At 71.7% G+C, this 112687-nt stretch carries 96 protein-coding genes and 1 tRNA gene (2 of these 97 cut by a window edge); 49 read left to right on the top strand and 48 right to left on the bottom strand.

Features of this window, described 5'->3' with window-relative positions:
• Positions 1-1729, top strand: partial view of a S8 family peptidase gene (locus tag ACZ6ZP_RS29685; protein ID WP_351165039.1) — the 3' portion only. The gene continues 80 nt to the left of window position 1, outside the view; only the last 1729 of its 1809 coding nucleotides appear in the window; the start codon falls outside the window, past its left edge; it ends in the stop codon at positions 1727-1729.
• Between the two features lie 33 nt (positions 1730-1762).
• Positions 1763-2413, top strand: coding sequence for a hypothetical protein (locus ACZ6ZP_RS29680; RefSeq protein WP_351165040.1), 651 nt, complete (start codon positions 1763-1765; stop codon positions 2411-2413).
• Between the two features lie 90 nt (positions 2414-2503).
• Here ACZ6ZP_RS29680 and ACZ6ZP_RS29675 read toward each other — a convergent pair whose 3' ends face one another.
• The 5 genes from ACZ6ZP_RS29675 to ACZ6ZP_RS29655 all read right to left on the bottom strand — a co-directional run bounded on the left by ACZ6ZP_RS29675 (position 2504) and on the right by ACZ6ZP_RS29655 (position 9342).
• A complete protein-coding gene (locus ACZ6ZP_RS29675; protein ID WP_469409010.1) occupies positions 2504-5566 on the bottom strand; it encodes an NPCBM/NEW2 domain-containing protein in 3063 nt (1020 codons plus the stop codon).
• 93 nt (positions 5567-5659) lie between these two features.
• On the bottom strand, positions 5660-6889 hold the full coding sequence (gene mshC / locus ACZ6ZP_RS29670; RefSeq protein WP_351165042.1) for a cysteine--1-D-myo-inosityl 2-amino-2-deoxy-alpha-D-glucopyranoside ligase: 1230 nt from the start codon (positions 6887-6889) through the stop codon (positions 5660-5662).
• Positions 6890-7153: 264 nt separating this feature from the next.
• A complete protein-coding gene (locus ACZ6ZP_RS29665; protein ID WP_469409009.1) occupies positions 7154-8020 on the bottom strand; it encodes an SCO1664 family protein in 867 nt (288 codons plus the stop codon).
• Positions 7984-8574: a DUF3090 domain-containing protein gene (locus tag ACZ6ZP_RS29660; RefSeq protein WP_351165044.1), complete on the bottom strand. Its 591-nt coding sequence runs from the start codon at positions 8572-8574 to the stop codon at positions 7984-7986. The genes ACZ6ZP_RS29665 and ACZ6ZP_RS29660 overlap by 37 nt, the downstream gene beginning before the upstream one ends.
• A gap of 81 nt (positions 8575-8655) precedes the next feature.
• Positions 8656-9342, bottom strand: coding sequence for a histidine phosphatase family protein (locus tag ACZ6ZP_RS29655; RefSeq protein ID WP_351165045.1), 687 nt, complete (start codon positions 9340-9342; stop codon positions 8656-8658).
• A 62-nt stretch (positions 9343-9404) separates the two neighbouring features.
• Here ACZ6ZP_RS29655 and corA point away from each other — a divergent pair, with 62 nt between their 5' ends.
• On the top strand, positions 9405-10403 hold the full coding sequence (gene corA, locus ACZ6ZP_RS29650) for a magnesium/cobalt transporter CorA (protein ID WP_361463407.1): 999 nt from the start codon (positions 9405-9407) through the stop codon (positions 10401-10403).
• A 15-nt stretch (positions 10404-10418) separates the two neighbouring features.
• On the opposite strand, the gene ACZ6ZP_RS29645 is transcribed toward corA, so the two are convergent.
• Both ACZ6ZP_RS29645 and ACZ6ZP_RS29640 read right to left on the bottom strand, forming a co-directional pair.
• Positions 10419-11207 (bottom strand): ferritin-like domain-containing protein, encoded by a 789-nt coding sequence (locus tag ACZ6ZP_RS29645; RefSeq protein ID WP_361463062.1) that lies wholly within the window; start codon positions 11205-11207, stop codon positions 10419-10421.
• Positions 11208-11430: 223 nt separating this feature from the next.
• Complete coding sequence (locus ACZ6ZP_RS29640; RefSeq protein ID WP_351165047.1) at positions 11431-12480, bottom strand: LLM class F420-dependent oxidoreductase; 1050 nt, start codon at positions 12478-12480, stop codon at positions 11431-11433.
• Positions 12481-12644: 164 nt separating this feature from the next.
• Between ACZ6ZP_RS29640 and ACZ6ZP_RS29635 the strand changes: the two genes are divergently transcribed.
• Both ACZ6ZP_RS29635 and ACZ6ZP_RS29630 read left to right on the top strand, forming a co-directional pair.
• Positions 12645-13625 (top strand): aldo/keto reductase, encoded by a 981-nt coding sequence (locus ACZ6ZP_RS29635; protein WP_351165048.1) that lies wholly within the window; start codon positions 12645-12647, stop codon positions 13623-13625.
• Complete coding sequence (locus tag ACZ6ZP_RS29630; protein ID WP_469409006.1) at positions 13622-15976, top strand: helix-hairpin-helix domain-containing protein; 2355 nt, start codon at positions 13622-13624, stop codon at positions 15974-15976. Before ACZ6ZP_RS29635 ends, ACZ6ZP_RS29630 begins: the two co-directional genes overlap by 4 nt.
• Positions 15977-16078: 102 nt before the next feature.
• Here the strand turns inward: ACZ6ZP_RS29630 and ACZ6ZP_RS29625 are convergent, their stop codons facing one another.
• Positions 16079-16855 (bottom strand): hypothetical protein, encoded by a 777-nt coding sequence (locus tag ACZ6ZP_RS29625; protein WP_399980602.1) that lies wholly within the window; start codon positions 16853-16855, stop codon positions 16079-16081.
• Between the two features lie 47 nt (positions 16856-16902).
• Here ACZ6ZP_RS29625 and ACZ6ZP_RS29620 point away from each other — a divergent pair, with 47 nt between their 5' ends.
• Entirely contained in the window at positions 16903-17091 is a 189-nt protein-coding gene (locus ACZ6ZP_RS29620; protein ID WP_055544534.1) for a DUF5703 family protein, read from the top strand.
• A 90-nt stretch (positions 17092-17181) separates the two neighbouring features.
• On the opposite strand, the gene ACZ6ZP_RS29615 is transcribed toward ACZ6ZP_RS29620, so the two are convergent.
• The 3 genes from ACZ6ZP_RS29615 to ACZ6ZP_RS29605 form a co-directional block, all read right to left on the bottom strand.
• A complete protein-coding gene (locus ACZ6ZP_RS29615) occupies positions 17182-17967 on the bottom strand; it encodes a chaplin (protein ID WP_469409003.1) in 786 nt (261 codons plus the stop codon).
• 140 nt (positions 17968-18107) lie between these two features.
• Positions 18108-18341 carry a chaplin ChpH gene (gene chpH / locus ACZ6ZP_RS29610; RefSeq protein ID WP_351165052.1) on the bottom strand — a complete coding sequence of 78 codons (234 nt, stop codon included), beginning with the start codon at positions 18339-18341 and terminating at the stop codon, positions 18108-18110.
• 195 nt (positions 18342-18536) lie between these two features.
• Complete coding sequence (locus ACZ6ZP_RS29605; RefSeq protein ID WP_351165053.1) at positions 18537-19889, bottom strand: M20/M25/M40 family metallo-hydrolase; 1353 nt, start codon at positions 19887-19889, stop codon at positions 18537-18539.
• A gap of 182 nt (positions 19890-20071) precedes the next feature.
• On the opposite strand from ACZ6ZP_RS29605, the gene ACZ6ZP_RS29600 reads away from it, so the two are divergent.
• Positions 20072-20159, top strand: a tRNA-Leu gene (locus ACZ6ZP_RS29600).
• 127 nt (positions 20160-20286) lie between these two features.
• Here the strand turns inward: ACZ6ZP_RS29600 and ACZ6ZP_RS29595 are convergent.
• The 7 genes from ACZ6ZP_RS29595 to ACZ6ZP_RS29565 all read right to left on the bottom strand — a co-directional run bounded on the left by ACZ6ZP_RS29595 (position 20287) and on the right by ACZ6ZP_RS29565 (position 28760).
• Complete coding sequence (locus ACZ6ZP_RS29595; protein ID WP_351165054.1) at positions 20287-21153, bottom strand: YhjD/YihY/BrkB family envelope integrity protein; 867 nt, start codon at positions 21151-21153, stop codon at positions 20287-20289.
• A gap of 101 nt (positions 21154-21254) precedes the next feature.
• Entirely contained in the window at positions 21255-21881 is a 627-nt protein-coding gene (locus tag ACZ6ZP_RS29590; RefSeq protein ID WP_351165056.1) for a GTP-binding protein, read from the bottom strand.
• Entirely contained in the window at positions 21862-22254 is a 393-nt protein-coding gene (locus tag ACZ6ZP_RS29585) for a DUF742 domain-containing protein (RefSeq protein ID WP_351165057.1), read from the bottom strand. The genes ACZ6ZP_RS29590 and ACZ6ZP_RS29585 overlap by 20 nt, the downstream gene beginning before the upstream one ends.
• Positions 22251-22661: a roadblock/LC7 domain-containing protein gene (locus ACZ6ZP_RS29580; RefSeq protein WP_469408999.1), complete on the bottom strand. Its 411-nt coding sequence runs from the start codon at positions 22659-22661 to the stop codon at positions 22251-22253. Before ACZ6ZP_RS29580 ends, ACZ6ZP_RS29585 begins: the two co-directional genes overlap by 4 nt.
• 4 nt (positions 22662-22665) lie before the next feature.
• The gene (locus ACZ6ZP_RS29575; RefSeq protein ID WP_399980613.1) at positions 22666-24252 is read right to left on the bottom strand and encodes an ATP-binding protein; all 1587 of its coding nucleotides are present in this window, start codon (positions 24250-24252) and stop codon (positions 22666-22668) included.
• Between the two features lie 241 nt (positions 24253-24493).
• Positions 24494-25897 carry a hypothetical protein gene (locus tag ACZ6ZP_RS29570; protein WP_351165061.1) on the bottom strand — a complete coding sequence of 468 codons (1404 nt, stop codon included), beginning with the start codon at positions 25895-25897 and terminating at the stop codon, positions 24494-24496.
• Entirely contained in the window at positions 25884-28760 is a 2877-nt protein-coding gene (locus ACZ6ZP_RS29565) for a peroxidase family protein (RefSeq protein WP_469408995.1), read from the bottom strand. Before ACZ6ZP_RS29565 ends, ACZ6ZP_RS29570 begins: the two co-directional genes overlap by 14 nt.
• Positions 28761-29117: 357 nt before the next feature.
• Here ACZ6ZP_RS29565 and ACZ6ZP_RS29560 point away from each other — a divergent pair, with 357 nt between their 5' ends.
• Positions 29118-30395, top strand: a complete 1278-nt coding sequence (locus tag ACZ6ZP_RS29560; RefSeq protein WP_361463036.1) for a lipase family protein — start codon at positions 29118-29120, stop codon at positions 30393-30395.
• Between the two features lie 30 nt (positions 30396-30425).
• On the opposite strand, the gene ACZ6ZP_RS29555 is transcribed toward ACZ6ZP_RS29560, so the two are convergent.
• Positions 30426-30833: a YchJ family protein gene (locus tag ACZ6ZP_RS29555; protein WP_469408994.1), complete on the bottom strand. Its 408-nt coding sequence runs from the start codon at positions 30831-30833 to the stop codon at positions 30426-30428.
• 35 nt (positions 30834-30868) lie between these two features.
• Positions 30869-31570, bottom strand: a complete 702-nt coding sequence (locus ACZ6ZP_RS29550) for a FadR/GntR family transcriptional regulator (RefSeq protein ID WP_351165068.1) — start codon at positions 31568-31570, stop codon at positions 30869-30871.
• Positions 31571-31742: 172 nt separating this feature from the next.
• Here ACZ6ZP_RS29550 and ACZ6ZP_RS29545 point away from each other — a divergent pair, with 172 nt between their 5' ends.
• Complete coding sequence (locus ACZ6ZP_RS29545; RefSeq protein ID WP_351165070.1) at positions 31743-32252, top strand: gluconokinase; 510 nt, start codon at positions 31743-31745, stop codon at positions 32250-32252.
• Positions 32253-32351: 99 nt separating this feature from the next.
• Complete coding sequence (locus tag ACZ6ZP_RS29540; protein WP_351165072.1) at positions 32352-33749, top strand: GntT/GntP/DsdX family permease; 1398 nt, start codon at positions 32352-32354, stop codon at positions 33747-33749.
• A 122-nt stretch (positions 33750-33871) separates the two neighbouring features.
• Here the strand turns inward: ACZ6ZP_RS29540 and ACZ6ZP_RS29535 are convergent, their stop codons facing one another.
• From ACZ6ZP_RS29535 to ACZ6ZP_RS29525, 3 genes are all read right to left on the bottom strand, one after another.
• Complete coding sequence (locus ACZ6ZP_RS29535; protein ID WP_366462627.1) at positions 33872-35452, bottom strand: APC family permease; 1581 nt, start codon at positions 35450-35452, stop codon at positions 33872-33874.
• Positions 35453-35493: 41 nt separating this feature from the next.
• Positions 35494-36453 carry a hypothetical protein gene (locus ACZ6ZP_RS29530; protein WP_469408992.1) on the bottom strand — a complete coding sequence of 320 codons (960 nt, stop codon included), beginning with the start codon at positions 36451-36453 and terminating at the stop codon, positions 35494-35496.
• A gap of 211 nt (positions 36454-36664) precedes the next feature.
• On the bottom strand, positions 36665-38320 hold the full coding sequence (locus ACZ6ZP_RS29525; protein WP_361463029.1) for an FAD-binding dehydrogenase: 1656 nt from the start codon (positions 38318-38320) through the stop codon (positions 36665-36667).
• Between the two features lie 128 nt (positions 38321-38448).
• Here ACZ6ZP_RS29525 and ACZ6ZP_RS29520 point away from each other — a divergent pair, with 128 nt between their 5' ends.
• Genes ACZ6ZP_RS29520 through ACZ6ZP_RS29500 form a run of 5 tightly spaced genes read left to right on the top strand, consistent with a single transcriptional unit; the run spans position 38449 to position 41171 of the window.
• The gene (locus ACZ6ZP_RS29520; RefSeq protein WP_361463026.1) at positions 38449-39084 is read left to right on the top strand and encodes a TetR/AcrR family transcriptional regulator; all 636 of its coding nucleotides are present in this window, start codon (positions 38449-38451) and stop codon (positions 39082-39084) included.
• Complete coding sequence (locus tag ACZ6ZP_RS29515) at positions 39081-39854, top strand: glucose 1-dehydrogenase (RefSeq protein ID WP_351165078.1); 774 nt, start codon at positions 39081-39083, stop codon at positions 39852-39854. The genes ACZ6ZP_RS29520 and ACZ6ZP_RS29515 overlap by 4 nt, the downstream gene beginning before the upstream one ends.
• 17 nt (positions 39855-39871) lie before the next feature.
• Positions 39872-40417, top strand: a complete 546-nt coding sequence (locus tag ACZ6ZP_RS29510; RefSeq protein WP_469408990.1) for an NUDIX hydrolase — start codon at positions 39872-39874, stop codon at positions 40415-40417.
• 20 nt (positions 40418-40437) lie between these two features.
• Positions 40438-40830: a YidH family protein gene (locus ACZ6ZP_RS29505; protein ID WP_190082673.1), complete on the top strand. Its 393-nt coding sequence runs from the start codon at positions 40438-40440 to the stop codon at positions 40828-40830.
• Complete coding sequence (locus ACZ6ZP_RS29500; RefSeq protein WP_469408989.1) at positions 40827-41171, top strand: DUF202 domain-containing protein; 345 nt, start codon at positions 40827-40829, stop codon at positions 41169-41171. The genes ACZ6ZP_RS29505 and ACZ6ZP_RS29500 overlap by 4 nt, the downstream gene beginning before the upstream one ends.
• A 56-nt stretch (positions 41172-41227) precedes the next feature.
• Here ACZ6ZP_RS29500 and ACZ6ZP_RS29495 read toward each other — a convergent pair whose 3' ends face one another.
• Positions 41228-42184, bottom strand: a complete 957-nt coding sequence (locus ACZ6ZP_RS29495; protein WP_351165082.1) for an NADP-dependent oxidoreductase — start codon at positions 42182-42184, stop codon at positions 41228-41230.
• Positions 42185-42329: 145 nt separating this feature from the next.
• On the opposite strand from ACZ6ZP_RS29495, the gene ACZ6ZP_RS29490 reads away from it, so the two are divergent.
• The 3 genes from ACZ6ZP_RS29490 to ACZ6ZP_RS29480 all read left to right on the top strand — a co-directional run bounded on the left by ACZ6ZP_RS29490 (position 42330) and on the right by ACZ6ZP_RS29480 (position 45105).
• The gene (locus ACZ6ZP_RS29490) at positions 42330-42626 is read left to right on the top strand and encodes a hypothetical protein (protein ID WP_249590910.1); all 297 of its coding nucleotides are present in this window, start codon (positions 42330-42332) and stop codon (positions 42624-42626) included.
• Positions 42627-42842: 216 nt separating this feature from the next.
• Positions 42843-43874, top strand: coding sequence for a phosphotransferase family protein (locus ACZ6ZP_RS29485; protein WP_351165083.1), 1032 nt, complete (start codon positions 42843-42845; stop codon positions 43872-43874).
• A 7-nt stretch (positions 43875-43881) separates the two neighbouring features.
• The gene (locus tag ACZ6ZP_RS29480) at positions 43882-45105 is read left to right on the top strand and encodes an acyl-CoA dehydrogenase family protein (protein WP_351165084.1); all 1224 of its coding nucleotides are present in this window, start codon (positions 43882-43884) and stop codon (positions 45103-45105) included.
• A gap of 83 nt (positions 45106-45188) precedes the next feature.
• Here ACZ6ZP_RS29480 and ACZ6ZP_RS29475 read toward each other — a convergent pair whose 3' ends face one another.
• Genes ACZ6ZP_RS29475 through ACZ6ZP_RS29465 form a run of 3 tightly spaced genes read right to left on the bottom strand, consistent with a single transcriptional unit; the run spans position 45189 to position 48285 of the window.
• Entirely contained in the window at positions 45189-45782 is a 594-nt protein-coding gene (locus tag ACZ6ZP_RS29475; RefSeq protein WP_344518919.1) for a TetR/AcrR family transcriptional regulator, read from the bottom strand.
• A 26-nt stretch (positions 45783-45808) separates the two neighbouring features.
• Positions 45809-47521 carry a class I adenylate-forming enzyme family protein gene (locus tag ACZ6ZP_RS29470; RefSeq protein ID WP_361463016.1) on the bottom strand — a complete coding sequence of 571 codons (1713 nt, stop codon included), beginning with the start codon at positions 47519-47521 and terminating at the stop codon, positions 45809-45811.
• Positions 47518-48285, bottom strand: coding sequence for an SDR family oxidoreductase (locus ACZ6ZP_RS29465; RefSeq protein ID WP_351165158.1), 768 nt, complete (start codon positions 48283-48285; stop codon positions 47518-47520). Before ACZ6ZP_RS29465 ends, ACZ6ZP_RS29470 begins: the two co-directional genes overlap by 4 nt.
• Before the next feature lie 155 nt (positions 48286-48440).
• On the opposite strand from ACZ6ZP_RS29465, the gene ACZ6ZP_RS29460 reads away from it, so the two are divergent.
• The 4 genes from ACZ6ZP_RS29460 to ACZ6ZP_RS29445 all read left to right on the top strand — a co-directional run bounded on the left by ACZ6ZP_RS29460 (position 48441) and on the right by ACZ6ZP_RS29445 (position 53921).
• On the top strand, positions 48441-49709 hold the full coding sequence (locus ACZ6ZP_RS29460; RefSeq protein WP_351165086.1) for an exo-beta-N-acetylmuramidase NamZ family protein: 1269 nt from the start codon (positions 48441-48443) through the stop codon (positions 49707-49709).
• Between the two features lie 158 nt (positions 49710-49867).
• The gene (locus ACZ6ZP_RS29455; protein WP_469408988.1) at positions 49868-51196 is read left to right on the top strand and encodes an erythromycin esterase family protein; all 1329 of its coding nucleotides are present in this window, start codon (positions 49868-49870) and stop codon (positions 51194-51196) included.
• Positions 51197-51327: 131 nt separating this feature from the next.
• A complete protein-coding gene (locus tag ACZ6ZP_RS29450) occupies positions 51328-52581 on the top strand; it encodes an MFS transporter (RefSeq protein ID WP_351165160.1) in 1254 nt (417 codons plus the stop codon).
• A gap of 68 nt (positions 52582-52649) precedes the next feature.
• Positions 52650-53921, top strand: coding sequence for a serine-threonine protein kinase (locus ACZ6ZP_RS29445; RefSeq protein WP_361463007.1), 1272 nt, complete (start codon positions 52650-52652; stop codon positions 53919-53921).
• 22 nt (positions 53922-53943) lie between these two features.
• Here the strand turns inward: ACZ6ZP_RS29445 and ACZ6ZP_RS29440 are convergent, their stop codons facing one another.
• Positions 53944-56757 carry a penicillin acylase family protein gene (locus ACZ6ZP_RS29440; RefSeq protein ID WP_366462623.1) on the bottom strand — a complete coding sequence of 938 codons (2814 nt, stop codon included), beginning with the start codon at positions 56755-56757 and terminating at the stop codon, positions 53944-53946.
• Between the two features lie 249 nt (positions 56758-57006).
• Here ACZ6ZP_RS29440 and ACZ6ZP_RS29435 point away from each other — a divergent pair, with 249 nt between their 5' ends.
• The gene (locus tag ACZ6ZP_RS29435) at positions 57007-57615 is read left to right on the top strand and encodes a hypothetical protein (RefSeq protein ID WP_351165091.1); all 609 of its coding nucleotides are present in this window, start codon (positions 57007-57009) and stop codon (positions 57613-57615) included.
• Between the two features lie 33 nt (positions 57616-57648).
• On the opposite strand, the gene ACZ6ZP_RS29430 is transcribed toward ACZ6ZP_RS29435, so the two are convergent.
• Complete coding sequence (locus ACZ6ZP_RS29430; RefSeq protein ID WP_351165092.1) at positions 57649-58167, bottom strand: hypothetical protein; 519 nt, start codon at positions 58165-58167, stop codon at positions 57649-57651.
• 40 nt (positions 58168-58207) lie between these two features.
• Between ACZ6ZP_RS29430 and ACZ6ZP_RS29425 the strand changes: the two genes are divergently transcribed.
• Positions 58208-58930 (top strand): 3-keto-5-aminohexanoate cleavage protein, encoded by a 723-nt coding sequence (locus ACZ6ZP_RS29425; protein WP_361462998.1) that lies wholly within the window; start codon positions 58208-58210, stop codon positions 58928-58930.
• A gap of 443 nt (positions 58931-59373) precedes the next feature.
• Here ACZ6ZP_RS29425 and ACZ6ZP_RS29420 read toward each other — a convergent pair whose 3' ends face one another.
• Positions 59374-59955, bottom strand: a complete 582-nt coding sequence (locus ACZ6ZP_RS29420; RefSeq protein ID WP_351165094.1) for a helix-turn-helix domain-containing protein — start codon at positions 59953-59955, stop codon at positions 59374-59376.
• Positions 59956-60056: 101 nt separating this feature from the next.
• Here ACZ6ZP_RS29420 and ACZ6ZP_RS29415 point away from each other — a divergent pair, with 101 nt between their 5' ends.
• On the top strand, positions 60057-61205 hold the full coding sequence (locus ACZ6ZP_RS29415; RefSeq protein WP_361462995.1) for an aryl-sulfate sulfotransferase: 1149 nt from the start codon (positions 60057-60059) through the stop codon (positions 61203-61205).
• A gap of 4 nt (positions 61206-61209) precedes the next feature.
• Entirely contained in the window at positions 61210-62520 is a 1311-nt protein-coding gene (locus ACZ6ZP_RS29410) for a uracil-xanthine permease family protein (RefSeq protein WP_366462619.1), read from the top strand.
• Here ACZ6ZP_RS29410 and soxR read toward each other — a convergent pair.
• On the bottom strand, positions 62477-62944 hold the full coding sequence (gene soxR / locus ACZ6ZP_RS29405; RefSeq protein WP_351165097.1) for a redox-sensitive transcriptional activator SoxR: 468 nt from the start codon (positions 62942-62944) through the stop codon (positions 62477-62479). The genes ACZ6ZP_RS29410 and soxR overlap by 44 nt on opposite strands.
• 95 nt (positions 62945-63039) lie before the next feature.
• Between soxR and ACZ6ZP_RS29400 the strand changes: the two genes are divergently transcribed.
• The gene (locus tag ACZ6ZP_RS29400; RefSeq protein ID WP_383818051.1) at positions 63040-63504 is read left to right on the top strand and encodes a MaoC family dehydratase; all 465 of its coding nucleotides are present in this window, start codon (positions 63040-63042) and stop codon (positions 63502-63504) included.
• Between the two features lie 28 nt (positions 63505-63532).
• Here the strand turns inward: ACZ6ZP_RS29400 and ACZ6ZP_RS29395 are convergent, their stop codons facing one another.
• From ACZ6ZP_RS29395 to ACZ6ZP_RS29385, 3 genes are all read right to left on the bottom strand, one after another.
• Positions 63533-64156: a TetR/AcrR family transcriptional regulator gene (locus tag ACZ6ZP_RS29395; protein WP_351165099.1), complete on the bottom strand. Its 624-nt coding sequence runs from the start codon at positions 64154-64156 to the stop codon at positions 63533-63535.
• 68 nt (positions 64157-64224) lie between these two features.
• A complete protein-coding gene (locus tag ACZ6ZP_RS29390) occupies positions 64225-64515 on the bottom strand; it encodes a YiaA/YiaB family inner membrane protein (protein WP_351165100.1) in 291 nt (96 codons plus the stop codon).
• Positions 64516-64614: 99 nt separating this feature from the next.
• Positions 64615-65766 (bottom strand): acyl-CoA dehydrogenase family protein, encoded by a 1152-nt coding sequence (locus tag ACZ6ZP_RS29385; RefSeq protein ID WP_361462987.1) that lies wholly within the window; start codon positions 65764-65766, stop codon positions 64615-64617.
• 107 nt (positions 65767-65873) lie between these two features.
• On the opposite strand from ACZ6ZP_RS29385, the gene ACZ6ZP_RS29380 reads away from it, so the two are divergent.
• Entirely contained in the window at positions 65874-66524 is a 651-nt protein-coding gene (locus tag ACZ6ZP_RS29380) for a TetR/AcrR family transcriptional regulator (protein WP_366462616.1), read from the top strand.
• Positions 66525-67136: 612 nt separating this feature from the next.
• Complete coding sequence (locus ACZ6ZP_RS29375) at positions 67137-68204, top strand: urea transporter (RefSeq protein WP_351165105.1); 1068 nt, start codon at positions 67137-67139, stop codon at positions 68202-68204.
• On the opposite strand, the gene ACZ6ZP_RS29370 is transcribed toward ACZ6ZP_RS29375, so the two are convergent.
• From ACZ6ZP_RS29370 to ACZ6ZP_RS29360, 3 genes are all read right to left on the bottom strand, one after another.
• Positions 68170-69519: an MFS transporter gene (locus tag ACZ6ZP_RS29370; RefSeq protein WP_361462981.1), complete on the bottom strand. Its 1350-nt coding sequence runs from the start codon at positions 69517-69519 to the stop codon at positions 68170-68172. The genes ACZ6ZP_RS29375 and ACZ6ZP_RS29370 overlap by 35 nt on opposite strands.
• A gap of 264 nt (positions 69520-69783) precedes the next feature.
• A complete protein-coding gene (locus ACZ6ZP_RS29365; protein WP_469408983.1) occupies positions 69784-70866 on the bottom strand; it encodes a Zn-dependent alcohol dehydrogenase in 1083 nt (360 codons plus the stop codon).
• 35 nt (positions 70867-70901) lie between these two features.
• Positions 70902-72290, bottom strand: coding sequence for an aldehyde dehydrogenase family protein (locus ACZ6ZP_RS29360; protein WP_351165110.1), 1389 nt, complete (start codon positions 72288-72290; stop codon positions 70902-70904).
• Between the two features lie 316 nt (positions 72291-72606).
• Here ACZ6ZP_RS29360 and ACZ6ZP_RS29355 point away from each other — a divergent pair, with 316 nt between their 5' ends.
• The 6 genes from ACZ6ZP_RS29355 (at position 72607) to ACZ6ZP_RS29330 (ending at position 80617) form a co-directional block, all read left to right on the top strand.
• A complete protein-coding gene (locus ACZ6ZP_RS29355; protein ID WP_351165111.1) occupies positions 72607-73821 on the top strand; it encodes a S8 family peptidase in 1215 nt (404 codons plus the stop codon).
• Between the two features lie 258 nt (positions 73822-74079).
• A complete protein-coding gene (locus ACZ6ZP_RS29350; RefSeq protein ID WP_351165112.1) occupies positions 74080-75093 on the top strand; it encodes a LacI family DNA-binding transcriptional regulator in 1014 nt (337 codons plus the stop codon).
• A gap of 125 nt (positions 75094-75218) precedes the next feature.
• Entirely contained in the window at positions 75219-76562 is a 1344-nt protein-coding gene (locus tag ACZ6ZP_RS29345) for an ABC transporter substrate-binding protein (RefSeq protein ID WP_383818044.1), read from the top strand.
• Positions 76559-77497, top strand: a complete 939-nt coding sequence (locus ACZ6ZP_RS29340) for a carbohydrate ABC transporter permease (protein WP_366462612.1) — start codon at positions 76559-76561, stop codon at positions 77495-77497. Before ACZ6ZP_RS29345 ends, ACZ6ZP_RS29340 begins: the two co-directional genes overlap by 4 nt.
• Entirely contained in the window at positions 77494-78381 is an 888-nt protein-coding gene (locus ACZ6ZP_RS29335; RefSeq protein WP_366462611.1) for a carbohydrate ABC transporter permease, read from the top strand. Before ACZ6ZP_RS29340 ends, ACZ6ZP_RS29335 begins: the two co-directional genes overlap by 4 nt.
• A gap of 13 nt (positions 78382-78394) precedes the next feature.
• A complete protein-coding gene (locus tag ACZ6ZP_RS29330; protein ID WP_469408980.1) occupies positions 78395-80617 on the top strand; it encodes a beta-xylosidase/alpha-l-arabinosidase in 2223 nt (740 codons plus the stop codon).
• 120 nt (positions 80618-80737) lie between these two features.
• Here ACZ6ZP_RS29330 and ACZ6ZP_RS29325 read toward each other — a convergent pair whose 3' ends face one another.
• The 4 genes from ACZ6ZP_RS29325 to ACZ6ZP_RS29310 all read right to left on the bottom strand — a co-directional run bounded on the left by ACZ6ZP_RS29325 (position 80738) and on the right by ACZ6ZP_RS29310 (position 86590).
• Entirely contained in the window at positions 80738-81979 is a 1242-nt protein-coding gene (locus ACZ6ZP_RS29325) for an MFS transporter (protein WP_469408978.1), read from the bottom strand.
• Entirely contained in the window at positions 81979-83421 is a 1443-nt protein-coding gene (locus ACZ6ZP_RS29320; protein ID WP_351165119.1) for a CitMHS family transporter, read from the bottom strand. The genes ACZ6ZP_RS29325 and ACZ6ZP_RS29320 overlap by 1 nt, the downstream gene beginning before the upstream one ends.
• A gap of 121 nt (positions 83422-83542) precedes the next feature.
• Positions 83543-85825: a molybdopterin-dependent oxidoreductase gene (locus ACZ6ZP_RS29315; protein WP_469408976.1), complete on the bottom strand. Its 2283-nt coding sequence runs from the start codon at positions 85823-85825 to the stop codon at positions 83543-83545.
• 132 nt (positions 85826-85957) lie between these two features.
• The gene (locus ACZ6ZP_RS29310) at positions 85958-86590 is read right to left on the bottom strand and encodes a TetR/AcrR family transcriptional regulator (protein WP_351165121.1); all 633 of its coding nucleotides are present in this window, start codon (positions 86588-86590) and stop codon (positions 85958-85960) included.
• A 102-nt stretch (positions 86591-86692) separates the two neighbouring features.
• Here ACZ6ZP_RS29310 and hmgA point away from each other — a divergent pair, with 102 nt between their 5' ends.
• The 3 genes from hmgA to ACZ6ZP_RS29295 all read left to right on the top strand — a co-directional run bounded on the left by hmgA (position 86693) and on the right by ACZ6ZP_RS29295 (position 90066).
• Entirely contained in the window at positions 86693-88039 is a 1347-nt protein-coding gene (gene hmgA, locus ACZ6ZP_RS29305) for a homogentisate 1,2-dioxygenase (RefSeq protein ID WP_361473527.1), read from the top strand.
• A 62-nt stretch (positions 88040-88101) separates the two neighbouring features.
• Positions 88102-88851 (top strand): GntR family transcriptional regulator, encoded by a 750-nt coding sequence (locus ACZ6ZP_RS29300; protein ID WP_351165123.1) that lies wholly within the window; start codon positions 88102-88104, stop codon positions 88849-88851.
• A gap of 15 nt (positions 88852-88866) precedes the next feature.
• Positions 88867-90066, top strand: coding sequence for a type ISP restriction/modification enzyme (locus tag ACZ6ZP_RS29295; RefSeq protein ID WP_351165125.1), 1200 nt, complete (start codon positions 88867-88869; stop codon positions 90064-90066).
• Between the two features lie 47 nt (positions 90067-90113).
• Here the strand turns inward: ACZ6ZP_RS29295 and ACZ6ZP_RS29290 are convergent, their stop codons facing one another.
• Entirely contained in the window at positions 90114-91514 is a 1401-nt protein-coding gene (locus tag ACZ6ZP_RS29290) for an MFS transporter (protein WP_399982484.1), read from the bottom strand.
• A gap of 238 nt (positions 91515-91752) precedes the next feature.
• On the opposite strand from ACZ6ZP_RS29290, the gene ACZ6ZP_RS29285 reads away from it, so the two are divergent.
• The 3 genes from ACZ6ZP_RS29285 (at position 91753) to ACZ6ZP_RS29275 (ending at position 97231) form a co-directional block, all read left to right on the top strand.
• On the top strand, positions 91753-92736 hold the full coding sequence (locus ACZ6ZP_RS29285) for a zinc-binding dehydrogenase (protein WP_399982481.1): 984 nt from the start codon (positions 91753-91755) through the stop codon (positions 92734-92736).
• A gap of 101 nt (positions 92737-92837) precedes the next feature.
• Positions 92838-93776, top strand: a complete 939-nt coding sequence (locus tag ACZ6ZP_RS29280; RefSeq protein ID WP_399982478.1) for an NADP-dependent oxidoreductase — start codon at positions 92838-92840, stop codon at positions 93774-93776.
• Positions 93777-94414: 638 nt separating this feature from the next.
• Positions 94415-97231, top strand: a complete 2817-nt coding sequence (locus ACZ6ZP_RS29275; protein ID WP_469408971.1) for a helix-turn-helix transcriptional regulator — start codon at positions 94415-94417, stop codon at positions 97229-97231.
• 19 nt (positions 97232-97250) lie between these two features.
• Here the strand turns inward: ACZ6ZP_RS29275 and ACZ6ZP_RS29270 are convergent, their stop codons facing one another.
• Positions 97251-97961, bottom strand: coding sequence for a TetR/AcrR family transcriptional regulator (locus ACZ6ZP_RS29270; protein ID WP_351165131.1), 711 nt, complete (start codon positions 97959-97961; stop codon positions 97251-97253).
• Between the two features lie 63 nt (positions 97962-98024).
• Between ACZ6ZP_RS29270 and ACZ6ZP_RS29265 the strand changes: the two genes are divergently transcribed.
• Both ACZ6ZP_RS29265 and ACZ6ZP_RS29260 read left to right on the top strand, forming a co-directional pair.
• A complete protein-coding gene (locus ACZ6ZP_RS29265; protein ID WP_399982470.1) occupies positions 98025-98966 on the top strand; it encodes an ATP-binding cassette domain-containing protein in 942 nt (313 codons plus the stop codon).
• Between the two features lie 84 nt (positions 98967-99050).
• Positions 99051-99833 carry an ABC transporter permease gene (locus ACZ6ZP_RS29260; protein ID WP_383818026.1) on the top strand — a complete coding sequence of 261 codons (783 nt, stop codon included), beginning with the start codon at positions 99051-99053 and terminating at the stop codon, positions 99831-99833.
• A gap of 34 nt (positions 99834-99867) precedes the next feature.
• Here the strand turns inward: ACZ6ZP_RS29260 and ACZ6ZP_RS29255 are convergent, their stop codons facing one another.
• From ACZ6ZP_RS29255 to sigK, 4 genes are all read right to left on the bottom strand, one after another.
• Positions 99868-101595, bottom strand: coding sequence for an amidohydrolase (locus ACZ6ZP_RS29255; RefSeq protein ID WP_351165135.1), 1728 nt, complete (start codon positions 101593-101595; stop codon positions 99868-99870).
• A 199-nt stretch (positions 101596-101794) separates the two neighbouring features.
• A complete protein-coding gene (locus ACZ6ZP_RS29250) occupies positions 101795-102061 on the bottom strand; it encodes a hypothetical protein (RefSeq protein ID WP_351165136.1) in 267 nt (88 codons plus the stop codon).
• Positions 102062-102177: 116 nt separating this feature from the next.
• Positions 102178-102972 carry an anti-sigma factor gene (locus ACZ6ZP_RS29245; protein WP_469408968.1) on the bottom strand — a complete coding sequence of 265 codons (795 nt, stop codon included), beginning with the start codon at positions 102970-102972 and terminating at the stop codon, positions 102178-102180.
• A complete protein-coding gene (gene sigK, locus ACZ6ZP_RS29240) occupies positions 102969-103523 on the bottom strand; it encodes an ECF RNA polymerase sigma factor SigK (RefSeq protein WP_351165139.1) in 555 nt (184 codons plus the stop codon). Before sigK ends, ACZ6ZP_RS29245 begins: the two co-directional genes overlap by 4 nt.
• 222 nt (positions 103524-103745) lie before the next feature.
• Between sigK and ACZ6ZP_RS29235 the strand changes: the two genes are divergently transcribed.
• The 4 genes from ACZ6ZP_RS29235 to ACZ6ZP_RS29220 all read left to right on the top strand — a co-directional run bounded on the left by ACZ6ZP_RS29235 (position 103746) and on the right by ACZ6ZP_RS29220 (position 110456).
• Entirely contained in the window at positions 103746-105305 is a 1560-nt protein-coding gene (locus tag ACZ6ZP_RS29235) for a DUF4331 domain-containing protein (protein ID WP_351165140.1), read from the top strand.
• Between the two features lie 156 nt (positions 105306-105461).
• Positions 105462-106763 carry a tetratricopeptide repeat protein gene (locus ACZ6ZP_RS29230; protein ID WP_469408965.1) on the top strand — a complete coding sequence of 434 codons (1302 nt, stop codon included), beginning with the start codon at positions 105462-105464 and terminating at the stop codon, positions 106761-106763.
• A gap of 580 nt (positions 106764-107343) precedes the next feature.
• Complete coding sequence (locus ACZ6ZP_RS29225; protein WP_469408963.1) at positions 107344-108732, top strand: urease accessory protein UreH domain-containing protein; 1389 nt, start codon at positions 107344-107346, stop codon at positions 108730-108732.
• A 110-nt stretch (positions 108733-108842) separates the two neighbouring features.
• Complete coding sequence (locus tag ACZ6ZP_RS29220; RefSeq protein ID WP_469409095.1) at positions 108843-110456, top strand: serine/threonine-protein kinase; 1614 nt, start codon at positions 108843-108845, stop codon at positions 110454-110456.
• 6 nt (positions 110457-110462) lie between these two features.
• On the opposite strand, the gene ACZ6ZP_RS29215 is transcribed toward ACZ6ZP_RS29220, so the two are convergent.
• Complete coding sequence (locus ACZ6ZP_RS29215) at positions 110463-111287, bottom strand: SGNH/GDSL hydrolase family protein (protein ID WP_469408962.1); 825 nt, start codon at positions 111285-111287, stop codon at positions 110463-110465.
• A 333-nt stretch (positions 111288-111620) separates the two neighbouring features.
• On the opposite strand from ACZ6ZP_RS29215, the gene ACZ6ZP_RS29210 reads away from it, so the two are divergent.
• Positions 111621-111953 carry a hypothetical protein gene (locus ACZ6ZP_RS29210; protein WP_351171405.1) on the top strand — a complete coding sequence of 111 codons (333 nt, stop codon included), beginning with the start codon at positions 111621-111623 and terminating at the stop codon, positions 111951-111953.
• A gap of 1 nt (position 111954) precedes the next feature.
• On the top strand, positions 111955-112687 hold the 5' portion of the coding sequence (locus tag ACZ6ZP_RS29205) for a GNAT family N-acetyltransferase (protein ID WP_469408960.1). It continues 368 nt past the right edge of the window; the window shows 733 of its 1101 coding nt (coding positions 1-733); its start codon is at positions 111955-111957; the stop codon falls past the right edge of the window.

Here is a 112687-nt window from a genome sequence, read left to right as displayed (position 1 = left end):
GTCCGAGCAGGAGCTGATCGTCGTCGCACGGCCCGAGGCCCGGCTGCGGGCCCAGGCCGAGGGCGTGCGCTCGGCGGCGGGCTCCGACGTATCGGCCCTGAACATGTTCCTCACCGACGAACAGCTCGCCCTGGAGCCGCTGTTCGGCAACGAGGAGCGCCTGCACTCCGCGGGCCGGCAGCACATCGACGACGGCGAGGGCAACGACGTACCGGACCTGGCGCTGTTCTACCGCGTGCGCGGCGGCGAGAGCAGGGCGCAGGAGCTGCGCTCGCGGATGGCGGCGCTGCCGGGGATCGACACGGCGTACGTCAAGCCGGGCGCCGTACCGGCGTCGCTCGGCTCGACGGACCGGCCACAGCCTCCGCCCCAGCGCCGGCCGGGCCAGTTCGGCCAGTCGGGGGCGCCCGACATCGGCGAGTCCGGGCGCCGCAAGGAAGGCGCCCCCGTCACCCCCGACTTCACCGGCCGCCAGGGCTATCTGCGCCCGGCGCCCGAGGGCGTCGACGCCCAGTGGGCGTGGCAGCGGCTCGGCGGCTCGGGCGAGGGCGTCACGGTGATCGACATCGAGGGCGCCTGGCAGCTGGGCCACGAGGACCTGACCGGCAAGCTCGCCGGCGTGGTCATCGGCACCCCCATCCAGGACGTGGCCTGGCGCAACCACGGCACCGCGGTGATCGGCGTGATCGGCGGCGACCGCAACCAGATGGGCATCACCGGCATCGCGCCCGAGGCGATGACCGCGGCGGCCTCCTTCCAGCCCCTCGGCACCGCGGCCACCATCCACGCGGCGGCGGACCGGCTCGGCCCCGGCGACATCGTGCTGATCGAACTGCACCGGCCCGGACCGCGGTTCGACTTCGAGCCGCGCGACGACCAGCGGGGCTACATCGCCCTGGAGTGGTGGCCCGACGACTACGCGGCGATCCGGTACGCCTCCGCCAAGGGCGTCATCGTCGTCGCCGCGGCGGGCAACGGCGCGGAGTCCCTGGACGACGCGGTCTACGAGCGCAGGCCCGACGAGTTCCCCGCGTGGTGGCGCAACCCCTTCAACCCCTCCAACCGGCCATCGGGCGCCGTCCTGGTCGGCGCGGGCGCGCCGCCGCCCGGCACGCACGGCCGCGATCACGGCCCGGACCGCTCGCGCCTGGCGTTCTCCAACTACGGCGCCCGCGTGGACGCGCAGGGCTGGGGCCGCGAGACCACCACGACCGGCGGCTCCTGGAACCAGCCCGGTGATCTGCAGGGCGGCGCCGACGAGATCGCCTGGTACACCGACACGTTCTCCGGCACCTCGTCCGCCTCACCGGTGGTCGTCGGCGCCCTGGCCTGTCTGCAGGGCATGCTGAAGGCCGCCGGACAGCAGCTGATGACGCCGGCCCGGGCGCGTACGATGCTGCGCTCGACGGGCTCGCCGCAGCAGGACGCACCGGGGCGCCCGGCCTCGCAGCGGATCGGCAACCGCCCCGACATCAAGTCGGCGGTCACGAACCTGCTGCCGTCGGCGGTGGGCTCGGGCCGCGCCGAACGCTACTGGGACGAGCTGCTCCCCTATCCCCCCGAGCTCCCGCCACGCCTGAGGCTGTTCGTCGCCGGGGAGTGGCGCAACCTGAACGACCCGTCGCCCGACATCCGCCAGGCGGTGCACGCCGCCTTCGCGGGCGGGCATCCCGACGTACGCGTCTGGTTCTCGGACGACGAGGTCGTCGGCCTGGTCGTCACGGGCTGAGGCATCACAACACCAACGGAAGGTGGCACCCGCATGAGCACCACCCCGTACATGAGTCCCATGCAGCAGCAGGGCCAGCAGCAAGGGCAGCAACAGGGCCAGCAGCAGGGTCCGAGCACGGCCCCTCCGCAGCAGTTCGGCCAGCAGCAGCACCAGCAGCCGTTCGGCCAGCAACAGCAGCAGCCGTTCGGGCAGCAGCAGCACTTCGGGCAGCGCCAGCAGGGCATGCAGAGCATGCAGGGGCAGTCGGGCATGCAGGGGCAGCCGGGCACGCAAGGGCAGCCGGGCATGCAGGGGCAGCAGGGTGGCCCGGGTCAGCAGTCCATGCAGCAGCTCCCGCCGCACCTGCGCCAGGAGCTCCAGCAGCTCGGCCAGCAGCAGCCGTTCCAGCAGCTCCTTCAGGAGTTCGGCCAGGAGCAGGTCCCGCAGGCCCAGGCGCCCCAGATCTCCACACAGGCGATCGCCTCGAACATCGCGACGACGTTCTGGGACGTCGTCCAGCCGCTGCCCGGCCAGGCGTCGGTGCTCTATCTGCACGTGGACGACGCCTGGCGGGCGTTCATCAACCCCAACCCGCAGACCCACGACCTGGTCCAGGAGGCCTTCGCCTTCGGCCAGCGGGTGTACGGCTACTACGACACCAACAACCCCGCCTACCTCCTGGCCGTCGTGGTCACGAAGTGACGGTCACCGCGTGAGGTGAACAGAGACGGCGCCGCCGGGCGGAGTCCTTCCCGCCCGGCGGCGCTCCCTGCCGGAGACCGGACCGCGCGCCTACGCGCAGCTGAATCTCGCCGCTGCCCAGTCGCCGTGGTCCCCGCTCTTGGAGCCGTTGGTGTCGGTCACCTTCAGCTCCACGTGCCGCGCCCCGCTCACGTCGACGTCCACCGGCACGGTCGCCGACGCGCCCGTCACCCGGGGCGAGGTCCACAGCACCTTCCCGTCGGCCTCGACCGAGAAGGCCACCTCTCCGTAGCCGTTGATCTCGTCGTCGATGCCCACGTCGGCGGTGAGCTTCGAGCACCGGCCTCCCGTGTAGACCTCGATCGCGGAGTCGGCGTGGGTGCCGATCCCCTTCTCGTACGTCTTTCCCGCGAGGGTCAGCGGGTGGCCGTCGGCGGCGCCCGACTCACCGTTGCTGCGGTCGCGTTCGGCGGGACCGTAGCCGTTCGTCGACTTGAGCCACACCATGTCGCCGGCCCAGGTGTCGGCCGTCGGCGCCGGAGGCATGACGGCGACCGCGATCCGCTGGGTGGCCGTGCGGTCCTGGCCCGCCGCGTGGTGGCGGGCCCTGACGGTCAGCGGCTGCTCGCCCGGGGTGGCGTCCTTGGGCGGGGTGACGGCGACCTCGACGCGGCGCGTGGTGCCCGCCTTCACGCGGTCGGCGTGGGCGGTGCCCGCGCTCCAGCCGTCCGGCACGTCCAGGGTGACGTCGACGCCGGTGGCGTCCCGCGTCCCCGCCGTGACGTCGACGGCGACCTTGCCCGCCGCTCCCGCGCCGAGTTCCTGTCCCGCGGGGGCGCTCAGCGCGGCGCCCGCGCCGGGCACGGCGCCGCCGACCGCGCTGGTGTCGTCGAGTTCGAGCTCGAAGGCACGGTCCGTGCGGAGCGCGGCCGTCTTCACCTTGACGACACCGCCCCGGTCGTCCCGGTCGTAGAACCAGCCCTGGGCCGCCTTCTCGTACGCGTCCTTCGAGGTGAGCTGCGGCAGCCTGTCGCCGCTCAGCTCCACGCGGCTCGGCGCGTCACCGGTGTGCAGCGTGAACGCGTACGGCCGCTCGGCCTGCTTGCCGCTGAACTCCCCCTTGCTCGCGCCGATCCGCACCCGCACGTCGCCCGCGCCGGAGCGGGGCGCTTCGACGTCGGCGCGCTGGGTGGCGTACTTGCCGGCGCGGTGCTGCCTGCTCTCGCCGTCGTCCTCGTACAGCTCGAAGGAGGACCTGCCCCGCGGGTAGATGTCCCAGGCGAGCGGGGAGTCGGCCGTGCGGTCCTTGTACGACCTGATGCCGCCGGGCCACATCGGCACGGTGGCGCCGCCCTTGACGAAGAGCGGCAGGGTGTCGAGGGGCGCGCTGTAGCCGTCGACGGTCGTCGGGCCCTGGTACGTGCGGCCGCTCCAGTAGTCGGTCCACGTCCCCTTGGGCAGATAGATGCCGTCCCGCACGGTCGTGTCCTTGTAGACGGGCGCGACGAGGAAGTCCTCGCCCGTCAGGAACTCGTACTTGGCGGCGTCGGTGGCGGCCTTCGGGTCGTCGGGGTATTCGAGGGCCAGCGGGCGCACGGCGCCGACGCCCGTCTTCGTCGCCTCGTGGCCGTGCGAGTAGAGGTAGGGCAGCAGCGACTCGTGCAGCTTCAGGTACTTGCGGTTGACGGAGGTGTAGGGCTCGCCGTGGCGGAAGGGCTGCTTGTCGGTGGCGGCCCAGCCGTCCATCGTCATCGTGACCGGCAGGAACGACTTCCACTGCAGATCACGTACGTACGTCTTGGCGCTGCCGCCGAAGATGCCGTCCACGTCACCGGTCGTGTAGGCGAGGCCGGACATGGTCGCGCCCGCGTACGTGGGGATCTGCCAGCGGATGTACTCCCAGCTGCCGCTCTGGTCGCCCGACCACTGCACCCCGCAGCGCTGGGCGCCCGACCAGCTCTCGGGGGCCCAGGTGAAGCCGCGGGCGTCGCTGTTGTCCTCGATGCCCTTGTAGGCGTCCTTGCAGCCGTCGAGCGCCTTCTTGTAGCCGTCGCCGACCCAGGCGACGTCCAGCTTGGCCACGCGCTGGCCCGCCTTGACCTGCTCGGCGATCTTGTCGAGGCCGTCCTCGGTCCACAGGCCCATCTGCATGTCGCGGTCCTGGAGGCCCTTGGCGGTCTCGGCGAGGTCTTCGTAGCCGCAGCCGTAGCCGTCGTTGACGAGCATCCAGCCGTTGGGCATGTCGTGCTTCAGATACTCGTCGGCGACCTTCAGGGAGTCCAGGGTGTGCCGCTCGCCCTGGTTGGCGTTGTGGAGGTAGCAGTCCGCGTCGCCGATCTCCAACCCGTAGAGGGGCGGCAGAAAGGGCTTGCCGGTGAGCTTCGTGTACTGGCCTATGACGTCCTTGGCGGCGTCGCCGCCGCGGCCCGCGAAGTAGTAGGCGTCGAAGCGCTGTTCCTTGGCGGTGGCCGTCACCGGCTCGGCGAAGTCATAGGTGTTGGGCGCGTACGTGTTCCGGAAGACTCCGTAGCCCTCGGAAGACAGGTAGAACGGGACGGAGTTGGGGTGTCCGCCGTCGTCCCAGTTGTAGTCGACGCTCACCTCGACCTTCTTGCCGCGGTGCGAGGTGTTGCCGCGCCCGTTCTGCATTCCGGCGCCGTAGTACTGCTCGTCGGCGCCGCGGGCCAGGCTCTGGGTGGTGGCGTCCTTCGTCCAGCTCAGGCCCTTGGACTCGGCCCAGATCTGGGTTCCGTCGGAGCGGTAGAGGGCGAAGCGCAGCGGCGACTTGTAGGCGCGCAGGGTCACCTGGGAGGTGCTCAGTTCGTAGCGGTCGCCCTTGTCGGCCCAGGTCGTCCGGGGCGGAGAACCCTGGGGCAGGACGATGTCCTTGCCGGTGGGGTCGGTGAACTCGCCGTCGGGGGCGAGTTCGAGCCGGAACGTCTCCTTCGAGACGAAACTGACGCGGGCCTCGGCCTCGCCCGCGGTGAGGCGGTAGACGGAGCCGTCGGCGGCGAAGCCGGTGACGTCCCCGACCGTGGTCGCGGTCTCGTCGGCGGCCTGCGCCGCGCCGCCACCGGGACCGGCGAACACGGCGAGGAGCCCGAGCAGGGCGGCGGCGACGGCCGCCCGTCTGAAGCGGGTGGGTGATCTCATGGCCGGAGGTCTAGCGCCTCAACGGGCTCCGGGGCCATGGACTTTGATGGGCCGCTCCTGGATTTCCGGAGCGGCCCATTCGGTGGACGGTGACTACAGCGCCACGCCGAGCAGCGCGTCGACGGCACGGGACACGACGCCGGGGGCGCCCTCTTCCGTGCCTCCCTCGGCGTCCTGGCGGGCGGCCCAGCGGTCCACGGCGGCGAGCGCCGCCGGAGCGTCCAGGTCGTTCGCGAGGGCGTCGCGCATTTCCTCGACGAGGGCGTCGGCACAGGGTCCGTCGGGACGCGAGACGGCGGCACGCCACCGGCCGAGGCGCTCCACGGCCTCGGTCAGGACGGCGTCCGTCCACTCCCAGTCCGCGCGGTAGTGGTGCGCGAGCAGCGCGAGGCGGATGGCGGCCGGGTCGGTCCCGTCCCGCCGCAGCTTCGACACGAAGACGAGGTTGCCCTTGGACTTGGACATCTTCGCGCCGTCCAGGGCGACCATGCCGGCGTGCACGTACGCCTTGGCGAAGGGGTGCTCGCCGGTGAGCGCCTGGGCGTGCGAGGCGCCCATCTCGTGGTGCGGGAAGGCGAGGTCGGAGCCGCCGCCCTGCACGTCGAAGCCCATCCCCAGGTGGTCGAGGGCGATGGCGACACACTCGATGTGCCAGCCGGGGCGCCCTTGGCCGAGCGAGGCACCGTCCCAGCTCGGCTCGCCCTCGCGGGCCGCCATCCAGAGCATCGGGTCGAGCGGGTCCTTCTTGCCCGGCCGGTCCGGGTCGCCGCCGCGCTCGGCGGAGAGCAGCTTCATCGCGGCGGCGTCGAGCCCGGACACCTCACCGAAGTGGGGGTCGGACTCCACGGAGAAGTAGACGTCGCCCTCCAGCTCGTAGGCGGCGCCCATGTCCCGGAGCCGTTCGACGAGCGGCACGATGCCGGGTATCGCCTCGACGGCTCCGATGTAGTGCTGCGGCGGGAGCAGTCGCAGGGCGGTCATGTCCTCGCGGAACAGGGCGGTCTCGCCCTCGGCGAGCTCGACCCAGTCCTTTCCGTCGCGGATGGCGCGTTCCAGGAGCGGGTCGTCCACGTCGGTCACGTTCTGGACGTAATGAACCTGCCGCTTGTTGTCGAGCCACACGCGCTGCACGAGGTCGAACGCGTTGTAGGTCGCCGCGTGACCCATGTGGGTGGCGTCGTACGGAGTGATGCCGCAGACGTAGATACGGGCGACGGGACCGGGGTCAAGGGTGACAAGACCGCCGGTCGCGGTGTCGTGGATCCGGAGGTCGCGGCCCTTGCCAGGCAGGGCGGGGACCTCAGAAGCGGGCCAGGCATGCATGCCCTGAGCCTAACCGGACGGAGCGTCCGTATACGAGTGGGGCTGCCTCAGACGCCTCAGAGCGGCGCAATCGCGCCGCCGCTCCTCCAGCCGCCCCCCGCTGTGGGCGGGCGTTCCGCAAGGGCGATGGGGGGTCTGCCCTGTTCGAGGGGGGTCTGCCCTGTTCGAGCGAAGCCGAGAGCCCGGGGAAGGGTGGGCACAACGCGGGAGCCGCGGGGGCACCGATGAACCGGGCGGTACACGCAGCGCCCGGCCGGGCAACGCCTACACCGGCGGCCACGGAATGGCAGGCCACTCCCCGCCGGGCACGGGATGCTTCCCGGAAGCCAGCAGCGCAGCGACCCGCGCGCGCAGCGCGTCCACCTCGGCCCCGGTGATCAGCTCCCCCAGCCGCAGGGCGAGCGGCATGCCCCCGCCAAGACCGTCCCGCAGGGACTCGAGCACCGCCACCGCCTCGGCGGAAAGCGGCTCCCCCGCCCACCCCCACAGCAGCGTCCGCAGCTTGTCCTCGGCATTGAACGTGACCCCGTGGTCGATCCCGTACAGGCGCCCGCCCTCGGTCAGCAGATGCCCACCCTTGCGATCCGCGTTGTTGATCACGGCGTCGAGCACCGAAAGCCGCCGCAACCGCTCGTCGTCCGCGTGCACGAGAAGCGCGGTCCGCCCCTCCCCCACGTCCGCGAAGCCGATCGCCTTCCAGCCGTCACCGGGCTCCGCGCCCTCGACGAGGGCCAGCAGCTCCCCGCCGTCCTCGGAGGACTCCGGGTCCGATTCCGAGCCCTCGATCCACAGCTGGCACATGCCCTCGCCGTGCGGCCCGTCCCGCAGCACGGTCGGCGGGACCAGACCCCATCCCGTCGCCTCGGAGACCTCGTAGGCGGCCACCTCGCGCTGCGCGAGCGTCCCGTCGGGGAAATCCCACAGGGGGCGCTCCCCGGCGACCGGCTTGTACACGCAGGCGGCCTCCTGGCCCTCGTACGCGACGGTGCAGTAGAGCACCGCGTTCGAGGCCTCGCGGATCCGCCCGCGGACGGTCAGCTCGCCCCGGGTCAGCAGGTCCACGACACCGGTGGACGCGTCCACGCCGGAGGCACTCACGCGCCCCGCCGGTATCCGTTCTGCCGCGGGCATACGTGTCCTTCCGGGTCGAGCGGGAGGCTGCACAGCGGGCACGGCGGCCGCCCCGCGTTCACGACGTCGAGGGCGCGCTTGGCGAACGCGCGCGCCTGCGCCCCGGTGAGCCGGACGCGCAGCATCGGCGGCCCGTTCTCGTCGTCCTGCAGAAGCCTTTCTTCGGCCTCGGCGAGATCCTCGTCGGATTCGGCTTCCAGCTCGACCAGAGCCTGTGCCTCGACGATCATCCGCTCCTCGTCGCCGTCCCAGGCGAGCGCCATCGTGCCGACGCGGAACTCCTCCTCGACGGGCGAGTCGAGGGGCGCGCTGTCACTGACCTCGCTGGGTGCGACGACGGGGACGGGAGCATTGCCGCCACTGCGGCGCACGACCTCGTCGAGCAGCTCTTCCATGCGTTCGGCGAGCGCGGCCACCTGGGTCTTCTCCAGGGCGACGCTGGTCACCCGCACTCCGGCGGATGCCTGGAGGAAGAAGGTCCGCCGTCCGGGGAGCCCGACCGTTCCGGCCACGAAGCGTTCCGGCGGGTCGTAGAGGAACACCTGACGCGACACGTCCTGTCTCCATTGGGATCGACTGCGATTGATCATTTGCGCCTGTTCGGCGCGACCACTGCACCCTACTGCGGGCGACGATCACGGTGCTCCCGCATCGCCACCCACCGCCGCGTCGCTGCCCGGCGCCTCCGCACGGGGCGCCAGCGAACCGAAGTCCCCGGTGTCCCCCAGGCGCACGAGGAAGGGCCGCAGCCGTGTGAAACGGATGGCGGTGACGGAGCAGGGCTCCACGGAGATGCGCTGGAAGAGGTCCAGGTGGAGTCCGATGGCGTCCGCGACAAGGGACTTGATGATGTCGCCGTGCGAGCACATCAGGTACACCGCGTCGGGGCCGTGGTCGCGCTCCACGCGCGCGTTCCACTCGCGTACCGCCTCGGCGGCCCGCGTCTGCATGGCCCGCATGGACTCACCGCCGGGGAAGGCCGCCGCCGACGGATGCTGCTGTACGACCTCCATGAGCGGCTCGTCGGACAGCTCGGCCAGCTTGCGGCCCGACCAGTCTCCGTAGTCGCACTCCCCGATGCGGTCCTCGGTGTGCGCCCGAAGCTCCGGCCGGGCGGCGAGCAGCGGCGCGACGGTCTCCTGGCAGCGCTGCAGCGGGCTCGTGACGACTTCGGCGAGCGGCAGGTCCGCGAGGCGTCCGGGGAGCGCGGCGGCCTGTGCGGCGCCGCGCTCGTCCAGGGCCACGCCGGGGGTCCACCCGGCGAGCAGACCCGCGGTGTTGGCGGTGGATCGTCCGTGCCGGACGAGGATCAGCGTGGGCATGCGGGCCAGCCTAAGCGGCCGACGGGGTGCGCCCCGGGCAGAGGTTAGGAAGAATGCGCTCCGTGATCGTGGACTGCGCGATGTACAGGGACGGACGCCGGACCGAGTGCGAGGCGGATTTCTCGGACGCCCTGGGCGAGGCCCGGGCCTCGGGGGACGCCTTCGTCTGGGTGGGCCTCTACGAACCGACGGAGGCGGAGTTCGACGAGGTCAGCAGCGAGTTCGGGCTGCATCCACTGGCCGTGGAGGACGCCTTGAAGGCGCATCAGCGGCCCAAGCTGGAGGTGTTCGACGACTCGCTCTTCGTGGTCCTGAAGCCGGTCGTGTACGAGCCGGACAGCGACGCCGTCTCGTCGGGCGAGGTCATGGTCTTCATCGGCGACGCGTTCGTGGTGACGGTCAGGCACGGCGAGGGCTCGCCCCTCGGTGTCGTACGCCATCGCATGGAGGCCGAGCCCGAGATGCTCATGCACGGTCCGACGTCCGTCCTGTACGCGGTGGCCGACGCCACGGTGGACCACTACCTGGACGTCGCGGGCGAGCTGCAGACCGACCTGGAGGAGCTGGAGGCGGAGGTCTTCTCGCCCGACAGTGGCGGCAGCCGCAACACGGCGTCGCGGATCTACCGGTTCAAGCGGCAGATCGTCGAGTTCCGCCGGGCCACGGGACCGTTGGCGATGCCCATGATGCGCCTCTCCGGAGCGGGCCCTTTCGCGCCCGACGTGCCCTTCGTGAAGGACACGGCCCAGCCGTTCTTCCGGGACGTCAGCGACCATCTGACGCGCGTGAACGACTGGGTGGACAGCCTCGACCGCCTGGTGTCCGACATCCTCTCGGCGCATCTGGCGCAGATGAGCGTGCGGCAGAACGACGACATGCGGAAGATCTCGGCGTGGGCGGCCATGGCGGCGGTCCCCACGATGATCGCGGGGGTCTACGGCATGAACTTCGACCACATGCCCGAGCTGCACTGGGAGTGGTCCTACCCGGCCGTGATCCTGCTGATGGTCGCGCTCGAGGTCTTCCTGTACCGGCTGTTCAAGCGCCGCGGCTGGCTCTAGCGGGCGGGGCGCGGGTCAGGCGAGTCCGGCCGCCGATGTGGCGGGCCCGCCGAGCGCGTCGCGCCGTTCGGGCATCTTCAGGGACACCATCCGCCGCCAGCCGCCGAACCGCTCGTACGCGTAGATGGCGTTGACGCCCGAGGCGAGCGCCGCGGACTTGGGCTTGGGCCAGCCCAGGATGCGGCCCATGTGGCCCATCACGGCGATGCTCACGTCCCGGTACACACGGGTCTCGGCGCGGGCGCACTCGTGCAGGGTGTCCAGGATCGTCCGCCCGTGGCCGGCGGCCGCCAGGCGCAGCAACTCCTCGTGGCAGTACGCCAGGTGGTTGTCCTCGTCGTGGCAGATCATCCTGATGGCCTTGCCGACCTCGGGGTGGTCGCCGAAGTACGTGACGAGCATGTCCATCTGGTCGGCGGCGCGCTGTTCGGTGACGCGGCTGTGCGAGAGGTAGACGACGACGTCCCGCTCGGTCAGCGGCTCCTCGCGGCGCAGCTTCTCGTGCGCGAGGCCGATGCCCTGCCGCTCCAGGAGCATGGTGTAGTCGGTCTCGGGAGGGACCGGGACGGGCTCGAGGCCGCGCTTCTTCAGAAGGGCGTTGAAGATCCGTCCGTGCTTGTCCTCGTCGGCGCCGTGCCGGGTCACCTTGGACGTGAGGGCGCGCTGGCCGTCGGGGAGGAGCGCGGCGATGCGCCCGTTCTCCCAGCCGCCCTGCGACTCCCCGCTGGCCGCGATGGAACAGAAGAGCTGGAACGACTCGTCGTTGTCGAGGATCTCCTCGAAGACACTCCTGGCCGAAAGCATCACTGGCACCTCCATGCCCTCCGCGCGAACTCCGCAAAGAACAAGTCAAATGCCGTGGCGCGGGTGTGGCAACAGCTGCCGGTGGCAGCTCCGCCAAACGAAGGAGGTTTGACCCCGGACGGGGCCGTAACCGAGGGGCCGCACGACGCGTTGTGCTCCATGACGGCCGTGGCGGGGAAGACCCCCGAGCCCCCACCACGGCCGCAGAACTTCTCCCTCCGGGTTACGCCAGTCCAGCGCGCTCCAGCGCCTGCGTGCCCGCGCGCAGGGCCGCGATCCGCTCCTCCAGCGTGAAGCCGGCGGGCGCCAGCGTGAGCGTGGTGACCCCGGCGGCCGCGTAGGCCTGCATCCGCTCGGCGATCCGGTCCACGGAGCCGAGGAGCGTCGTCGAGTCGATCAGCTCGCGCGGCACGGCGGCCGCGGCGCCCTCCTTGTCGCCGGACAGGTACTTGTCCTGGATCTCGGCGGCTTCCTTCTCGTACCCCATGCGCTGGGCGAGCTGGTTGTAGAAGTTCTGCTTGCGGCTGCCCATGCCGCCCACGTAGAGGGCGGTGTACGGGCGGAACATGTCCGCGAGGGCGCTGACGTCGTCGCCCACCGCGAGCGGCACCGTCGGGACGACGTCGAAGCCCTCCATCGTCTTGCCCGCCTTCTCGCGCCCCGCGCGCAGGTGGCGGATCGCCGTCTCCTCCAGGTGCTCGGCCGAGGGGAAGATCAGCAGGGCGCCGTCGGCGATCTCGCCGGTCTGCTCCAGGTTCTTGGGGCCGATCGCGGCGACGTACAGCGGGATGTGCTCGCGCTGCGGGTGGACGGTGAGCTTGATGGGCTTGCCCGGTCCTTCCGGCAGCGGGAGCGTCCAGTGCTCGCCCTCGTAGCTGAGGCGCTCGCGCGTCATCGCCTTGCGGACGATCTCGACGTACTCGCGGGTGCGGGCCAGCGGCTTGTCGAACTTGACGCCGTACCAGCCCTCGGAGACCTGCGGTCCGGAGACGCCGAGACCCAGGCGGAAGCGCCCGCCGGAGAGCGAGTCGAGCGTGGCGGCCGTCATGGCGGTCATCGCGGGCTGCCGGGCCGGGATCTGGAAGATCGCGGACCCGATGTCGATGCGTTCGGTCTGCGCGGCCACCCAGGACAGCACCGTCGCGGCGTCCGAGCCGTAGGCCTCCGCGGCCCAGCAGACCGCGTAGCCGAGCTTGTCGGCCTCCTTGGCGACGGCGAGGTTGTCCGCGTCCATCCCCGCGCCCCAGTAGCCGAGGTTGATCCCGAGCTGCATGGCCGAATCCCCTTACTGAGCAGTAACGTCCCTGTGCCGGGGACTGTAGCGCGTGGCCCCGCGCGCCGTCAGCGGCGGGCGGACGGGTGGCCGGGTTGTCCACGGACACAGGTTTGTCCACAGCCCCTCACGCCGCTGGAGCACGGCCAGTAATCTCAGCGCCCATGGAGCAGAGGCATCTCGGCCGTACCGGCCTTCGCGTGTCCCGGATCGGACTCGGCACCCTCACCTGGGGCCACACCCAGGAGAGCGATGCCGCCGATCTGTTGAAGGTGTTCTGGGAAGCCGGTGGCAACCTCGTCGACACGGCCGATGTGTACGGCGACGGCGAGGCGGAGTATCTGCTCGGCCGTCTCATAGAAAGGCTCGTGCCGCGGCGCGATCTGGTCATCGCGACGAAGGCGGGCAGCGTGCCCGACCCCGACCGCCGCTTCGACGGCTCGCGCGGTCACCTCCTCTCCGCGCTCGACGCGTCCCTGGCCCGCCTGGGCACGGAGTACGTGGATCTGTGGCAGCTGCACGCCTTCGACCCCTGGACACCCCTGGACGAGACGCTCCAGGCCCTGGACATAGCCGTGAGCAGCGGCCGGGCACGGTACGCGGGCATCTCGAACTTCTCCGGCTGGCAGCTCGCCAAGGCCGCGACCTGGCAGCTCGCGGCGCCGGGGACGCGCACCCGCCTGGCCAGTACGCAGATGGAGTACTCCCTGCTGCAGCGTGGCGTCGAGCGGGAGCTGCTGCCCGCGGCGATGGACCTGGGCGTGGGCCTGCTGCCCTCGTCGCCGCTCGGCCGCGGCGTGCTCACCGGGAAGTACCGCCACTCCACCCCGGCCGACTCGCGCGGCGGCTCCGAGCATCTGGCGCCGTTCGTCGCGCCCTACCTGGACGAGGCGGCGAGCCGCATCGTCGACGCGCTCGCCACGGCCGCGGACGGCCTCGCGGCCACGCCTCTCCACGTCGCCCTCGCGTGGGTGCGCGACCGCCCCGGAGTGACCGCGCCGATCGTCGGCGCGCGCAACGCGCAGCAGCTCACGGCCGCATTGTCAGTGGAGACCCTTAGTCTTCCTGACGAGATCTGCCAGGCGCTCGACGACGTGTCGGCGCCCGTGCACCGCTACCCCGATCAGGACTGGAGCACGCTGTGAGTACGGAGCCGGAAACCGCTGCCGCGGAGGAAGCGGAGGCCGCTGCCGCGGAGGAGACCGGGGCGGAGGCGCCCGAGACCGAGGGCGCGGCCGAACCCGACACTGCCACCGCCGGTTCCGACGGAGCGGACGACGCGGACACCGTGGCCGACGTACCTGACGACGCCGACGCCGCTGCCACCGCTGCCGTCGCCGACACAGACACCTCCGCCGATCCTGATGCCCCTGTGCCTGACGCCACCGCTTCAGACGCCACCGCTTCAGACGCCACCGCTTCAGACGCCACCGCTTCAGACGCCACTGCTTCTGACGCCACCGCCGAGAGCAAGGAACTCTCGGAGACCGAGGCGGAGATCGCCGCCCAGCGGGAGCTGCTCGCCCGGATCGCCGAGCGCAAGGCCGCCAAGCAGGGCCCGGTCGACGCCGGGGCCAAGCTCAGCGGCACGGCCGCCGACCTGCTGGCCGCCGTGCGCGCGGTGGAGAGCGGCGAGAAGCCGGCCGTCAGCGCCTTCCGCGAGCCCGAGCCCGCACCGCGCAGGGCGGCGCCCGAGCCCGTGCGGCGCCCGCAGCCCGTCGCGGCGGCCGCTTCGGGACCCGGCGACGAAGCCGTGGCAGCGGTCGCGGCGGTGCTCGCCGAGGGAGGGGCGCCCGCCGCCCTCGCCGCGCGGACGGCGGCGGCGCTCGGTGAAGGCGCCGATGCCCAACTGCGAGACGACCCCTGGCAGTTGCTGCGGGTCAGCGGTGTGCGCACGGAGCAGGCCGACGGGTTCGCGCGGGCGCTGCTCGGCGCGGAGTGCCGGCCCGACGACGAGCGCAGGGGGCGCGCGATCACCGCCTGGCTCCTGGAGCAGGCGGCCGTCGCGGGGCACACGGCCCTGGACGCGGCGGCGCTCACCGCCGCGCTCGGCCAGCGTTCCGTGCCCGATCCGGACGCGGCGGTGCAGAGCGCCATCGCAGAGGGCGACATCCTGGTCTTCCAGGACGCCATCGAGACACCGGGAGCTCCGGCCCCCGTGCGGGAAGAGGCCGACGGCGAGGGCGAGGAGGCCGAGGTGCCGGTCCGCGTCCTGGTCGGCCTCGAGCAGTACGCCCTCGCGGAGGAGAGCCTCGCCGACGGGCTGGCCCGGGTGATCAACTCCCTGCCCAAGGAAGAGGGTTCGGGACCGCGGGCCGCCGACTGGGAGTCCGCCGCGGCCGGGGCCGCCGGCTCCACCGCCGAGCTGATCCGCGCGGCGGCCGGCCACGGACTCGTCCTGCACACCGGCGGCGAGGCGGCACGCGCCGAGCCCGCCGCGCTGGTGGCGGCCGCGGCCGGCCTCGGCCTGCGGGCGTGGGCGGCCACGCACAGCTCCGCGGGGCGCCAGCGCGTCGCCGGGCTCACCGGCGCCGAGGAGGCGGGCGCCGCCACCGTGGCAGGGCTGCTCTCGGGGGCGGAGGGCCCCGGGCGGGACCGGGACGGAGCGCTCGCCCTCGACCTCCTGGTGGTCCTGGACGCGCCGCAGCTGGACGTGGAGAGCGCCGCCATGCTGGTGGAGTCCCTGCCGGACGGCGCCCGCCTGGTGCTGAGCGGCGACCCGGGCGTGCTGTGGTCGGCGGGCCCCGGACGGGTCTTCGCGGATCTCCTCGCGGCGCGCTGCTGCCCGCAGGTCGTCTCGCGCGTCCCGGACCCCGGGCCCATCGGGGAGCTGGTCTCCGGCATCGGCATCGGCGAGCTGAACCAGGTCGAGGCGCCGGGCAAGGAAGTCGTGATCGTCCCCGTGCGGGACGCGGGCGAGGCCGTCCACCGCACGGTGCAGCTCGTGGCGGACTCGGTGCCCCGGGCGATCGGGGTGCCCACGCAGGACACCCAGGTCATCACTCCCGGGCACGGCGGCGCCGCGGGCACGCGCGCGTTGAACACCGCGCTCAAGGAGCGGCTGAACCCCGGCCCCGGCCGGTTCGGCGGCTTCGACCCCGGCGACCGCGTCGCCCACGTCCCGGCGCCGGGTCGCACGACGCTCGGCCGGGTCCTGGGGGCCGACGCGGAGGGGCTGCGCCTGGAGTGCGACGGCGCCCCCGTGGTCGTACCGAAGGAGCAGGTGGAGCAGACGGTGCGGCACGCCTGGGCGCTCACCGCGCACCAGGCCGTGGGGCTGAGCTGGCCCGCGGCGGTCGTGGTGCTGCCCGGCGACGCGACGGCGGCCCTGAGCAGGCCCTGGGTCTACACCGCGTTCAGCCGCGGCGAGCGGCACCTGTCGGTCGTCCAGGGCGCCGAGCAGGCGCTGCCGCGCGCGGTGGCGGAGATCCCCCCGAAGGCCCGCACGACGCGCCTGCAGACCCTCCTGCGCCCCCAGGTCCCCGCCACGTCCTGAGCCGAGGGACCAACCCGCGCTTCCGGGTGGCCGCCTCGACCACCGGCCCCCGGAAGCGGCGGCGCACCGCCCGGAAGGGCCGCGACGCGCGCGCCCGCGGGATCAGCGGTCCGCGTCCAGGGGGCTCCTGTCGTCGTCGACGTCGAGGGCGTCCACCTCGTCCACCTCGTCGAGCTCGTCGAGTTCCTCAAGGACCGCCACGGCGTCGGGATCGACACGGAGACGGACGTCGGCGTCGGCATCGGCCCCCTCGTCGTCCGGGTCGTCGTCGAAGACCGCGCTGACGTCGAACCGGCACACGACCCGGTGCGGGTCCGCCTGGTCGAAGGGGGCGTCGAGCCACTCCCCCGGCTCGGCGGGCTCGTCCGCCGCGGTGACCCAGAGCGTGGAGTCGCCCTCCTCGAGGCCGAACTCCTTGTGCCGCGAGGCGATCTCGTCCGGTTCGAACTCCCCGAAGAGGACGCCGAGCGCGGCGTGCACACTGCTGCCCGCCGCCGCGGCGGGGCTGTCGCCCGCCGCGCCCTCGTCGAGGTCCGCGACCCGCTGGGCCTGTGCGAGCAGCCGCTGCGGCTCCGCCACGGCGTAGTCCCTGCGGATCAGCACGCTCAGCGCGTTCGCCTCCTCCGGGCCCTGGTACGGCGGCAGCACGTCGCTGTCCGAGCCGGGGATCTCGAAGGGGGTGACCTCGTCATAGCGGTCGTAGAGGAGCTCGTCGTACTCCTCGGCCGCCGCGGCGAGCTCGTTGAACGCTTCATAGACGGCCGGGTCGTCCTCCCCCGACCTGCGTTCGACCGCGGCAAGGTGACGGTCGAGCGCGGTCTTGACCGCCTCGGCGGCGGCGCGTACCTCGGCAGCGGTGGGCTGCGCAGCATCAGACATAGTGCAGACGCTATCCGTACCGGGCCTGTACTTGCACAATAGATGCGATGCCGGAATACGAATTTGTCGACGTGTATGTGCCGCGCGGGGTCACCCGCAAGGAAGCAACGCGCCTGCTGACGGACCACGCAGAGTACGGACACTGGGAGTTGGACCGCCTGAGCCTGCACTCGGACGGCAGCCGCAGGGTGCGGCTGAAGCGGCGGATCATCCGCCAGCTGCGGGCCACTTGGTGATGTGGGACAGCGAGAATGGAGGGTGCCCCGACCAGTGGGGACACCCTCCATTCTGCGTACCGGATCAAGCGGCGACGCGCGCGCCCCCGATCAGGCGGCCGACCGTGCCCTGCGGTACAGCACCGTTCCCGCGAGCAGAATGCCCGCGCCCACCGGCAGCACGACGCCGACCGGCAGCTCGCTGCCCGTCGACGCGAGCGTCTCCGAGCCCTTCGGCTGCGCGATGATCTGCGTCCCCGGCTGGTTCGGCACAGCCCGGTCCTCCGGCTCCGCGCCCGGCGTGCCGGGCTTGCCCGGAGTGCCCGGCTCCCCCGGCTTCCCCGGCTTCCCCGGCTGCTCGGGCTTCTCCGGCGTCTGGGGGTTCTCCGGACCGCCCGGCGGCTGCTCCGGCTTCGTGGGCGGCTTCTCGCTTCCGGGCGGGGTCGCCTCGCCCGAGTCGTTGGCGCACTCGTTGCCGGTGGTCGCGTTGCCGAGACCGCCGATGGTGACGCTGTTGCCGCAGACGTTCACCGGCACGTCGACCGGCAGCTGGACGTCGTTGCCCGAACCCACACCGGGCGAGTCACTGGCGTGACCGTCCGCCGAGGACCCGCCGCCCGAGGGCTTTCCGTGGCCGTGGCCGCCGCCGTCGTCGGAGGTGTTGGCGCAGTTGTTGCCCGCCGCCGGGTTGAGCACCCCGACGACGTTGACGCTGTTGCCGCAGACGTTCAACGGCACGTGAACCGGGAGCTGGACCGAGTTGCCGGACAGCACGCCCGGAGAATCCGATGCACCCCCGCGGGCGCCCGAGTCCGCTTGCGCGTATCCGCCACTGATGGCGAGCACGCCCGTCGCGGCCGCCACCGTGATCAGGCCTTTACGAGTGACCTGTCGCATAGGTTTTCCCTGCCTTGTGACCTTCAGGAATGCGCACGCTCCTTGAGGTGCGTACGCGGAATGCCCGAAGGCCCCGGAGTGCAAGGCAAGCACTCCGGGGCCGACGGACTCAGACCCTCATGGGGTGAGGCACAGCAACGTCACTTGTTGACGCAGGTGTTGCCGAAGGCGGGGTTCAGCAGCCCGATCACGGAGACCGTGTTGCCACAGACGTTGACCGGCACGTGGATGGGCGCCTGAACGACATTGCCCGAGAGCACGCCGGGGGACTTCACGGCGGCACCCTGAGCACCGGCGTCGGCAGCAGCGATACCCGCACCCGCGAGCACGAGACCACCAGTGGCAGCCGCAGCGGCGACGATCTTCTTGATCATTATTCCTCCTTGTTGGCAATGCGATCCCAGCCGCGGACCGCACCACCTGTAACGAGGAGGGGCCATTGGGGCTACGAGCGTATGGTTCCTTTCACTCTTTTCAGTCAAGTACGCACGCGCTGACGATTATTGGAGTTTCGTTTCAGCACGTATATGCCGCGTTCCTGCCCCCATGAGGGGCGCGTGGACCGGCGTTCAGGACGCGTCGATGAACCGGTCGAGCACGCGCACCCCGAACTTGAGGCCGTCCACGGGCACCCGCTCGTCCACGCCGTGGAACATGCCCGCGAAGTCCAGCTCCGGCGGCAGCTTCAGCGGCGCGAAGCCGAAGCCGCGGATGCCGAGGTCGTCGAAGGACTTGGCGTCGGTGCCCGCGGAGAGCATGTACGGAACGGCGCGGGCGATCGGGTCCTCGGCCTGGAGCGCCGTCTGCATGGCGTCGACGAGCGCGCCGTCGAAGGTGGTCTCCAGGGCCTTGTCCGCGTGCACGTCCTGGCGCTTGACGTTCGGGCCGAGAATCCGGTCCAGGTCGGCGAGGAACTCCTGCTCGTACCCCGGCAGGAAGCGGCCGTCGACGTGCGCCGTCGCCTGTCCCGGGATGACGTTGACCTTGTAGCCCGCGCCCAGCTGGGTCGGGTTGGCGGTGTTCTGCAGGGAGGCGCCGATCAGCTTGGCGATGCCGCCCAGCTTGGCGAGCGTCGCGTCCATGTTCTCCGGGTCGAGCTCGGTGCCCAGGGCATCGCCGAGTTCGTCCAGGAAGTGCCGCAGCGTCTTGGTCACCCGCACCGGGAACTTGTGCCGCCCCAACCGGCCCACGGCCTCGGACAGTTCGGTGATCGCGTTGTCCTTGTGGATCATCGAACCGTGGCCCGCCGTGCCGTCCACGGTCAGCTTCATCCAGTGCATGCCCTTCTGGGCCGTCTCGATGAGATAGAGCCGCAGGTCCTCGTTGACCTGGAAGGAGAAGCCGCCGACCTCGCTGATGGCCTCCGTGACGCCCTCGAAGAGCTCCGGGTGCTTGTCGACGAGGAAGCGCGCGCCGTACGTGCCGCCGGCCTCCTCGTCGGCCATGAAGGACACCACGATGTCGCGCGGGGGCTTGCGGCCGCTGCGCATGCGCTCACGGACGACCGCGAGGGTCATCGCGTCCATGTCCTTCATGTCGACGGCGCCGCGGCCCCACACACAGCCGTCCGCGATCTCCCCGGAGAAGGGGTGGTGCGTCCAGTCCTGGGCGTTCGCCGGTACGACGTCGAGGTGCCCGTGGATGAGCAGCGCGGGCCGGGAGCGGTCCTCGCCCGCGATGCGGGCCACCGTGGAGGCCCGGCCGGGGTGCGATTCGAAGATCTGCGGCTCGAGCCCCACCTCGGCGAGCTTCTCCGCGACGTACTCGGCGGCCTTGCGCTCCCCCGGGCCCGAGTGATCGCCGTAGTTGCTGGTGTCCATGCGGATCAGGTCGCGGCAGAGGTCGACGACCTCGTCCTCACCGGTGACGGGCCGCGACCGGTCCGCCTCGCCCGCCCTGTCGGCCCTGCTCGACTCGCTCACGATGGTTCCTCCCGCTATCGCTGCTGGTGGTCCTCTTCATCCTCCCGCGCCCACCCCTCGACACCCAAGGCCGGGCACCCGTCGTCATGTGCCGTTCACGCTGCCGGCCTGTGTGATCAGAGGCCTCCGAATGTTTGCTATGGTTTTCCACGTCGCCGCGGGAAACCGCGACAGACCACCTGGTCCGGGTGGCGGAATGGCAGACGCGCTAGCTTGAGGTGCTAGTGCCCTTTATCGGGCGTGGGGGTTCAAGTCCCCCCTCGGACACCAAGGATTGACCACCAATGCGCTGGTCGGGATCGCTCCCGGCCGGCGTTTTGCGTTGCCGGGTCGGCGGCCACCCGCAAAGCGTCCTCGGCCCGCGGTCCGGTCCGTCGTCCGGCAGTCCGGTCCGTCGTCAGTCCGGTCCCTCGGCCGTCAGTCTGCGCCGCAGCCGCCGCTCGTGGGCCAGGCACCCCACCAGCGCGCCGCCGTAGACGACGAATCCCACCCCCACCAGCCAGGACTGCAGGATCAGCACGGTCCCGAACGGGCCGTACGTCACCGCGTTCGACGCGATCAGCGGCGAGAAGACGAACTGCGAGAAGATCCGCAGCCCCAGCAGCCCGATGGCCGTCGCCGCGGCCCCCGGGACCAGGGCCCGCCAGCGGACCCGGCCGCAGAGGAGCAGGCGCTGCGACCACCAGAAGAAGAAGAACGCACCGATGGCATCGCCCGCGGCGACGAGGGCGGCCTCGGCGGCGGACGACTCCTCGGGCGAGAGCGTGGTGACGAAGAGCAGCAGGCCGAAGACCAGCACGGCCAGCCAGACGACGTGCCGCCACATGGTGTGCCAGCGGGCGGGGGGCAAGCGCCACACGCGTTCGTAGCCGGTCTGTACGGCGGATCCGAAGGTCACGCCGAACGCGGCCAGCGCGGCGAGGCCCAGCGCCGTGGTCCGTTGCAGCGCCCGCCCCGGCGCGCCGAACAGCCGCTCGATCTCCTCCTCCGGCACCTCGGAGGAGACCCCGAGGCCCTGCACCAGCCACCGGGCGAAGCCCTCTCCCCTCCCGAGGTCGGCCGCGGCGACCACGACGAGGAGGGGCACGAGGGTGAGGAAGCCGAGCGCCGCGAAGCCCATGGCGCGGTGCATCAGCTCCATCTCGCGCCCGCGGTTCCAGGCGAGCGCGACCGCCGAGCCCAGGAGGCGGCGGTGCAGGCGCAGGAACCACGGTCCGTGCGGCGCGGGGTCGCCGTGGTTCGGCGTACCGGATGCAGGGGGCATGGCTGATCACGTACCCGCGATCGCTCCGGGGCCAGCCCCGCGTACCGCCGAACGGGCCCGCGACCATACGCGTGCCGGACCGGTGTCCGGGACGGGGTCGGTCAGCGGGCGGCCTCCAGGGGCGCGGCGGTGGAGCGTTCCTTGAGGTGGCGGACCAGGGCGATCAGCACGTCGCGGCTCGACTCGCGGTCCCTGGCGTCGCAGGCGACGACCGGTGTGTGCTCGGGGATGTCCAGGGCGTCCCGGATCTCCTCGACGGGATGGCTCCGGGAGTCCGGGAAGACGTTCAGGGCGATGACGAAGGGCACTCCCTGGCGCTCCATCTCCTCGATCGCCCGGAAGCTGGACGCCAGGCGTCGCGTGTCCACCAGGACGACGGCCCCCAGGGCGCCCTTGAACAGGCCGTTCCACAGGAACCAGAAGCGCTCCTGGCCCGGCGTGCCGAACAGGTACAGCACGAGCTGTTCGTTGAGGCCGATCCGCCCGAAGTCGAGGCTGACGGTCGTCTCGTTCTTCTCGGCCACCCCGGCGAGGTGGTCGACGTCGGCGCTTGCCTGGGTGAGGGTCTCCTCGGTGGTGAGCGGTTTGATGTCGCTCACGGAGCGGACCATGGTGGTCTTGCCGGTGCCGAAGCCCCCGGCGATCATCACCTTGACCGAGCGGCTCCCGGCGGCCAGTGAGCCGGCCCGCTCCGGCCGGTCCGGACGGTCAAAGCCTTTGAAGTCCACTGAGTACCTCCTCCAGGAGCGCGATGTCCGCTCCCTGACCGGGTGTGGAAGCCGGGATGGGATCACGTGCGTCGACCTGGCCCGCTTCCAGCAGGTCGGCCACGAGCACGGCGAGAATGTTGAACGGCAGTCCGAGGTGGGCGCTCAACTCGGCCACCGACAGCGGGTCTCGGCACCGGCGCAGGATCTCCCCGTGCTCGTACTGGGTGCCGGGGGCCGGGGCCGCGGTGGAGCGGGAGACGACGAGGGTCGCCACGTCGAGGCCGGCGGCCGGCCCGCCGGGACCACTGCGACCGCCGGTGAGCACGTAGTAGCGCTCAAGACCGGACGGGTCCGTGGGCCGTGGGGGGCCGGACCGGTGGGGGCCGCTCATCCAGGCTGCTCCTCCCGCCGCGCAGTGGTGCCGAGGAGTTCGCCCATACTGCGGGACAGGTCCCTCATCTGGTGTCCGAGCAGCCCCTGGTCGAGCCCTTCCCTGGCGAGGACCCCGAGGTAGGTCTCGACCCCGGCCCGCACCACGAACAGGTGCCCGCCGTCGACCTCGATCATCGCCAGGCGCAACTGGCCGCCGTACGCGGGGAACTGGCCCGCCACCGGCTGGGCGAGCGCCTGCAGGCCCGCGACCACGGCGGCGAAGCGGTCCACGTCGTCCGGGTCGTCGGCTCCGTACGACGCGATGGCCTTGCCGTCGCTCGACGCGACCAGCGCGAAGCGGATCTCCTGGATGCTCTCGGTCAGGTCGCGGAGCGCCCAGCTCACGTCGGATTCGTGTTGCGTCATGTGGCTAGTCGCTCTCTTCGGTGCGGGGCTCGGCGGTAAGGGGCCGGTCGGTGCGGGGCCCATCGGTGTCTCGTCCGGCGGCTGCGAAGGCCGCCATGCCGGTGAAGGACGCGTCCGGCGGCAGCACGGGCGGCAGGGCGCCCGCCGTGGTCCCTTGTTCGGCGTCGGCCCTCAGCGGGGGATCGGCGTGCTTCCTCCTGCGCCGGGGCAGACCGCCGGGCGTGGTGTCCGCGGCGGCCTCGGCCGCCGCGGTGCGTGCCGGTACCCGCTGGGCGGCCCGCCCGGCGGGCGCCTCGGCCCGGGAGGGAGTTCTGACCGCCGGTGCCGTCACGGAGTCGGCCGGAAGCTGGCTGAAGTACTTGTGCGGTACGACGACGACCACCGAGGTGCCCAGCCAGGGCGAGTCGGCGAAGGTGACCTTGATGCCGTACTTGCGGGCGAGCGTGCCGACGACGCGCAGGCCCAGGTGTGCGTCCTCGGAGAGGCCGACGAGGCCGGTGCCCGCCTCGGCGCCGTCGAGCGCCCGCATGGCCTGCTGCTTCTTCTCGTCGGTCAGGCCCTTGCCGGCGTCCTGGATCTCGATGCCGACGCCGTTGGGCACCTCCTTGCCGGAGACGACGACCGGCTCGGTGAGCGGCGAGTAGCGTGCCGCGTTGTCCAGGAGGTGGGCGAAGATCAGCGTGAGGTGGTCCACCAGACCGCCGTCGACGCCGAGTTCGGGCAGCTGGCGCAGTTGGACCCGGTCGAAGTCCTTGATGCGGCCGACGCCGCCGCGCACGACGCTGAGCAGGCGCTGCGGCTCCTGCCACTGGCGTCCCGGCCGGTCCGTGCCGCCGAGGACCCCGATGCTCGCTGCCAGGCAGTCGGCGGGGCCGATCGCCTGGTCCAGCTCCATCAGGCCCTGGGCGACGGCCGGGTTCCTGCCGTGCTCGCCCTGCATCTCGTGCAGCCGCCCGCGGATCTTTCCGGTGAGTACGTGGATCCGGCTGCCGATGCTGATCACGGCCTGCTCGGCGGAGGCGCTGCGGTTGAACTCCTCCTCGACGGCGATCAGGCCGGTCCGCAGGACCTTGCGCAGTTCGAGCCTGAACTCCGGTGATATCTCGGTCTCTTGGTCGAGTGCGAGCGGCAGGAGGTCGTCGATGGCCTCGCCGCCGCGCAGGCCCTCGAAGGCGGCGGGCAGGAACTCGTCCGCCAGGCGGGCCACCAGGGCCTGCTGCCTCTCGAGACGCCACTGCCACACACCGGCCTCGTCGACCTGGTGGGCTTCGTAGGCGGCGCGTTCGCCCTCGTACCGCCGTTCGAGGGCCGCGACGTGCTGCTGCCACTGCTGGGAGTGGTTCAGCTGCGCACTGCGTGCGTCCTCCGCGGCGCGGCTCAGCTCCTGGCGAGTGCGCAGCAGGAGGCGGACGCAGGCGGTGGCGGCCGCGGTGGCCGCGAGGCCCGCGACCGCGGTGGGTATTCGGGCCGGGTCGGAGCCGGCGGCCACGGCGGCGACGCTGCCGCCGCCGAGGCCCATCGGCAGCAGCCACCAGCTGTGCCAGGCCGCGGGTGCCCGGACAGCCGCCGGCGGCGGAGTGGCAAGTTCCATCTGATTCCTCAAACCAACGCGATCGAAGAGTGGACAACCCTGTCAAGGGTTCGCACCCATCGCATGGCGATGCCGCCGATGACGGCGGCGGCACCCCCTCGATCACCTGCGTGATCCCCCGTGCGACAGCGCGACGGCGCCGGGAGCGCGACAGACTGATATCGCGTCAACTCCCGGCGCTGCAGCGGAGCTTATCCGGTGGAGCGTGGTGGAAATCAATCTTGAGGGTGTTGGGCCCCCGCTACCCCTGGCCGTCCCACAGACCTCCGTGGCGGCGGTGCGCCGGCGTCAGACCCTGGGTGAAGTACTTGTCGTAGTACTCGTTCTCCACGTGGTGGGCCTGGAGCCAGATCCCGGGCACGTGGATCGCGTCCGTGTGCGCGGGGAAGCGGCGGTGCGTCTGGAGGATGTAGGTGCAGATGTCGCGGGCGCACTCGATCACCCGCTCCTCGTACTCACTGGCCTCGGCGAGGTAGCGCTGGCCGTAGTCCTCCCGGTAGATGCGGGTGAAGACGTCCTTGTCGCCGTAGACGCCCCCGGGGCCGAACTTCTCCCGGATCACCGCGTCCACCGCGTCGGACATCGAAGCGAACGCGGGCGGGCACGCGGCGGAGATCAGCTGCTCGCCGTCCGGTGCCTTCAGGCCCACCGGCTGCGAGCGGACGTTGGCGTACTTGGGGAGCGGGATGTGCCAGCGCCACAGGTCGGCCGGGCGCCAGCGCGGGGTGACGAAGGTGAAGCCCAGCATCCTGCCGTAGGTGCGGGAGAACTTCGGGTCGCCCAGGGCGATCTGCGGGTTGATGGACGCGTGGATCCAGCCGCCCAGGCCCATCGCCTCCGCCACCAGCATCAGGTTCTGGAGCAGCAGGTCCGCCTCGATCTGGGTGCGCAGCGGTCCCAACGCCCCGAGCGGCAGCTTGATCTGCTCGTTCAGGAAGCCGTTCTTGATCCACTTCTTCACGCCCGCGGGACGGTAGAAGTTCCGGTCGTCCACCAGGGTGGGCCGCGCCCCGTCCGGCTGGGTGAGCAGGTACATCAGGGCGTTGATGTACTGGTGGGACAGGTCGACCACCGGGAAGAGGACCGTCGTGCCCGGCAGGTTGGACAGGAAGCGGTTCGAGTCCAGGTAGGCCGGGAAGTCCCGCAGGCCCTCCGCCACGTCCAGGCGGTGGTCGAGGACCTTGACCTTGGCCTCCCGCGCGCGGGCGGTCAGGGTCACGTCGTCGAAGGGCTCCTCCGGCGCCGGGGGCAGCTTCCTCAGGTAGTAGGTGCCGGTGTCGTTGATCAGGAAGAAGTGCGTGCCCTGCGCGTTGTCGGGGCTGCCCGCCGTGCGTCCCGCCATGGTCAGGTTCGGCTTCGCCATGATCGGCTTGCCGTCCCGCGGGTCCTCGAAGGGGCGGTCGGGCATCGTGAGCCCGGTGCAGCCCGTCAGGGAGATCAGGACCGCCTCCTCCAGCTCCGTCAGCGGCTGCGGGTCGTCCTTGGAGACGTAACTCATCGAGCCCGCCGGGACGGTGGCGCCGCGGCTCACCCGGTGGGTGCGGCGGCGCCAGACCGTCTCCAGAAGGGGACGTACGAAGAGGTCGGCGAGTCCGGGGTGGTGTCCGTCCGCCCGGCTGTCGGGTCCGCCCTCACCGGGAGGCATCGCTGCCTCCGCCCCGCATCTGCTGCACCTGCCGCCACGGCGCGAACGCGCTCGCGTCGCGCGGCAGCAGCCCCGCGAGGTCCGGGGCGTGCCGCTGGATGACGGATTTCATGCCGCCCCTGTCGACCCAGTCGATGCCCAGGGGCGTGTAGATCTCGGGGCGGTAGTCGACGGTCAGGAAGCGGTCGCTCTGCAGGCGCCGCGTGGCCATCAGGATGAAGATGCGGAAGGCGGTGTCGCTGAAGCCGAAGCCGGTCGGCGGGTTCTCGGCGAACAGGCCGACCACGGTGTCGATCTCGTCGACCGAGCTGTAGACGTCCTTGAGGCGCGCGACGGTCTCGGGGTCCTGGCTCAGGTCCTCGAAGCGGGTGATGCGCGGCTTGTGCAGGCCCGCGCGGAAGTCGTTGTAGCGCGGCACGCCCCGCCTGCGGGTGCGGACCAGGTCGACGACCGACAGGTCGATGATCTCGCCGTCGCGCTCGAAGCGCTGCAGCGCGCGCGGGAAGTTGTTCAGGGTGATCGCGCCGGGGTGGGCGATGCCGAACGAGTAGAGGGTGTCGGCCAGGCCCGTCTTGCGGATGGCGGCCTCCGCTGCGCCGCCCTGGATGTCCTGGAAGGTGAGGCTCTCCAGGCGCTGCCCGAAGTGGTGTTCGCGCATCTCGTAGTCGTCGGGGATCAGCGGGTGCATCCGGTAGACGGTGACGAAGTCCTCGGTGAGGGAGTACGGCGCCGCGTGGTGGTCCGGCAGCGTCTTGGGGATGCCGGTCAGCGAGTGGGACTCCAGGAGCCACAGGCCGAGCTTGTTCAGCCAGTTGTTCGGCGGGCCTTCCCAGTTGGTGTGCAGGCCGAGGTCGATCGCCTCGGTGGCGAGGATCGCCGGGGTCCACTCCACCGTGTGGATCTTGGCGATGAGGGCGGAGACGACCAGGCGTGCCGTGTGGTAGATGCTGTCCTCGCTCATCGCGGGGTACTCGTGGCGCAGCGCCGCGCAGACCGCGTTGTGCTCGCGGGCGAAGAGCGTGTGCATCGCGCTGAGGCCGAGCCACCAGCTCTCGTTGAAGCCGGTGAGCGGGATGCCGTTCTGGCCGGAGGGCAGATGGCCGTCCTCCAGGCGGAGGTCGGCGCTGCCGTCGGCCTCGCGCAGGAACCTGGCGGTCTGCTCGTCAGCGCCGTACACCTCGGAGCCGTCCCACCAGTGGGACGCGGTGTTGGCGAAGAGGATCGGGGGCTTGTTTCCAGGCAGCTCGATGCCCTCGTTCTCGGCGAAGCGCATCACGTTCTCGGGCGGCCCGCCGGGCGTGTTGTGCCAGGTGCTGCCGGGCGGCAGCGGCACCTCGACGGCCTTGCCGCCGACGGGGTAGCGGCGGTGGTTGACCCAGTCGTGGACCTGGAACTGGATCCAGGCGGCGGCCAGGATGTTGAGCGTGGTCGCCGGCACGAAGGTGTCGCGCTGGAGAAGTTCGCGGCTGACGGTGACCGGGTTCGGGGTGTCGAAGAGGTCGGGCCGGTAGTCCGGTTTCAGGTTGCGTCCGAAGGCCGCGCCCACGGCCCCCATGGAGGGCGCGGAGAGGTCGTTGTACGTCCCGTCGTACGACCGGGCGGTGCGCAGCCGCTCGTCGGCCGGCGTCGGCACGGGCACGGCCTTCGGCGGCGCCTCGGGGATGTCGGTGTCGATGAGGTTGAGGCGCCGCAGCGCCTTGCGCAGGAAGACCAGGTTCAGCAGGCTCGCCTCCAACGGCAGCCTGTGCCACGGCACATAGCGGTTCAGCGCGGCGAAGAACCGTCCGACGGGGATGCCCAGCACCGTGTTGCGCAGCGGCTCCTCGGTGCTGAAGCGCAGGCCCTTGCGGTGGGCGGCGCTCGCCTCGTACGCGGCCTTGCGGGCGCGGTTGAGGTTGCCGAGGGGGCGGAACGCGTCGGTGGTGTACCAGGGGTTGAAGGCGAGCTCCTCGACCCGCCCCGCCGCCGCCTGCGCCTCGGCGGTGGCCAGGTCCTGGCGCGGCACGGTGAGGCGGCCGATGGGCTCCGCGGGCGTGACGGCGTCCTTCCACTCCACCGAGCCGTCCTCGATGGGGGTGCGCTTCTCGTCCACGTACCGCTGGACGCACAGGTCGAAGGCGACGTCCGAGGTGACGAGGCGGTGGGCCAGTTCGCGGTGCAGGAAGCCGGGGTCGCGGCGCTCGGGCTTGGGCTCGGGGGCGCTGCCCACGACGGGCCGCAGGAGGTAGCGGACCGGTCCCGCGTCGCCCCAGAGGATGGCGCCGCGGCTCCAGTACGTCTCCTTGGCGAGGCTGTCGACCTTGTGCCGGGTGGCGGCCTGGATGTTGCGCCGCATGCGGGTCGCGGTGGACAGGCCGACGGCCAGCGGGAGCTTCACGAACAGGCCGAAGGCCTTCTGCAGCGTGCTGTTGGCGCCCGCCATGGCCTTGGCGAAGGCGACGAACTCGCGGGCGTCGCGGGCGTGCGACACCGGGAAGTTGGTGGCGAGCAGGTCGTGGCTCTCCTCGTCCGACACCCGCACGCGCACGGCCACGCCGCGCAGGTCGGCCACGGCGTCGGGCTGCCGGGTGCCGCTGGCGTTGGAGAGCCGCACGGTCGCCGGATACTCGGCGCCGGGTTTGACGAATCCGCTGCGCAGGGCGTCGGGGATGTCGTCGTGGAAGGTGAGGCGGGCGTTCTCCACGCCGAGCGCGGACTTCGCGTGCTGGGTGCGCGCGAGGGAACCGGCATTACTTGTACGCCGGTTCTTCGCCTGGACCTTCATCAGTTCGCGGGCCAGGCGCTCGAAGAGGCGGTGCTCCGCCTCGGGGCTGCCGCCCACGTAGCGCTCGTAGGTCTGCTCGTACTCTCCGGTGTCGGCCATCAGGCATTTCCTTCGCACGCAGGCGTACGGGACGGGGGCTAGGACGCTACTGGCGGCACCGGACGGCCGCAGCGCGTGTTCCCGCCTATGTGCGGGGCGCCGCGTGGGCGTCGAACAGGCAGGCGGGCGGCGGCATTTGGGCCCGTCGGGCGCCCTGGGGCGGCCGTGCGGCGCGGCGCGGGTGATCGTCCGGATGTCTCTCTGGGGTCTTCTCCCACAGCAGCCACAGGAGCCGAGCTCGCCGATGGCCGGTCCGTTACGGGTGGACGGGGGCCCGGCGCGCGCGAGTTGACTGCGGATCGGGCCGGTGGTGTGCTCACAACTCCCTTGCCGTCACCGCCCGTTCCGGGGGAAGCCATGCGGGACCAGCACGCCACGGCGCCGCCCTTCGCCGATCTGCGCCCGTACAAGGACGTCACCGGAACCGGCCCCGCGGTGGGCTTCCCGGTCTATCCCGACCTGGTGGAGCGGCTGTTGGCGGACAAGGCGCAGCCCGATCCGGACGGCGTGGTCCCGCACGCCCTGGCGACCTGCGCGGCGTACGCCTACGCGGGCACCCCCGAGGACCCCGACCCGGCGACGCTCGCCATGATCATGGCGCGGCTGGGCCTGGAGGAGAACCGCTGCCGGGTCTTCGAGCAGCGGGTGGGGGCGCTGTACATCGCGTCGGCGGCGTACCTGCTCCAGGACAAGGACCGGCGGGTGGTGATCCTCTGCTATCGCGGCACCCAGCCCGAGGACATCATCAGCATCCTCACCGACGCCGACGTACGGCCCGAGATGCTCCATGTGGACCTGGGCGGCGAGCGGTACGACGTGCACGCGGGCTTCTACCGCAACATGCGGGCCTCCCGGTATCTGGTCATGCAGGCCCTGGAGCGGGCGCTGCGCGGCGAGTCGGTCGACCCCGACGAACAGGGCACGGTGGGCGACGGCATGGAGGCGCTCTACATCACCGGGCACAGCCTGGGCGGTGCGATGGCGGCGCTGATGGGCGTCGTGCTGGCCCACGAGCCGCGGTACGCCGCCGTCGCGGAACGCCTGAAGGCCGTCTACACCTTCGGCCAGCCCATGCTCGGCGGCCCGGATCTGGCCCGTGCCTGCCATCAGGCCAGCGATCCGCGGGGCGTCCACGTGCTGCGCGACCGGCTCATCCGCTACATCTACGACCGCGATGTCGTGCCCTCGCTGCCGCCGCGCCCGGTCGGGCCCTACGCGCCCTTCGGCCGCGAGTTCCACTACCGGCATCGGCGGGGCACGGTCGACGGCGCCCTCACGCTCGCGGCCGAGGCGCTGATCGAGACGCTGTCCCTGCCGGGCGATCTGCTCGGGGGCCGGCTGCCCGCGACGGCGGGGCGCCGGGCGAAGGCGGTGGGGCGGGCCCTGGCCGATCTGGCGCGGGGGCCCGGCAGGCAGTCCGGCTGGGTCGAGGTGCGTGATCCGGCGCCGCGCTACCCGCAGATGGACAGCCTGGCGGGACTTGCGGTGGTGGCGCCCCTGGCGTTCTTCGCGGCCCGGCTCGCGCTGACCCGCAGCGTCCCGTTCACGTACTCCTTCGAGGACCACGGCCCAGGGCACTACGTGAACGCGCTGGCTCCGCCGGGGGTGATGAGCGAGTACGGGGACATCCGCTGAGGCGGCGGACGGGAGGGCGGACGTCGGCGGCTAGTCGATGAACGCGCCGTCGACGTACACCCACACCCCGTCGAGCCGCTCGAAGCGGCTCCGCTCGTGCAGGGACTCCTTGCGGCCCCCGTCGGTGTAGCGGGCCCGGAACTCGACGGTGCCGGTGGTGTGGAACGCGGTGCCGTCCGCGATGTCCAGGATCTCCAGGCCGACCCAGCGCAGGCCCGGGTCGAACTCGACGCCCGGCGGCCTGGTGCGCGGGTGCCAGGTGCGCAGGAGGTACGCCTCGTCCTTGACGGCGAAGGCGCAGTAGCGGGAGCGCATCAGCTCCTCGGGCACGGTGGCCGCGACCTCGCCCCGGTGCAGCCGGCCGCAGCACCTCTCGTACGGCTCGGGGTGGCCGCAGGGGCAGGCGGTGGTCTGGGGGCGGGCGGCGCGTCGGGACATGCGGACCATTGTCCCTGTCCCGGAAGGGCGGTCCGCTACGGGGCGAGAATGTCCAGTTCGTGCAGCGCCCCGACCGCGATCTCGCGCGTCAGCTCCTCGGCCCGCACCGCGTCGCCCTCGCGCACCGCTTCCGCGAGCCGGACGTGCAGGGTGACGGCCGCCGGGTCCGGGTCCTCGAACATGACCTGGTGGTGGGTACGGCCCGCCAGGACCTCCGCGACGACGTCGCCGAGGCGGGCGAACATCTCGTTGCCCGACGCGTTCAGGACGATGCGGTGGAAGTTGATGTCGTGGAAGAGGTAGCCCTCCAGCTGCTGTCCGCGCGAGGTGGCGACCATGCCCAGTGCGCACTCGGTGAGGGCCGCGCACTGCTCGGGCGTGGCGTGCTGGGCGGCGAGCCCCGCCGCGGCCGGTTCGATCGCCGAGCGCAGGACCGTGAGGGAGCGCAGCTGGCGCGGCCGGTCGGCGCCGGCCAGACGCCACCGGATGACCTGCGGGTCGTAGACGTTCCACTCCGCGGTGGGCAGGACGGTCACGCCGACCCGGCGCCGGGACTCGACGAGGTGCATCGACTCCAGGACCCGCACCGCTTCCCGTACGACGGACCGGGACACCTCGAAGCGCTGGGAGAGCTCGTCCGTGCGCAGCACACTGCCCGGCGGGTACTCGCCGCCGGTGATGGCGGGCCCGAGGCTTTCCAGTACGCGAGCGTGCAGCCCACGGGCCTGTGCGGTCATGACGTCAGGGTATGTGGGGACCCTCGGGAACAAAAAGTCAGACTTTTGTGTCACAGACTCTTGAATTCGTCAGACCTAATGGGTTTCAGTGACGTGAACGAGCCACGGGTCTCCCCCCGGCCCGTGGCTCGTGACCGACCGATGTCGATGAAGACAGCAAGGCAGGACAGCGATGAGCACCCCCCACGTCGTCGTAGTGATGGGCGTGGCAGGAACCGGCAAGACGACGATCGGTCCCCTGCTCGCGGCACAGCTCGGCGTTCCCTACGCCGAGGGCGACGACTTCCATCCCCCGGCGAACATCGCCAAGATGTCGGCCGGGACCCCGCTGACCGACGACGACCGCTGGCCGTGGCTCGACGCCATCGGCGCCTGGGCCCACGGCAGGGCCGGGCTCGGCGGTGTGGTCAGCAGCTCCGCGCTGAAGCGCAGCTACCGCGACCGCCTGCGGGCCGCGGCTCCCGGCGTCGTCTTCGTCCACCTCACCGGCGACCGGGCCCTCATCGAGGACCGGATGTCCCACCGGCAGGGCCACTTCATGCCGACGGCCCTGCTCGACTCGCAGTTCGCCACGCTCCAGCCGCTCGGCGCGGACGAGGCGGGCGTGGCGGTCGACGTCACCGGCGGTCCGGAAGAGATCAGCGAGCGCGCCTTCCAGGCTCTGGGAGCGCTCGACCAGTAGTCCCCCGTGCACCCGAACCCCGTCGTGCACCCGAACCCCGTCTCCCCGTGAACCCCTGTCCCCCCGCACCCCCCTCCCCTGACGCACGAGGAAGCCACCGTGACCAGTCTCAGCGTTGAGATGCTGGCAGCGGACGCCGTCGAGCCGATCACCTCCGCTGGCCATGCCCAGCTGGGTATCGCCGTCCTCGCGGGCATCGCCGTCATCGTCCTGCTCATCACGAAGTTCAAGCTGCACGCCTTCTTGGCCCTGACCATCGGGTCGCTCGCCCTCGGCGCCTTCGCCGGGGCCCCGCTCGACAAGGCGATCACCAGCTTCACCGCGGGTCTCGGCTCGACGGTCGCGGGCGTGGGCGTGCTGATCGCCCTCGGCGCGATCCTGGGCAAGCTGCTCGCCGACTCCGGCGGCGCGGACCAGATCGTCGACACGATCCTCGCCAAGGCGGGCGGGCGTTCCATGCCGTGGGCGATGGTCCTGATCGCCTCGGTGATCGGGCTTCCGCTCTTCTTCGAGGTCGGCATCGTGCTGCTGATCCCGGTCGTCCTGATGGTCGCCAAGCGCGGCAACTACTCGCTGATGCGGATCGGCATCCCGGCCCTGGCCGGTCTGTCCGTGATGCACGGTCTCATTCCGCCGCACCCCGGCCCGCTGGTCGCGATCGACGCGGTGGACGCGAACCTGGGCGTCACGCTGGCCCTCGGCGTCCTCGTCGCCATCCCGACGGTGATCATCGCCGGGCCGGTCTTCTCGAAGTACGCGGCGAAGTGGGTCGATGTCCCCGCCCCCGAGAAGATGATGCCGCAGCGTCCTTCGGAGGACCTGGAAAAGCGTCCCGGGTTCGGTGTGACGGTCGCGACCGTGCTGCTGCCCGTCGTGATGATGCTGGCCAAGGCCCTGGTCGACATCATCGTCGACAACCCCGAGCACACGGTCCAGCGGGTCTTCGACGTCATCGGTTCACCGCTGATCGCGCTGCTCGCCGCGGTGATCGTAGGCATGTTCACGCTGGGCCGTGCGGCCGGCTTCACCAAGGACCGGCTCTCGACCACCGTCGAGAAGTCGCTCGCGCCGATCGCCGGTGTGCTGATGATCGTCGGTGCGGGTGGTGGCTTCAAGCAGACCCTCATCGACTCCGGTGTCGGTCAGATGGTCCTCGACATCTCCAAGGACTGGTCGATTCCGGCGCTGCTCCTTGCGTGGCTGATCGCCGTGGTGATCCGTCTCGCCACGGGGTCGGCGACGGTGGCCACCATCTCGGCCGCCGGGCTCGTGGCGCCGCTGGCCGCGGACATGTCCACCTCGCACACGGCGCTGCTGGTGCTTGCCATCGGGGCCGGTTCGCTCTTCTTCTCGCATGTGAACGATGCGGGGTTCTGGCTGGTGAAGGAGTACTTCGGGCTGGACGTGGGGCAGACGATCAAGACCTGGTCGGTCATGGAGACGATCATCTCCGTGGTCGCGGGCGGGCTGGTGCTTCTGCTGTCGCTCGTGATTTAGCGGGGTCAGGGCGGGGTTCTTCCCCGACCCCGCTCCTTCCCCCAAACCCGAAGCGCCGGACGGGGTGAAAGATTTCGGCCGGGCTGGATACTCCAGCCCGGCCGTCACCTTTCGCGGGCCCGCTACTCGCCCGGGGTCTTTGCGGCCTTCTCCAGCTGGAACGCCTCGTTGCCGAGACCGATCCGCGCGTGCGCCTCCGGCCTGGTCGAGCGCAGGAACGCGCCGTAGACCACGCCGATCACGGCCGCCAGCAGGATGATGCCGGGCAGCACCCAGCTGAGCGCCGAGTCGGGGCCCGCGCCGACCAGGACGTCGAAGTCCTTGACGGTGTAGCCCGCGATGACGAGCAGGCCGACCGCGGCGAGGGCGGACGCGGTGATGCGCCAGGCCTGGGCGCGCGCGGCCCCTCGGCGTACGAAGAAGACGATGACCGCGACGGACGCGGTGGCCATCAGGAGGATGACGCCCAGGGCGCCGATGTTGCCGCCCCAGGTGAACAGGTGCAGGACCGGCGCGGTCGGGTCGCCGAAGGCGCCGTCGTCGGCCACCGCGAAGCCCACCACGACGACGACGGAGACGACCGTCTGGAGCAGCGAGCCGGTGCCGGGGGCGCCGGTGGAGGTGTTGGTCCTGCCGAACGCGGCGGGCAGCAGACCCTCGCGGCCCATGGCGAAGGCGTACCGCGCGACCACGTTGTGGAAGGAGAGGATCGCCGCGAACATGCCCGTCACGAACAGGACATGGAGTACGTCGGTGAAGGTGCCGCCGAGCCGGGACTCGGTGAGCCCGAAGAGCAGGCCGGCGCTCTGTTCTTGTGCGGCGGGGACGATGCCGGAGGGGCCGGCCGCGACGGTGAGCGCCCAGGAGCTGATCGCGAAGAAGATCGCGACGAAGCCGACGGCGAAGAACATCACGCGGGCGACGACGACCTGCGGACGGCTGGTCTCCTCGGCGTACACGGGAGCCTGCTCGAAGCCGGTGAAGGCGGCGATGCAGAAGCAGAGCGAGGTGGCGACGCCCGCGCCGGTGAGGGTGTCGGGGTTGAACGCGTGCAGGGACAGGCCTTCCTTGGCCGGGTCCGCGATGGCCGCGATGTCGAAGATGACGACGAGCGCCACCTCGATCAGCAGCAGCACGCCGAGCACGCGCGCGTTCAGGTCGATCTTCAGCCAGGCGAGCACGGCGACGACGGCGACGGTGACAAGTGCCGGTATCCACCAGGCGACTTCGACGTCGAAGTAGGTGTTGAGCAGCCCGGAGACCTCGAAGCCGAGCAGGCCGTAGAGGCCCGCCTGAAGGGCGCTGTAGGCGACGAGCGCGACCAGCGATGCGCCCGCGCCCGCGGTGCCGCCCAGGCCCCTCGATATGTACGCGTAGAAGGCGCCCGCGTTGTGGACGTGCCGGCTCATCTCGGCGTACCCGAAGCTGAACAGGCCGAGGACCACGCCGAGGATGAGGAAGAGCAGCGGCTGGCCGACGACGCCCATCACGCCGTACGTGGTGGGCATGACGCCCGCGACGACCATGAGCGGCCCGGTCGCCGCGAGCACGGAGAGCAAGAGGCCCGCCGTGCCGAGGCGGCCCGCGCGCAGCGCCGTCTCCTGGCCCTTGTACGTGCTGATCCCGCTGCCGTCGGTGGCGCCCTTGGCGGCCCTGCTCGCGGGTCTCGTGTCGCTCGTGCTGCTCGAACTGCCCGTCGCCATGGCGCGGTTGTCCTTTCGAGTGGGCCGGTTGGTGCGGTGGGTCAGGCGGAGCCGAGCGCGGCGTTGCGCGCGGCGGTGAACGCCTTGTACGGGTCCCGGTCCGGGTACGACCAGGGTTCTCGGGTCGCGTGCCGCCCGATGCGGTGGAAGAGGGCGGCCGACTCGGCCGCCCGGCCCTCGCAGAACTTGGCGTGGGCGAGGAAGTTGAGGTCGACGCGGCAGCGCGGGTGGGCCCTGGTCCCGGGCATCTCCCACTCCAGCCACCAGTCGAAGGCGGCCTTCATGACCTGGCGCGCCCTGCGGCCCGTCCAGTGCTCGGAGGCGGCCGGGTTCACGGGCTCGCTGCCCGCGGTGGCCAGGACGCGGTAGCGCTCGGCGTGCGCGATGACGGGAAGCACCGCCAACGGCGAGTCCTCGGGCGCCTGTTCGGCCGCCCAGGCGGCGAAGTCGTACACCTCGTGCAGCGGGTCCTGGCCCGCGGCGGGGCGCCGCTCGGCGAGCCTGGCCACCATCAGGTGGTGGGCGTGGTGGTGCTCGGGGTGCCGGTGACGGACCTCGTCGAAGAGCCGGACGACGTCCTCCTCGCGGCCCAGGGAGCGCTCCAGGGTGAGCAGCGCGAGCCACGGCGTGGGGTCGGCGGGCAGCAGCGCGGCCACTTCGCGGCAGGCCTCGCGGGCCTTCTCCGAGCGCCCCTTGCCGCGCAGCGCGAGGTGCACGGAGGCATAGGCGAGGAGCACGACGGCGTCGGTGCTCTCCGGCTCGGCGAGCCGCCAGTCACGGGCCCAGGCGGTGGTGGTGTGCTCCTGAGCGAGGACGTCGAAGCGGTGGCCCCTGCGGTCCCAGTCGTCGCCGGTGTCGGCGAGCAGCGCGCGGACCTCGGTCCAGCGGCCCTGGGCCAGCGCGGCGCGGGCGCCCGCGAGTTCGGCGTCGTCGAGTGCGGGGTCGAAGGCGTAGGCCGCTCGCTTGCGGTAACGGCCCAAGGGGGGTGGGGGTGGTGACACCGCGGGACTTCCTCCCCGGCGCGGCTCGCGTGCGGATGATCACGCACAGCAAAGCGGTAGGCAGCCCTCCAGTCAAGGTGTGACTACCCTGAGTGCCTTCACCAACTCGTTTCAGAATCCGCAGACTTCATCCCCCACCTGCGGAGTTGCCCGCAAGGACACGATTCGGACAAGCGGCGACGATCACGCAGCGATGCGACGAACGACCCCGTCACTCCACCGACTTGGCGGCCGCCCGGCCGGCCGCGCGCCCCGAGAAGAGGCAGCCGCCGAGGAAGGTGCCTTCGAGCGAGCGGTAGCCGTGCACTCCCCCGCCGCCGAACCCGGCGGCCTCGCCTGCCGCGTACACACCGGGAAGCGGCTGACCGCCCTCGGTCAGGACGCGCGAGGACAGGTCGGTCTCCAGGCCGCCGAGGGTCTTGCGGGTGAGGATGTTGAGCCGCACCGCGACCAGCGGGCCCGCCTTGGGGTCGAGGATGCGGTGCGGGGCGGCGGCCCTGATGAGCCGGTCGCCGAGGAACTTGCGGGCGCCGTGGATGGCGGTGACCTGGAGGTCCTTGGTGAAGGGGTTGGCGATCTCGCGGTCGCGCGCGGTGATCGTGCGGCGCAGCGCGGCCTCGTCGATGAGGGGCTCCTTGGTGAGCGCGTTCATGCCGCGCACGAGGGAGGAGAGGTCCTTCTCCACGACGAAGTCGGCGCCGTTGTCCATGAACGCCTTCACGGGGGCGGCCACGTCGGCGCGCGCCCGGTCGATGACGCCGCGCACGGACTTGCCGGTGAGGTCGGGGTTCTGCTCGGAGCCGCTGAGCGTGAACTCCTTGCCGATGATGCGCTGGTTGAGCACGAACCAGGTGTATTCGTACCCGGATTTCATGATGTGTTCCAGCGTGCCGAGGGTGTCGAAGCCGGGGAACAGCGGGACGGGCAGCCGGTCGCCGCGCGCGTCCAGCCAGAGCGAGGAGGGGCCCGGCAGGATGCGGATGCCGTGGTTGTCCCAGATGGGGTTCCAGTTCTGGATGCCCTCGGTGTAGTGCCACATGCGGTCGCGGTTGATCAGGCGCGCGCCCGCCCCCTCGGTGATGCCGAGCATCCGCCCGTCGACGTGCGCGGGCACCCCGGAGACCATCCGCTGCGGCGGAGTGCCGAGCCTTTCGGGCCAGTTGGCGCGCACGAGGTCGTGGTTGCCGCCGATGCCGCCGGAGGTGACGATCACCGCCTGGGCCCGGAGCTCGAAGGACCCGGTGACCTCACGGCTGCTGGGCCTGCCGCGCTCGGCGTCGGAGGGTTCGAGGACCTCGCCGGTGACGGTGTCGACGCTGCCCGCGCTGCGGGAGAGCCCGGAGACGCGGTGGCGGAACTTGAGCTGGACGAGGCCGCGGGCGACGCCTTCGCGGACGCGGCGCTCGAAGGGGGCGACGAGACCCGGGCCCGTACCCCAGGTGATGTGGAAGCGGGGCACGGAGTTGCCGTGCCCCTGTGCGTCGTAGCCGCCGCGCTCGGCCCAGCCGACCACGGGGAAGAACCGCACGCCCTGCTCGTGCAGCCAGGAGCGCTTCTCGCCGGCCGCGAAGTCGACGTACGCCTCGGCCCATTTGCGTGGCCAGTGGTCCTCGGGGCGGTCGAAGGCGGCCGTGCCCATCCAGTCCTGGAGGGCCAGGGCGTGCGAGTCCTTGATCCGCAGCCGGCGCTGCTCCGGGGAGTCGACGAAGAAGAGCCCTCCGAAGGACCAGTGCGCCTGGCCGCCGAGCGACTGCTCGGGCTCCTGGTCGAGGAGGATGACCCGGCGGCCCGCGTCGACGAGTTCCGCGGTGGCCGCGAGCCCGGCGAGGCCCGCGCCGATCACGATGACGTCTGCGTCGTAGGCCATCGGGGGGTTCCTCCTAAGCAGGGGCTTACTGGTGAGTCAGATCCTGAGTAACCGCGGGGTCGGCGTCAACCGTCTGGCCCGGTGAACAGCGCCTCGCTTTTAATAATGGCCAGCATTACAATGGCGTCATGGCCAGGACATCAGGACCCGAGACCCGCGAGAAGCTGATCCGCGCGGGCGAGGAGGTCTTCGCCGCGCAGGGCGTGCACGGCGCGCAACTGCGCGACATCGTCCGGCTCGCCGGGCAGAGCAATCCCTCCGCCGTGCAGTACCACTTCGGCAGCCGCGCGGGCCTCCTGGACGCCGTCATGGCCGAGCGCCAGAGGCGTACGGAACAGGTGCTCACGGCCGAACTGGACGAGCGGGCACCGGCCCCCGACCAGCTCCGCCGGCTCCTGCGCGCGCTCGTGGCCGCCGAGGCCAGCGAGCTGCGCACCGAGCGGGGCCGCCGCTGTCTGCGCATCTCCACCCAGCTCAGCCACGAGAGCGGCGTGCGCACGCGCACCCCGCACCCCACCCTGGACGGCACCGTCTACTGGGAGCTGATCGGCCGCGTGGAGGGCTGCCTCACCGACCTGCCCGAGCCGCTCCGGCTCGAACGCCTGGACCTGGCCCTCACCCTCGTCGGCGCCGCCATGGCCGACCGCGCCGGTCAGTACCTGGCCGGGACCGCCCCCCTGACCGGCGAGGAGCTGTTCCTCGCCGACCTCGTAGAGACCACCACGGCCCTGCTGCGGGCCCCAGCCGCACGGAGAGAACCATGAGCCAAGCGCACGACCTCACCGGCAGGACCGTCATCATCACCGGCGCCGCCCGCGGCCTGGGCGCCGAGGCCGCCCGCCAGGCGGTGGCCGCCGGTGCGAACGTCGTCCTGACCGACGTCCTCGACAAGGAGGGCGAGGTCACCGCCGCCGAGCTCGGCGAGCGCGCCCGTTTCGCGCACCACGACGTGACGTCGGAGGAGGACTGGCAGCGCGTCGTGGAGCTCGCGGTCACCGAGTTCGGCGGGGTGCACGGCCTGGTCAACAACGCCGGCATATCCACGGGCCAGTTCCTGGAGTCGGAGTCGGTCGAGCACTTCCGCAAGGTGCTCGACATCAACCTCACCGGCGTCTTCATCGGCATGAAGAGCGTCGTCCCGGCCATGAAGGAGGCGGGCGGCGGGTCCATCGTCAACATCTCCTCCGCGGCCGGGCTCATGGGCCTCGCGCTCACCGCCGGGTACGGCGCGTCCAAGTGGGGCGTCCGCGGGCTCACCAAGATCGGCGCCGTGGAACTCGGGACCGCCCGCATCCGCGTCAACTCCGTCCACCCGGGCATGACGTACACCCCCATGACCGCGCAGGTGGGCATCGAGAAGGGCGAGGGCAAGTACCCCAACACCCCGATGGGCCGGGTCGGCGAGCCGCACGAGATCGCGGGCGCCATGATCTTCCTGCTCTCGGACGCCGCCTCGTACGTGACCGGCGCCGAGCTCGCCGTCGACGGCGGCTGGACCGCGGGCCCCACCGTGAAGTACGTCATGGGGCAGTGAGATCGCGGTGCGGTTGGATGGTCGGCATGACGACGAACAACCGGCCCGTGCCCGACCCCAGTGAAGAGATCCTGTCCATCGTCGACGAGAACGACGAGGTCGTCGGCGAGGCCCCGCGCGGTGAGGCGTACGCGCGGGGCCTGCGCCACCGCTGCGTGTTCATCCAGGCGCGGGACGCCGAGGGCCGCGTCTTCGTGCACCGGCGCACGCCGACCAAGCTGGTCTTCCCCTCGATGTACGACATGTTCGTCGGCGGTGTCGTCGGGGCCGGCGAGTCCTACGACGACGCCGCCCTGCGCGAGGCGGAGGAGGAGCTCGGGGTCCATGGACTCCCGCGCCCCACACCGCTGTTCAAGTTCCTGTACGACGACGGCGCGGGGCACACCTGGTGGTCCCACCTCTACGAGGTGCGCTGCGACCTGCCCGTGGACCCGCAGGTCGAGGAGGTCGCCTGGCATGCCTTCCTCACCGAGGACGAGCTCACGCAGCGGCTCGCCGAGTTGGCGTGGGTACCGGACGGGCTCGCCGCGTACGAGCGGCTGCGGGAGTTCCGTGCGGGTTAGAGCCGGTTAGGGTGCGGCGAGTGAGCAACTTCGTACAGAGCCTGCGCCTGTGGTTCGCGCCCGAGCGGATCCGCGACGAGGGCGACACCCCCGACTACCGCTTCTCGCTCGCCAACGAACGCACCTTCCTGGCCTGGCTGCGCACCGCGCTCGCCCTCATCGGCGGCGGCTTCGCGGTGGACCAGTTCCTGCCGGACCTGCGCTGGGGCTGGCGCATCGGGCTCGCGCTGGCCCTGCTGGCGGCCGGTGTGCTCAGCTCGCTGCGCGCGGTCAACCACTGGGTGCGCTGCGAGCGGGCCATGCGGCGCGGCGAGGATCTGCCGGTCTCGCGCTTCCCGACCGTCCTGAGCCTGGCCGTCGCGGTCGTGGCCCTCGCCATGGTCGTCGTCGTGCTCTTCGGGTGGGAAGGGTGACCGACCAGGACGAGGGCCGGGACGAGCCTCGGGTCCACGAGCGCGATCCGGGGCTTCAGCCGGAGCGCACGCGGCTCGCGTGGCGGCGTACGACCCTGTCCTGCACCGTCGCGGCGGTCCTCGCGGCGCGGGCCGCCCTCCAGGAGGGGGCCGGCGCCCTTTCCGCCGTCGCCTGCGCCCTCTGCCTGCTCCTGTGGCTCGGCTTCCTGGGCGTGGCGCACCGCAGGATGACCGAGCTCGCCGCCACCAACAGGCCGCTGAGGCTTCCGGCACGGGCCGCCGCGACGGCGGCGCTGTGCACGATGGCGCTCGCGGCGTGCGCGACGGCCATGGTGTTCTGAGCGTGTTCTGATCGCGGCTCGGAACAGCGCGCCCTCAGGGCTTGGCGGGCCCCTTCTCAATGCTTGGCGGGCCCGTCCTCCGTCGTCCAGTCCACCGTGACGACGATCTTGCCGCGCGTACGGCCCTCCGCGCTGAGGCGGTAGGCGTCCGCCGCCCGCTCCAGCGGGAACCTCTCGGAGACGTGGACCGTGACGACGTCCTGCTCCACGAGCTGCGTCAGGCGCTGGAGGTCGTCGGCGTCCGGACGTACGAAGCAGTAGTGGCCGCCGAGGCCGATCACCGCGCCGTCCGCGATCGACGCGAGACGGCCGCCGGGCGCCAGGAGCTCGGCGGACACCTTGAGGGTGTCGCCGCCGATCGTGTCGAAGGCCGCGTCCACGCCCTCCGGCGCGAGGGCGCGTACGCGTTCGGCGAGACCGTCGCCGTGGGCGACCGGCTCCGCGCCCAGTTCGCGCAGGTAGTCGTGGTTGCGCTCGCTCGCGGTGCCGATGACGCGGGCGCCCGCGTGCCGGGCCAGCTGGACGGCGATGGAGCCGACGCCGCCGGCCGCCGCGTGCACGAGGACGACGTCGCCCTCCGTCACCTCGAGCGTCTTGGTGATCACCTGGTAGGCGGTGAGCCCGGCGAGCGGCAGGCCCGACGCCTCCTCGAAGGTGAGGTTGCGCGGCTTGCGGGCGAGGGTGCGCACGGGGGCCGCGACGTACTCGGCGAAGGTGCCGCGCGAGAGGAAGTCCTCGCGTACGTAGCCGATGACCTCGTCGCCCACCACGTACTCCGGAACGGCGACGCCGGGCTGCACCACGACGCCCGCGACGTCCCAGCCGGGGATCACCGGGTAGACGGGGTCGAGGATGGCGTCGAGGTGCCCGCCCATGCACTTCCAGTCGACGGGGTTGACCGACGCGGCGCGGACTTTCACCAGGACGGAGTCGGGGCCGACCTTGGGGTCGCGCACATCGCCGTACTCGAGGACTTCGGGGCCGCCGTACCGGCGGTAGCTGATCGCCTTCATGGGGTCGGCTTCATGGGAGTGCCTTCGTGGCCGGGTGGTGGAAACATCGACAAGGCTTCCATATCCCCACCAAAGGGGCATTGAGTACTAGCCTGAGAGGGTCACACCCCTCCCCCCCCCGGCCCCCACAGAAGGTGCACGCGCCATGAGCACGCTCCACCACGAACACCCCGTCCACGAGCACATCCACGGCCCGGCCTGCGGCCACCCGGAGGTGCCGCACGGCGACCACGTCGACTACGCCCACGACGGCCACATGCACCGTCTGCACTCGGGCCACTGGGACGAGTGCGAGCCCGACGAGCACTCCGTCCACGAGGGGCACGACCACCGGCACGGCGAGGGCTGCGGGCACAGCTCGGTGCTGCACGGCGACCACGTCGACTACGTCCACGACGGACACCGGCACGCGGCGCACGACGGCCACTGGGACGACCACTGAGGCCCACCCGGGCCCACCGGTTCGGCCGACTTCCCCCGCGCGGGCGCCAACTGGCAGTCTGTGGCGGGGGACCGGCATGTCGGGGGGCCTGGACGGCGCCGCGATCCTGATCACGTTCACCCTGCGCTCTGGACTACATACCGACTGGTCGGCATCATGAACGTCAGCGCGACGCAGCGCGGCACTTCGACGACGACCGTCCGACCAGGAGCGAAGATGAGCTCAGACCATCCACCAGGCCTCGACCTCGACCAGCTGCGCGGCCATCTGGACCGCGAGCGGCCGGGCCTCGTGGGCGGGCCGCTCACCGCCCGGCTGATCGAGGGCGGCAGGTCGAACCTCACGTACGCGGTCACGGACGGCGCCACGCGCTGGGTCGTGCGGCGGCCACCGCTGGGGCACGTCCTGGCGACCGCGCACGACATGAAGCGCGAGCACCGGGTGATCAGCGCACTGCACGGGACGGCTGTGCCGGTGCCGACGCCACTGCTGCTCTGCGAGGACGACGCCGTGATCGGTGCGCCCTTCTACGTCATGGAATTCGTGGACGGCACGCCCTACCGCACCGCCGAGGAGCTGGCGCCGCTGGGCGCCGAGCGCACCCGTGCCGCGGTCCTGGGGCTCGTCGACACCCTCGTCGACCTGCACTCCGTGGACCCCCAGGCGGTCGGCCTCGGCGACTTCGGGCGGCCCGACGGCTTCCTCGACCGGCAGCTGCGCCGCTGGGGCAAGCAGCTGGACGCCTCACGCAACCGCGACCTGGCGGGGATCGACGAGCTGCACGCCGCCCTGGGGCGTCAGCTGCCCGTCTCCCCCGCGGCCACCGTCGTGCACGGCGACTACCGCCTCGACAACGTCCTGATCGGCGACGACGACCAGATCAAGGCGATCCTCGACTGGGAGATGTCCACGCTCGGCGATCCGCTCACCGACCTGGGCCTGCTCGTCATGTACAGCACCAGGCTCCAGCTGCCCGACTCCCCCATCAGCACCACGGCGGGCGCGCCCGGACACCCGGACGCCGCCGAGCTGATCGAGCGGTACGCCGCGCGCTCGGGGCGCGACGTCTCCGCGGTCTCCTGGTACACGGCGTTCGCGTGGTTCAAGCTCGCCGTGATCCTGGAGGGCATCCACTACCGGTACACCCTCGGCCAGACGGTCGGCGCGGGCTTCGACCGCATCGGGGAGCTGGTCCCGGTCTTCATCGAGCACGGCCTCACCACCCTCCAAGGACGACAGGAAGGCTGAGACAGCCATGGACTTCGCATTCGACGCCCGCACCGAAGAGCTGCGCGCCAAGCTCCTCACCTTCATGGACGAGCACGTCTACCCGGCGGAGAAGACCGCCGAGGAGCAGCGTGCCCAGCTCGCCTCGCCCTGGGACACCCCGGCGATCGTCGGCGAGCTGAAGGCGGAGGCCCGCAGGCAGGGCCTGTGGAATCTCTTCTTGCCGGACGCCGAGCACGGCGCCGGGCTCACCAACCTCCAGTACGCCCCGCTCGCCGAGATCACCGGCCGCTCCCCGCACCTGGCGCCCACCGCGCTGAACTGCGCGGCCCCGGACACCGGCAACATGGAGGTCCTCGCCCAGTTCGGCAACGACGAGCAGAAGAAGCAGTGGCTGGAGCCGCTGCTCGCCGGTGAGATCCGCTCGGCGTTCGCGATGACCGAGCCCGAGGTGGCCTCGTCCGACGCCACGAACATCACCACACGCATCGAGCGGGCCTCCGACGGCACCGACGAGTACGTCATCACCGGGCGCAAGTGGTACATCTCCGGGGCGATGAACCCGGACTGCCAGATCTTCATCCTGATGGGCAAGACGGACCCCGAGAACGCGGACCCGCGCCGCCAGCAGTCGATGGTGCTCGTGCCGCGCGACACCCCCGGTGTCGAGGTACGGCGCGCGATGCAGGTGTACGGCTACGAGGACCACTCCCACGGAGGGCACGCCGAGGTCGTCTTCGACCGGGTCCGGGTCCCCGTGAGCAACCTGATCGGCGAGGAGGGCGGCGGCTTCGCCATCGCCCAGGCGCGGCTCGGTCCCGGCCGCATCCACCACTGCATGCGGCTCATCGGCATGGCCGAGCGGGCCATCGAGCTGATGTGTCAGCGGGCGGTCGCCCGTACGGCCTTCGGCAAGCCGCTGGCCCAGCAGGGCGTCGTACAGGAGTGGATCGCGGACGCCCGGGTCGCGGTGGAGCAGCTGCGGCTGCTCGTCCTGAAGACCGCGTGGCTGATGGACACCGTGGGCAACAAGGGCGCGCACACGGAGATCCAGTCCATCAAGATCGCCACCCCGCGCACGGTCGTCGACATCCTCGACCAGGCCGTCCAACTGCACGGCGCGGGGGGTGTGAGCCAGGACTTCCCGCTCGCCGAGCTGTGGGCCTCGGCGAGGACGCTGCGCCTGGCCGATGGGCCCGACGAGGTGCACCAGCGGTCGCTGGCGCGGCGGGAGTTGAAGAAGTACCTGTAGGGGACCTTCCGGGGGCTGTGCGTCGCCGCGGGCTCGTTGTGGTCGCTCGCGCGGTTCCCCGCGCCCCTTACGGGGCGCTCAGCCTACGGACGCAGCGCCCTCAGCAGCAGGTCCGCCAAGTGGTCGGCGACCTGCTGCGGGGTGAGGGGGCCGTTCGGGCGGTACCAGGTGGACAGGTGGTGGACCGAGCCGAAGTGGTAGTCCACCACCAGGTCCGCGGGCGTCGCCTTGGAGAAGACGCCGGCCTCCTGGCCCTCCTCGATCAGCGCGCGGAACCGCTCGTGGTAGCGGCGGCGCTCGGACCGCACCTGCTTGTTCTTCTCCGGGCTCAGGTGGTGCATGGAGCGGAAGAAGATCGACGCGTCGTCGAGGTTGTCGATCGTCGTGACGACCACGTCCGCCGCCGCGTCCCGCACCCGCTGCTCGATGGGCGCGTCGGCGTCCGCGAAGGCGTCCAGACGCTCCTGCTGCACGCGCAGGACACGGGCGTACACCTCGTGCAGGAGATCGTCCTTGGAGCCGAAGTAGTGGTAGAGCGCCCCCTTGGTGACGCCTGCCGACTCCACGATCTCCTGCACCGACGTGCGGTCGTAGCCGCGGTCGGCGAAGAGCCGCGTGGCGGCGGCGAGCAGCCGCTGAGGGACGGGCGTGCCGTCACCGTCCGTCGTCCTGGCCACTGCCGCCACCTGCCTTTCGAGTTTGCCTAGCTCTCGGCTTGCCGAGAGACCGTGTGGGTGGGGGAACGCAGTTCCCGCCGGAGGATCTTCCCACTTGTGGTCTTCGGGAGTTCCGGCAGGATCTCGACCACGCGCGGGTATTTGTAGGCGGCGAGCCGCTCCTTGCAGTACGCGGCAAGATCGTCCGGTGCCGCGGCGGCGCCCGGCCGCAGGCTGACGAAGGCCTTGACCGTCTCGCCGCGGTAGTCGTCGGGGACCCCGATCACCGCTGCCTCGCGGACCGCCGGATGACTGTAGAGGACGTCCTCCACCTCGCGTGGCCAGACCTTGAACCCGGACGCGTTGATCATGTCCTTCTTGCGGTCGACCACGTACAGCCAGCCCTGGGCGTCCATGAAGCCGATGTCGCCGGTGCGCAGCTCCCCGTCGGGGAAGGCCTCGTCGGTGGCGTCGGGGCGCTTCCAGTAGCCGGGTACGACCTGCGGGCCGCGCACGGTGATCTCGCCCTGTTCCCCGAAGGGGACGTCCGCGCCGTGGTCGTCGACGATCCTGACGACCGTCTCGGGGCCGGGGACACCGACGGCCAGCGTGCCGGACACCGGGTCGACCGGGGCCTCCTGGCCCGGCGGCACGGAGGCGCAGGGCGCGGTGCACTCGGTGAGGCCGTAGCCGTTGTGGAGGTAGGGGCCAAGGCTCGCGCGGAACTTCTCGACGAGGGCGGGCGGCAGCGGCGCGCCGCCCGAGGAGATCATCGCGAAGGAGGCGAAGTGCTCCCGCGTGACGGAGGGGTGCGCGGCGAGCGCCATGAAGGCCGTGGAGGGGCCCACGGTGTACGCGGGCCGGTGCTCGGCGAAGGCGTCCAGGACGACCCCGGCCTCGAAGCGGTACGCGAGCGCGAGGGTGCCCGCGTTGGTCAGACAGCCCGCGACCTGCGCGACCATGCCGGTGATGTGGAAGAGCGGCGCCATCGCGAAGTAGCAGGCGCCTTCGGGGATGCCGGAGCCCGTGCGCTGCCGCTCGGCGTTGTAGGTGATGTTGCCGTGGGTGTTCATGGCGCCCTTGGGGGTGCCGCTGGTGCCCGACGTGTAGCTGATCAGGGCGATGTCGGACGGCCCGAGCTGCCGGTCACCGGGAGCGGGGAGCCCTTGGCGGGCGACGGCCACCAGGTCATCGGCGTCGGCAGCCTGCGGGAGGCGTTCGAAGTCGAGGACGCGGGTGTCGCCCCGGGTCTGGAGGTCGAGCTGGCACGCGGTGAGCACGACGCGCACGGGAGAGGGGGCGGCCGTCTCGCGCAGATACGTCTCCCAGGCGCGGTCCGAGCAGATCAGCGCGGACACGTCGGCGTCCGCCAGGACGTGCCCGACCTCCGCCGCCTTGTACATGGGGTTCACCGGGACGACCGTGGCGCCCGCCTTCCACGCGCCGAGGAGCGCGATCACGAAGTGCGGGGTGTTCTGCAGGAGGATCGCGACCCGGTCGCCGCGCGCGATCCCCCGCGCGGCCAGGTGTCCGGCGACGGAGTCGGTGAGAGCGTCCACCTCGCGGTAGCTCAGCCGCCCGTCGAAGTAGGCGAGGGCCGTGTGCTCGGGGGCCTTGAGCACCGAGGCGCGGAAGGCGTGCACGAGGGACGGCGCGGGTTCGACCGGTCCGCGCTGGGCCTCGGTGAGGCGGGCGAGCCAGGGCTTGGCGGCGTATATGGAGGTGGTCGGGGTCGTTTCGGAGGCGGTCGCGTCGCTCACCGCTCGGTCGCCTCCCACTTCTGCTGGATGTGGTTCATGCCGGTGAGCCACTTGTCCGGTTCGGCGGCGCGGATGCGGTAGTACTCGGCGACCTCGGGGTGCGGCAGGATCAGGAAGCGGTTCTCCTCCATCCCCTCGAAGAGTGCTTGCGCGACGTCGTCCGGCTCGATCGCGGTCGGCGTGAGCACGAGGTCGCCCGCGGTGCCGGTGGCGGCGAGCATGTCGGTGCGCACGCCCTGGGGGCAGATGGCGTGCACGTCGATGCCGCGGTGGCGGTAGGTGAGCGAGAGCCACTCGGCGAAGGCGTATGCGCCGTGCTTGGTGACGCTGTAGGGCGCGGCGCCGATCATGGTGAGCAGTCCCGCCGCCGAGACGGTGGAGACGAAGCGGCCGCTGCCGCGCTCCAGCCACTCGGGCAGCAGGGCATGGGCCGCGCGGACGTGGGCCATGACGTTCACGTCCCAGGCCGCGGCCCAGACCTCCTCCGGGGCGGCCTCCGAGCCGCCCGAGCCGAGGCCCGCGTTGGCGCAGTACACGTCGACGGTGCCGCTCAGGGCCTCTCTGGCCGCCGGCACGATCGTGGACGCGTCGCCCGGCACGGCGATGGCGCCGATCTCGTCGGCGACCGCTCCGGCCTTGGCGGCATCCAGGTCGTTGACCACGACGCGCGCCCCGGCGGCGGCGAACCGGCGGGCCAGCGCGGCCCCGATCCCGCCTCCGGCACCGGTGACGACAACTCCCTTGTCCTGCAGGGTCTCCACGATCGGTCTCCTTGGGCTGCGGCTCCGCTGTGATCGCAGACTAACCAGTCGGTATGTGCGGATGGAAGGGGGTCGGGCAGCCAGGTTCGTTCCCCGGCGGAGGTCCGCGCGCTAGCGTGCGTGGCCATGACAGCCACCGCGCTCACGGAGGTCTCTGCATGAACCTGTCCCGAGGCAGTCTGTCCAGACGGGGCCTGCTGGCCGCCACCACCGTCACGGCCCTCACCTCGGCGGCGCCCGCGTCCGCCGCGTCCGGCGGGGGCGGATCGGGCGGCGGCCGGCGGCTGCGCACCGGCTTCGAGCGCCTCGCCGCCGACGGGTACGCGCTCCTGGACGGGGAGCGGGTCGGCGTCGTCACCAACCCGACCGGAGTCACCAGGGACGTACGCCACATCGTCGACGTCATGCACGCCGACGAGCGCGTGAACCTGGTCGCGGTGTTCGGCCCCGAGCACGGCTTCCGGGGGACGGCCCAGGCGGGCGGCTCCGAAGGGCGCTACGACGACCCGGCGACCGGGCTCCCCGTCTACGACACGTACCAGAAGAGCGGCAAGGCCCTGGCCGACATCTTCACGGCCTCCCGCGTCGACACGATCGTCTTCGACATCCAGGACGTGGGGGCGCGCTTCTACACGTACATCTGGACGCTCTTCGACTGCATGGAGTCGGCCGAGCTCGCGGGCAAGCGGATCGTGGTCCTGGACCGGCCGAACCCGGTGACGGGGCGCGGCGCGTACGGGCCGGTGCTGCACAAGGAGTTCGCGACGTTCGTCGGACGGCAGCCGATCTCGCAGGCGCACGGGATGACCGTGACGGAACTCGCGCTGCTGTTCAACGGCGAGTTCCTGGAGCGCCCCGCCGACCTGGAGACCGTACGGATGACGGGATGGAAGCGCACCGACTTCTACGACGCGTCCGAGCTGCCCTGGGTGCCGCCGAGCCCGAACATGCCCACGCCCGAGACCGCCCTGGTCTACAGCGGCACCTGCCTCTTCGAGGGCACGAACCTCTCCGAGGGGCGCGGCACGACCCGCCCCTTCGAGCTGCTCGGCGCGGAGGGCATCGACCGGAAGTGGGCGGCCGCCGCCAATGACGCCGGGCTGCGCGGCGTCGATTTCCGGGAGGCGTACTTCGCCCCGACGTTCTCCAAGTTCCAGGGCAAGACGATCGGCGGCGTCCAGCTCCACGTGCACGACCGCGACGCGTACGACCCGGTGCGCACCGGCATCGCGCTCCTGGTGACCGCCAAGAAGGTGTGGAGCGGGTTCGCCTGGCGCCCCGACAACTGGATCGACAAGCTGACGGGCTCGACGCGGGTCCGCACCATGATCGACGCGGGTGCGGGCACGGACGAGGTGGTGGGCGGCTGGCACGACGATCTCGCGCGGTTCCGTGCGGTGCGCAGACGCTACCTGCACTACCGGTAGGCGCCCCAAGGGGCGCGGGGTACCGCGCGACCAGCCACGACGCACCCGCGGGTAGGGCAGGCCCCACCGGCGAAAGGGTGCCTGCCGGATGGCAGACACTCCCGGCCGGCCGGGATCGTGATCCTCAACTCCGTGAGACCGAGTTGAGGAGATACCGCATGGCTCGCACAGCACGGCGCACCGTGCCACTCGCGCTGGTCGGCACGCTCGGCCTGGGAGCGCTCGTCGCACCCCAGGCCGCGCGCGCGGCGCCCGGAACCGCCGACCCGCTGCCCGCGATCGAACGCGCGGCCCACCCCCTGCGCTCCACCGACCCCGGCGGCTCCACCAAGGACCTGCGGCCGATGGGCCGGATGGTGGGTGACGCTTCGGTGGTGGGCCTGGGCGAGGCCACACACGGTTCGCACGAGTTCTTCACCATGAAGGACCGGGTCTTCCGCTACCTCGTGGAGGAGAAGGGGTTCACCACCTTCGCGCAGGAGGTCAGCTGGACGACGGGGCTGCGCTTCGACGCCTACGTGCGCGGGGGCAAGGGCGACGTGCGCGAGCTGGTCCACAAGGAGCTGGCGAAGACGCCCTGGGACACGAAGGAGTACGTCGAGCTCCTGACGTGGATGCGCGCGTACAACGACAGGCATCCGGACCGCCAGGTGCGCTTCATGGGCAACGACCTCAACTACCCGGAGATCGGCGCCGAGTTGTTCGACGGGGTCGAGGACTACGTCCGCGCGCACGACCCCGGGCTGCTCCCCAGGATCACCGAGCTGTACGCGCCGATCCGCCGCCTCGCGGACGGGGACACGTACATGGCCAGACCCCTGGCGGAGCGCAAGAAGCTGGCCGGGAACACGCGCGAGGCGCTCGATCTGATGAAGGGGCTCCAACCCTCCGCCGCCGATGGGAAGTTCGCCGTCGCCCTGCACCACGCCCGGTCCGTCTCTCAGACGTCCACGATCTACGCCTTCCCCTTCGACACCCCCGAAGGCGTCAAGGACGGCATGCTGTACCGCGACCGTCTGATGGCACGGAACACCGCCTGGTGGCAGCGGCACACCGGCGAGAAGGTGCTCCTGTCGGCCCACAACGCCCATGTCGGGTACGAGAGTTACGACCCGCGCTACCCGAAGATGCAGGGTGCCTTCCTGCGGGACCGGCTCGGCAAGCGCTACGTCAGCGTCGGATTCACCTTCGACCGTGGCTCACTCATGGCGCAGAGCGCCGAATCCGAGGTGTGGAAGCCGCGTTCCGTGGGCGCGGCCACCCGCGGCATGAACGAGTACACGCTCGACAAGGTGCGCCACGACGACTACTTCCTGGACATGCGGACCGCTCCCGCGACCGCCCGCACGTGGCTGGCGAAGGGCCGGCTGACCAAGAGCATCGGCACGGCCTTCCCGGACGGCCCGCACAAGATCCGGCTCGCGCCCTCGCACGACATCCTCGTCCATCTGCACCGCGTCACCGCAGCTCACCGCCAGTCTCAATGACCGAGACGAGCCGCCCCGGGTATTGACTGGCCCATACATCCAACGTGAGAGTGCCGCTCGTGCACAGCGAAATCTCACCAGAGAAGACCCAGCCGGACGCCGGACCCGAGCCGGACGCGAGCCCCGAGAGCATGCGCCGGGTGGCCGTGGCCTCGTTCATCGGCACGGCCATCGAGTTCTACGACTTCTACATCTACGGCACGGCGGCCGCGCTCGTCCTGAACGAGGCGTTCTTCCCGACCCTGGACCCGGTCAACGCCACCCTCGCCTCCTTCTCCACCTACGCGGTGGCGTTCGCGGCGCGGCCCATCGGGTCGGTGATCTTCGGACACTTCGGCGACCGGGTCGGGCGCAAGTCGGTGCTGGTGGCCTCGCTGCTGCTCATGGGCCTCTCGACGGCGCTCGTCGGACTGCTGCCGGGATACGGCACGTTGGGCGTCTGGGCGCCGATCCTGCTGATCCTGCTGCGCTTCCTCCAGGGCATCGGCCTGGGCGGCGAGTGGGGCGGGGCGGCGCTGCTCGCGGTGGAGCACGCGCCGAGGAAGAAGCGCGGAATGTATGCCGCCTTCCCCCAACTCGGCCCGTCCGTCGGGTTCTTCGCGGCGACCGGCGTCTTCTGGCTGCTGTCCGCCGTCCTCTCCGACGAGGCGTTCCGGACCTGGGGCTGGCGCGTGCCGTTCCTGCTCTCCTTCCTCCTCGTCGGCGTCGGACTCTTCGTGCGCATGCGCATCAGCGAGACGCCGGTCTTCGCGAAGGTCATGGACGCTCAGGAGGCCAGCAAGGTCCCCGCGCTCGACGTACTGCGGCGCCATCCGCGCGAACTGCTGCTCGGCGCGGGCGGGATGATCGTCGCGTACGGCCTCTTCTACACGGCGACGACGTACTGCCTCGCCTACTCCACCGGCACCCTGGGCGTCTCCCGCGACACCATGCTGGGCCTCTCGCTGGTCGCCTGCCTCTTCCTCGCGGCCGGTACGTGGCTCGCCGCGACCCGTTCCGACGCAGCGGGACGGCGCAAGCTGATCCTCGCGGGCGCCGGGCTCGCCGTCGTGTGGGGTCTGGTGCTCTTCCCCCTCCTGGACACCGAGCAGCCGGTGCTCATGGCGCTCGCGCTCGGCGGCGCGCTGTTCTGCATGGGCGTGGTCTACGGCCCGATGGGCGCCTATCTGCCCGAGCTGTTCGGCACGAACGTGCGCTACTCGGGCGCCTCGCTCGCCTACAACCTGGGCGGCGTGCTGGGTGGCGCGGTCTCCCCACTGGTGGCGACGCGGCTCCAGTCCGCCTTCGGGTCCTCGTCGGTGGGCTGGTACGTGAGCGCGATGGCCGTCGTGTCCCTGGTGTGTGTTCTCGCGCTGCCGGAGACCCGCGAGCGCGAACTGGCCTGAGACCGGCGCGAACTCATGTGCTGCGGGACATCTGGTCAGTACAGCGGGGCCGCAGGACGATGGGCCGTGTGGAGCCCTACTGGGAACTGACCTTCGACGCCGACGGCGATGTCGACACCACGCAGCGCGACCACCTTCTGGCCCAGGTGGACGACGAACGCGTCACCGATCTCCTCGTCCTCGCGCACGGCTGGAACAACGACCAAGACATGGCGACCGACCTCTACCGACGGTTCTTCGCTCCGTGCCAGGACCTCGCGGGCCCACGCGTACGCCTGGGATACGTGGGCGTGCTCTGGCCGGCCATCCGCTTCCCCGACGAGCCGATCCCGGACTTCGAACCCTCGGCCGCGGCCACCGGCCCCGGCCCGGCACCGGGCGCGGGCCCCCTCCTGGACGAGCCCACCCGGCTCCTCCTGTCCCGCGCGTTCCCCGGCCAGGACGACGAACTGCGGCGCATCGGCGAGCTGCTGGCGGAGCGCTCCGAGGTGCCCTCGCGCCTCTACGAGTACGGGCGCCTCGTACGCAACCTGGTCGCCGTGCACCAGAACAGCGCCGCCTGGCGCTTCGCCAACGACACCTGGACGGGCCTGCCCGCCATGCTGACCGACGACGCGGTCGAGGTGTGCCAGATCTTCGCCGCGGCGATGGAGGGCACCGGACAGCAGGAGCTCTTCGGCAGCCTGCGCAAACGGCTCTGGAACGGCGCGCACGAACTCCTGCGCCAGGCCAGCTACTACGCCATGAAACGCCGGGCGGGCTCCGTGGGCCAGCTGGGCCTCGGCCCCGCGATCGGGCTGCTCGCCCGCGAGGCGCCGGACGTACGGGTGCATCTGATCGGGCACAGCTTCGGGGCACGGCTCGTGTCGTACGCGCTGCGCGGGATGCCCGCGTCGGTGCGCAGCGTGAAGTCCACGACGCTGCTCCAAGGGGCCTTCTCGCACTACGCGTTCTCCAAGCGGCTGCCGCACGCGCCCTCGCGCAGCGGCGCGCTCAGCGGGGTGCAGAGGCGGATCGACGGCCCGCTGGTGTCCTGCTACTCCCGCCACGACGACGCCCTGGGCAAGCTCTATCCCCTGGCGTCGAAGACCGCCGGGGACTCCTCGACCTTCCTCGGCCTCTGGGAGCGCTGGGGCGCCATCGGCTACGACGGCATCCGGGCCGTGGACGGCGCCAAGCGCGTCAAGCTGGGCCGGGCCATCCCCGGCAAGGGGTGCGTGAGCGTGGACGCCTCGTCGGTCGTGCGGCGCGGCGGTCCGCCCGCCGGCGCGCACAGCGACATCTGCCACGAGGAGCTGGCGCGTGTCGTGTTCGCCGCCGGGCGGATCGCTCTGGCGTGACTCCTTTGCCGCTAGCGTGCCGCTAGCGGTGCTTGGGGAACTCGACGACCTGCTGGTACGTGGGCCGGTTCTGCCACTGGATCGGCCCGTGCGTGATGCCGCCGAGCGCCCGGTGGACGATCGAGTCCGCGCACCACTGGTTGCCGGCCGCGCAGCTCGCGTCACCGGGGTAGACCTCGGTCGCGGGCTTGGCGATGGCCTGCGCGAGGGTGCTCAGGAGCGCGTCACGGCAGGCGTCCAGCTTCCCCTCGCCGCAGTACGTCTCGCCGAGCCTGCCCTCCACGGGCTGCCCGAGGACGGCCCGCAGGTCCTTGTCGGCATAGCCCCACCAGCCGTACTGGAAGGCCGATCCGGCGTGCGCCCCGGTCGGGCCGTGCCCGGCGGAGGGTGACTCGTCGGTGCCGAGCTGCGCCGTCAGCGCCTCGTAGAGATCCTTGCCCATGCCCGGCTTGAACTCGGCCTCGATCAGGAGGGGCCACCAGGCGTCCATGACGCGTACGGCGTCGGGGTGGGCGTACGTCTTGGAACCCGCCGCCGTCTGGTTGCGCTGCGCCCCGGCCTTCCGCCAGGCCTCCAACTGTTCCAGGGCCTTGGCCTGCTGGGGGTCGGTGACGGGTTTGCTGCGCACCACCTTGAGCAGTTCGGGCAGCACCTGTTCGCCGCGCAGGTCGGTGACCGCCGCCTCGGACATCGCCCGGGTCAGCGAGGCCCGCGTCACGCCGCCGTCCTCGGTGAGCTTCTTCACCCGTCCGTCGAGCAGGTCGCCGCGGTGCACGGCGCTCACGCCGAAGCCAGCGGTGCTGAAGTCCTTGGCCTGCTTGTTGTTCCAGGAGATGTAGTAGTCCTGGTTGACGGACTGCGGGTGCTCCTTGGACGGGGTCCGCGCCGAGGTGTTGTTCTCGGGGTCGAAGTCCCGCCATTCGTAGGCCTCTTGGGCCATCACCGGCAGCGCGGGGTCGATGTCGTCGGCGCGCCGCGGGTTGGCGCCGCTGTTGTAGTACGCGGTGTCGCGCGAGTCGGCGTAGAACCAGTTGAAGGCGTAGCTGATGTTCTCGGTGGCCTTCATGAAGGACGACGCGTCCTTGACGTACGACGGGTCGTTCAGCATCTGGAAGCCGATGATCGAGTCGGCCTCGTGGCGGTAGGTGGAGCGCAGCGAGACGTACGCGACGGGCTTGCCGTCGACGTTCGCGCGGTGCGTCACGACGCCGTACTTCGTGCGGAACACCTGCATGCGGTAGGAGCCGGCGGCGGTGGAGTCGGCGAGGGTCGGCTTCCAGGCGTTCTTGCGCTCCAGCTTCTCCATGGGAGTGCAGGTGCCGTGGTGGCGGTAGTGGGTGGACTGCTTCGTGGGGGCGCCGCCGCCCGGTTCGCAGAGCTCGACGGCGTACGTGTCCGTGATGTCCTGCCCGGCGGACGTGGCCGACCAGGCGTAGTCCTGGCCGCGCCCCAGCTGGACGTACATGCCGACGCCCGCGAAGGAGACGCCGCGCGCGCTGATGCCGGGGCCCTGGAGCTCCTGCTGCATCAGGAGCTGGGGGGCGAAGTAGCCGGTCTGCGGGCCGAAGACGGCCACGGGGTTGCCGCTCGCGGTGTGCTTGCCGGAGACCAGGAGGGCGTTCGACATGCCCTTCTTGTGGCCGTCCTGCTTGAACAGGTCGGCGGGCAGCACGCCCTTGTCGTACATCCCCTGGAGCGGTCTCAGCTTCCTGGGCGCCTTCACCGGGTCCTTGGCCGCGCTCTTGGCGCCGCCCTCGCGGTCGTACACGAGCTGTTCGCGCTCGACGGACCCCGCGTCGGGCATCGCGGTGCCGCGGGCGTCCTTGGGCTTGCCCGCGTACGGGAAGCTCGTGCCGTCGTGGATGGTCTGGACGGCCTCGGGGTCGTTGCGGGCGCGGAAGGACTCCCAGACCTTCGTGCCCTTCTCGACGCCGTACTTCTCCTGGGACTTGAGCAGGGAGAGGGCCGATTCGACCTCTCCGCCGCCGCCGTTGCCGAAGAGACCGCCGACGACGGACGCGAGCGCGATCATGTCGGTGATCTTGAAGGGCTCGATCTCGCCGATGTTGGTGATCGCGTCGATCTTGCCGGTGAGGACGTACTCGCCGGGGAAGTAGCGGCCGTTCTTCGACTTCACGCGGTAGGCGTTGAGACCGTCGATGTAGGCCTGCGCGTCCTCCATCGCCTGCTTGCCGCGCTCGCCCTGCGTCGACCTGATGTATTCGACCTGCTTCTCCAGGTCCTTCTCGGTGTACGGGGCCTGCGGCCAGAACTGCTGCTCGAGGCCCTGGTTGGCCGGCGCGCCGCCCGCGAACGAGGTCAGCTCGCCGCGGCCGATGTGCCGGAACAGATCGATGAGCCAGAGCCGGTCCTGCCCGGCCGCGAAGCCCGCGCCGAACTCGGTGCCGTAGCGCGTGCTGCCCTTGATGTGCGGGATGCCGTACTTCTTGTCCCGGGTGATCGTCACGTCGTCGCGGGGCCGGGTGACGGAGGCGACCTGGCCGTCGCGGACGCCGAAGGAGGCGTCGTTGAAGAACTCCGTCAGCTTGTCGTCGGTGAGGGACGGATACCCGGAGGAGAGCGCGTCGTAGGGCCCCAACTGGTCGTTCGCGTGCTTGGGCTGGGTACCGAGGACGCGGTGGGCGAGTATCTCGGCGAGCGTGGCGTTGCCGTTCGCGCCGGGCGGCAGCACGTCGGCGCACTGCCCCTCGCAGTAGTCGGTGGCCTGCGGCGGCTCCTCGGCGGCCGTTCCCGGCTGCGGCGAGAGGAGGGACGCCGCGAGCGCGAACGCCGCGGTGGCGGTGAGGGTTCTGAGCCGGACGATGCGCTGTCGCATGTGTGCTCCTCTGGGCTCCGCTTGTGCTCCTGTGGGAGGGAGTTGGGGCGGAGGTTACTGGCGGGTTGCCGAACCCGGAAGATGAACATGCGTCGCCTTTCCAGAATCCCCACATCGTCACTGCTCACAGCCCCTCATCGCGGGCACGATGACGTTTATCTGAAATCGGATGGGCCATAAGGGAGCCGAATCGCGTGTCGATACGTCTACTCGGCAACGTCCGAGAACGTGTGACGGAGGTGCAGGGCGATGGCCGGATTCCGGAGTCTCGCGAGACAGGTGCGTGATCCGCTGAGCGATTTGGCACTGCGACGGTACTCGCTGCGCAAGTGCCTGGAGAGGTTCGCCCCCTACGGCCACCGGGCGACCTGGGACCATCTGTGTTCCCGAGCGGGCTTCGGCCCCGAGGACCGGTCGCCCGACCCGGCGCGGCTGGTGGCCGCGCTCGACGAACTGGAAGCGGCGCGGGCGGTCTGGCTCGCCTACGAGGAGGGCTTCGCGGAGCGCCGCCGCAAGGAGAAGCACGACGGGCTGCGCCGGCCCGGCAGCGAGGACGACTGGCACCGGTGCACCTGGGGAGGGTGCGGGGTCGCCTGGTGCGACGACCCCGGCGTCCACCCCTCCGAACCACTCGCCGAGGTACTGCGCAGGCTGATCGCGGCGCTCGAGCGGGAGCCGGGCACGGTCTGCCCGGTGTGCTCCCGCTCCGACCTCGTCTGGACGCACGGCCTGGCGCACGAGCCCTCTTCGGGCGCCGTCTGCACGGGCTGCGGAATCGTGGTGCCGGCCCCGGTGCTCACGCCCGCGGCGATGGCACGGGCGCGGGCACGGCGGGCACGACCGCTGGTCTCGGCGTGAGGCCCCGGAGCTCGACGTCCAGTCGTACGGCGGCTAGGGCGTCGCCACGTCCGACTGTATGGCCAGCTTGAACTCGGCGAACATGAGCGGCACGGCGATCTTCACGTCGCCCGGTCCGCGCGCCGATATCTTCAGGCCGACCGGTGTCCGCGGATGCACGAACATCTGCCAGGTGTGCGTGCGGTACTGCCCGCCCCTGGTGGGCACCCAGTCGGTGGTGGCCGTCGAGTCGTACCCCGTGGAGCCGCCGAGCGGATCGCGCACATAGCGCGCGCGGTACTCGGTGGGCCGGTCGTCCGGCTCCCAGAAGATCATCGCCGACAGGGTGCCCCAGCCGTCGTGGCTCGGCCAGATGAGCCCCGACCGGGCGTCCGGGAACTGCGAGGGGTTGGTGCTCCCCTTGCCCGGGTCGTGCATGTGCCACGGGTCGTACGACTCCTCGGTGCCCGCGTACGGGAACCGCACGAGGTGGTAGCCGTCGCTGTCGTACTTGATCTTCTGCGGTCCCGTGCGCGCGGCGCTCCACAGCAACGAGCAAATGGCGATTCCCATCGGCCTTCCCCCTGTGTGTCCTCGTCTGTGCTGTCCTGTGGTGATGCAGGTATGTGTGAACGGCGCCCGCGGCGCGGGCGATGGAGCGTTGATCCCCATGTCTCCCGGGGCGATGGCCGAGTCCGTGGCGCAGGCCGTCGCCGCCGGCGCACGGGATGTTCATGTTCACCCCAAGTCCCCTTGTGGACAAGACTCGTTGACGCCGCGTGCGGTTGCGGCCGCGCTGGAAGCGATCCGTTCCGTGACCTCCGTCCCCGTCGGCGTGACCACGGGGTCGTGGGCCGAACCGGACCCGGCCGACCGGGTGGCGCACATCCGCGCGTGGACGGTGCTGCCCGACCACGCGTCGGTCAACTGGCACGAGCCGGGCGCCGAAGCGGTGGCCGAGGCGCTCCTGGACCGCGGGGTGGGCGTGGAGGCGGGCATCTGGTCGGGCACGGACGGCGCTGAACGCTTCACGGCGTCAGCGCTCGGCCCGCGCGTCCTGCGGGTGCTGGCCGAGGTGACGGACCCGGACCCCGCCACGGCCCGCGACTCGGCCCGCGCCCTCCTCACCGTGCTCGGCCGGGCACACGGCCGCCCCGTCCTGCTGCACGGCGAGGAGGAGGGCACCTGGCCGGTGCTGCGCCTGGCGGGACGACTGGGGCTCGCGACACGCATCGGCCTGGAGGACACGCTGGTCCTGCCGGACGGCGAACGGGCAACGTCGAACGCCCAGTTGATATCGGCCGCCCTCTCCCTGCTGAGCACGCCACCCCACTAGGCCGGGCGCACTCCCGACGGCAGGCGCGGCGCGCCACCACCCACAAATCCCCTGGCTCCACCGCTTTGCCATCGCCACTGCGCCTGCCCGTACGGCACATAGAACCCAGGAGCCCGTCGACGCCCTCGAACCGGCCCAGGTAGGGCCTGCACCGCGCGGGTGGCCGCCAACGGCAGGGGACGACTCACCCAAGCCACCGGAGACCAGCCCCCGTGCACCCGCAGCCGGGAGCGCGCGGGAGGGGACGGGAGGGGACGGGCCGGTATGTCCGCCCGGAGCACGGCTCCCGGCACTCCGGGGCCGAAGTACCCAGGCGGCCACTGGACGACAGCGAGGACGGACATACCGGCGCGGCACCGCACCCACCCACAGACCGGACCCGCAGCACGCCCCACAGCCCGCAGCCGCCACCGCACCACCCACGGAGAGACACCGCACCCGCCTCAGCGGCCCCGCTCGTCCGTCACCCTCACGCCGTCCGCGATCCCGACCACCAGGACCCGCGTCCCCTCCTCCAACGGACGCCACCGGTGCGGCAGTTCAGCCGCGCAGTACAGCGTGTCCCCGCGGTCCAGGCGGTACACCGAGCCGTCCGCCTCCACCTCCGCCGAACCGTCCGCCACGTACAGAATCTCGTCGTTCCGGTGGCGGTACTCACGGCCCCAGTCGTGGTCGCCCGTGAACTCCAGGGCGTGCAGCCGCTGGTGGCCGCGGACCAAGGGGCGCATGCGGGCACCCTCGCCCTCCCCCACCGAAGCCGATCCACCGCGCACCACATCCACCGGGCGCGGCGGATCCGCCGAGGCCAGCAGCTGCACCGCCGTCGTGTCCAGGGCGTCGGCGATCCGCTGCAGCGAGCCCATGCTGGGCCGGGAGCGCCCGTTCTCCACCTGGCTCAGGAACGGCGCCGAGACCCCCGCCCGCGCCGCCACATCGGCCAGCGTCAGATCCAGGGCGCGGCGCAATCTGCGGATCCCGGGACCCACCTGCGGAGCACCCGCACCATTCACATCCCTCGCACCCATGTCCCTCAGCCTATCCCCCGGGTTAACCTCTTTCGCACTGCTTAAGAAACTTAAGCAACCCCCGACAGCACCAGCCGGCAGTCGACGAGAGGACAGCCCCCATGCCCCACGTAGACCAGAACCAGCGCCGCCGCCGCGGCACCGGCCTGATGGCCCTGGACGAGGACGCCACCTACGGCGGCTACACCCTCTTCGCCCCCCTCACCGGCAACGGCGAGGTCTACCTGATCGACGCCCACGGCGAGATCGCCCACCAGTGGAACCTCCCGCACCGCCCAGGACGCCACGCCCGGATCCTCCCGAACGGAAACCTCGCCTACAACGGCGTACTCCCCGACGAGCCCGCCCTCTTCCCCATGTGGCACAAGTACCGCGGCGGGATCATGCAGGAGATCGCCCCGGACGGCACGGTCCTGCGCGAGCACCGCGACCGCCACCAGCACCACGACGCGCACCACTACGGCGACGGCCGGCTCCTCTACACCGCTCTCGAACCCCTGACCGGCGCGGACGCGGCGGCCGTACGCGGCGGAGTGCCCGGCTCCGAAGCGGCCGACGGCACCGTCTGGGCGGACACCATCGTCGAGGTGGACGCCGCGGGCAACACCACCTGGCAGTGGAAGGTCTCCGAACACCTGGACCGCACCGCCTTCCCCCTCCACCCCGACTACGCCCGCGAGCACTACCCCCTCATCAACAGCGTCCTGCCGACGAGCGACGGCAACATCCTCGCCAGCTTCCGCTCGGTCTCCGCCGTCGTCGTCATATCCCGCGAGACGGGCGAGATCATCTGGCGCTCCGAGCCCGGCGTCGTCTCCCAGCAGCACTGCCCCACCGAGCTGCCGAACGGCAACTTCCTCGTCTTCGACAACGGCGTGTTCCGGCCGCACTGGGACGTTCCGTTCAGCCGGGTCGTCGAGATCGAGCGCTCCAGCGGGAAGGTGGTCTGGGAGTACCACGACCCGGCCCGCGAGTCGTTCTTCGCGCCGTTCATGGGCAGCGCCCAGCGCCTCCCGAACGGCAACACCCTGGTCACCGACTCCCCCGAGGGCCGCCTCTTCGAGGTGACCGCGGACGGCTATCTGTGCTGGGAGTACGTCGTGCCGTTCTTCGGCGGCTACGAGGAGGAAGAGGTCCGCAAGCTCTTCCCCTCCGAGCCCAACGCGGTCTTCCGCGCCTACCGTTACGCCCCCTCCGAACTGCCCTGGCTCGACCACGACGACCCGACGCCCGCCCCAGCGAAGGGCTGAGCCCGTGGTGGCCGCCGTCGACGAGCGCCTCCCGCTCCCGCGCCTCGCGCCGCTCGCCCTCCAGCACCTGCTCGCCGGGATCGCGGCGCCCGTCTCCTCCGTGATCCTGATCGGCACGACGCTGCGCCTGACCCCCGGTCAGACGGCCTCGCTGCTCAGCGCCACCCTGGTGCTGTGCGGCATCGGGGCGCTGCTCCAGTCCCTCGGGGTGCGGGCGCTGCGCGTCGGCGCCCGGCTGCCGTTCCTGATGCTGCCCGGCGGCGCCGCGGTGGCGATCTTCCTGCAGATCGGCAAGGAGTACGGGGCCGCGACGGCGTCCGGCTCCGTCCTCATCGCCGCGGTGTTCCTGATCTGCGTACTGCCCTTCTACGGACGCGTCGTGCGGCTGTTCCCGCCCCTGGTGATGGGCACGACCGTCGTCCTGATCGGCATCAACATGATCAAGGTGACCGCGCCGATGGTGGCGTCGGGACCCGGCCCCGGCTTCGCGACGCTCGGCGTCATCGCGGTCCTCTTCCTCGTCCTGCGGGGCGTGTGGCGGCAGATGGCGGTGCTCCTCGGCCTCGCGGCCGGCACGGCCATCGCGCTCCTGCTCGGCACGGACATCCATCTCGCGTCCGGCGCCGCGTTCGCCCTGCCGGACCCCTTCCCCTACGGCGCCCCGCGCTTCGACCTGCTCGCCGCGATCCCGCTGCTCGTCTTCGCGCTCGCCTCGCTGGCCGAGGCCACCGGCCAGACGGTGCTCAACAGCGAGGCGGTCGGCCGCACCCCGGACGCGGGCCGGGACGTGCCGCGCATCGCCCGCGCCGACGCCCTCGTCTCGCTGGGCGCCGGTGTCTTCGGTACGTCGCTGATGGTGACCAGCGCCGAGAACATCGGCATCGTCCAACTCACCCGCGTACGCAGCCGGTTCGTGACGGCGGGCGCGGGCGTACTGCTCATCGTCTGCGGTCTGCTCACCCCGCTGACGCGACTGCTCGCCGCCATCCCCGAGCCGGTGGTCGGCGCGGCGGGCCTGGTGATCTACGCGGTGATCGCCGTCCTCGGCTTCAGCATGCTGTCCCGGGTCGACCTCACGCACGGCACCGACAGCGTGGTGGTCGCGCTCGCCCTGGTCGTGGGGCTGCTGCCGGTGATGACCCCGGACCTGTACGCGCCGCTGCCGTCCTGGGCGCACACCATCTTCGGCAGCGGAGTGGCGGCGGGGGCGCTCGCCGCGGTGATCCTGAGCGTGGCCTTCCGCCACCTGGGGCCGAGGGAGCGGCCCGAGGTCACGACCGGGGCCTGCGCTCCACCAACAGACGGGAGCCGGTGAGGCGGTCGCCGAAGACGTCGTCCGGGTTGGAGAGCACGCAGTTCTCCAGGGAGAGGCAGCCGCAGCCGATGCAGTCCGTGAGGTGGTCGCGCAGGCGTCCCAACTGATTGATCCGCTCGTCCAGTTCCGAACGCCACGCCTCCGAGAGGCGCGCCCAGTCCTCGCGGGTGGGGGTGCGCTCCTCGGGGAGCGAGTCGAGCGCCTCGCGGATCGTGGCGAGCGGAATACCGACGCGCTGGGCGGCGCGGACGAAGGCGACCCGGCGCAGCGCGTCACGGTGGTAGCGGCGCTGATTGCCCGAGGTGCGGCGGCTGGTGATCAGGCCCTTGGACTCGTAGAAGTGCAGGGCGGACACGGCCGCGCCGCTTCGGGCCGACAGCTGGCCGACCGTGAGCTCGTGGATCTTCTCTGGGATCTGGGGCACCCCTCCAACCCTAATGGCTGCTCCGTTGACACACGTCGACGCACACAGCATGCTGAGCAAGCGCTTAGTTCGATTACTTTGAGGAGGCCAGGGACATGGCAGAGCCGAGGATCTTCGCGTCGCCCGACGACCTGCGTGCCGGAGTCGGCGAGCAGCTGGGACACAGCGACTGGCTGGAGGTCGACCAGAAGCGGATCGACCTGTTCGCCGACGCCACGGGCGACCACCAGTGGATCCACGTGGACGCGGAGAAGGCGGCCCAGGGCCCCTTCAAGACGACCATCGCGCACGGCTATCTGACGCTGTCGCTGCTGCCGAGCCTGGTGCCGCAGGTCATGCGGGTCGATGGCATGAAGATGGGCGTCAACTACGGCACCAACAAGGTCCGCTTCCCCTCGCCGGTGCCCTCGGGCTCCCGCGTGCGCGCGACCGCCTTGCTCAAGGAGGTCGAGCCGACCAAGGACGGCGGCGTGCAGGTGACCGCCGTGGTCACCGTCGAGCGCGAGGGCAGCGAGAAGCCCGCCTGCGTCGCGGAGTCGGTCTCCCGCTACTACTTCTGAGCGCCCACCACTACTCCTGGGCCCACCACTACTTCTGGGCCCCCACCATCCGCAGCACGAGGTCGGCGTAGAGCGCGCCGACCTCGTCGGGCGTCCGCTGACCCGCGACGTTGAACCAGCGGGCCACGTCGATGCAGAGCGAGAGCACGGCCAGCGTGGTGCCCGGCACGTCGGGGACGTCGAACTCCCCGTCCCGCACCCCGTCGTTGATGATGTCGCGCACGGTGGCGTCCGACTGGCGGCGCAGCGCGACGATCTCCGTGCGGTGTTCCTCGCCGAGCGCGTCCAGCTCGTACTGGACCACGCGTGCGGTGGTGTGGTGGTCGGCGTGCCAGCGGACGAAGGAGCGTACGGCGTCGGCGAGCCGGTCCGCCGCGCTGCCCGGACCGTCGGCCGCGGAGCGCAGGACCCGCAGGGCCTTGTCGTGGCCGATCCTGCTGATGCGGTGGAGGAGCTCTTCCTTGGTCTTGTAGTGGATGTAGAGCGCCGCCGGGCTCATGCCGGCGCGGCCCGCGATGTCCCGGGTCGTCGTCGCGTGGTACCCACGCTCGGCGAAGGCCTCGACGGCGGCGATCAGCAGCCGCCGCGCCGCATCAGGCGTGACCTCGCCCCATGGCAGGTCCTCGCCCTCGGTCTTCTCCGCCGTGCTCATCGCCCACTCCTTCCGCCGGTCGGAGGGACACCATACCCCCGGCGGTGAGCAAGCGCTTAGGATGGCGGTCAGGCGATCGGCTTGAAGGGGTCGTGTTCGGCGAGGATCTTCTCCAGACGGGCCTGGTCGACACGGCTGACGAGCTGGCCGGCCTCCTGCTTGTCCCGGATCACCTTGGCGAGGGTGAACGCGGACGTCGTCAGGTACAGGACGGAGATGGCGAGGAAGGCGCGGATCCAGCCGCTGACGTCGAGGCTGTAGATGCCGACCGCAGTGGCGCCGAGGGCCACGGCGAACGACGCGACCGCCTGACCGTAGTAGGCGGTGGTGCCCTGCTGCTTGACCGGTGTCTCACTCATGATCAGAGCCTGGCCCGGGAGTGGCGGCGGCACATCCGCTGTCGTACTCAGGTCTCGTACTCAGTTCCCTTGCTCAGTTCCCTTGCTCAGAAGGCGCGTTCAGAACGCCGAGACCCCGGTCAGCGCGCGTCCGATGACCAGCTTCTGGATCTGGCTCGTGCCTTCGTAGAGCGTCATCACGCGCGCGTCGCGCAGCAGCTTGCCCGCGGGGTACTCGTCGATGTAGCCGTAGCCGCCGAAGACCTGGAGCGCGTTGTTGGCGGCGCGTACCGCGGCCTCGGACGCGAACAGCTTGGCCTTGGAGGACTCCGTGGTGAAGGGCTGCCCGCGGTCGATGAGGTCGGCGACCCGCCAGGTCAGCAGGCGTGCGGCGTCCACGTCCACCGCGATGTCGCTGATCAGCTCCTGCACCAGCTGGTGCCCCGCGATGGCCTTGCCGAACTGCTCGCGCTGGGTCGCGTACGTCACCGCCGCGTCGAGGGCGGCCTGGGCGATGCCCACGCACCCCGCGGCGACCGACATCCGGCCCTTGGCGAGCGCCGACATGGCGACCGAGAAGCCCTTGCCCTCGGGCGCCATCATGGCCGACGCCGGGACGCGTACGTCCTCGAGGACCAGCTCGGCGGTGGCCTGGCCGCGCAGGCCGAGCTTGCCGTGGATGGTGCGGCGGGTCAGGCCGGGGGTGTCCGTCGGCACGAGGAAGGCGGAGACGCCCTTGTGCCCGGGGGCGTCGTTCGTGCGCGCGAAGAGCAGCACGACGTCGGCCCAACTGCCGTTCGTGATGAACATCTTGGAGCCGTTGACGATGTAGTCGTCGCCGTCGCGCACGGCCTTCGTGGAGAGGTTCCCCGCGTCGGACCCCGTGCCCGGCTCGGTGAGCCCGAAGCAGCCGACGAGCTCACCGGAGGTGAGCCCGGGCAGCCACTGCCGCTTCTGCTCCTCGCTCCCCCAGTGCGCGATGGTCTTGGCCACGAGGCCCAGCGAGACCGACACGATGCCGCGTACGGAGGAGTCGCCGCGGCCCAGCTCCTCGGTCACCAGGCAGTACGCGAGGTGGTCGCCGCCCGAGCCGCCGTACTCCTCGTCGATGGTGAGCCCGAGGAAGCCGACCTCGCCGAGCTTCTTCACGATTGACCGGTCCACGCTCTCGGCGCGGTCCCACTCGATGACGTGCGGGGCGATCTCGCGGGCCACGAAGTCCTTGGCCAGCTGCCGTACGGCGGACTGCTCCTCGCTGAGCTCCAGATTCATCGGGGCACCTCTTCGGATCGACTCGGGGGAACGGTGTGCGGACCGGCATGGGGTTCGGATTTAAATTAGCACTGCTAGTTTCCTGCGGCAGCCCTACTATGTGCCGCATGGCCCGACCGCGCAAGCCCCTCCTCAGCCGAGAACGCATCGTCGAGACGGCGCGTGCGCTCGTGGACGCCGAGGGCCTCGCCGCCGTCTCGACGCGGCGCCTCGCCGCGGAGCTCGGGGTCAGCGGGCCTTCGCTCTACAACCACTTCCGCACCAAGGACGAGATCCTGGAGGCGGTCGCGGACTCGGTGAGCGCGCAGGTCGACCTGTCGATGTTCGAGGCCGCCGACGAGCGCGACTGGCGTACGGCGCTGCACGACTGGGCCGTCTCCTATCGCGCGGCGCTCACCCGGCACCCCAACATCGTTCCGGTGCTCGCGAGCGGTCCCGGCCGCCGGCCGGCCGGGCTGCGGCTCGCGGACGCGGTGTTCGGGGCGATGGTCGACGCGGGCTGGCCCGCCGCGCAGGCCACGTCGATCGGCGCGCTGATGCGGTACTTCATCATGGGCTCGGCGCTGGGTTCCTTCGCCGGTGGCTTCGTGGACGACGAGGCCGCGTACGACCCGGCCGACTATCCGCACCTGGGCCAGGCCCACCTCCTGGCCGAGCGCCAGCAGGAAATCGACGAACGGGCCTTCGAGACGGGCCTACGGGCACTGCTCGACGGCCTCGCGCTCCAGTACACGCAGGTGGCGACGCCTGCGGGATGACGGGCTGCGCCTGCCGGTCGCCGGTCGCCGTGCGGGACTCGTCCGTGGGTGGGTGCGGGGCCGACTGCGGGTCGTGGGGCGTGCTGCGGGGTCGGTCTGTGGGTGGGTGCGGGGCCGACTGCGGGTCGTGGGGCGTGCTGCGGGGTCGGTCCGTGGGTGGGTGCGGGGCCGACTGCGGGTCGTGGGGCGTGCTGCGGGGTCGGTCCGTGGGTGGGTGCGGGGCCGCGCCGGTATGTCCGTCCTCGCTATCGTCCGGTGACCGCCTGGGTACTTCGACACCGGAACGCCGCGAACCGTGCTCCGGGCGGACATACCGCCGCGTCCCCTCCCGCGCGCTCCCGACTGCGGACGCCGGGGCCAACCCGCCTCCCCGCCCACCCGTCACGCAGATCACCCGCCCGCCCACCCACTCATCCCTTGTCGCCGCGGGGTAATCGGGTGAGTGGGCGGGAAAGGCCTGTTCGTTGCGGGCAAGGCTGCGGGGGGAACGGGCGGGTGCGCGGGAGGGGTTTGTTCGTGGAAAGGCGGATGCGGGGCACCGTTCGGGCGGAAGTGGATGTAAAGTGCATCCGTCTTGTCGGGTGAAACATGGACGTAACACGGGAGTGAACCGTGGGGCATTCAACGGATGCCGGGTACCTGCCCTTTGACGTCGAGGGCGGGCCGCCCTCCCGTATACGGTCCTTCGCCACCGACGTCCTGCGCGGCCAGGCACAGGTCACCTTCCTGCCCAGCGCCGCAGCGGGCGGAATCTTCTGCGTGGCGCTCTTCGCGGCGGGCTGGGAGTACGGCCTCTACGGCCTGGCGGGCACGGCCGTCGGCACGGCCACCGCGCGACTCCTGGGAGCGGCGCACGACCGCGTCTCGACCGGGCTCGAAGGGTTCAACGCCTGCCTCACGGCGCTGTGTTTCGCCGTGTTCCTCGGCGCGGAGCACCTGTCCACGGCCGTGCTCGCCCTCGCGGGCTGCGTGGTCGTCACGGTCCTGACGGCGGCGGCGGTCAACCTCCTCGCCGTCGGGAACCTGCCTTCGCTCACCCTCCCGTACTGCCTGCTCGCCAGCGCCATGACGATCGCGGCGCCCGGCTTCGAACGGGTCTGGCACCACGGGGAGAGCCTGGCCGCGCTGCCGCGCGCGGCCACGGGCCCCACCTCGCTCCAACTCGCCGACCTGGCACGGGCGTTCTTCGCCGGCTTCGCCCAGATCTTCTTCATGCCGCAGTGGTACGTCGGTGCGGTGCTGCTCCTGGGCCTCTTCGTCGCGAGCCGCCGCGCGGGGGCCGTGGCGTGCCTGGGCAGCGTGGTCGGGACCGGTTCGGCATGGGCGCTCGGGGCGCCGGCCGCGCAGATCACGGACGGCACGATGGGATACAACTCGGTGCTCGTCGCGCTCGCACTGTGCGGCGTCTTCCTTCCCGCGCGGGGCGCGACGCTCGCGTACGCGACGGTGGGCGCCGCCACGGCGACCGCAGTGGCGGCGGCCATGTCGGCGCTCCTCGCGCCGTCCGGCGGGCACACGTTCACCTGGCCGTTCGTGCTGACGACGCTCGCGTTCCTGGCGGCGGCCAAGTCCTTCTCGCGGCTGTGTACGCCGACTCCGGCGCCGTCGGTCACGACGGCGCCGGAGTCCGCGGCCACCGGTGGTCTCAGCGGGAACTCGCCCGCCCCGCAAGCACCTTGATGGAGATCAGGGCGATCACCGCGAGGCCGATGATGTACGCGGAGACGGCCATCGACGTGCCCGTCGCCTCCAGGAGCAGCACCATCACGAACGGCGCGAGCCCGCCGCCGAACACGGCCGCGATCTGGTAGCCGAGCGAGGCTCCGGTGTAGCGCATCTCGGCCGTGAAGAGCTCCGCGAAGAGCGCCGCCTGCGGCCCGTACATGATGCTGAGGAAGCAACTGGTCACGAAGGTGCCGACGGCCAGCCACAGCAGCGAACCGGTGTCGATGAGCAGGAACATCGGCACGGCCCAGACCGCGAGCCCCGCGGCGCCCAGGGCATAGATCTTCAGCCGCCCGACGCGGTCGGACAGCGCGGCGGACGCCGGGATCAGGGCGAGCTGGGTGAGGCTGACGCAGAGCGAGACGGTGAGGACCGCGCTGCGTTCCATGTCGAGCTCGCGGGTGGTGTAGTCGAGGACGCCGGTGATGATGATGTAGAAGGTCGCGGTGTTCACCGCGAACGACCCCCCGGCCAGGAAGACGGTGCCGAGGTGGTGGCGCAGGATGGTGCGCAGGGGCGAGTTGCCCTCTTCTCCGACGGCGCCCTTCTGGCTCTTCTCCTTCTCGGCGAGCGCCCGCTCCGCCTCGCGGAACTCCGGCGTCTCCTCCACGCGGGTGTGGATGTACCAGGCCAGTACGAGGACCAGGAGGCCGACCATGAAGGGCACTCGCCAGCCCCACGCCTCGAAGGCGCTCTCGCTGGTGACGGCCCCGGCGATCAGGAAGACGGTGTTGGCGGTCACCACGCCGATCGGGACGCCGAGCTGGACCAGGCTGCCGTAGAGGCCGCGCTTGCCCTCGGGGGCGTACTCGGTGGCCATCAGCATCGCGCCGCCCCACTGCGCGCCGACCGCGATGCCCTGGAACACGCGGAGGGTGACGAGGAGGATCGGCGCGGCGATGCCGACCGCCTCGTACGTGGGCAGCAGGCCGATTCCTGTGGTGGACAGGCCCATGAGGGTCAGCGCGAGGACCAGCATGGGCTTGCGGCCACGCTTGTCGCCGAGGTGGCCCGCGATGATGCCGCCGACCGGACGGGCCAGGAAGCCGACGGCGAAGGTGGCGAACGCGGCGAGCACTCCGGCGGAGGAGCTGCCGGAGGGGAAGTACAGGTCGCCAAGGACGAGGGCGGCGGCGATGCCGAAGACGAAGTAGTCGTACCACTCGACGGCCGAGGCGAGGGCGGCAGCGGTGGCCACCTTGCGGCGGTGGGGATCCGCCGGTGACGCGGGAGCGGAGAGGGGTGCTACGGAGGTCGGTGCGGGGTCCATGCGGGTGCACACTCCGGTGGGTCCGGGGACGGGACAGGGGGTGGGCGTGTGATTGCAGGGACCGTACCGACCGGTGGGTATGTGGTCAACGGTTCAGGCAGACAGGCTTCTTCCCCGGCCCCGCCCCTCCCCGAAGACCCGCTCGGCGCGGAGCCTTGGTCACCGGCTTCGCCGAGTTCGTCCTCGATCGCCGGACGGGCTGAGATGTCAGCCCGTCCGGCGGTCGAGGACGTCTTGTGCGGGTCCGGGGCGGAGTGTCGGGGACTAGAACACCACCAGCGCCCGGCCCCCCTTGCCCGCGACCATGTTCTCGAAGGCCGCCGGAATCCCGTCGAGGGCGATCCGGTCCGTCACCAGGCCACTCAGGTCGAACCGCCCCGCCCGGATGTGATCGGCGAGGACCGGCAGGTCCACCGCCGGGTCCGAGTTCCCGTACACGCACCCGGACAACGTCCGCCCCCAGTGGAAGATCTCCAGGGCGTTGAAGGTGACCTGCTGGTCCTTGCCGCCGATGCCGACCACCGTCGCCCGGCCGCCGCGCCGCGTGGACTCCCAGGCCGTACGGATCGTCACCGCACGCCCCACGCACTCCACCGCCACGTCCACGCCCTGCCCGCCGGCCAGCCCGCGGATGTCCTTCGCCGTCCTCTCGGAGGCGACCACGTACTCCGTGGCCCCGGCGGACCGCGCCAACTCCTCCTTCTCCGGGGTCACATCGATCGCGATGATCTTCGAGGCGCCCGCGATCCGTGCCGCCTGGAGGGTCGCGAGGCCCACTCCCCCGACCCCGAAGACCGCCACCGTCTCGCCCTCGCGGACCTTCGCCGAGTGGTGCACGGCGCCGTACCCGGTGAGCACGGCGCAGCCGAGGAGCGCCGCGTCCGTCAGCGGGACGCCGTCGGGCGCGGGCAGCACGCAGTTGGCCGCGACCACCGTCTCCTCGGCGAACGCGGCGACGTTCAGGCCGGGGTGGAGGTCCGCGCCGTCCGAGGCGCGGCGGGCGTACACGTCGGCCGCACCGGCCAGCGCGTTCACGCACAGCCACACCTCGCCGAGCGAGCAGGGGTGACAAGTGCCGCAGGAGGGAGCCCAGTTGAGGACCGCCCCGTCGCCCGGTGCGACATGCGTGACGCCGTCGCCCACGGACACCACCGTCCCCGCGCCCTCGTGCCCGAGCACGGCCGGTACGGGCACCCGCATCGTGCCGTTGGTCAGGGACAGGTCGGAGTGGCAGACCCCGGCGGCGGCGAGACGCACCCGCACCTGGCCGGGGCCCGGCTCGGGCAGGTCGATCTCGGTGATCTCCAGGGGAGAGCCGACGGCGGGCAGAACAGCGGCGCGGACCACGGTGACGTACTCCTTGTGAAGGCGCGGAACGGGGTTCAGAACTGGAGGGACTTCGTCTGGAGGTACTCGGCGAGGCCGTGCGGGCCCAGCTCCCGGCCCACTCCCGACTGCTTGTAACCCCCGAACGGGGCGAGGGGGTTGAAGCTGCCGCCGTTGATGTCGACCTGTCCGGTGTCCATGCGGCGGGCGAAGGCGATCGCCTCCGCGTCGTCGGCCGCCCAGACCGCGCCCGCGAGCCCGTACACGGTGCCGTTGGCGATCCGCAGGGCCTCGTCCTCGTCCTCGTACCTGATGATCGAGACGACCGGGCCGAAGATCTCCTCCTGGGCGATCGTCATCTCGGGGGTGACGTCGGCGAAGACCGTCGGCTGGACGAAGTAGCCCTGCTCACGCGGTGCTTCGGAGCCGCCGGCCACCACGCGGGCGCCCTCCTCGACCCCCTTGTCGATGTAACCGCGCACGCGCGCCTGCTGCTTGGCGTTCACGACGGGGCCGATGCGGGCGCCGTACTTGGCCGCGGCGTCGGCGGCGAGGGAGACCGCCTCGTCGTACCGCGCGGAGTCCACCAGCATCCGGGTCCACGCGCTGCACGTCTGACCGGAGTTGGACATGACGTTGGCGACGCCCGCCTTGACCGCCTTGGTCAGGTCGGCGCTGGGCAGGATGACGTTGGCGGACTTGCCGCCGAGCTCCAGGGCGACGCGCTTGACCGCGGCGCCCGCGGTCGCGCCGATCTGCTTGCCGACCGCCGTCGAGCCGGTGAAGGAGACCAGGTCGACGTCCTCGTGCTCGGCGAGCGCCTGACCGGCGACCGGACCGAGGCCGGTGACCAGGTTGAAGACACCGGCGGGGATGCCCGCCTCGTGCGCGGCCTCGGCGAAGAGCTGGGCGGTGAGCGGGGTGTCCTCGGCGGGCTTCAGGACCACCGTGCAGCCGGCGGCGAGCGCGGGGGCCACCTTGTTGACGATCTGGTGGAGGGGGTAGTTCCACGGCGTGATCGCGCCGACCACGCCGACCGGCTCCAGGTAGACCGTGGAGTTGCCGATCTTCTCCTCGAAGGCGTACGTCGCGGCGAGATCGGCATACGAACCGGAGACCAGGATCGGCACGCCCGCGTGCACCATCTGCGAGAACGGGAGCGGGGAGCCGAGCTCCGCCGTCACCGTCTCGGCGATCTCGTCCTTGCGCGCGACCAGCTGGTCGCGCAGGGCGCCGATGAGCGCGCCGCGCTCGGCGGGCGGGGTGGCGGCCCAGGAGGGGAAGGCCTCGCGGGCGGCACGTACCGCCGCGTCGATGTCCTGTGCCGTACCGGCGGGGACCTGGCCGATCGGCTGCTCGTCGGCCGGGTTCAGGACCGTGATCGTGTCCGTGCCGACGGCGGGCCGCCAGGCACCGCCGATGTACATGCCGTCGTGGGCCTTCATCGCACTCCTCAGGTAGTCGTCCGCACCCCAAACTAGCGCTGATAGTTTTTCGGCACCAGGGGCGCCGGGGCCGGGGACATACACCCCGGCCGGACACCTACCCCCCATACGGTCCGTCGAATTCGATTGCGGCGATGTGACAGACACATGTCAAGACTCCAACTCCCTTGATCTACGCCCGTAGAGCCGCCAGTCTGCTGTTCGCGCCGAGAGCGGAACGCACCGCTCCCGGCTGTGTGTGCGATCACGCACACGCCCCCACAGTTGCGCCGCCCGACCCAGGGCGCGCGCCGCCTATGAGGAGGACTCCCTCGTAATGGCAATGCTGCGCAGCAAGAAGACTGTGATCGCCGCGGCGATCTCGACCGCGACCGCCGCCACTCTGCTCGGTGCGGTCACCGCCCTTCCGGCCCAGGCCGCCCCCACCGAAGGCACCGTGATCGGGGCCGGCTCGGCCGACGCCGTCAAGGGCAGCTACATCGTCACACTGAAGAAGACCTCGGGCTTCAGCGCCGCCTCGACCCAGGGCAAGGGCCTGATATCCGAGTACGGCGGGTCGGTGAAGAAGACCTTCAAGTCCGCACTCGACGGCTACACCGTCGACCTCAGCGCGGCGGAGGCGAGAGCGCTCGCCGCCGACCCCGCCGTCGCCACGGTCGAGCAGAACCGGCGGGTCCAGGCGGACGCGACCCAGAGCAACGCCCCCTGGGGCCTGGACCGCATCGACCAGACGAGCCTGCCGCTGTCCGGCACCTACACCTACCCGGACACCGCGGGCTCGGGCGTCACCGCGTACGTGATCGACACCGGCGTGCGCATCACGCACTCCGAGATCAGCGGGCGCGCGGTGAACGGCTACGACGCCGTGGACGGCGACAACACCGCCCAGGACGGCAACGGCCACGGCACGCATGTCGCGACCACCATCGCGGGAAAGACGTACGGCGTCGCCAAGAAGGCCAAGATCGTGGCCGTCCGCGTGCTCGACAACAACGGCTCCGGCACGACCGCCGGTGTCATCGCGGGCATCGACTGGGTGACGTCCAACCACGCGGCGGGCGCGCCCGCCGTGGCCAACATGTCGCTCGGCGGCGGGGCCTCCACCTCGCTGGACAACGCGGTGAAGAACTCCATCGCCGACGGCGTCAGCTACGCGGTCGCCGCGGGCAACGAGGGCGTCAACGCCTCCTCGTCGTCCCCGGCGCGGGTCCCCGCGGCCATCACGGTCGGCGCCACCAGCAACACGGACGCCAAGGCCAGCTGGTCCAACTACGGCTCGGTCCTGGACATCTTCGCGCCGGGCGTCTCCATCAAGGCCGGCTGGAACACCGGCGACACGGCCACGAACACCATCTCCGGTACGTCGATGGCCACTCCGCACGTCGCGGGTGCCGCGGCGGTCTACCTGGCGGGCCACACCTCGGCCACGCCCGCCCAGGTCTCATCGGCGCTGGTGAACGGAGCCACCTCGGGCAAGGTCACGAGCCCGGGCAGCGGTTCGCCGAACAAGCTGCTGAAGATCGTCCAGTAGCAGCCGCGTAGCACTTCTCAGCACCCCGTTCCCCGGAGGCAGCCGGCGCCTCCGGGGAACGTCTGCCTTCAGCCGGACCCTCGCACCGCGGCCACCGGCAGGCCGCACGCGGCTCCGCGTAGATTCTGTAGCTTCATGGATGTCCCACTCCTCTAGGCTTCACGTCAACTCCGGTGTTCCGGAAGACTTCTGCAAAGTTTCGAGAGTGCGTCCGGAACGGTAAGGGCGCGACGGGGACTCGTCAATGGAGGTGGGGAAGTGAGCCGGTCCAGGAGCAAGGTGACCATCACGGAGATAGCCCGGCAGGCCGGCGTCTCGGTGCCGACGGTCTCGCGGGTGGTCAACGGCCGGTCCGACGTCTCGGAGGAGACCCGCGCGCGCATCGAGGACCTGCTGCGGGAGCACGGCTACGAGCGGCGCGCGAACGCGCCCGGCAGCCGTGCCGCCCTCGTCGACCTGGTCTTCAACGACCTCGACAGCCCCTGGGCCGTGGAGATCATCCGTGGTGTGGAGGAGGTGGCGCACGCGGCCGGCGCGGGCACGGTCGTCTCCGCGATCCACGGCGCCTCGGGTTCGGCCCGGCAGTGGATGAAGAACCTGCGGGCCCGCGCCTCGGACGGCGTGATCCTGGTGACCTCCGTCCTGGAGCCGGTGCTCCACGACGAGCTGCGGCGGCTCGGCGTGCCGCTCGTCGTGATCGACCCGGCGGGTTCACCGGCCCTGGACGCACCGACCGTGGGCGCCACCAACTGGGCGGGCGGAATGGCCGCGACGGAGCATCTGCTCTCCCTGGGCCACCGCAGGATCGGCTTCATCGCGGGTCCGCCGCGGCTCCTGTGCTCCCGGGCCAGGCTGGACGGCTACCGGGCGGCGCTGGAGAGCGCGGGCGTGCCCGTCGACGACGAGCTGATCGTGCCGGGCGACTTCTACCACGCGTCCGGGTTCGCCGGAGCGGGCGAACTGCTCGGCCTCGCCGAGCCGCCCACCGCGCTCTTCGCCGCCAGCGACCAGATGGCGCTCGGCGCGGTCGAGGCCCTGCGGCGGCGCGGCCTGCGCGTGCCCGAGGATCTCAGCGTGGTGGGCTTCGACGATCTGCCGGAGGTCAGCTGGTCGGCGCCGCCGCTGACGACCGTGCGCCAGCCCCTGTCCGACATGGGGAAGCTGGCGGCCCGTACGGTGCTGCGGCTCGCGCTCGGCGAGGAGCCCGCGTCGCCCCGTATCGAACTGGCCACGGAGCTGGTGGTGCGGGCGAGCACGGCGCCGCGCGCCTGAAGCCCGGTCCGTAGTTCCTTCGAACTCCCTTTCCTGTCAGGAGCGTTGACACGTCCGAACGGTGGCCGTAACTTCCGTGCGCATCGACCGATAATTTTCGGAACCCTTCCGGAAGGTGCGCTGCGATGCCTACTCCTCCCCTGCGCGGACCGCGCCGACCGCGCCCACGCATACGAACGGCCCTGGCCACCGCGGCCCTGACGCTCGCCGCCACCGGCCTCTCCGCCTGTGGCAGCGGCGGACCGCAGGACAGTGCGGGCGGTGGTGGCGCCGCGCTCGAGGCCTGGGTCTACGGCGACCCGTCGGCCGCCGTACAGCGCAAGGTCGTCGACCGCTTCAACAAGACCTCGGACGTCAAGGTGAAGCTCGTCGAGATCCCCGGCGAGGGCTACCAGGACAAGATGCGCACCTCCATGGGCACCGCCAACGCCCCGGACATCTTCTTCAACTGGGGCGGCGGCTCCATCAGCGACTTCGCGGCCAAGGACATGCTGGTCGACCTCGGTCCGTACCTGAAGAAGGACCCCGCGCTGAAGAAGGCGTTCATCCCCTCGATCCTGGACGCGGGCCGCATCGAGGGGACGTACTACGGCGTTCCGATGCGCGGCATGCAGCCGGTGATCCTCTTCTACAACAAGAAGGTCTTCCGTGAGGCGGGCGCCCAGCCCCCCGGCTCCTGGGACGACATGCTCGACCTGATCGACACCTTCAAGGAGAAGGACGTCACGCCGTTCGCGCTCGCGGGCGCCGATCCGTGGACCGAGCTGATGTGGCTGGAGTACCTCCTCGACCGGTTCGGCGGCCCCGGGGTCTTCCAGAAGATCATGGACGGCGACAAGTCGGCCTGGAACGACCCCGCCATGATCAAGGCGGGCGAGACGATCCGCGATCTGGTCGACCGCGGGGCCTTCGGCAAGAACTACAAGTCCGTCAACTACACGGCGGACGGCGCCTCCACCCTGTTCGCGCGCGGCAAGGCCGCCATGCACCTGATGGGCAGCTGGGAGTACGCCAACCAGCAGGCCAACCAGAAGGAGTTCGCCAAGTCGGGCCTCGGCTGGACCTCGTTCCCGGCGGTGCCCGGCGGCAAGGGCGACCCCAAGGACGTCGTCGGCAACCCCACCAACTACTGGTCCGTCAACGCCACCCGGGTCAAGAAGGGCGAACGGCGCGACGCGGCGGTGGAGTTCCTCAAGTTCGCCTCGCGGCAGAGCTACGCCAAGGACCTCGTCGCCAACGGAGACGTCCCCGCGACCTCGGACGCGAAGAAGCAGCTCGCCGCGCACGAGAACCCCGAGTACGCCACGTACCAGTACGACATGGTGAGCCAGGCCCCGGCCTTCACGCTCTCCTGGGACCAGGCCCTGCCCGCCAGGTTCACCGCACCGCTCACCAACAACCTCCAGAAGCTCTTCAACGGCGACCTGAGCCCGAAGGGCTTCGCCGACGCGATGCGGGAAGTGAAGTGACCCCGGCCCCCGTTCGAAGCCGGGCGGGCCATGCGGGCCGGGCAGGCCATGCGGGCCGTGCGGGCCGCCCCGGGCTCCTGTGGGCAGCGCCCGGCGCCCTGTTCTTCCTCTGCTTCGCGATCGGCCCGCTTCTCCTCGTCGGCTATCTCTCCTTCACCGAGTGGGACGGGCTCGGCGGCCTCCCGTCCTTCAGCGGCACCGGCAACTGGCGCCGCCTGTGGCAGGACTCCACGATGCGCGACGCGGTGGTCCTGAGCCTGCTGCTCACCGCGCTGACCTGGCTCGTCCAGACGCCGATCGCGCTGCTGCTCGGCGTCTGGGCGGCCGGCCGGCAGAAGAATCGCGCGGTGCTCAGCGCCGTCTTCTTCCTGCCTTTGCTCGCCTCCTCCGTCGCACTCGCGCTGCTCTGGAAGACACTCCTGGACCCCAACTTCGGTCTGATCGCGGACATCGGCCCGTGGATCGGCTTCGCGGACGGCGACGTGCTCGGTTCGCCGCGCGGCGCCTTCGGGGCTGTGCTGTTCGTGGCGGCCTGGCAGTTCATCCCGTTCCACACGCTGCTCTACCAGGGCGGCGCCCGGCAGATCCCGCGCTCGCTCTACGACGCGGCGTCGATCGACGGGGCGGGCACGGTGCGGCAGTTCTTCCACATCACGCTGCCGCAGCTGCGCAACACGATCGTCACCTCGTCCGTCCTGATGGTGGTCGGCGCCCTGACCTTCTTCGACACCGTCCTGATCCTCACCGAGGGCGGCCCCGGCACGGACACCACGATCGTCCCGTACTGGATGTACGAGACGGGCTTCGTCTCCCGCGACATGGGCTACGCGAGCGCGATCGCCACGGCGCTGGTCGTGGTCGCGACGGGCGTCTCGCTGCTGCTCGTCCGCCTCACCGGCTTCGCGGCGATGCGCTCGACCCGGGAGGGCCTGTGACCAGCACCCTGGAGCGGCGGCCCGACACCCGCGGCCCCGCGCGGCCGCCTCGCGGGACCCGCCGTCGGCGCGAGCGCCCCAACCTCCCCGCCGGAGCCGCCGCGCTCCTCTGGCTGGTGATCATCGCGCTGCCGCTGTACGTCCTGCTCGCCACGACCCTCCAGTCGCGCGACGCCTACTTCGACCGCGGCCCGCTCTCCGTCCCCGCCGACCCCACCCTCGACAACTACCGCCGCGTCCTGGACAGCAGCTTCTTCACCTACCTCCTCAACACCGCGGTGGTGACGGTCGCCTGTGTCGCCATCGTCCTGGTGCTCGGGGTGTGCGTCGGCTACACGGTGGTGCGTGCGCGCGGCCGGGGCGCCCGGCGCCTCTTCCAGATGTTCCTGCTCGGCCTCGCGATCCCCGCCCAGGCGGTGATCATCCCGGTCTTCCTGCTGATCACGAAGTTGCGGTTGTACGACTCGCTGCTCGCGGTGATCCTGCCGACGGCCGCGTTCGCGCTGCCGGTGAGCGTGCTGATCCTCACCGGTGCGATGCGGGACATCGACGAGGAGCTGTACGAGTCGATGGCGCTGGACGGCGCGGGCCCGGCCCGCATCCTGCTCCGCCTGGTCGTGCCGATGTCGCGCGGCGGCATCTCCACGGCCGCCGTGTACACCGCCCTGCAGGCGTGGAACGGCTTCCTCTTCCCGTTGATCCTCACCCAGTCCCCCGAGTCCCGGGTGCTCACCCTCGGCCTCTACGACTACGTCGGCGAGTTCCGCGTCGACGTCCCCGCCCTGCTCGCCGCGGTGGTCCTGTCCATCGTGCCCATCTTCGCCGTGTACCTCTTCGCCCGCCGTCAGCTGGTCGACGGTCTGATGGGCGCGGGCGGCCGCTGACTTGAGGAGTTCCATGGTCCACCCCTGGCAGGACACCACGCTGCCCGCTGCCGAGCGGGCCGCGGACCTGCTCGCCCGGATGACCGCTAAGGAGAAGCTGGCCCAGCTCTCCAGCGTCTGGCCCGGCTCGGACGCCCAGGAGACCGGCGACGTGGCGCCGCTCCAGCACGAGGTGGCGCAACACGTCGACCTGGATGAGCTGCTCCCCCACGGCCTCGGCCAGGTGACGCGCCCCTTCGGCACGGCCCCGGTGGAACCGGCCGAAGGCGCGGCCCGGCTCGCCGCCTTCCAGGAGCGCGTCCGCGCCGCGAACCGCTTCGCCCTGCCCGCCGTCGCCCACGAGGAGTGCCTCACCGGATTCACCGCCTGGCAGGCGGCCGTCTTCCCCACACCGCTCGCCTGGGGCGCGTCCTTCGACCCCGAACTGGTGGGCAGGATGGCCGAGTCCATCGGTGCGTCGATGCGCGCGGTCGGCATCCACCAGGGCCTCGCGCCGGTCCTGGACGTCGTGCGCGACCCGCGCTGGGGCCGCACGGAGGAGTCGATCGGCGAGGACCCCTACCTGGTGGCGACCATCGGCACGGCGTACGTCCAGGGCCTGCAGTCGGCGGGGATCGTCGCCACGCTCAAGCACTTCGCGGGCTACGCGGCCTCGCGCGGGGCCCGCAACCACGCCCCCGTGTCCATCGGCCCGCGCGAGCTGGCGGACGTCGTCCTGCCGCCCTTCGAGATGGCGGTACGGGACGGGGGCGCCCGCTCGGTGATGCCCGCGTACAACGACCTGGACGGCCTCCCGGCCCACGCGCACCAGGCACTGCTCGGCCAACTCCTGCGCGAGGAATGGGGGTTCACCGGGACGGTCGTCTCGGACTACTTCGGGGTGTCCTTCCTGGAGTCGGCCCACGGGGTCACGGACTCCAGGGCGGGGGCGGCCGCGCTGGCCCTGGCGGCGGGCGTGGACGTCGAGCTCCCTGCGGTGCGGTGCTTCGGGGCGGGGGCTCCGCCCCGGGAGACGGTGGACCGGGCGGCCCTGCGCGTCCTGACCCAGAAGTGCGAGCTCGGCCTGCTTGACCCGGACTGGACGGCGGCGCCACCCGCACCGCCTGCGGACGTGGACCTCGATGCGCCCCATATGCGGCTCATCGCACGCGAGTTGGCCGAGGAGTCGGTGGTCCTGCTCGCCAACGCGGCCGGGGCGCTCCCCCTCGCCCGCGGCGTACGGATCGCCGTGCTGGGCCCGCTCGCCGACGACCCGGCGGCGATGCTCGGCTGCTACACCTTTCCGCGCCATGTGGGCGTCGAGCACCCGGGGTTGCCGATGGGCGTCGCCGTGCCGACGCTGCTCGACGCGCTGCGTACGGAGTTCCCCGAGGCGATGTTCGTGGCGGACCCGGCGGAAGCGGAGGTCTGCCTGGTCGTGGCCGGGGACCGGTCCGGGCTCTTCGGGCGGGGCACGTCGGGCGAGGGCTGCGACGCGCCGGACCTCGAACTGCCGGACGGGCAAGGCGAGTTGATCGACAGGGCCCTCGCCTCCGGCACTCCCACGATCCTGGCCCTGCTCACCGGCCGCCCCTACGCGCTCGGCCGCTGGGCGGACCGCCTTGCCGGGGTGGTGCAGGCGTTCTTCCCCGGCGAGGAGGGCGGCGGTGCGGTGGCGGGCGTCCTGTCGGGGCGGGTCAATCCCTCCGGGCGGTTGCCGGTCGGGGTGCCCCGGGAGCCGACGGGCCAGCCCTGGACATATCTGGCGCCCCCGCTCGGCCACCGGGGCGAGGCGAGCAGCCTCGATCCGACGCCGCTGTTCCCGTTCGGGCACGGCCTCTCGTACACGACGTTCGCGTGGGAGGTGTCCCCTGTCCCCGAGGAGCTGCCCACGGACGGCGAGACGACCCTGCGCGTCACGGTCACCAACACGGGCGATCGCCCCGGGGCCGAGGTCGTCCAGCTCTACCTCCACGACCCCGTGGGCCGGGTGGCACGCCCGGTGGTCCGCCTGGTCGGCTACGCGCGTGTGCCGCTGCTCCCCGGCGGGTCCGCGGAGGTCCACGCCACGTTCCACGCCGACCTGGCGTCGTACACCGGCCCTGACGGTGACCGGACCGTCGAACCGGGAGCCCTGGAAATCCGCGTCGCCGCGTCCAGCACTACCGTCCACCACCGGGTGCCGCTGACCCTGACGGGTCCTGAGCGGATCGTGGGCCATGAGCGGCGCATGCGGTGTGAGATGCGGGTGAAGTGAGGGGCCCCGCGGCGCGGTGACCGTCGATCACCGGCTCCGCCGAGCTCGCCCTCAAGCGCCGGACGGGCTGAATCCGTTCGACCCCGGTCCGAGATTCGCAGCCGGGGCCGGGGAGAAGATTCAGCCCCTTCGGCGTTTGAGGAGCGGGGGTCTGGGGGCGGAACCATCAGCCTCGGGAGGGGGCGGAACGGAAGCAGGCTTCGCAGGGCCTCGCCGCAGCCCCAACCCGGCCGCCACCAGAAGCAGCCCACCGAGCATCACGAACGGGGCAGCCACCCCCGCCACCCCGGCGATCAACCCGGCCCCGGCAGGCGCAGCCACCTGCCCCAGCCGATTCCCCGTGAGCCGCAGCGCGAGCGCGGTGGACCGGGCCCCGTCCGGCGCGGCCTGCACCACCGTCGTCATGGACAGCGGCTGCCCGACCCCGAGACAGAATCCAAGCAGCACCAGCATCACCCCCAGCCCCCACACAGGCACCGGCAGCGCCACCCCGGCACACAGCACAGCGGCCAGCAGACACGTGACGACGATCAGCACCGTACGGCCGAGCAGGTTGATCAGCGGCGTCATCACCAGCCGGCAGGCGATCGTCGCGGCGGCCCGCAGTGAGAGCAGCACCCCGACCGTGGCGGGCGCGATGCCCCGGTGCTCACCGACCACCGGCAGGTAGGCCGTGAGGATGTCCGTCGCGGAGAGCACCGCGAGGCTGATGAAGATCCCCGCGGGAACGCCCCGGGTGCGCAGGATGCCGAGCACCGGCACCTTGTCCCCCCGCTTCGGCGAGGCACCGGCGGGCCGCACGTGCTCGATGCGCCAGAGCGAGGTGAGCGAGACGGCCGCGACCCCCGCGGAGACGAGCAGCGCGAGGGCGCTGGTGCGGCCCATGTCCCCGCCGATGAGGGCGCCCGCGGCGACCGGCCCGATCAGCTGCCCGAGCGAGGCGCCGATCGTGAAGTGCCCGAAGTTGCGGTCCTGTTCGTCGGGGGCGGACTGCCGCGCGACGATCGACTGGGCGCCGATCACGAAGCAGAGGTGGCCGAGCCCCATGACACCGCTCCAGGCGGCGAGCGCGCCGAGCGATCCCGCCGTACCGCTGAGCGCGCAGCCGCCCGCGATCAGGACGACGCCGATCGGAAGCAGCGGCGCGCACCGGCCGTGGTCCGTCCTGCGCCCGAGCGGCACGGCCGCGAAGAGCGGGAGCAGGGCGTACACACCGGCTATGACGCCGATCGCCCGCTCGTCGGCGCCCAGCGAAAGGGCCCGGTAGGAGACGGCCGGACGCGCCATCGACACCGCCCCCTGCGCGAAGGCGAAGGCGATGACGAGGCGCAGCAACCAGGCCCGGCCCGGTGTCGATGGCATCAGATGATGCCGAAGAGGATTCCGGAGCCGAGCACCACGAGCGAGGTGAGGACGGCCCATTTGACGGTGAACTTGGTGTGGTCGCCGAACTCGACCTTGGCCATGCCGACGAGGACGTACACGGCGGGCACCAGCGGGCTCGACATGTGCAGGGCCTGGCCGGCGATCGAGGCGCGGGCGATCTCCAGGGTGCCGACGCCGTGCGCCTGGCCCGCCTCGGCGAGGACCGGCAGGACGCCGAAGTAGAAGCCGTCGTTCGACATGAAGTAGGTGAGCGGCAGGGACAGCAGGCCGGTGACCAGGCCCATCTGCGGGCCCATGCCCTCCGGGATCGCGTCGACCAGCCACTTGGCCATGCTGTCGACCATGCCGGTGCCCTGGAGGACGCCGGTGAAGACGGCGGCGGCGAAGACCATGCCGGTGACGTTGAGGACGTTCTCCGCGTGGGCGCCGATGCGGGCCTTCTGGTCGGGCATGTGCGGGAAGTTGACCGTCAGGGCGAGCGCGGCGCCGAGCAGGAAGAGGACCGGGATCGGCAGCCACTCCATGATCATGGCGGTGAGCAGGACGACGGTGAGACCGGCGTTGAACCAGTAGAGCTTGGGGCGCAGGGTGGAGCGGTTGGGGTCGAGGCCCTGGAAGCCGTCGTCGTCATCGGCCTCGTCGGAGGCATCCCCGGCGGCAGCGGCGTCGGCGTCCGTTCCGGAGCCCGCTGCCCCGGTGGTCTTCTTCGTGAGCGAGGTACGCCCGTCGGCGGTGCCGCCACCGGCACCCACCAGAACCGTCTCGCCCGCCGTCTCCTTCTCCAGGACCTCGTCCAGGGAGAGCATGCCCAGGCGCTTGCGCTCCCGCAGGCCCAGTGCGTAGGAGAGCAGGAAGACGGCCACGAGGCCCATGGCGAGCGCCGGGATCATCGGGACGAAGATGTCGGCCGCGTCGACCTTGAGCGCGGTCGCGGCGCGGGCCGTGGGGCCGCCCCAGGGCAGGGTGTTCATGACGCCGTTGGCGGTGGCCGCGACGCCCGTCATGACGACGAGGCTCATCTTGAGGCGTTTGTAGAGCGGATACATCGCCGAGACCGTGATCATGAAGGTCGTCGAGCCGTCGCCGTCGAGGGAGACGATCGCGGCGAGCAGCGCGGTGCCCACCACGATGCGCACCGGGTCCGCCTTGCAGAAGCGCAGGATGCCCCGGACGATCGGGTCGAAGAGGCCGACGTCGATCATGACGCCGAAGTAGACGATGGCGAACATGAGCATCGCCGCCGTGGGCGCCAGATTCCCGACGCCTTCGAGGACGTAGTCCCCGAGATGGGCTCCCTTTCCTACGAACACGCAGAAGAGCGCGGGGATCAGCACCAGTGCCGCGATCGGCGACATCTTCTTCATCATGATCAGCACCAGGAAGGTGGCGATCATGACGAATCCGAGGATTGTCAGCATGGGGGCTACCTAACGTTCACCATCGAACTCCCACCAGGTCTGGCGGTCCGGTTGACGTTAGGACCCGTTCTCCAGCGTTAACAAGATGTTGACGTGTGAGCAATAAGCGCAAAACTCCAGGTCAACGAGTTGCTGCCGGGGCTGCCTGGGCCGCCGCCGCAGCGAGGGCAGTGACGGACACGGGGAAGCCGTTGAGCACGGACGTCCCGGAGAGCGGGTCGAGGAGCGTGCCGTCCAGGAGCTGGTTCACATTGGCCCCGGGGTCCTCGGCCGCGACGGCGAGGCGCGTGCCGGGGCGGTCGTGGCCCCAGCCGTGCGGGAGGCTGACCACTCCGGGGCGTACGGCGTCGGTCACCTCGACGGGGACGGTGAGCTGTCCGCCGGCGGCCTTCACGCGCGCGTGGCCGCCGTTCTCCAGGCCGATGCGGGCCGCGTCCTCGGGGTGAACGTGCAGGGTGCAGCGGTTGGAGCCGCCGACGAGGGTGCGGACGTTGTGCATCCAGCTGTTGTTGGAGCGCAGATGGCGCCGTCCTACGAGGACGAGCTCGTCCGGGGTGGCACGCAGCGCTCCGGTGAGGCGGGGCAGGTCGTCCGCGATGGGTGCCGGGAGGAGTTCCACCCGTCCGCTGCGCGTCCTGAGGATCTGCGGGAGGCGGGATTCCAGCGGCCCGAGGTCGATGCCGTGCGGGTGGGCGAGGAGCCGCTCCAGGGTCAGGCCGTCCTCGCGTACGCCGAATCCGTCGCCGTAGGGGCCCAGGCGCAGCATCAGGTCGAGCCGGCGCTCGGGGCCGCTGTCTCCGGTGAGGAGGGCGGCGAGTTCCTTGGGGTCGCGGTGGTACGCGGCCGAGTGCGGCTCGGTGACGGCCTTGCCGAGGGTCTTCTGGACGACCATCGCGTCGACGGCCGCCGGGTCGGCGCCGTGCATACCGCTCGCGGCCAGGACGAGCCGGGCCAGGATCTCGGTCTCCGCCATCCTGCCGTCGGCCAGGGGCAGTGCGGCGCGGGTGTAGCGGACCTGGTTGCGTACGGCGAATCCGTTGAAGACGAAGTCGAAGTGGGCGCTCTGGGAAGGCGGGGGCGGCGGCAGGACCACGTGGGCGCGGCAGGAGGTCTCGTTCAGGTACGGGTCGACGCTGACCATGAAGTCGAGTGAGGCGAGGGCCTTGTCGAGGCGGTCGCCGTCGGGGGCGGAGAGGACGGGGTTGGCCGCGATGGCGACGACCGCGCGGATCGCGCCGTCGCCGGGGGTGTCGATCTCCTCGGCGAGCGCGGCGATCGGCAGTTCGCCCTTGGCCTCCGGGTGTCCGCTCACGCGGCTGTGCCAGCGGCCGAGCGCGAAGCCCTTGCCGGGGCCTGCCGGGCGGGGCTCGCGGTCGGTGGCGGAGAGCGGGAACAGGGCGCCGCCGGGCCGGTCGAGGTTGCCGGTCAGGACGTTCAGGACGTCGACGAGCCAGTTGGTGAGCGTGCCGTGGGCGACGGTGCTCGCGCCGACGCGGGCGTAGACGGCGGCGGCGGGTGCCGCAGCCAGGTCGCGGGCCAGGGCGCGGATGGTGTCGGCGGGCACGTCGCAGGCGTCGGAGACGGCGTCGGGGGTGAAGTGGCGTACGGCTGCGCGCACGTCCTCGACGCCTTCCACCTGCTCTTCGAGTGCTCCGAGGTCGGTGAGCTTCTCCTCGAAGAGGACCTGGACCATGGCCGCGAGCAGCAGCGCGTCCGCGCCGGGGCGGATCGCGAGGTGCCGGTCGGCGATCTTCGCGGTGCGGGTGCGGCGCGGGTCGACGACGGTGAGGGTGCCGCCCCGGGCGCGCAGTGCCTTCAGCCTGCCCGGGAAGTCGGGGGCGGTGCACAGGCTTCCGTTGGAGTCCAGGGGGTTGGCGCCGAGCAGGAGCAGATGGTCGGTGCGGTCCAGGTCGGGCACGGGGATGGCGAGCGGGTCGCCGAAGAGGAGCCCGCTGGAGACGTGCTTGGGCATCTGGTCCACGGTGCTCGCGGTGAAGATGTTGCGGGTGCCGATGGAGCTCAGGAGCACGGGCGGGTAGAGGCCGCCCGCCATGGAGTGCACGTTCGGGTTGCCGAGCACCACGCCGACCGCCTGCGGCCCGTGCCGCTCGATCAGGGGGCGCAGGCCTGCGGCGACGGCGTCGAACGCCTCGTCCCAGCTTGCCTCTTGGAGTACGCCGTCCTTGCGTACGAGGGGGCCTTCGAGGCGGTCGGGGTCGGAGTCGGCCTCTCCGAAGGAGGCGCCTTTGGGGCAGATGAAGCCTTTGCTGAACACATCGTCCCGGTCGCCGCGCGCACCGGTCACGCGCGGGCCCTCGGCGCTGTCAGGGGGCCCTTCGATGGTGAGCGTGAGCCCGCAGGTGGCTTCGCAGAGGGAGCAGATACGCAGGGCGGTGCTGGGCATGGAGGACCCTCCAGGGCGGCGGCTACGGCGCACGTGCGCTCTCACCATACCGACCGGTATGCACGGCGTCAGGCCCCGTCGGGGGTCAGGTCGCGAATCCGCCGGCCCGCACTCCGTCCAGCGCGCCCGCGCTCAGTCCAGCGCGCCCGCGAAATAGCGGTGCAGCAGGGTCCGCGTCTCGTCGATCAGGTCGGGATCGCCCGACGGGTGGGCGCGGAAGGCGAGTTGGAGGACCGCGTCCACCGCCTCGACGCCGACGAGCACCGTGCGGCGCAGCTTCTTGTCCAGCGGCCGGTCGAGGTGGGCGGCGAGCAGTCCCGCCACCCGCTCGGCGACGTCCGAGTTGGCGTCGGGCATCGCGTCGGGGGCCGAGGGGATGCCGAAGTCGACCAGGCCGAAGCCGGGGACGGTGCGCTTCATGGCGAGGTACTCGTCGAAGGCCGCGTCGACGGCGCCGCGCCAGTCGCCGCGCTCCACTCCGGCCATGCGCGCCGCCACGCGCTCTCCGTACGCGTCGAGGTTGCGGTGGGCCAGGGCGTCGGCCATGGCCCGCTTGTTGCCGAAGAAGCGGTAGACCGAGCCGATGGGGACGCCCGCGCGCACGGCGACCGCGCGGGTGCTCAGGCCTTCGTAGCCGACCTCGTCCAGGAGGACCGCGCAGGCGTCGAGGATGCGCGTCAGACGCTCGGCGCTGCGCTCCTGCACGGGCACGCGGCGCAGGGCTTTCGGGGGCGGCGGGGGCTCTTTCCGATCACGGTGGGGCATCCCCGGGAGAGTAGAGCATTGTTCACATCCATGGATCCCCCTTGCGGAAGGAAAAGCCGAATCCTACGGTGTCCCATAGGAATCGTTGACGAGGGAGCGATGATGAGCCGGGAACAGACCAGCGACGGCAGCCGTGCGGACGCGGACGGCGCGCGCAAGACGGCGGAGGCACTGACGTACCTCACCGGCTTCGGCAACGAACACAGCTCCGAGGCGGTGCCCGGCGCCCTGCCGCACGGGCGCAACTCACCCCAGCGCGCCCCCCTCGGTCTCTACGCGGAGCAGCTCAGCGGCACCGCGTTCACCGAGCCCCGCGCGCACAACCGCCGCTCGTGGCTCTACCGCATCCGCCCCTCGGCCGCGCACCCCGCGTTCACCCGAGTGGACAACGGCGCGCTGCGCACGGCGCCGTTCCCGCAGGCCGCCGACCCCAACCGCCTCCGCTGGAACCCGCTCCCCGAGCCCGCCACCGGCACGGACTTCCTCGCGGGCCTGTGGACCCTGGGCGGCAACGGCGACGCCACGCAGCGCACCGGCATGGCCGTGCACCTCTACCACGCCAACTCCTCCATGAAGGACCGGGTGTTCAGCGACGCGGACGGCGAACTCCTCGTCGTCCCCGAGCAGGGCGGCCTGCTCCTTCGCACCGAGTTCGGGCTGCTGCGCGCCGAGCCGGGCGAGGTGGCGCTGATCCCGCGCGGGGTGCGCTTTCGCGTCGAACTGCTCGACGAGACCGCACGCGGGTACGTGTGCGAGAACTACGGCGCGGCCTTCCAGCTCCCCGACCTGGGCCCGATCGGCGCGAACGGCCTGGCCAACGCACGGGACTTCAGGGCCCCCGTCGCCGCGTACGAGGACGAGGACCGCCCGGTGGAGGTGGTGAACAAGTTCTGCGGGAACCTGTGGCGGGCGACCTACGACCACTCGCCGCTCGACGTCGTCGCCTGGCACGGCAACCACGTCCCGTACGTATATGACCTGCGCCGCTTCAACGTCCTCGGCACCATCAGCTACGACCACCCGGACCCGTCGATCTTCACGGTGCTCACCTCCCCGTCCGACACCCCGGGCCTGGCGGGCGTCGACTTCGTGGTCTTCGCGCCGCGCTGGCTGGTGGGCGAGGACACCTTCCGGCCGCCGTACTTCCACCGGAACGTGATGAGCGAGTACATGGGCCTGATCGAGGGCGCGTACGACGCGAAAGCGGAGGGCTTCGTGCCCGGCGGCGGCTCGCTGCACAACATGATGTCGGCGCACGGCCCCGACCGCGACACCTTCGAGAAGGCGTCGGCCGCCGAGCTGAAGCCGCAGAAGATCGACGACGGCCTTGCCTTCATGTTCGAGACGCGCTGGCCGGTGACCGCGACCGAACAAGCAGCTCAGGCCGCCCATCTGCAGCGCGGATACGACGATGTGTGGGAGGGTCTGGAGCGCCATTTTCGAAACTGATCGCGTGCCGACCACGCAATCGATCCCGTTTCGAAGCCGATGCGGACTGATTCGGAGAGACCGTGACCGCTTTCGCCCCGGACTCGATCGTCCTGAATCGCAAACTGCCGCTCTGGTATCAGGTGTCGCAGTCCCTGCGCGCCTCGATACTCGGCCGCACGCCCGACGCCCCGCTCCGGCTGCCCACCGAGGAGCAGCTGGCGGGGCACTACGGCGTGAGCGTCCTGACCATGCGCCAGGCCCTCAAGGAGCTGGAGGACGAGGGCCTGATCACCCGCCACCGGCGGCGCGGCACGTTCATCGAGCCCAGCGCCCAGCGCGGCTCCCCGGTCCGGCTGCTCGGCTCGGTCGACGCGATCGTGGCCCAGCAGTCGGGCATGAGCACCCAGCTCCTCGCGCACGGCACAGCTCCGGTCTCCGGCGAACTCGCCGAGCACTTCCCCGACCTGACCGAGGTGGCGACCTACCACCGGCTGCGCAGCGACGAGAAGACGGGCGAACCGACCAATCACGCCCACAACTTCATCCGCCCCGAGCTCGCCGAGCGCGTCGAGCTCGACGATCTGACGCGCTGGCCCATGACGAAGGTCCTGCGCGACGTCGTGGGCGTGCGCATCAGCCGCATCACCGACACCGTCGAGGCCACGCTCGCCGACCCGGAGACGGCCCGCCTCCTCGAAGTACCGCTGCTCAGCCCGATCCTGCACTACACAGGCATCACCTACGACGAGGAGGGGCACGCTCTGGACGTGGCACGCATCCACTACCGCGGCGACCGCTTCTCCTTCACGGTCACCCTCGACGCGACGTAAGGGTCTCGACGTACGATGCCGGGCGTGACGCACGACCAAGCGGCGCTGCTCGCCGACCTGATGCCGTGGTCCGTCGCACCGCTCCGGCCGGGCCGCGGGTGGCCGATGGGACCGGACGCCGCATCCCTCAGGGCCCGCTGGGCCGCGTTCGTGCGGGCGGGCACGGATGAGCGCGAGCGGCTGCTCTCCCCATCGCGCTCACGCACCCTGCACACGGCGGTCGCCCAGCTCCCGGGCCATCAGGGCGCGACGGTCCCGCTGGCCGCCGAGTCGGGCCCCTGCCCCGATCCGGTGCGCGTCCTGCACGGCCCCTTCGACGAGCAGTGGCTGATCCCTGACCACCGGCTCATCGACACCGCTCGCCCCGAGCTGTGGCGGGTCGCGGGCGAAGGCCAGGTGTTCCTCGTCGAGCAGGGGCAGGTGACCGGCTCCGCGGGGCCCGCGGTGCTCGCGTCCGCCGTGCTGCCGGACGGCCGCTCCCCCGCCGGGCGGCCGGGACGCATCCGCCCGCTGTTCCGCCGCCCCGGCGGCCTCGAACCCAATGTGGCGCCGGGGCTGCTCGCCCATCTCACGAAGGCACTGGGCCACGAGGTCGAAGCCGCGGATCTCCTGTCCTGGACGCTGGCCGTGGCGCAGGCGTCACCGGCCGGCTGCCGGGTTCCGCTGCCGGCCGACGCCGGGACCTGGGCGCGGGGCACGGAGTTGGGGCGCCGCCTGCTCGCGCTCCAGGCGCGCGGCGACGGGGCGCGGCCGAAGCTTCCCGGCGGGCGGCGGCCCTACGTGAGGGCGCCGCTGCCCGCCCGGCCGGTGGAGGTCTCGTACGACGCCGACGAAGAGGCGCTGTGCGTGGACGACGGCCGCATCTCGCCGGTGCCGCAGGAGGCGTGGGACTTCGAGGTGAGCGGGGTGCGCGTCCTTGAGCTGTGGTGCGAGCGGCGCACGGCCACCGGTGAGGCGGGCTCCTTGGAGGCGATCCGTCCCGCGCAGTGGCCGCAGGCGTGGACGTCCGAGCTGCTCGAACTCATCACGGTGCTTGCGCTGCTGGCAGAACTCCGGCCGCTTCAGGAGGAGTTGACGGGCGATCTCGCACCCGGGATCACGGCCGACGAGCTGCGCCGGGCGGGCGTGCTCCCCGCACCCGACGCCGCGCGGCGCCCCGCGTCGGTGCTCGACCACCACGAGGAGGGCCCCGGCGGCCAGTTCGCCCTGCTCTGAGCCGCCCGACGCCGCGCCTCCTCGGGGCGCTCCCTCGGGACGCTCCGCTAACCCTGCCCGGCCTTCCGGCTGCCGCCCGACGCGAGCAGCGCCACCAGCCCGGCGGCCTGCAGCAGCGCGAGCGCCGCGACCCCTGTGCGGAAACCGCCCGCTCCCCCGCCGCCCAGGCCGTACGCGAGCGCCGCGATCGCGGGGCCGACGGTGAAGCCGAGGGTGCGGAAGGTGTTGCCGACGCCGCCGATGGTGCCCACCAGGTCGGGCGGTGTGGCGGCCAGGAGCGAGGCGTTCACCGGCGTACCGAACAGCGCCTGTCCCACTCCGATCACGGCGAGCCGCCAGCCGATGTCGAGAAGACCGGCACCGGAACCGAGCGTCAGCATGCTCAGCAGACCGCCGATGACCAGGAGCAGTCCCGCCGCCCCCACCAGTCTGCCGGGCAGCCGGTCGGCGAGCCGGCCGCTGACCGGCGAGCAGAGGGCCACCGTACCGATGAAGAAGACCATCGCGAGGCCGGTCAGGGAGGCGTTCTCGTGCAGGACGTCGGCGACGTAGAACGGCAGCAGGAAGTAGGAGAGCCCCACGAACGTGCCGGTCAGCAGGAGTGAGAGGACCGGAAGGCCGATGGCCCTGCGCCGCAGGAGCCCGGTCACCGGGCGCGCCGAGCGCAGGCGCGTCCACCACACCGCGAGCGCGGCGGCGGCCACCGAGAACAGCCCGGCGACGACGGGCTGCCCGGCCTCGATCCGGTCGAAGGCCACCAGGAGCGCGGTCACCGAACCGCCGAGGACCAGGCCGTCGCCCACCAGGGACCGGTCGGGCCGGGTGAGCCCGCCCCCGGTGGAGGGGATGTAGCGCGCGCCGAGCCAGACCACGACGATCAGGACCGGGACCTTCATCAGCAGCACCGGCCGCCAGCCGTACGCGTCCGCGACGAACCCGCCCAGGGACGAGCCGCCCATCGAGCCGATCGGCATGATCGTGGCGATGTAGCCCATCGCGCGGCCCCGCTGTTCGGGCCGTACGACGGCGGCGACCACCGGCAGGTACACCGCCACGGCCAGGGCGCCCGCGACGCCTTGCAGGACGCGGGCGGCGAGGAGCACGGGGAGGTTCGGCGCGGCGGCGGCGAGGACGCTGGTGAGCCCGATCGCCGGGACGGAGAAGAGGAACACGGCACGCAGGTCGACCCGGTCCGTCCACCGTCCGGCGGGGATCGCGAGGGCTGCCGTCGGCAGGGCGTAGGCGAGGAGCACCCACTGGGTCGCGGAGGTCCCGACGCCGAGGTCGGCGCCGATCGCGGGCAGCGTCACGGAGGAGAGGCTCAGCTCCAGGGTGACCATCAGCATGGCGAGGGCCATGACGGCGACCGGCGTCCAGCGGGTCCTGGTGAGGGTGGTCCCGGCGGCGGGCGTCGGGGGTGGCGTGGTGTCACAGGTCGCGTGCGTCATGGGGTCGACGCTAGGAAGAGGAGCCTGGGCGTCGCCTCTGTCGTACGACTGGGAACGACCGGGTGCGCGGACCCCAGTCGCCCCCCGGTCAGTACCTGACCGGTACCCAGTCGGCACCCGGTCACCACCCCGTCATGATCCCGGTCGCCCGACAGAGGCACCGGACCCTGGGTGCTCCCTAGCTTTCTGGTTGTCAGCACGGGCAGTTCGGCCCGTCGGCGACGAAAGCGAGTTGGCCATGCGAGCGATCCGACTGCACGCCTTCGGCGGGCCCGAGAACCTGCGGTACGAGGAGGTCGCCGACCCGGTGCCGGGCCCCGGCCAGGTCCGTATCGCCGTCGAGGCGGCGGGAGTCCACCTCCTCGACACCGCGCTCCAGAAGGGAGCGGCGGACGAACTCCCTTTCCCGATCCCCGAGTTGCCGATGACGCCGGGCCGTGAGGTGGCGGGCGTGGTCGCCGGGCTCGGCGAGGGAGTGGACGAGGAGTGGCTCGGCCGGCGGGTGGTGACACACCTGGGCCTGGTCAACGCGGGCTACGCGGAGCTGGCCGTGCGCGAGATGGAGGCACTGTTCCCGCTGCCGGAGACCCTCTCGTACGAGGCCGCGATCGCCATGGTCGGCACCGGCCGGATGGCGCTGGGCGTCCTGCACGTCGCCGCGCTCGAACCCGACGACGTGGTCCTGGTGACGGCCGCCGCGGGCGGCATCGGCACGCTCCTCGTGCAGGCCGCGCGGAACGCGGGCGCGACCGTGGTGGGCGCGGCGGGAGGGCCAGGGAAGGCTGCGCGGGTGCGGGCATCGGGCGCGGACCTGGCGGTCGACTACAACGAGCCCGACTGGGCGCAGAAGGTGCGCGCGGCGCTCGGGGGCCGCGAGGTGAGCGTCGCCTTCGACAGCGTGGGCGGCGAAGCGGGACGCGCCGCGCTCGAACTCCTGGGATTCGGCGGCCGGTTCGTCGTCTACGGCTGGTCGTCGGGGGCACCCACGGAGCTGGCCACCAAGGACCTGCACGGCAAGCTCCTGACGGCGACGTACGCGCTGGGCCCGCGGATCGCACGCGTCCCCGGGGGCCTGCGCGGCCTCCAGGAGCGGGCGCTTGAGGAGGCGGCGCGCGGCACGCTCGTACCGGCGGTGACGACGTTCCCGCTGCGGGACGCGGGCGCGGCGCACGCGGCGCTGCTGGGGCGGGAGACGGTCGGCAAGGTGGTCCTGAAGCCATGACGACGCTACGGCATACGGGACGCACAGGATGCATGGAAGGCATAGGACGTATGGGGCGTACGGGGCTCATTCAGCGCACCCAGCTCAAGGGAGGAACCCCCATGACTGCTACGACTACGACGACGATGCGGGCGGCAGCGTTCGAGGCCTACGGCCCGGCGGAGGTGCTGCGCCCGGTGATTCTGCCCGTCCCCGCGCCCGGCCCGGGCGAGGTCCGCGTTCGCGTTCGGGCGGCCGGTGTGATGCCGTTCGACATCGGGCTGCGGCAAGGCGTGATCAGACCGCCGGGGGCGGTGTTCCCCGTCGTGCCGGGCAATGAGTTCGCGGGAACGGTGGACGCGCTCGGCCCCGGGACGACGGGCTTCGCTCCGGGAGATCCGGTGCTCGGCTTCTCCCTCCTCGGCTCGTACGCGGAGTACGCGGTGGTCCCGGTGGAGAATCTGGTCGCCAAGCCCGACACGATGGAGTGGGCGGTGGCGGGCGGCTTCTCGGGGAACGCGCAGGGCGCGCACATGGCGCTGAGCGCGATGCGGGTGGGCCCGGGCGACACGGTTCTGATCAACGCGGCGGCGGGCGGACTGGGCACGCTGGCGGTGCAGTTGGCGAGGGCGTGGGGCGCGAGGACGGTGATCGGCACGGCGAGCGAGGCCAACCACGACCATCTGCGGTCGCTGGGCGCGATCCCCGTTACGTACGGCGACGGCCTGGAGGAACGGGTGCGCGCGATCGCCCCGGATGGCGTGGACGCGGCGCTGGACGGGGCGGGCGCGGAGGCGCTGCGGGCGTCGGCGGCGGTGACGCACGACCCGACCCGGGTCATCACGATGGTCGCCACGGAGGAGGCGCGCCGCCTGGGCCTGCCCGAACTGACCGGCACGAGGACGGCGCCCCGCCTGGCGGAAATGACGGACCTGTACGCGAAGGGAGCCCTGCGGGTGCACATCCGCGCGCGGTACGAGCTGGACCGAGCGGCGGACGCGCAGCGGGAGGTGGAGCGGGGCCATGGCCGGGGCAAGGTGGTCCTGGCGGCAACGCCTTGAGCAGTACCCCCAAGCTCCGCGCCTGCGCCTCGGGCCCACTTGGTCCCCCTCCCTCCGGTTGCGCCTTGCCCGCGATGGAGGCTTCGCCTCTGGCCCACGGGACCCGTGCGCCTGAGGCTGCGCCTCGGATCCGCTGTTCCGGCGCACATCAGGCGTGCGCCCCTGTCCCGCCGCTGCGCGGCGGATCTTCCCCACCCGCCCACCCGTTACCCCGCGGCCTCGGGCCATGGTGGACCGATCCTGCCCTCCCTCCAGCTGAGCCGGCACTCGGACCCGCCGCGAAGCGGGCGGCATGGGCGGTGCGGATCCGGGCGCGGGGTGAACGGACGGGCGGGCGGCACGAGCGGCGCAGACCCGGACACGGGGCGAACGGGCGGGTGGGCGGGACAGACCCGCCGCGAAGCAGGCGGCACGAGCGGTGCGGATCCAGACGCGGGGTGAACGGGCGGGTGGGCGGGGAAGATCCGCCGCGAAGCGGGCGGCATGGGCGGTGCGGATCCAGACGCGGGGTGAACGGGCGGGTGGGCGGGCAAGACCCGCCGCGAAGCGGCGGTACTGATCCCCCAGCCCCCTGCCCCCCCCCGGGCCCCCACCCAAAGCCGCCCGCCAGGGCCCCCACCCCCGGTTAGGGTCAACCCATGCTCTACGGACGCGGCAGCGAAACCGCCCTGCTGGATGGACTGCTGGCCAAGGCCCGGCAGGGCCACAGCGCCGCCCTCGTCGTACGAGGAGAGGCCGGCATCGGCAAGTCCGCCCTGCTGGCCCACGCGGCGGCGACCGCCACAGCGCACGCCACGACCCACCGCACAAGCCTGCTGCAAGCAACCGGCATCGAGGCCGAGAGCGAACTCCCCTTCGCCGGACTGCACTTGCTCCTGCACCGCGTCACCGACCGTATCGACGACCTCCCCGAGCCCCAGGCCAAGGCCCTGCGCGCGGCCCTCGGGCTGGCGCCCAGCGCGCGGGCCGACCGCTTCCTCATCGGCCTCGCCGTGCTGACCCTCCTCGCGGATCTCGCCGAGGGCGAAGGCTCCCTCCTCTGCCTGATCGACGACGCCCAATGGCTCGACCAGGCCTCCGCGGACGCCCTCCTCTTCGCCGCCCGGCGCCTCGCCGCCGAAGGCGTCGTCATGGTGTTCGCGGCCCGCGACGCGCACGCGCCGCCGTTCCCCGCCCAGGGCCTGCCCGAGCTGCGGCTCACCGGGCTCGACGACGAGGCCGCGGGCGAGCTCCTCGCCGAGCACGCGGGCGACCTGCCCCGCTACGTACGCGAGCAGATCCGCGGCGAGTCCGGCGGCAACCCGCTCGCCCTGCGCGAGCTGCCCGCCGCCCAGCGCGAGGGCCACATCCCCGCCTACGGCTACCACTTGAGTGCGCTGCCCAGCCACTCCCGTCTCCTGCGGACCTTCGCGGACCGGATATCCGCGCTGCCGCCGACCACCCGGTCCCTGCTCGTGGTCGCGGCGGCCGAAGGCACCGGCGACCTGACGGTGACGGCGACCGCCGCCGGGAAGCTCGGCGCCTCCGTCACCGATCTGGAGCCCGCCGAGCGCAAGGAGCTGCTCAGCCTGGACGGCGGACGCCTCGCCTTCCGGCACCCCCTGATCCGCGCCGCCGCCTACCAGAGCGCCCCGGTCGGCGACCGCATCGCCGCGCACCGCGCACTGGCCGAGGCCCTGCCCTGCGTGGGCAACGTCGACCGCCGGGCCTGGCATCTGGCGGCGGCCACCACGGAGCCCGACGAGTACGTCGCCGGCATCCTGGAGCAGACCGCTGAACACGCGCGGGCCCGCGGCGGCTACGCGGCCGTCGCCGCCGCCTGCGAACGCGCCGCCCAGCTCAGCCCGGACGGCACCCACCGCGCCCGGCGCCTGGCGCTCGCCGCGTCGGCCGCCGCGGACGCGGGCCAGAACGAACGCGCCGCCGAACTCGCCCTGCGCGCCGCCCCGCACCTGACCGACCCGGCCGTCCTCGCACAGCTCGCCCAGGTGCGCGCCGCCGTCGCCCGCGAGCAGGGCCGCCTCGACGCCTCGTACTCCGTGCTGCTCGACACGGCCGCCGAGATCGCCCCGCACACACCCGAGACGGCGGCGCTCATGGTGTATGAGGCGATGACCGCCGCGTGGCTGTCCGGGCACCGGCAGTCGATCGACGAGATCAGCCGCCGCATCGCCGGTCTCGACCTCAGGACTCCCCCGCACGCCCTGCCCTATCTGCCCGCCGCTGAGGGGCTCGCCCGGCTCGCGGCGGGCGACCCGGGCAGTGGACTACCGCCGCTGCGCGCTCTGTTCGAGAGCCTGCGGGCCGAGCGCCACGACCGCGGGCACACCCTGCGCGAACGCGTATCGATCGCCTCCTGGTTCGCACCGCTCGGCGACCTCGAGACCGGCAACGACCTCGCCGCCGAGCTGGACCGCGAGTGCCGTGAACAGGGCGCGCTCGGCCCGCTGCCGCTGGTGCTCCTCATGCGCACCCGCGCGCGGATCTTCCTGGGCCGCCACAGCTGCGCCCTGACGGGTGCCGCCGAAGGGCTCCAGATCGCGCGGGACACCGGACAGCCGCACTACGTGGGGCAGTTGTCGGGCGTCCTCGCCTATCTCGCGGCGCTGGAAGGCGACGAGGAGCGCTGCCGCGAGCTCGCCGCCAAGGGCGATCTGCGGCAGGTCATGCCGGGCCAGGTGTGGGGCGGCGTCGCGATCGGCATGCTGGAGCTGGGCCTCGGCCGCTACGAAGCCGCCCTTCGCGCGTACGAGGACGTCGCGGCGAGCCCGTCGGGCCACACGATCGTCGTCCTGTACTGCGTGCCGGACCGGGTCGAGGCCGCCGTGCGCGCCGGGACCGGACAGGCCGATTCCGTACGGGACTCGGCACGGGGCTTCGCCGCATGGGCCGAGCACACCGGGGCCGTCTGGGCGCGGGCGCTGGCCGCCCGCTGCCGTGCGCTGCTGGCCCCGGATGCCGAGGCAGGACCGGCGTACGAGGAAGCTCTCGCGCTGCACGTCGACGACGGCCGCCCCTTCGAACGGGCCCGCACGGAGCTGCTCTTCGGGGAGTGGCTGCGCCGCGCGGGCCGCAGGAGCGAGGCCCGTACGCCGCTGCGCTCGGCCCTCGACACCTTCGAGCTGCTCGCCGCGCCGCCGTGGGCCGAGCGGGCGCGCGCCGAACTGCGGGCCACCGGCGAGAGCCGCGCGCGGCAGACCGGCGACACGGCTCCCCTGGACCGGCTCACCCCGCAGGAGCGCCAGGTCGTGCGGCTCGCGGCGTCCGGCATGACCAACCGGGACATCGGCGCCCAGCTGTTCCTCTCGCCCCGCACGGTGGGCTACCACCTCTACAACGCCTATCCGAAGCTGGGCGTGGCATCGCGCGGCGAGCTGGCCCGGCTGGAGTTCCGGGACCAGGAGGACCAGGAGGACCAGGAGGACCAGGAGGACCAGCAAGAGGCGCCGGCCTAGGCGCCTTTGTCACCGCCGCTCAGGCGAACGAGTCCAGGAGCCTGTTCAGCATCCGCTCGAAGAGCTCGTCGGAGTTCCCCGGCGCGGGCCCCTCGGTGAGCGCCGCCGCGAGCCGCGGATAGGCCCCACCGGCGACCTGCCCGGCGAGATAGGCGAACCGCGCCTGCTGCTCCTGCTCCTCCGTCCACGGCAGTGCCCGCGCGCGCTCGGCCATGGCGAACTCGTTGACGACGTACGTCATGACCGAGCCGTTGACCATCCCGATCAGCTCCATCTTGGTGCCGTAGGGAGCGTCCAGGCCCTCCAGGGCGCCGAGGCAGTGCTCCAGGTAGCGCAGTGCGTTCGGGCTGAAGCCGTAGAGCGCCGACATGATCCGCGGCAGCCACGGGTGGCGGCGCATGATGGCGCGCGTCTGGCGGCCGAGCGCCAGCATCTCCGCACGCCAGTCGCTGCCCGGCGGTCCGGCAGGCAGTTCGTACTCGCCGCTCACCGCGTCGACCATCAGCTCGTTCAGGTCTTCTTTGCGCGGTACGTAGTTGTAGAGCGACATGGTGCCGCAGCCGAGCTCGCCCGCGACTCTCCGCATGGAGACCGCGTCGATGCCGTCCGCGTCGGCGATGCGGACGGCCGCCGCGGCGATGTCCGCCCTGCTGTACGCGGGCTTCGGGCCACGGCCCGCACGCTCGGGGCGCGCCCAGATCACTTCCGGTTCGGCCGCTCGGCCCGCCATTGATCATCACCTCGCCCCCCATGTTAGTTACGTACAGCGTACGTAGTGAGGTACCGTACGGACATGACTTCTACGTACGCTGTACTTAGTGAGGGTCTGGAGAAGCGGTTCGGCGAGGTCCACGCCCTGACGGGGCTCGACCTCGCCGTCCCCGAGGGCACCGTCTGCGGACTGCTCGGGCCCAACGGAGCGGGCAAGACGACCGCGGTGCGCCTGCTCACCACGCTCCAGACGCCGGATGCCGGGACCGCGCGCGTCGCGGGGCACGACGTGGTGCGGGAGGCCGCCGCGGTGCGGCGGCTCATCGGGGTGACCGGGCAGTACGCCTCCGTGGACGGCGATCTGACCGGGCGGGAGAATCTGCGGCTCTTCGCCCGGCTGCTGCGGGCCCCGCGGGCGCGGGGCGACGAACTGCTCGAGCAGTTCGGCCTGACGGACGCGGCCGACCGTCCCGCGCGCACGTACTCCGGTGGGATGCGGCGGCGGCTCGACCTGGCGGCGAGTCTCCTGGTGCGGCCGAGGGTGCTCTTCCTGGACGAGCCCACCACCGGGCTCGACCCGCACAGCCGGAACGGCATCTGGGACGCCGTACGCGAACTGGCCGCCGCGGGGACGACCGTGCTGCTGACCACGCAGTATCTGGAGGAGGCCGATCAGCTCGCCGACGAGGTCGTGTTGATCGACGGAGGCCGGGCCGCACATCGCGGCACCCCTGCCGCGCTGAAGGCCCAGATCGGGAGCTACGTCGAGGTCGTCCTCCCGCAGGACGCGGCGGCGCAGGCGCTGTCCGCCGCCGCGGTCGTCCTCGACCAGCTCACCGGGGCCGAGCCGGTCCTGGACGCCGAACGGCGCACCGCCGGAGTGGTCGCCCTCGACATGGATCTGACGCTGCCGCGGGTCGTACGGGAGCTGGATGCCGCGGGGGTGCCTGTCGTGGACGCGACGCTTCGGGCGCCGACGCTCGACGAGGTGTTTCTGCGGCTCGTCGCCGCTCGCGTCTCCTAGACCGCCGCTTCCCGGCGGACGTTTCCCGCCCACCCACCGGATCGCCCCGCAGCGAACAGGTGGGGTCTACCCACGGAGTCCCTCTTGAGCGCCATCCTCTACGACGGCACCGCCGTCCTCGGCCGGCACCTTCAGCGCATCAAGCACGCGCCCGCCATCCTCCTCATGACGCAGACGATGCCCATCGTCTTCCTGCTCTTCTTCGGCTACGTCTTCGGCAGCGCCCTGGCCATGCCCGGCGCCGACTACCGCGCCTTCCTCGTCCCGGGCATGCTCGTCGCGACCACCGCGAACGGCATCATGACCGGCATGTTCACCGCCGCCCAGGACTCCCACCGGGGCGTCATGGACCGCTTCCGCACGATGCCCATGAGCCGCTCGGCGGTGCCGCTCGGGCAGGCCGCCGCCGATCTGCTGACCACCGCCGTGGGGCTCGTGCCGCTGATCCTCGTCGGGCTCGCGATGGGGTGGCGCATCGAGGGCGGACCGCTCCAGGCCCTGGGCGCCTTCGGCCTGTTGCTGCTCTTCCGGTTCGCGACGACCTGGGTCGGCATCCTGCTCGGGCTCGCATCGCAGAGCGAGGAGGCGGCGGGCCAGCTGGGCGGCGCGACGTTCATGCTGCCGCTGCTCTCGAACGCGTACATCCCCGCCGACGGGCTTCCCGGCTGGCTGCGCACGGTCGCCGAGTGGAACCCGATCAGCGCGGTGGCCACGGCGGTGCGCGATCTGTTCGGCAACGCGCCCGTGCCCGCGGACGCCGCCTGGCCGGTGGCGCACCCCGTGGCCGGGTCGATCCTCTGGTCGCTGGTGCTGCTCGGCGTGTGCGTGCCGCTCGCCGTCCGCCGGTACACGCGCGGCGGACGGTGAGCGGACGAACTCGCGTCACGCCTCTGCTTCCGGCCTACTTCTGGGGTTCGAGCTCCGGCCCCAGCGACGAGAACTTCTCCTGGGACACGACCCGCTCCGGCGGCCAGGTGATGTTCGACGGCGGCCACTTCTGGCCCGTCTTCTTCAGGAACCATGCCGGAGGTTCGTACATCGGCGGCTCATAGCCGTCGGGCAGCGCGGTCTTCCAACTGACGCCCTTCGTACGCTCCTTGAACTCGTCCTTGACCGCCTTCAGCCGTTCGGGGTGCGTGATCAGGTCGACCGCCGTCGCCGCCAGATACTTCGCCGCGGCGATCACCGCGGCCTGGCCGGGCGCGGCCGCCGCGCAGGCCGCGGTGGACCAGGTGTGCATCTTGGTGCCGATGGGGGCGAGCGCGGCGCCCATCGAGACGGTGGGGACGTTCCAGCTGATGTCGGCGACGTCCGTGGAGCCGCCACCCATGAACACCGGGTTGGGTGGGGTGAGTTCACCGACCTTGTCGTGCATGCCCTTCTGGGGCAGGCCGAGGGATTCCTGGAGCTCCTTGGCCAACTCGTGGGCCTCGGAGCTGAATCGGGGCGGCCCTATCTCCCGCATGTTCGCGTGCAGGAGCTCGGCGAAGGCCTTGGCCGGGAGCTGGTTCCAGCAGGCCGACGTGACGCGGTGGCGGACGGTCGTCCGGGAGGCCTTCGCCGCCGCCTCGGAGACCGCGATCACCTTGTCCAGGAGGACCTGGACGCGGGCGGGGCTTCCTTCGCGCACGTAGTAGGAGATCTCGGCGATCTCCGCGGTGACGTTCGGGATGTCACCGCCGTTGTTGATCACCCAGTGCAGGCGGCCGCTCGGCGCGAGGTTCTCCTCGCGCAGGAACTCCGACATCGTCGCCATCATCACGGCGGCGTCGAGCGCGGACTTGTTGCCGAGCGGGGTGCCGCCGTGCCCGGCCACGCCGAGGAAGGTGAAGGTGACGGCGCTCATCGCGGTGGTGCTGCCCCAGCCCGTCGCGTTGGCCGTCGAGGGGTGCCAGTCCAGGAACGCGTCGAGGCCGTCGTACACCCCCTTGCTGACGGCGTACGTCTTGCCGATCAGCATCTCCTCGGCCGTGGAACCGAAGAACTTCACGGTGACGGGCAGCCGGTGCTTCTTGGCCGCCTGCGCGACGGCCGCCGCCGCGGCGGCGGCAGCCGTGCCGAGCGCGCTGTGGCCGCAGCCGTGGCCGGGGCCGTAGCTGGGCGCGAAGGGGTCGTGGATGTACTCGCGCGGATCGTGGTGGCCCACGCCCTTGTTCTGGGAGAGGCCGGGCAGCGCGTCGTACTCGCCGCTGAAGCCGAGGACGGGGCCGCCCTTGCCGTGCGTGAAGGTCGCGGTGAACGCTGTCGGGAAGCCCGCGGTGCCGAACTCGACGTCGAATCCGGCCCGTTCGAGGAAGTCGGCCTCCGCGATGGAGGACTTCCACTCGCGCAGGGACAGTTCCGCGTTGTCCCAGATCTCGGCGTTCAGGCCGGTGATGCGGTCGTCGTGGGAGGAGATCCAGTCGAGCGCCGCCCGCTTGGCGGGGGTGTCGGCCGCAAGGCCTTCGGGGGCTTCGTAGGCGGCGGGGCTGTCGTCGGCGCCGGCGGCCATCGCCGGGTCCGCGTCGGCGGTCATGACACCGGCGGTGACACCGGCCGCGCCGAGGAGCTGCATGATGTGGCGGCGGCTCAGGGGCGGTCCGCCCGCGGGGAGTGCCTCATGCTCATGCTGATCGTGCAGGTCACACACGCGCACCTCCGGGGGTGAGGTTGGGTGTATCAGCCAAACAATCAGCCACATTGGGGCCCGAAAGTTGCGGCGTCAACAGGTGCGCATGACACGGGTGTTACGGAAGGGACGTGATGAGTGACGTGTGCAGTAAGGGAAGGGGCGGGTGGGTGGGAGCAATCCGCCGCTGAGCGGCGGCCGAACCCCCGACCACCCGTGGTCAGCGACCCCCAAAGAGCGACCGCCGCAGCCTGCGCAAGGGAGCGAAGAGGGAGACCCTCCGCACACGTGCACCTCGGCCACTGTGGTCGTGCGCGCCCCGCGAGGTCAGCTCACGCATCAGCAGCGTCGCCTCCGCCGTCTCGCGCTGCGGAACGGCGGGGCCGCCCAGCACTGAGAGATGGCGGTCGAGACGCGAGCTGGTCGCGCTGCTCCCGCAGGTGATCGCAGGGACACGCGCCCTGCTGCGCACCGTTATCTGTTCCATGTCACTCCCCACCCGTACGAGGGCACCCGGCCCAGGGCAGGTTAACCCTATCGCCCCGTCCGGACACCCGTGTATCCCGGTCACAGGATTCACCTACCCAGTAAGGAGGTTGACGATTACTCTCCGAATCCAACTGATTCCAGGGCGAGTTGGACAAGAGGGGCAGAAGTGGGCTCCTCTGAGCCCCCATCGGGTTCGACGGTCACGGCCAGTGACGTGGCGGACGCGCTCAGGCCCGTGGCGATCACCGGCGTTTCACCCGTGAGGAGGCCCAGGGAACGGGCCTCCGAAGGGGTCCGCATCACCCACAGTTGGTGCGCACGGCCCCGAGGCGGCGCCCCGAGCCCCGTGACGGCCACCACGGCGCGCCGCCTGGACTCCGACGCGACGACGGCGATGCCGCGCCCCCACACGTCCCGCTCCGCGCTCGCGCGGGCATCCGGAGCGGCCAGGACGTGGGCGATCTCACGTGCGTCGGCGCGCTCGCGGTCGAGTCGGCCGTCGGAACGGATCAGCTGGACGGCGAGGATCGCGCACACCGCCAGCACGAGCGCGGTGAAGGCGACGACCGGAAGAAAGAGTGCGCGGGTGCGTGGGGGCGCGCTCGGAGCGGCGGGCGCCCGCGGGGGCGGCTCCTGCTCCGTCGTGCGTACGGCGGCGAGCACCCGCTCGCGCAGAGCGGGCGGCGGAGGTGTCGCCGCCGCGCCCGCCAGGCGTACGGCGCCCTCGCCCAGCTCCCTGGTCTCCGCCCGGCAGCCCGGGCAGCGGCCCAGATGCCGCTCGAAGCGGCGCAGTTCACGGGGGTCGAGGGCGTCCAGGGCGTAGGGGACGGCCAGGGAGTGGACGGCACGGCGGAGGCGCGACCGCCCCGCGGCGAACCCCCTGAGGTCCCCCTCCGTGCCGCGCGTCATGTCGCGCCTCCCGTGGCGGCGCCCAGGCAGTCGCGCAGGCGCAGCAGCCCGTCCCGCATCCGCGTCTTGACGGTGCCGAGCGGGACGGAGAGGCGCCGGGCGACTTCGCGATACGTATAGCCGTCGTAGTAGGCGAGGGTGACGGCCTGGCGCTGGAGGTCGGTGAGGCGCCGGAGGCAGCGGCGCACCCGTTCGCGCTCCAGGTTGGCCTCGACCGCCTCGGCGACCTGGTCGAAGGCGGGTCCTTCGCCGCGCCCGGCCACACGCCGTTCGCGGTCGTTCGCCGCGCGGACACTGCGTACCCGGTCCACCGCCCTGCGATGGGCGAGCGTGAGGATCCAGGACAGGGCGCTGCCGCGCGCCGGATCGAAGCGGCCCGCCGTCCGCCACAGTTCGAGCAGCACCTCCTGGACCACTTCCTCGGACTGCGCCGGATCACGCAGGACGCGGCGGACCAGTCCGTAGACCGGCCCGGAGACCAGGCCGTACAGCTTCTCGAACGCCGGCTGGTCTCCCTGGGCGATCAACGGCAGCAGATCGTCGGCCTCCATGCGGGTCCCCTCCCCCTCGTGTCCCCCTCGTCCCGGCCCGGGCGGCTCACCGCCTCCTGGGCCGGGCGGCTCATCGCCGGTCGCCCCGTGATTCGCGGCGAGAGGAGGCACCGGATTGGAGACAGGCCCAATCCGTCCGGCGCTCCGCCCCGAATGGCGTTCGTCAGGCGGCTTGCGCGCACCGCGCGTGGGGTCGCGCGAGGAACAGTAAGGACGGACGCGATGACAGCTATCGCCAAGAGCCGAGCGGGGCGCCGCGGCAAGCGCGGCCTCGCCGTGCTCGTCTGTGGCGCGCTGGCCGCCGGGGGGCTCGCAGCCGCCGGCGTGACGGCACTGGAGCCGCAGACGGCGGACGCCGCCAGCCACCGGGAGGCTCCGCTGATCTCGGGGCAGCCTCAGTACGACAACACGGACGTGTACGCGTTCGTCAGCCCGGACAAGCCCGACTCCACGACGATCGTGGCGAACTGGCTGCCCTTCGAAGAGCCCGCGGGCGGCCCCAACTTCTACCCGTGGGCCGACGACGCCCAGTACGACGTCCACATCGACAGCGACGGGGACGCCCAGGGCGACCTCCTCTACCGGTGGACGTTCGACACGAAGACGAAGAACGGCGACACGTTCCTCTACAACACCGGGCCCGTGACCAGCCTCGACGATCCCGACCTGAACGTGACGCAGACGTACGACCTGGAGCTGATCAAGCTCAAGGACCAGAAGGTCACCTCGACCACGAAGCTCGCCGACGACGTGCCCGCGGCGCCGTCGCACGTCGGCAAGGCGTCGATGCCGAACTACAAGAAGCTGCGCGACCAGGCCGTGCGCCAGATCAAGGGCGGCGGCTCGACGTTCGCGGGACAGGCCGACGACCCGTTCTTCCTGGACCTGCGGGTGTTCGACCTGCTGTACGGCGGCGACCTGTCGGAGGTCGGCAACGACACCCTCAAGGGCTACAACGTGAACTCCCTCGCCCTTCAGGTGCCGACCGCCCAGATACGGCAGTCGGAGAAGCAGCCGACCGTCGGCATCTGGTCGACGACGCAGCGCAAGAACGCGGGCGGCAAGTGGACCCAGGTCTCACGGATGGGCAATCCGCTGGTCAACGAGGTCGTCGTGCCGCAGAAGGACAAGGACAAGTTCAACGCGTCCTCGCCCTGGGACGACGCGCAGTTCCTGAAGTACGTGACCAAGCCGGAGCTCCCCAAGCTCCTGGAGAAGATCTACAAGCTGAAGGCGCCCGCCGAGCCGCGCAACGACCTCGTCTCGGTGTTCCTGACGGGCGTGAAGGATCTCAACCAGCCGCCCGGCGTCCGGCCCGCCGAGGCCCTGCGGCTCAACACGTCCATCAAGCCGGCGGCTTCGCCGAAGCGGCTCGGGGTGCTCGACGGCGACAACGCCGGGTTCCCGAACGGGCGGCGGCTCGCCGATGACGTCGTCGACATCGAGCTGCAGGCCGTCGAGGGCGAACTCACCGGCAACAAGAACGACCTGGGCGACGCGGTGAACGTCAACGACCAGAAGTTCGGCGGGACCTTCCCGTACGTGGCGCTGCCCACGTCCGGGTCCCGGGGACCGCTGGCCAAGGGCGGCAGCGACGACGGCACATCGGCGCGTGACGCTCTTGGCGGCGGTGCCGTGCCCGGGCGTCCGGAGTCCGGCGGTGGCGACGACACCGATGCCGTGCTGATCGCCTCCGCAGCGGCGGGGGCGGCCGGTGTGCTCCTTGTCGGGCTCGGGCTCGCGTGGTGGCGCAGGCGCGGGACCTCCGGGGTCGTGGGCTGAGCCCCTTCCCCACCTCATGACCGGCGCGGCCCGCATCCATCCCCCTTGCGGGTCGCGCCCTCTCTCCCCGTACGGAATACGGAAGTCTCGGAAGGCCCAGTGATGGCATTACCTCGTTCTGCCGCTCGTTCTGCCGGTCGGTTCGTGGTGGCGGCGGTGGCTCTCGCGCTCGCGATCACCGGAGGTGCCGTCGTGGTCGGCGGTGCGGGCGGGTCGGACCGGCCGCCGCCGTCCGCCGCCGTGGCGCCGGGTGCGGGTGCGGGCTCGGGCTCGCTTCGGGGGGCCGATCTCGATCGTGGCATCGAGGCGTTGCAGGCCCATCTGCGGGACCAGCCGCGGAACTCCGCCGCGTGGGCGTCACTGGGGACCGCCTACGTCGAGCAGGCCCGTACCCGGGGTGACCCGTCGCGTTACCGCGAGGCGGAACGCGCTCTCGAGCGGTCCCTGAAGCTTCGGCCCCGCAATGACGCGGGGCTGGCGGGGCGGGCGGCGCTGGCTGCCGCCCGCCACGACTTCACGGGGGCGCTGCGGGATGCCGAGGCGGCGCTCGACGTGAACCCCTACAGCGAGGGGGCGTTGGCCTCGCGGATCGACGCGTTGGTCGAGCTCGGGCGGTACGGGGCGGCGTCGCGGGCCGCGGACGAGGCCGACGCGCGGCGGCCCGGGGTGCCGGTGTTCACGCGGTACGCCTATGTGCGGGAGCTCCGGGGCGATGTGGCCGGGGCTCGGCGGGCACTGTCGCGGGCTGCGGACGCGGGTGGTGGCGGCGGCGGGGATGTCGCGTACGTGGCCACCGAGCTGGGGCAACTCGCCTGGCGGCAGGGGCAGTACGGGGAGGCGCTGAAGCAGTGCGGGAGGGCGCTGCGGGCCGACGCCTCCTATCTCCCGGCGATGGAGTGCCGGGCGCGGGCGTGGGCCGGGCAGGGCCGGACGGCGCAGGCGATACGGACGCTTCGGGATGTGGTGGCTCGGGCGCCGCTGCCGGGGCCGTTGGTCGCGCTGGGCGAGTTGTACGAGGCGCGGGGCGAGCGGGGTGACGCGGCGAAGGCGCGGGAGCAGTACGCGTTGGTGTCCGCGTGGGTGTCCCTGGCCCGGGCGAACGGGGTGAACGCGGATCTGGACGCGGCGATCGCGTTGACGGATCACGGGACGCGGGCCGAACGGAAGGCGGCGCTGCGGGCCGCGCGGGCGGAGTGGGGCCGGCGGCACACGGTGCACACGGCGGACGCGCTGGCCTGGGCCCTGCACGTCAACGGCCGCTCGGAGGAGGCGCTTGCGTACGCCCGCCGGGCCACGGCCACGGGGTTCCGCGAGGCGTCGTTCATGTACCACCGAGGTGTGATCGAGGGGGCGGCGGGCGATGCGGGGGCGGCTCGTCGCTGGAAGTCGGCGGCGGTGAAGCTGAACCCGGGGTTCTCGCCGATGGCGCCGGGGCGAGAAGCGAGGGGATCATCGTGAGGTCGACTACTGATCGTTCTGGGCGCGGTACCGCGCCGATATGCCCGTCCGCGCCCTTGTCCGGTGACCGCGCTGCGGGTCCCGCGGTGCGGCCCGTGCGTGGGCGCGGGGCCGCGCCGATACGCCCGTCCTCGCCCTTGTCCCGTGACCGCGCTGCGGGTCCCGCGGCGCGGCCCGTGCGTGGGCGCGGGGCCGCGCCGGTATGTCCGTCCGCGCCCTTGTCCGGTGACCGCGCTGCGGGTCCTGCGGTGCGGCCGGTGCGTGGGTGCGGGGCCGTGCCGGTATGTCCGTCCTCGCTATCGTCCGGTGGCCGCGAGGGTGCTTCGGCACCGGAGCGCCGCGAACCGTGCTCCGGGCGGACATACCGGCACGTCCCCTCCCGAGCTCTCCCGACTGCGGCCGATCGCTGGTCGCTGTGGGGCAATCGGGCGGGTGGACGGGAAAGGCCCGTTCGTCGAGGGGCGGATGCGGGGGTTCGGGCGGGTGGGTGGGAGAGCTTGTTCGTCGAGGTGTCGCTGCGGGGTAATCGGGCGGGTGGGCGGGAGAGGCCCGTTCGGGCTGTGGGCGCTGAGGGGGAGCGGTGAAGCGGCGTGCCCTCGGCCTCGGGGGCGCCCTGACCGCGGGGCTCGCGCTCACCCTGCTGCCCGCAGGGGAAGCCTCCGCCCACCCGCTGGGCAACTTCACCGTCAATCAGTACGACGGAGTCGTGGTCAGGCCCGGACAGCTGCGGGTCGACCACGTCGAGGACCTCGCCGAGATCCCGGCCACTCAGGCCATGCCCCGCATCAAGCGCGTAGGCATGGCGAGTTGGGCCGAGGCCCGGTGTGAGGACGCCGCCCGCGGCAGCCTGCTGCGGGTGGACGGGCGGGCGGCGGAGCTCCGCGTGGAGAAGGCCCGGGCGGTCACCCGGGACGGGCAGGCCGGACTGCCCACCCTGCGCGTGGAGTGCGAGCTCGGCGCCCCGCTCCCCCGGGACTCCGAGCTCGCCGCCCGCTTCGAGACCGCCGGGCAGCCGGGCCCGGGATGGCGGGAGGTCACCGCGCAGGGCGATCGGATGACCCTGAGCGCATCGGACGTACCGAAGGCCTCCATCTCCCAGCGGCTCACCCGTTATCCGGAGCGGCTGCTCGACTCGCCGCCCGGCGAGGACTCCGCCACCCTGCGCATCGCCCCCGGCGGCCCCGCCCTCATCGAGGAGAAGCCGGAAGCGCCGGCTTCGGCGCTGCCGCGCGGCGCCGACCGGTGGACCCAGGCCCTCACCGGCCTCGTCGCCCGCCACGACCTCACCCCCGGCTTCGCCGGACTCGCCCTGGCCATCGCCCTGTTGCTGGGGGCGCTGCACGCCGTCGCGCCGGGGCACGGCAAGACGCTGATGGCCGCGAGCGCCGCCGCGCGGGGGCGCGCCTCCCTGCGGGACGTCCTCCCCCTCGCCGCCTCGGTCACCGTCACCCACACGCTCGGCGTGACGGCCCTGGGGCTGCTCGTGGCGGGCGGCTCGGTCGCCGCCCCCTCCGTCATCGCCTGGCTGGGAGTGGTCAGCGGCATCCTCGTCGCCGGGGCGGGAACCCTGCTCGTGCGAAGGGCCTGGCTGCGGCGCAGGCACTCCCATCATCACCACCACCATCACCATGAAGCGGCTCCCTCTGTGCGGGGCGCCCTCTTCCTCGGCTTCGCCGGGGGGCTCGTGCCCAGTCCCTCCGCCGTCGTCGTACTCGTCGGCGCCGCCGCCCTGGGCGAGGCCTGGTTCGGGTTGCTGCTCGTCCTCGCGTACGGGGTGGGCCTCGCCGTCACGCTGACGGCCGCCGGGTTCCTCCTGGTGCGGGTCGGGTCGCTCGCCGGGCGGCGGGTCCGCGGGCCCCGGTGGCTGCACCGGGCCACGCACCGCTTCCTGCCGCTGGGCTCCGCCTGTGTCGTGGTCGCTCTCGGGTGCGGATTGGTGTTCAAGGGGGCGGCAACCGCACTCGGTTGAGGTAGTTTTGTGGAGAATCGCACGGCTCAGGATGGGGGACGCCCGTGAGCGACGACGAGCGTGTGATCGCGGGGCGCTACCGCCTTCTCGCCCCTTTGGGCGAAGGCGGCATGGGCACGGTCTGGCGGGCCCGCGACGAAGTCCTGGGCCGCGAGGTCGCGGTCAAGGAAGTGCGCGCCCCCGCCGGGCTCCCGGCCGGCGACGTCGACCGGCTGTACGCCCGTCTGGAGCGCGAGGCATGGGCCGCCGCCCGCATCCCGCACCGCAATGTGGTGACGGTCTATGACGTGGCGAGCGAGGACGGGCGCCCGTGGATCGTCATGGAGATCGTGCGCGGGCTCGCGCTCTCCGACGTCCTGGACGCGGAGGGTCCGATGCCGCCGCAGCGCGCCGCCCACATCGGCGCCGAGGTGCTCGCCGCCCTGCGGGCCGCGCACGAGGCCGGGGTCCTGCACCGTGACGTCAAGCCCGGCAACGTACTCATCGCGAACGACGGGCGGGTCGTGCTGACCGACTTCGGGATCGCCATGGTGGAGGGGAGTTCCGCCCTGACCATGACGGGTGAGGTCGTCGGCTCGCCCGAATTCCTTGCCCCCGAGCGGGCGTTGGGGCGTCGGCCCGGTCCGGAGTCCGATCTGTGGTCGCTCGGCGTGCTGCTCTACGCGGCCGTCGAGGGCAGTTCGCCGTTCCGGCAGGACACCCCGCTCAGTACGTTGCGTGCGGTCGTCGACGAGGAGTTGCCGCCGCCGCTGAACGCGGGGCCGCTGGTCCCGGTCATCGAAGGGCTGCTGCGCAAGGACCCCGCCGCCCGGATCTCCGCCGCCGAGGCCGAGAACCAGCTGCGGCTCGTCGCCGCGGGCGGCACTCCACGGGCGGCGACGCCCCTTCCGTACCTGCCGACCGTCACGTCACAGCAGCAACAGCAAGCGCCCTCGCCGCTGCCGCCGCCACCGGACCAGGAGGAGCCGGTCGTCGCCACGACCACCACCGTGGCCCCGACGCGTTCGCGCCGCACCGTCCTAGTCTTCGCCGCGGGCCTGGTCGCCCTGGCGCTGGCGCTGGCCGGGCTCACGTACGCCCTGGTCAACCGCGACGACGGAGGAGGCGGGGGCGGCAGCAGCAGCGGCTCCTCCGGGGGCGGCGGAGGAAGCGACAGCGGCGGGAGCGACGGCGGCGGCTCCGACGGCGGCACGAGCGGCGGCAGCAGTACGTCGGGCGGGAGCGACGGCGGAGGGTCGAGCACCGGCGGCGGCAGTGACGGCGGCTCCACCGGCGGGGGCGGCACGGACGGCGGCTCCACCGACGGCGGCGGCAACGGCGGGGGCACGACGACCCACCCGGCACAGTCCGTCAAGGTCTCGGTCGTCGGGGCGAACACGCAGTACAGCGGCGCCTGTCCGCCAGGCGCAGGGCAGGCCCCTTCGTTCACCGCGACGTTCACCGTGGGGCGGGTTCCGGTCACCGTCGACTACCGCTGGGTGACCAAGTCCGGTGAGCCGAGCGATCCCGGCTGGAAGACGCTCAGCTTCGCCTCCGGCGGCGCCAGGACCAAGCAGGCGCATCACACGGAGACGGTCGAGGGAGAGCCGGGCTCGACGCATCAGAACGAGATCAGCGTGGAGGTGCGCGGCCCGGTCGAGGCCTCGTCGAACTCCGTCGCGTACTCGGTGACATGCGAAGAGGAGACCCCGACGGGCGGGGTCTCCTCCTATGCGCCGAACTGAGTGGGGTCAGGAAGCCGCCGCGCTGAACACGGGGAGGTAGCCGCCGGACTGGCCCGCGGCCTTGGGGTGGTAGGACTCGCCGATGTTGGTCCAGTTCACGCTGTGCAGCCACGGGGAGCCCGAGCAGATCTCGTGGCCGGTGAAGGTGGAGGTCACGTCGCCGAAGGTGAAGCCGTGGTCGGCGGCGCGCTTGGCGGTGGTGGAGTTGAGGAGGTCGGCCGCGCCGTTGATGGCGCTGCGCTCCTTCTCGGAGAGCCCTGCGAGGCAGCCGCCGCCGAGCTTGTAGAAGCGGGGGTAGCCGAGCACGACGACCTGGGCGGCCGGTGCCTTCGCGCTGATCGCCGTGTAGACCTTGTCGAGGTTGCCGGGGAGCGTCGTCTCGACGTAGCTGCGTGCCTGCGCGATCCGCGCGAGACAGTTGCTCTCGGACTGCAGGACGCAGGTCGTCATGACGTCGGCGAAGCCGGCGTCGTTGCCGCCCACGGAGAGGCTGACCAGACCCGTTCCGGAGCCGAGCGGGCCGAGCTGGTTGGCCACGACATCACCCGTACGAGCGCCCGAGCAAGCCGTGAAGTTGAAGCTGGAGGGTGAGTTCGCGGCCGCCCAGAGCGCGGGGTAGGCGCGCGGGGTGCGCTTGCAGTCGCCGCTTCCGCTGTCGTACGCGCCGGCGCCGACACCGGAGGAGTAGGAGTCGCCGAGCGCCACATAGCCGGTGGCCGCGTCCTGTTGGTCGGATCGCTGGTCCGCTTGAGCCGCTGCGGCCCCGGTGAGGGCGAAGGCGGTGGCGAGGAGGAGTGAGGAAGCGTATGCCGTGATTCGGGACAATCTCATGGAACCTCCCTTAGCAGGATTTCTGCCACGACTGTGGTACCACTCCCCTCGGGGCGCCGGTAGTGTGCATGTCAATGAGTTCGCCTGCAATTCCCTTGCCCGCGCAGCGAGTTCCCTTCCGGTTCAAGGGCCCGCGGGGGAACATCTCCACACTCCCTCCGCATCTTGACGCGCCGCCGTCGACTGCGCGACATTGAAGCCCGGCATCCGGCGCGTCGGGGGGCAAAGTCGCCAATGCAGACCATCAGGATCAAGGCACCTTCATCAGACACCGGGCAAGGCCCACAAGACCCGCCGAGCCGGCACGAGGACGCGTTGCCGCTGCTCGCGGGCATGGCTGTCGCGATGGGCGCGGTCGGCGCGATGCTGGCGCTCACGGACATCGCATCGCCCCTGCGCGGCCCCCTCACGCTGTTCTTCCTCCTGGCCGCGCCCGGCGCGGCGATAGGCGCCGCCCTCAGGGGACTTGATCCATGGGGCCGGATCGTGACTTCCGTTTCCGGGGCCGTCGCCGTCAATCTGTTGGTGGCCCAGGCACTGCTGGCCCTGCACATGTGGTCGGTCCGCGGCGGAGTCGTCGCCATCACCGTGATCGGCTCGCTCATCTATCTGCTGGTACTGGTACGGCGACTGCGCGGCCGTACCCCGACGAGGCGGACCTCCTGACGTGGACATCACCGTGCACCGCCCCGGAGAACTCACCGCTGCGGACCGGGTGGCCTGGACAGCACTGCAGTCCAAGGCCCATCTCAACGGCGCGCCGGAGCTGGGCAATCCGTTCCTCTCCCCGGAGTTCACCCTCGCGGTGGGCCACTGGCGACGCGGGGTGCGGATCGCGGTCGTGCGCGAGGCGGGTGAGCCCGCGGCGTTCCTCCCGTTCCAGAGATCCGTCACCGGCATCGGCCGGGCCGTCGGCCTCGGCGTCTCCGACTGCCAGGGCCTGGTGCACCGGCCCGGCTTCACCTGGGACGCGCGAGAGCTGTTGCGGGCCTGCGGGCTCGCGATGTACGAGTTCGACCATCTGGCCGGCGGCCAGGGGCCGTTCGAGGCGCACGCCTCCGGCTCCTTCGCCTCCCCCGTCATGGACATCGACCAGGGGTACGAGGCGTACCTCGGCCAGCTCAAGGCGAGATCCCCGAAGTTCGTCCGCTCGACCCACGCCAAGGAGCGCAGGCTCACCCGTGACCACGGCGCCGTTCGCTACGTGCACGACGAGCGCGACCCGGCGGCCCTGCGCACCCTGATGGAGTGGAAGTCCGCCCAGTACCGCAGGACCGGCCGCAGCGACCGCTTCGCGCAGGCCTGGATCAGCCAGCTCGTGCGCCAGCTCTTCCACACCAGGTCCGATCAGTTCTCCGGCAGGCTCTCCGTGCTGTACGTCGAGGACGTGCCGGTCGCCG

The organism is Streptomyces sp. NPDC054047, assembly GCF_055585065.1.
Note: the sequence above shows the minus strand (reverse complement) of the source record. Positions and strands in the feature narration are given on the sequence as shown.

Excerpts from the sequence above, each read along its gene's own strand:
- ACZ6ZP_RS29390 (WP_351165100.1), bottom strand. The coding sequence starts at position 64,515 with ATGAGTGAGACACCGGTCAAGCAGCAGGGCACCACCGCCTACTACGGT.
- ACZ6ZP_RS29680 (WP_351165040.1), top strand. The coding sequence starts at position 1,763 with ATGAGCACCACCCCGTACATGAGTCCCATGCAGCAGCAGGGCCAGCAG.
- ACZ6ZP_RS29245 (WP_469408968.1), bottom strand. The coding sequence starts at position 102,972 with ATGACGCGCGGCACGGAGGGGGACCTCAGGGGGTTCGCCGCGGGGCGG.
- ACZ6ZP_RS29400 (WP_383818051.1), top strand. The coding sequence starts at position 63,040 with ATGGCAGAGCCGAGGATCTTCGCGTCGCCCGACGACCTGCGTGCCGGA.
- ACZ6ZP_RS29215 (WP_469408962.1), bottom strand. The coding sequence starts at position 111,287 with ATGAGATTGTCCCGAATCACGGCATACGCTTCCTCACTCCTCCTCGCC.
- ACZ6ZP_RS29315 (WP_469408976.1), bottom strand. The coding sequence starts at position 85,825 with ATGCCCAGCACCGCCCTGCGTATCTGCTCCCTCTGCGAAGCCACCTGC.
- ACZ6ZP_RS29415 (WP_361462995.1), top strand. The coding sequence starts at position 60,057 with ATGCCCCACGTAGACCAGAACCAGCGCCGCCGCCGCGGCACCGGCCTG.
- ACZ6ZP_RS29330 (WP_469408980.1), top strand. The coding sequence starts at position 78,395 with ATGGTCCACCCCTGGCAGGACACCACGCTGCCCGCTGCCGAGCGGGCC.
- ACZ6ZP_RS29210 (WP_351171405.1), top strand. The coding sequence starts at position 111,621 with ATGGCTGTCGCGATGGGCGCGGTCGGCGCGATGCTGGCGCTCACGGAC.
- ACZ6ZP_RS29665 (WP_469409009.1), bottom strand. The coding sequence starts at position 8,020 with ATGCCCGCGGCAGAACGGATACCGGCGGGGCGCGTGAGTGCCTCCGGC.
- ACZ6ZP_RS29345 (WP_383818044.1), top strand. The coding sequence starts at position 75,219 with ATGCCTACTCCTCCCCTGCGCGGACCGCGCCGACCGCGCCCACGCATA.
- ACZ6ZP_RS29430 (WP_351165092.1), bottom strand. The coding sequence starts at position 58,167 with ATGGGAATCGCCATTTGCTCGTTGCTGTGGAGCGCCGCGCGCACGGGA.
- ACZ6ZP_RS29520 (WP_361463026.1), top strand. The coding sequence starts at position 38,449 with ATGGCCAGGACATCAGGACCCGAGACCCGCGAGAAGCTGATCCGCGCG.
- ACZ6ZP_RS29220 (WP_469409095.1), top strand. The coding sequence starts at position 108,843 with ATGGGCACGGTCTGGCGGGCCCGCGACGAAGTCCTGGGCCGCGAGGTC.
- ACZ6ZP_RS29510 (WP_469408990.1), top strand. The coding sequence starts at position 39,872 with ATGGTCGGCATGACGACGAACAACCGGCCCGTGCCCGACCCCAGTGAA.
- ACZ6ZP_RS29515 (WP_351165078.1), top strand. The coding sequence starts at position 39,081 with ATGAGCCAAGCGCACGACCTCACCGGCAGGACCGTCATCATCACCGGC.
- ACZ6ZP_RS29595 (WP_351165054.1), bottom strand. The coding sequence starts at position 21,153 with ATGCCCCCTGCATCCGGTACGCCGAACCACGGCGACCCCGCGCCGCAC.
- ACZ6ZP_RS29460 (WP_351165086.1), top strand. The coding sequence starts at position 48,441 with ATGAACCTGTCCCGAGGCAGTCTGTCCAGACGGGGCCTGCTGGCCGCC.
- ACZ6ZP_RS29640 (WP_351165047.1), bottom strand. The coding sequence starts at position 12,480 with ATGCAGCTCGGGATCAACCTCGGCTACTGGGGCGCGGGGATGGACGCG.
- ACZ6ZP_RS29455 (WP_469408988.1), top strand. The coding sequence starts at position 49,868 with ATGGCTCGCACAGCACGGCGCACCGTGCCACTCGCGCTGGTCGGCACG.
- ACZ6ZP_RS29615 (WP_469409003.1), bottom strand. The coding sequence starts at position 17,967 with ATGCGACAGGTCACTCGTAAAGGCCTGATCACGGTGGCGGCCGCGACG.
- sigK (WP_351165139.1), bottom strand. The coding sequence starts at position 103,523 with ATGGAGGCCGACGATCTGCTGCCGTTGATCGCCCAGGGAGACCAGCCG.
- ACZ6ZP_RS29310 (WP_351165121.1), bottom strand. The coding sequence starts at position 86,590 with ATGCCCCACCGTGATCGGAAAGAGCCCCCGCCGCCCCCGAAAGCCCTG.
- ACZ6ZP_RS29675 (WP_469409010.1), bottom strand. The coding sequence starts at position 5,566 with ATGAGATCACCCACCCGCTTCAGACGGGCGGCCGTCGCCGCCGCCCTG.
- ACZ6ZP_RS29250 (WP_351165136.1), bottom strand. The coding sequence starts at position 102,061 with ATGGAACAGATAACGGTGCGCAGCAGGGCGCGTGTCCCTGCGATCACC.
- ACZ6ZP_RS29440 (WP_366462623.1), bottom strand. The coding sequence starts at position 56,757 with ATGCGACAGCGCATCGTCCGGCTCAGAACCCTCACCGCCACCGCGGCG.
- ACZ6ZP_RS29395 (WP_351165099.1), bottom strand. The coding sequence starts at position 64,156 with ATGAGCACGGCGGAGAAGACCGAGGGCGAGGACCTGCCATGGGGCGAG.
- ACZ6ZP_RS29265 (WP_399982470.1), top strand. The coding sequence starts at position 98,025 with ATGACTTCTACGTACGCTGTACTTAGTGAGGGTCTGGAGAAGCGGTTC.
- ACZ6ZP_RS29550 (WP_351165068.1), bottom strand. The coding sequence starts at position 31,570 with ATGACCGCACAGGCCCGTGGGCTGCACGCTCGCGTACTGGAAAGCCTC.
- ACZ6ZP_RS29450 (WP_351165160.1), top strand. The coding sequence starts at position 51,328 with ATGCGCCGGGTGGCCGTGGCCTCGTTCATCGGCACGGCCATCGAGTTC.
- ACZ6ZP_RS29495 (WP_351165082.1), bottom strand. The coding sequence starts at position 42,184 with ATGAAGGCGATCAGCTACCGCCGGTACGGCGGCCCCGAAGTCCTCGAG.
- ACZ6ZP_RS29555 (WP_469408994.1), bottom strand. The coding sequence starts at position 30,833 with ATGTCCCGACGCGCCGCCCGCCCCCAGACCACCGCCTGCCCCTGCGGC.
- ACZ6ZP_RS29655 (WP_351165045.1), bottom strand. The coding sequence starts at position 9,342 with ATGCCCACGCTGATCCTCGTCCGGCACGGACGATCCACCGCCAACACC.
- ACZ6ZP_RS29570 (WP_351165061.1), bottom strand. The coding sequence starts at position 25,897 with ATGCCTCCCGGTGAGGGCGGACCCGACAGCCGGGCGGACGGACACCAC.
- ACZ6ZP_RS29235 (WP_351165140.1), top strand. The coding sequence starts at position 103,746 with ATGACAGCTATCGCCAAGAGCCGAGCGGGGCGCCGCGGCAAGCGCGGC.
- ACZ6ZP_RS29645 (WP_361463062.1), bottom strand. The coding sequence starts at position 11,207 with ATGCTTTCGGCCAGGAGTGTCTTCGAGGAGATCCTCGACAACGACGAG.
- ACZ6ZP_RS29355 (WP_351165111.1), top strand. The coding sequence starts at position 72,607 with ATGGCAATGCTGCGCAGCAAGAAGACTGTGATCGCCGCGGCGATCTCG.
- ACZ6ZP_RS29270 (WP_351165131.1), bottom strand. The coding sequence starts at position 97,961 with ATGGCGGGCCGAGCGGCCGAACCGGAAGTGATCTGGGCGCGCCCCGAG.
- ACZ6ZP_RS29290 (WP_399982484.1), bottom strand. The coding sequence starts at position 91,514 with ATGACGCACGCGACCTGTGACACCACGCCACCCCCGACGCCCGCCGCC.
- ACZ6ZP_RS29360 (WP_351165110.1), bottom strand. The coding sequence starts at position 72,290 with ATGAAGGCCCACGACGGCATGTACATCGGCGGTGCCTGGCGGCCCGCC.
- ACZ6ZP_RS29535 (WP_366462627.1), bottom strand. The coding sequence starts at position 35,452 with ATGGCGACGGGCAGTTCGAGCAGCACGAGCGACACGAGACCCGCGAGC.
- ACZ6ZP_RS29560 (WP_361463036.1), top strand. The coding sequence starts at position 29,118 with ATGCGGGACCAGCACGCCACGGCGCCGCCCTTCGCCGATCTGCGCCCG.
- ACZ6ZP_RS29585 (WP_351165057.1), bottom strand. The coding sequence starts at position 22,254 with ATGAGCGGCCCCCACCGGTCCGGCCCCCCACGGCCCACGGACCCGTCC.
- ACZ6ZP_RS29285 (WP_399982481.1), top strand. The coding sequence starts at position 91,753 with ATGCGAGCGATCCGACTGCACGCCTTCGGCGGGCCCGAGAACCTGCGG.
- ACZ6ZP_RS29325 (WP_469408978.1), bottom strand. The coding sequence starts at position 81,979 with ATGCCATCGACACCGGGCCGGGCCTGGTTGCTGCGCCTCGTCATCGCC.
- hmgA (WP_361473527.1), top strand. The coding sequence starts at position 86,693 with ATGAGCCGGGAACAGACCAGCGACGGCAGCCGTGCGGACGCGGACGGC.
- ACZ6ZP_RS29545 (WP_351165070.1), top strand. The coding sequence starts at position 31,743 with ATGAGCACCCCCCACGTCGTCGTAGTGATGGGCGTGGCAGGAACCGGC.
- ACZ6ZP_RS29480 (WP_351165084.1), top strand. The coding sequence starts at position 43,882 with ATGGACTTCGCATTCGACGCCCGCACCGAAGAGCTGCGCGCCAAGCTC.
- ACZ6ZP_RS29525 (WP_361463029.1), bottom strand. The coding sequence starts at position 38,320 with ATGGCCTACGACGCAGACGTCATCGTGATCGGCGCGGGCCTCGCCGGG.
- ACZ6ZP_RS29625 (WP_399980602.1), bottom strand. The coding sequence starts at position 16,855 with ATGTCTGATGCTGCGCAGCCCACCGCTGCCGAGGTACGCGCCGCCGCC.
- ACZ6ZP_RS29575 (WP_399980613.1), bottom strand. The coding sequence starts at position 24,252 with ATGGAACTTGCCACTCCGCCGCCGGCGGCTGTCCGGGCACCCGCGGCC.
- ACZ6ZP_RS29275 (WP_469408971.1), top strand. The coding sequence starts at position 94,415 with ATGCTCTACGGACGCGGCAGCGAAACCGCCCTGCTGGATGGACTGCTG.
- ACZ6ZP_RS29620 (WP_055544534.1), top strand. The coding sequence starts at position 16,903 with ATGCCGGAATACGAATTTGTCGACGTGTATGTGCCGCGCGGGGTCACC.
- ACZ6ZP_RS29565 (WP_469408995.1), bottom strand. The coding sequence starts at position 28,760 with ATGGCCGACACCGGAGAGTACGAGCAGACCTACGAGCGCTACGTGGGC.
- ACZ6ZP_RS29280 (WP_399982478.1), top strand. The coding sequence starts at position 92,838 with ATGACTGCTACGACTACGACGACGATGCGGGCGGCAGCGTTCGAGGCC.
- ACZ6ZP_RS29485 (WP_351165083.1), top strand. The coding sequence starts at position 42,843 with ATGAGCTCAGACCATCCACCAGGCCTCGACCTCGACCAGCTGCGCGGC.
- ACZ6ZP_RS29635 (WP_351165048.1), top strand. The coding sequence starts at position 12,645 with ATGGAGCAGAGGCATCTCGGCCGTACCGGCCTTCGCGTGTCCCGGATC.
- ACZ6ZP_RS29320 (WP_351165119.1), bottom strand. The coding sequence starts at position 83,421 with ATGCTGACAATCCTCGGATTCGTCATGATCGCCACCTTCCTGGTGCTG.
- ACZ6ZP_RS29370 (WP_361462981.1), bottom strand. The coding sequence starts at position 69,519 with ATGGACCCCGCACCGACCTCCGTAGCACCCCTCTCCGCTCCCGCGTCA.
- ACZ6ZP_RS29420 (WP_351165094.1), bottom strand. The coding sequence starts at position 59,955 with ATGGGTGCGAGGGATGTGAATGGTGCGGGTGCTCCGCAGGTGGGTCCC.
- mshC (WP_351165042.1), bottom strand. The coding sequence starts at position 6,889 with ATGCATGCCTGGCCCGCTTCTGAGGTCCCCGCCCTGCCTGGCAAGGGC.
- ACZ6ZP_RS29385 (WP_361462987.1), bottom strand. The coding sequence starts at position 65,766 with ATGAATCTGGAGCTCAGCGAGGAGCAGTCCGCCGTACGGCAGCTGGCC.
- ACZ6ZP_RS29295 (WP_351165125.1), top strand. The coding sequence starts at position 88,867 with ATGCCGGGCGTGACGCACGACCAAGCGGCGCTGCTCGCCGACCTGATG.
- chpH (WP_351165052.1), bottom strand. The coding sequence starts at position 18,341 with ATGATCAAGAAGATCGTCGCCGCTGCGGCTGCCACTGGTGGTCTCGTG.
- ACZ6ZP_RS29380 (WP_366462616.1), top strand. The coding sequence starts at position 65,874 with ATGGCCCGACCGCGCAAGCCCCTCCTCAGCCGAGAACGCATCGTCGAG.
- ACZ6ZP_RS29435 (WP_351165091.1), top strand. The coding sequence starts at position 57,007 with ATGGCCGGATTCCGGAGTCTCGCGAGACAGGTGCGTGATCCGCTGAGC.
- ACZ6ZP_RS29490 (WP_249590910.1), top strand. The coding sequence starts at position 42,330 with ATGAGCACGCTCCACCACGAACACCCCGTCCACGAGCACATCCACGGC.
- ACZ6ZP_RS29580 (WP_469408999.1), bottom strand. The coding sequence starts at position 22,661 with ATGACGCAACACGAATCCGACGTGAGCTGGGCGCTCCGCGACCTGACC.